Origin of the sequence: Oceanobacillus oncorhynchi, from assembly GCF_000821065.1 — a bacterium.
Lineage (GTDB): Bacteria > Bacillota > Bacilli > Bacillales > Amphibacillaceae > Oceanobacillus > Oceanobacillus oncorhynchi.
The window spans coordinates 346,030-461,372 of sequence record NZ_CDGG01000001.1 but is presented as its reverse complement, the minus strand read 5'-3'; the positions used below and the strand labels follow the sequence as shown (position 1 = coordinate 461,372).

At 40.3% G+C, this 115,343-nt stretch carries 109 protein-coding genes, 1 pseudogene, 2 riboswitches and 1 other annotated feature (2 of these 113 only partly in view); of the genes and pseudogenes, 40 read left to right on the top strand and 70 right to left on the bottom strand.

Annotated elements, in window-relative coordinates; genetic code table 11:
• Positions 1–1,041, bottom strand: the 5' portion of a protein-coding gene (locus tag BN997_RS02160) for a ParM/StbA family protein (protein WP_042529250.1). 126 nt of this gene lie to the left of the window's left edge; 1,041 of the gene's 1,167 nt are visible here — the first part of the coding sequence; its start codon is at positions 1,039–1,041; the stop codon falls past the left edge of the window.
• Positions 1,042–1,644: 603 nt separating this feature from the next.
• Between BN997_RS02160 and BN997_RS02155 the strand changes: the two genes are divergently transcribed.
• Positions 1,645–2,892, top strand: coding sequence for a GGDEF domain-containing protein (locus BN997_RS02155; RefSeq protein WP_042529248.1), 1,248 nt, complete (start codon positions 1,645–1,647; stop codon positions 2,890–2,892).
• Between the two features lie 68 nt (positions 2,893–2,960).
• Here BN997_RS02155 and BN997_RS02150 read toward each other — a convergent pair whose 3' ends face one another.
• Both BN997_RS02150 and rlmN read right to left on the bottom strand, forming a co-directional pair.
• Positions 2,961–3,446: a GNAT family N-acetyltransferase gene (locus tag BN997_RS02150; RefSeq protein ID WP_276325289.1), complete on the bottom strand. Its 486-nt coding sequence runs from the start codon at positions 3,444–3,446 to the stop codon at positions 2,961–2,963.
• 83 nt (positions 3,447–3,529) lie between these two features.
• Entirely contained in the window at positions 3,530–4,597 is a 1,068-nt protein-coding gene (gene rlmN, locus BN997_RS02145; protein ID WP_042529247.1) for a dual-specificity RNA methyltransferase RlmN, read from the bottom strand.
• A gap of 298 nt (positions 4,598–4,895) precedes the next feature.
• Here rlmN and BN997_RS02140 point away from each other — a divergent pair, with 298 nt between their 5' ends.
• Positions 4,896–5,915 carry an LLM class flavin-dependent oxidoreductase gene (locus BN997_RS02140; RefSeq protein WP_042529245.1) on the top strand — a complete coding sequence of 340 codons (1,020 nt, stop codon included), beginning with the start codon at positions 4,896–4,898 and terminating at the stop codon, positions 5,913–5,915.
• A gap of 124 nt (positions 5,916–6,039) precedes the next feature.
• Here BN997_RS02140 and BN997_RS02135 read toward each other — a convergent pair whose 3' ends face one another.
• The 8 genes from BN997_RS02135 to BN997_RS02100 form a co-directional block, all read right to left on the bottom strand.
• Positions 6,040–7,278 (bottom strand): cytochrome P450, encoded by a 1,239-nt coding sequence (locus BN997_RS02135; RefSeq protein ID WP_042529243.1) that lies wholly within the window; start codon positions 7,276–7,278, stop codon positions 6,040–6,042.
• A 113-nt stretch (positions 7,279–7,391) separates the two neighbouring features.
• Entirely contained in the window at positions 7,392–7,787 is a 396-nt protein-coding gene (locus tag BN997_RS02130; RefSeq protein WP_244882410.1) for a Na+/H+ antiporter subunit G, read from the bottom strand.
• 19 nt (positions 7,788–7,806) lie between these two features.
• Positions 7,807–8,091 (bottom strand): Na(+)/H(+) antiporter subunit F1, encoded by a 285-nt coding sequence (locus tag BN997_RS02125; RefSeq protein WP_042529239.1) that lies wholly within the window; start codon positions 8,089–8,091, stop codon positions 7,807–7,809.
• Complete coding sequence (locus BN997_RS02120; RefSeq protein WP_042529237.1) at positions 8,091–8,573, bottom strand: Na+/H+ antiporter subunit E; 483 nt, start codon at positions 8,571–8,573, stop codon at positions 8,091–8,093. The genes BN997_RS02125 and BN997_RS02120 overlap by 1 nt, the downstream gene beginning before the upstream one ends.
• Before the next feature lie 90 nt (positions 8,574–8,663).
• Positions 8,664–10,145 carry a Na+/H+ antiporter subunit D gene (locus tag BN997_RS02115; protein WP_042529235.1) on the bottom strand — a complete coding sequence of 494 codons (1,482 nt, stop codon included), beginning with the start codon at positions 10,143–10,145 and terminating at the stop codon, positions 8,664–8,666.
• Complete coding sequence (locus tag BN997_RS02110) at positions 10,138–10,470, bottom strand: Na(+)/H(+) antiporter subunit C (protein ID WP_042529233.1); 333 nt, start codon at positions 10,468–10,470, stop codon at positions 10,138–10,140. Before BN997_RS02110 ends, BN997_RS02115 begins: the two co-directional genes overlap by 8 nt.
• A gap of 2 nt (positions 10,471–10,472) precedes the next feature.
• Positions 10,473–10,895, bottom strand: coding sequence for a Na(+)/H(+) antiporter subunit B (locus BN997_RS02105; protein ID WP_042529231.1), 423 nt, complete (start codon positions 10,893–10,895; stop codon positions 10,473–10,475).
• The gene (locus BN997_RS02100; protein ID WP_084612812.1) at positions 10,882–13,296 is read right to left on the bottom strand and encodes a Na+/H+ antiporter subunit A; all 2,415 of its coding nucleotides are present in this window, start codon (positions 13,294–13,296) and stop codon (positions 10,882–10,884) included. The genes BN997_RS02105 and BN997_RS02100 overlap by 14 nt, the downstream gene beginning before the upstream one ends.
• 1,279 nt (positions 13,297–14,575) lie before the next feature.
• On the opposite strand from BN997_RS02100, the gene BN997_RS02095 reads away from it, so the two are divergent.
• A complete protein-coding gene (locus BN997_RS02095) occupies positions 14,576–15,268 on the top strand; it encodes a universal stress protein (RefSeq protein WP_042529227.1) in 693 nt (230 codons plus the stop codon).
• A gap of 90 nt (positions 15,269–15,358) precedes the next feature.
• Here the strand turns inward: BN997_RS02095 and BN997_RS02090 are convergent, their stop codons facing one another.
• Positions 15,359–16,153: a carbon-nitrogen family hydrolase gene (locus BN997_RS02090; protein ID WP_042529225.1), complete on the bottom strand. Its 795-nt coding sequence runs from the start codon at positions 16,151–16,153 to the stop codon at positions 15,359–15,361.
• 205 nt (positions 16,154–16,358) lie between these two features.
• Here BN997_RS02090 and BN997_RS02085 point away from each other — a divergent pair, with 205 nt between their 5' ends.
• Complete coding sequence (locus tag BN997_RS02085; protein ID WP_042529223.1) at positions 16,359–16,988, top strand: NUDIX hydrolase; 630 nt, start codon at positions 16,359–16,361, stop codon at positions 16,986–16,988.
• A gap of 58 nt (positions 16,989–17,046) precedes the next feature.
• On the opposite strand, the gene BN997_RS02080 is transcribed toward BN997_RS02085, so the two are convergent.
• A complete protein-coding gene (locus BN997_RS02080) occupies positions 17,047–18,915 on the bottom strand; it encodes an ATP-dependent DNA helicase (protein WP_042529222.1) in 1,869 nt (622 codons plus the stop codon).
• A gap of 391 nt (positions 18,916–19,306) precedes the next feature.
• Positions 19,307–19,435 (bottom strand): hypothetical protein, encoded by a 129-nt coding sequence (locus BN997_RS23635; protein ID WP_264299303.1) that lies wholly within the window; start codon positions 19,433–19,435, stop codon positions 19,307–19,309.
• Between the two features lie 91 nt (positions 19,436–19,526).
• Between BN997_RS23635 and BN997_RS02075 the strand changes: the two genes are divergently transcribed.
• Positions 19,527–20,588 carry an NAD(P)/FAD-dependent oxidoreductase gene (locus BN997_RS02075; protein ID WP_042529221.1) on the top strand — a complete coding sequence of 354 codons (1,062 nt, stop codon included), beginning with the start codon at positions 19,527–19,529 and terminating at the stop codon, positions 20,586–20,588.
• Positions 20,589–20,629: 41 nt separating this feature from the next.
• On the opposite strand, the gene BN997_RS02070 is transcribed toward BN997_RS02075, so the two are convergent.
• The 9 genes from BN997_RS02070 to BN997_RS02030 form a co-directional block, all read right to left on the bottom strand.
• Complete coding sequence (locus BN997_RS02070; protein WP_042529220.1) at positions 20,630–21,496, bottom strand: Cof-type HAD-IIB family hydrolase; 867 nt, start codon at positions 21,494–21,496, stop codon at positions 20,630–20,632.
• 118 nt (positions 21,497–21,614) lie between these two features.
• Positions 21,615–23,006, bottom strand: a complete 1,392-nt coding sequence (argH, locus tag BN997_RS02065; protein ID WP_042529218.1) for an argininosuccinate lyase — start codon at positions 23,004–23,006, stop codon at positions 21,615–21,617.
• Entirely contained in the window at positions 23,003–24,256 is a 1,254-nt protein-coding gene (locus tag BN997_RS02060) for an argininosuccinate synthase (protein WP_042529216.1), read from the bottom strand. The genes argH and BN997_RS02060 overlap by 4 nt, the downstream gene beginning before the upstream one ends.
• A gap of 332 nt (positions 24,257–24,588) precedes the next feature.
• Positions 24,589–25,236, bottom strand: a complete 648-nt coding sequence (locus tag BN997_RS02055) for an SDR family oxidoreductase (protein WP_042529214.1) — start codon at positions 25,234–25,236, stop codon at positions 24,589–24,591.
• 92 nt (positions 25,237–25,328) lie between these two features.
• Positions 25,329–25,589, bottom strand: a complete 261-nt coding sequence (locus BN997_RS02050; protein ID WP_042529212.1) for a hypothetical protein — start codon at positions 25,587–25,589, stop codon at positions 25,329–25,331.
• Between the two features lie 576 nt (positions 25,590–26,165).
• Positions 26,166–26,999: a phosphate ABC transporter ATP-binding protein PstB gene (pstB, locus tag BN997_RS02045; protein ID WP_042529210.1), complete on the bottom strand. Its 834-nt coding sequence runs from the start codon at positions 26,997–26,999 to the stop codon at positions 26,166–26,168.
• 49 nt (positions 27,000–27,048) lie between these two features.
• On the bottom strand, positions 27,049–27,939 hold the full coding sequence (gene pstA, locus BN997_RS02040; protein WP_042529208.1) for a phosphate ABC transporter permease PstA: 891 nt from the start codon (positions 27,937–27,939) through the stop codon (positions 27,049–27,051).
• A gap of 1 nt (position 27,940) precedes the next feature.
• On the bottom strand, positions 27,941–28,885 hold the full coding sequence (pstC, locus tag BN997_RS02035; RefSeq protein WP_042529206.1) for a phosphate ABC transporter permease subunit PstC: 945 nt from the start codon (positions 28,883–28,885) through the stop codon (positions 27,941–27,943).
• A gap of 81 nt (positions 28,886–28,966) precedes the next feature.
• Entirely contained in the window at positions 28,967–29,926 is a 960-nt protein-coding gene (locus tag BN997_RS02030; RefSeq protein ID WP_042529204.1) for a PstS family phosphate ABC transporter substrate-binding protein, read from the bottom strand.
• A 416-nt stretch (positions 29,927–30,342) separates the two neighbouring features.
• Positions 30,343–30,612, top strand: a binding site (T-box leader).
• 159 nt (positions 30,613–30,771) lie between these two features.
• Between BN997_RS02030 and BN997_RS02025 the strand changes: the two genes are divergently transcribed.
• The 4 genes from BN997_RS02025 to BN997_RS02010 are packed head-to-tail and all read left to right on the top strand — an operon-like array spanning position 30,772 to position 34,820.
• Positions 30,772–31,623, top strand: coding sequence for an SAM hydrolase/SAM-dependent halogenase family protein (locus BN997_RS02025; RefSeq protein WP_042529202.1), 852 nt, complete (start codon positions 30,772–30,774; stop codon positions 31,621–31,623).
• A 49-nt stretch (positions 31,624–31,672) separates the two neighbouring features.
• Complete coding sequence (locus BN997_RS02020) at positions 31,673–32,227, top strand: ECF-type riboflavin transporter substrate-binding protein (protein ID WP_042529200.1); 555 nt, start codon at positions 31,673–31,675, stop codon at positions 32,225–32,227.
• A 56-nt stretch (positions 32,228–32,283) separates the two neighbouring features.
• A complete protein-coding gene (locus BN997_RS02015; protein WP_042529198.1) occupies positions 32,284–33,999 on the top strand; it encodes an ABC transporter ATP-binding protein in 1,716 nt (571 codons plus the stop codon).
• Complete coding sequence (locus tag BN997_RS02010) at positions 33,990–34,820, top strand: energy-coupling factor transporter transmembrane component T family protein (RefSeq protein WP_042529196.1); 831 nt, start codon at positions 33,990–33,992, stop codon at positions 34,818–34,820. Before BN997_RS02015 ends, BN997_RS02010 begins: the two co-directional genes overlap by 10 nt.
• A gap of 52 nt (positions 34,821–34,872) precedes the next feature.
• Here the strand turns inward: BN997_RS02010 and BN997_RS02005 are convergent, their stop codons facing one another.
• The 5 genes from BN997_RS02005 to BN997_RS01985 form a co-directional block, all read right to left on the bottom strand.
• Complete coding sequence (locus tag BN997_RS02005; RefSeq protein WP_042529194.1) at positions 34,873–35,562, bottom strand: ABC transporter ATP-binding protein; 690 nt, start codon at positions 35,560–35,562, stop codon at positions 34,873–34,875.
• 6 nt (positions 35,563–35,568) lie between these two features.
• Positions 35,569–36,636, bottom strand: a complete 1,068-nt coding sequence (locus tag BN997_RS02000) for an ABC transporter permease (protein ID WP_042529192.1) — start codon at positions 36,634–36,636, stop codon at positions 35,569–35,571.
• Between the two features lie 81 nt (positions 36,637–36,717).
• A complete protein-coding gene (locus tag BN997_RS01995) occupies positions 36,718–37,656 on the bottom strand; it encodes an aminoglycoside phosphotransferase family protein (protein WP_042529190.1) in 939 nt (312 codons plus the stop codon).
• 32 nt (positions 37,657–37,688) lie between these two features.
• The gene (gene def, locus BN997_RS01990; RefSeq protein WP_042529186.1) at positions 37,689–38,246 is read right to left on the bottom strand and encodes a peptide deformylase; all 558 of its coding nucleotides are present in this window, start codon (positions 38,244–38,246) and stop codon (positions 37,689–37,691) included.
• On the bottom strand, positions 38,230–38,430 hold the full coding sequence (locus BN997_RS01985; RefSeq protein ID WP_042529184.1) for a helix-turn-helix transcriptional regulator: 201 nt from the start codon (positions 38,428–38,430) through the stop codon (positions 38,230–38,232). Before BN997_RS01985 ends, def begins: the two co-directional genes overlap by 17 nt.
• A gap of 1,305 nt (positions 38,431–39,735) precedes the next feature.
• Between BN997_RS01985 and BN997_RS01980 the strand changes: the two genes are divergently transcribed.
• Positions 39,736–40,848, top strand: coding sequence for a YibE/F family protein (locus tag BN997_RS01980; RefSeq protein ID WP_374705757.1), 1,113 nt, complete (start codon positions 39,736–39,738; stop codon positions 40,846–40,848).
• Positions 40,845–41,627, top strand: coding sequence for a YibE/F family protein (locus tag BN997_RS01975; protein WP_042529182.1), 783 nt, complete (start codon positions 40,845–40,847; stop codon positions 41,625–41,627). The genes BN997_RS01980 and BN997_RS01975 overlap by 4 nt, the downstream gene beginning before the upstream one ends.
• 76 nt (positions 41,628–41,703) lie before the next feature.
• Here the strand turns inward: BN997_RS01975 and BN997_RS01970 are convergent, their stop codons facing one another.
• The gene (locus BN997_RS01970; RefSeq protein ID WP_042529180.1) at positions 41,704–41,979 is read right to left on the bottom strand and encodes a YolD-like family protein; all 276 of its coding nucleotides are present in this window, start codon (positions 41,977–41,979) and stop codon (positions 41,704–41,706) included.
• A complete protein-coding gene (locus tag BN997_RS01965; RefSeq protein ID WP_042529178.1) occupies positions 41,976–42,191 on the bottom strand; it encodes a hypothetical protein in 216 nt (71 codons plus the stop codon). Before BN997_RS01965 ends, BN997_RS01970 begins: the two co-directional genes overlap by 4 nt.
• Positions 42,192–42,443: 252 nt before the next feature.
• Positions 42,444–42,560, top strand: a riboswitch (SAM riboswitch).
• 97 nt (positions 42,561–42,657) lie between these two features.
• Between BN997_RS01965 and BN997_RS01960 the strand changes: the two genes are divergently transcribed.
• The 4 genes from BN997_RS01960 (at position 42,658) to BN997_RS01945 (ending at position 47,183) form a co-directional block, all read left to right on the top strand.
• Entirely contained in the window at positions 42,658–43,758 is a 1,101-nt protein-coding gene (locus BN997_RS01960) for an iron-containing alcohol dehydrogenase family protein (protein ID WP_042529176.1), read from the top strand.
• A 23-nt stretch (positions 43,759–43,781) separates the two neighbouring features.
• On the top strand, positions 43,782–44,597 hold the full coding sequence (locus BN997_RS01955; protein ID WP_042529174.1) for a MetQ/NlpA family ABC transporter substrate-binding protein: 816 nt from the start codon (positions 43,782–43,784) through the stop codon (positions 44,595–44,597).
• A 57-nt stretch (positions 44,598–44,654) separates the two neighbouring features.
• Positions 44,655–46,253, top strand: coding sequence for a glutathione ABC transporter substrate-binding protein (locus BN997_RS01950; RefSeq protein WP_042529173.1), 1,599 nt, complete (start codon positions 44,655–44,657; stop codon positions 46,251–46,253).
• A 276-nt stretch (positions 46,254–46,529) separates the two neighbouring features.
• The gene (locus BN997_RS01945; RefSeq protein WP_042529171.1) at positions 46,530–47,183 is read left to right on the top strand and encodes a lysoplasmalogenase; all 654 of its coding nucleotides are present in this window, start codon (positions 46,530–46,532) and stop codon (positions 47,181–47,183) included.
• Positions 47,184–47,434: 251 nt separating this feature from the next.
• Here the strand turns inward: BN997_RS01945 and BN997_RS01940 are convergent, their stop codons facing one another.
• From BN997_RS01940 to alr, 3 genes are all read right to left on the bottom strand, one after another.
• On the bottom strand, positions 47,435–47,992 hold the full coding sequence (locus BN997_RS01940; RefSeq protein ID WP_042529169.1) for an NADPH-dependent FMN reductase: 558 nt from the start codon (positions 47,990–47,992) through the stop codon (positions 47,435–47,437).
• Positions 47,993–48,267: 275 nt separating this feature from the next.
• On the bottom strand, positions 48,268–48,576 hold the full coding sequence (locus tag BN997_RS01935; RefSeq protein WP_042529167.1) for an MGMT family protein: 309 nt from the start codon (positions 48,574–48,576) through the stop codon (positions 48,268–48,270).
• Positions 48,577–48,601: 25 nt separating this feature from the next.
• The gene (gene alr, locus BN997_RS01930) at positions 48,602–49,732 is read right to left on the bottom strand and encodes an alanine racemase (RefSeq protein ID WP_042529166.1); all 1,131 of its coding nucleotides are present in this window, start codon (positions 49,730–49,732) and stop codon (positions 48,602–48,604) included.
• Positions 49,733–50,009: 277 nt separating this feature from the next.
• Here alr and BN997_RS01925 point away from each other — a divergent pair, with 277 nt between their 5' ends.
• Complete coding sequence (locus tag BN997_RS01925; protein WP_052484869.1) at positions 50,010–50,933, top strand: YitT family protein; 924 nt, start codon at positions 50,010–50,012, stop codon at positions 50,931–50,933.
• 42 nt (positions 50,934–50,975) lie between these two features.
• On the opposite strand, the gene BN997_RS01920 is transcribed toward BN997_RS01925, so the two are convergent.
• The 5 genes from BN997_RS01920 to htpG form a co-directional block, all read right to left on the bottom strand.
• Positions 50,976–51,671: a hypothetical protein gene (locus tag BN997_RS01920; protein ID WP_042529164.1), complete on the bottom strand. Its 696-nt coding sequence runs from the start codon at positions 51,669–51,671 to the stop codon at positions 50,976–50,978.
• A 242-nt stretch (positions 51,672–51,913) separates the two neighbouring features.
• On the bottom strand, positions 51,914–52,216 hold the full coding sequence (locus BN997_RS01915) for a hypothetical protein (protein WP_042529162.1): 303 nt from the start codon (positions 52,214–52,216) through the stop codon (positions 51,914–51,916).
• Between the two features lie 77 nt (positions 52,217–52,293).
• A complete protein-coding gene (locus BN997_RS01910; protein ID WP_042529160.1) occupies positions 52,294–52,704 on the bottom strand; it encodes a Spx/MgsR family RNA polymerase-binding regulatory protein in 411 nt (136 codons plus the stop codon).
• 58 nt (positions 52,705–52,762) lie between these two features.
• A complete protein-coding gene (locus BN997_RS01905; protein WP_042529158.1) occupies positions 52,763–53,386 on the bottom strand; it encodes a TetR/AcrR family transcriptional regulator in 624 nt (207 codons plus the stop codon).
• Positions 53,387–53,866: 480 nt separating this feature from the next.
• Positions 53,867–55,744, bottom strand: a complete 1,878-nt coding sequence (gene htpG / locus BN997_RS01900) for a molecular chaperone HtpG (RefSeq protein ID WP_042529156.1) — start codon at positions 55,742–55,744, stop codon at positions 53,867–53,869.
• 157 nt (positions 55,745–55,901) lie between these two features.
• Between htpG and BN997_RS01895 the strand changes: the two genes are divergently transcribed.
• The gene (locus tag BN997_RS01895) at positions 55,902–56,621 is read left to right on the top strand and encodes an NAD-dependent protein deacylase (RefSeq protein WP_042529154.1); all 720 of its coding nucleotides are present in this window, start codon (positions 55,902–55,904) and stop codon (positions 56,619–56,621) included.
• Positions 56,622–56,728: 107 nt separating this feature from the next.
• On the opposite strand, the gene BN997_RS01890 is transcribed toward BN997_RS01895, so the two are convergent.
• From BN997_RS01890 to BN997_RS01880, 3 genes are all read right to left on the bottom strand, one after another.
• On the bottom strand, positions 56,729–57,316 hold the full coding sequence (locus tag BN997_RS01890) for a YpjP family protein (protein WP_042529152.1): 588 nt from the start codon (positions 57,314–57,316) through the stop codon (positions 56,729–56,731).
• Between the two features lie 169 nt (positions 57,317–57,485).
• Complete coding sequence (gene tenA / locus BN997_RS01885; protein ID WP_042529150.1) at positions 57,486–58,154, bottom strand: thiaminase II; 669 nt, start codon at positions 58,152–58,154, stop codon at positions 57,486–57,488.
• Between the two features lie 38 nt (positions 58,155–58,192).
• Positions 58,193–59,461, bottom strand: coding sequence for an acetylornithine deacetylase (locus tag BN997_RS01880; RefSeq protein ID WP_042529148.1), 1,269 nt, complete (start codon positions 59,459–59,461; stop codon positions 58,193–58,195).
• A gap of 80 nt (positions 59,462–59,541) precedes the next feature.
• Positions 59,542–59,645, bottom strand: a riboswitch (TPP riboswitch).
• 130 nt (positions 59,646–59,775) lie between these two features.
• On the opposite strand from BN997_RS01880, the gene BN997_RS01875 reads away from it, so the two are divergent.
• Entirely contained in the window at positions 59,776–61,017 is a 1,242-nt protein-coding gene (locus BN997_RS01875) for an MFS transporter (RefSeq protein WP_084613008.1), read from the top strand.
• Here BN997_RS01875 and BN997_RS22055 read toward each other — a convergent pair.
• On the bottom strand, positions 60,990–61,814 hold the full coding sequence (locus BN997_RS22055) for a helix-turn-helix transcriptional regulator (RefSeq protein ID WP_052484868.1): 825 nt from the start codon (positions 61,812–61,814) through the stop codon (positions 60,990–60,992). The two genes, BN997_RS01875 and BN997_RS22055, sit on opposite strands and share 28 nt — an antisense overlap.
• Positions 61,815–62,053: 239 nt before the next feature.
• On the opposite strand from BN997_RS22055, the gene BN997_RS01865 reads away from it, so the two are divergent.
• The 4 genes and pseudogenes from BN997_RS01865 to BN997_RS01855 form a co-directional block, all read left to right on the top strand.
• On the top strand, positions 62,054–62,611 hold the full coding sequence (locus tag BN997_RS01865; protein ID WP_042529147.1) for a hypothetical protein: 558 nt from the start codon (positions 62,054–62,056) through the stop codon (positions 62,609–62,611).
• Between the two features lie 258 nt (positions 62,612–62,869).
• Entirely contained in the window at positions 62,870–63,004 is a 135-nt protein-coding gene (locus BN997_RS23790; protein ID WP_374705752.1) for a hypothetical protein, read from the top strand.
• A gap of 5 nt (positions 63,005–63,009) precedes the next feature.
• Entirely contained in the window at positions 63,010–64,296 is a 1,287-nt protein-coding gene (locus BN997_RS01860) for an RNA-guided endonuclease InsQ/TnpB family protein (protein ID WP_042529144.1), read from the top strand.
• A gap of 139 nt (positions 64,297–64,435) precedes the next feature.
• Positions 64,436–64,930, top strand: a pseudogene (locus BN997_RS01855) (LD-carboxypeptidase); the annotation flags it as partial.
• Between the two features lie 76 nt (positions 64,931–65,006).
• Here BN997_RS01855 and BN997_RS01850 read toward each other — a convergent pair.
• A complete protein-coding gene (locus BN997_RS01850) occupies positions 65,007–65,264 on the bottom strand; it encodes an AbrB/MazE/SpoVT family DNA-binding domain-containing protein (protein ID WP_042529142.1) in 258 nt (85 codons plus the stop codon).
• A gap of 502 nt (positions 65,265–65,766) precedes the next feature.
• On the opposite strand from BN997_RS01850, the gene BN997_RS01845 reads away from it, so the two are divergent.
• Both BN997_RS01845 and BN997_RS01840 read left to right on the top strand, forming a co-directional pair.
• Positions 65,767–66,063 carry a DUF2653 family protein gene (locus tag BN997_RS01845; protein WP_042529140.1) on the top strand — a complete coding sequence of 99 codons (297 nt, stop codon included), beginning with the start codon at positions 65,767–65,769 and terminating at the stop codon, positions 66,061–66,063.
• Positions 66,064–66,439: 376 nt separating this feature from the next.
• Entirely contained in the window at positions 66,440–67,102 is a 663-nt protein-coding gene (locus BN997_RS01840; RefSeq protein WP_042529138.1) for a TerC family protein, read from the top strand.
• Positions 67,103–67,155: 53 nt separating this feature from the next.
• On the opposite strand, the gene BN997_RS01835 is transcribed toward BN997_RS01840, so the two are convergent.
• Positions 67,156–68,361, bottom strand: a complete 1,206-nt coding sequence (locus BN997_RS01835; RefSeq protein WP_042529136.1) for an MFS transporter — start codon at positions 68,359–68,361, stop codon at positions 67,156–67,158.
• A 166-nt stretch (positions 68,362–68,527) separates the two neighbouring features.
• On the opposite strand from BN997_RS01835, the gene BN997_RS01830 reads away from it, so the two are divergent.
• Positions 68,528–69,109 (top strand): TetR/AcrR family transcriptional regulator, encoded by a 582-nt coding sequence (locus tag BN997_RS01830; RefSeq protein WP_042529135.1) that lies wholly within the window; start codon positions 68,528–68,530, stop codon positions 69,107–69,109.
• A 60-nt stretch (positions 69,110–69,169) separates the two neighbouring features.
• The gene (locus BN997_RS01825) at positions 69,170–70,405 is read left to right on the top strand and encodes a serpin family protein (RefSeq protein WP_052484865.1); all 1,236 of its coding nucleotides are present in this window, start codon (positions 69,170–69,172) and stop codon (positions 70,403–70,405) included.
• 138 nt (positions 70,406–70,543) lie between these two features.
• Here the strand turns inward: BN997_RS01825 and csaA are convergent, their stop codons facing one another.
• Positions 70,544–70,876 (bottom strand): chaperone CsaA, encoded by a 333-nt coding sequence (gene csaA / locus BN997_RS01820; protein ID WP_042529133.1) that lies wholly within the window; start codon positions 70,874–70,876, stop codon positions 70,544–70,546.
• A 218-nt stretch (positions 70,877–71,094) separates the two neighbouring features.
• Between csaA and BN997_RS01815 the strand changes: the two genes are divergently transcribed.
• The 5 genes from BN997_RS01815 to BN997_RS01795 all read left to right on the top strand — a co-directional run bounded on the left by BN997_RS01815 (position 71,095) and on the right by BN997_RS01795 (position 75,640).
• Positions 71,095–71,802 carry an ABC transporter ATP-binding protein gene (locus BN997_RS01815; protein ID WP_042529131.1) on the top strand — a complete coding sequence of 236 codons (708 nt, stop codon included), beginning with the start codon at positions 71,095–71,097 and terminating at the stop codon, positions 71,800–71,802.
• A complete protein-coding gene (locus BN997_RS01810; protein WP_052484864.1) occupies positions 71,799–73,046 on the top strand; it encodes an ABC transporter permease in 1,248 nt (415 codons plus the stop codon). Before BN997_RS01815 ends, BN997_RS01810 begins: the two co-directional genes overlap by 4 nt.
• A 70-nt stretch (positions 73,047–73,116) precedes the next feature.
• A complete protein-coding gene (locus tag BN997_RS01805) occupies positions 73,117–73,794 on the top strand; it encodes a response regulator transcription factor (protein ID WP_042529129.1) in 678 nt (225 codons plus the stop codon).
• Positions 73,794–75,179 carry a sensor histidine kinase gene (locus tag BN997_RS01800; RefSeq protein ID WP_042529127.1) on the top strand — a complete coding sequence of 462 codons (1,386 nt, stop codon included), beginning with the start codon at positions 73,794–73,796 and terminating at the stop codon, positions 75,177–75,179. The genes BN997_RS01805 and BN997_RS01800 overlap by 1 nt, the downstream gene beginning before the upstream one ends.
• A gap of 71 nt (positions 75,180–75,250) precedes the next feature.
• Positions 75,251–75,640, top strand: a complete 390-nt coding sequence (locus tag BN997_RS01795; RefSeq protein WP_042529125.1) for a hypothetical protein — start codon at positions 75,251–75,253, stop codon at positions 75,638–75,640.
• Between the two features lie 115 nt (positions 75,641–75,755).
• Here BN997_RS01795 and BN997_RS01790 read toward each other — a convergent pair whose 3' ends face one another.
• Entirely contained in the window at positions 75,756–77,696 is a 1,941-nt protein-coding gene (locus BN997_RS01790; RefSeq protein ID WP_042529123.1) for a sucrose-specific PTS transporter subunit IIBC, read from the bottom strand.
• A gap of 197 nt (positions 77,697–77,893) precedes the next feature.
• Here BN997_RS01790 and BN997_RS01785 point away from each other — a divergent pair, with 197 nt between their 5' ends.
• From BN997_RS01785 to BN997_RS01770, 4 genes are all read left to right on the top strand, one after another.
• On the top strand, positions 77,894–79,393 hold the full coding sequence (locus BN997_RS01785) for a sucrose-6-phosphate hydrolase (protein WP_042529122.1): 1,500 nt from the start codon (positions 77,894–77,896) through the stop codon (positions 79,391–79,393).
• Positions 79,394–79,414: 21 nt separating this feature from the next.
• Positions 79,415–80,395, top strand: a complete 981-nt coding sequence (locus tag BN997_RS01780) for a LacI family DNA-binding transcriptional regulator (protein ID WP_042529120.1) — start codon at positions 79,415–79,417, stop codon at positions 80,393–80,395.
• A gap of 232 nt (positions 80,396–80,627) precedes the next feature.
• On the top strand, positions 80,628–81,656 hold the full coding sequence (locus BN997_RS01775; protein ID WP_042529118.1) for an ABC transporter permease: 1,029 nt from the start codon (positions 80,628–80,630) through the stop codon (positions 81,654–81,656).
• Between the two features lies 1 nt (position 81,657).
• Positions 81,658–82,347: an ABC transporter ATP-binding protein gene (locus tag BN997_RS01770; RefSeq protein WP_042529116.1), complete on the top strand. Its 690-nt coding sequence runs from the start codon at positions 81,658–81,660 to the stop codon at positions 82,345–82,347.
• Between the two features lie 43 nt (positions 82,348–82,390).
• Here BN997_RS01770 and BN997_RS01765 read toward each other — a convergent pair whose 3' ends face one another.
• Positions 82,391–83,113 carry a GntR family transcriptional regulator gene (locus BN997_RS01765; RefSeq protein WP_042529115.1) on the bottom strand — a complete coding sequence of 241 codons (723 nt, stop codon included), beginning with the start codon at positions 83,111–83,113 and terminating at the stop codon, positions 82,391–82,393.
• A gap of 224 nt (positions 83,114–83,337) precedes the next feature.
• Here BN997_RS01765 and BN997_RS01755 point away from each other — a divergent pair, with 224 nt between their 5' ends.
• From BN997_RS01755 to BN997_RS01745, 3 genes are all read left to right on the top strand, one after another.
• Entirely contained in the window at positions 83,338–84,576 is a 1,239-nt protein-coding gene (locus tag BN997_RS01755) for a processed acidic surface protein (RefSeq protein WP_042529111.1), read from the top strand.
• On the top strand, positions 84,545–84,742 hold the full coding sequence (locus BN997_RS01750; protein ID WP_042529109.1) for a hypothetical protein: 198 nt from the start codon (positions 84,545–84,547) through the stop codon (positions 84,740–84,742). The genes BN997_RS01755 and BN997_RS01750 overlap by 32 nt, the downstream gene beginning before the upstream one ends.
• Positions 84,743–84,903: 161 nt before the next feature.
• On the top strand, positions 84,904–85,266 hold the full coding sequence (locus BN997_RS01745) for a DUF488 domain-containing protein (protein WP_042529107.1): 363 nt from the start codon (positions 84,904–84,906) through the stop codon (positions 85,264–85,266).
• Between the two features lie 47 nt (positions 85,267–85,313).
• Here the strand turns inward: BN997_RS01745 and BN997_RS01740 are convergent, their stop codons facing one another.
• The 18 genes from BN997_RS01740 to BN997_RS01655 all read right to left on the bottom strand — a co-directional run bounded on the left by BN997_RS01740 (position 85,314) and on the right by BN997_RS01655 (position 106,582).
• Positions 85,314–86,021, bottom strand: a complete 708-nt coding sequence (locus tag BN997_RS01740) for a GntR family transcriptional regulator (protein ID WP_042529105.1) — start codon at positions 86,019–86,021, stop codon at positions 85,314–85,316.
• Positions 86,022–86,207: 186 nt separating this feature from the next.
• Positions 86,208–87,326, bottom strand: a complete 1,119-nt coding sequence (locus BN997_RS01735; RefSeq protein WP_042529103.1) for an amidohydrolase/deacetylase family metallohydrolase — start codon at positions 87,324–87,326, stop codon at positions 86,208–86,210.
• A gap of 96 nt (positions 87,327–87,422) precedes the next feature.
• Positions 87,423–88,037 (bottom strand): YesL family protein, encoded by a 615-nt coding sequence (locus BN997_RS01730; protein ID WP_042529101.1) that lies wholly within the window; start codon positions 88,035–88,037, stop codon positions 87,423–87,425.
• Between the two features lie 34 nt (positions 88,038–88,071).
• Positions 88,072–88,968 carry a carbohydrate ABC transporter permease gene (locus BN997_RS01725; protein ID WP_042529099.1) on the bottom strand — a complete coding sequence of 299 codons (897 nt, stop codon included), beginning with the start codon at positions 88,966–88,968 and terminating at the stop codon, positions 88,072–88,074.
• A 15-nt stretch (positions 88,969–88,983) separates the two neighbouring features.
• The gene (locus tag BN997_RS01720) at positions 88,984–89,919 is read right to left on the bottom strand and encodes an ABC transporter permease (protein WP_040978049.1); all 936 of its coding nucleotides are present in this window, start codon (positions 89,917–89,919) and stop codon (positions 88,984–88,986) included.
• A 177-nt stretch (positions 89,920–90,096) separates the two neighbouring features.
• Positions 90,097–91,713 (bottom strand): extracellular solute-binding protein, encoded by a 1,617-nt coding sequence (locus BN997_RS01715; protein ID WP_042529097.1) that lies wholly within the window; start codon positions 91,711–91,713, stop codon positions 90,097–90,099.
• Between the two features lie 267 nt (positions 91,714–91,980).
• Positions 91,981–92,994 (bottom strand): lactonase family protein, encoded by a 1,014-nt coding sequence (locus BN997_RS01710; RefSeq protein WP_042529095.1) that lies wholly within the window; start codon positions 92,992–92,994, stop codon positions 91,981–91,983.
• A gap of 12 nt (positions 92,995–93,006) precedes the next feature.
• On the bottom strand, positions 93,007–94,914 hold the full coding sequence (locus BN997_RS01705) for a beta-N-acetylhexosaminidase (protein ID WP_042529093.1): 1,908 nt from the start codon (positions 94,912–94,914) through the stop codon (positions 93,007–93,009).
• 253 nt (positions 94,915–95,167) lie between these two features.
• On the bottom strand, positions 95,168–96,415 hold the full coding sequence (locus BN997_RS01700) for an oligosaccharide MFS transporter (RefSeq protein ID WP_042529091.1): 1,248 nt from the start codon (positions 96,413–96,415) through the stop codon (positions 95,168–95,170).
• Between the two features lie 64 nt (positions 96,416–96,479).
• Positions 96,480–97,904 (bottom strand): glycoside hydrolase family 32 protein, encoded by a 1,425-nt coding sequence (locus BN997_RS01695; protein WP_052484862.1) that lies wholly within the window; start codon positions 97,902–97,904, stop codon positions 96,480–96,482.
• Positions 97,905–98,171: 267 nt separating this feature from the next.
• The gene (locus BN997_RS01690; protein ID WP_042529088.1) at positions 98,172–99,014 is read right to left on the bottom strand and encodes a carbohydrate ABC transporter permease; all 843 of its coding nucleotides are present in this window, start codon (positions 99,012–99,014) and stop codon (positions 98,172–98,174) included.
• Positions 99,014–99,889, bottom strand: coding sequence for a carbohydrate ABC transporter permease (locus BN997_RS01685; RefSeq protein WP_042529086.1), 876 nt, complete (start codon positions 99,887–99,889; stop codon positions 99,014–99,016). The genes BN997_RS01690 and BN997_RS01685 overlap by 1 nt, the downstream gene beginning before the upstream one ends.
• A 97-nt stretch (positions 99,890–99,986) precedes the next feature.
• Positions 99,987–101,267: an ABC transporter substrate-binding protein gene (locus BN997_RS01680; RefSeq protein ID WP_042529084.1), complete on the bottom strand. Its 1,281-nt coding sequence runs from the start codon at positions 101,265–101,267 to the stop codon at positions 99,987–99,989.
• Positions 101,268–101,501: 234 nt separating this feature from the next.
• Entirely contained in the window at positions 101,502–102,353 is an 852-nt protein-coding gene (locus BN997_RS01675; RefSeq protein WP_042529082.1) for an ROK family protein, read from the bottom strand.
• Positions 102,354–102,470: 117 nt separating this feature from the next.
• Entirely contained in the window at positions 102,471–103,460 is a 990-nt protein-coding gene (locus BN997_RS01670; protein ID WP_042529080.1) for a LacI family DNA-binding transcriptional regulator, read from the bottom strand.
• Between the two features lie 150 nt (positions 103,461–103,610).
• The gene (locus BN997_RS01665) at positions 103,611–103,967 is read right to left on the bottom strand and encodes a YxeA family protein (RefSeq protein ID WP_042529078.1); all 357 of its coding nucleotides are present in this window, start codon (positions 103,965–103,967) and stop codon (positions 103,611–103,613) included.
• A gap of 1 nt (position 103,968) precedes the next feature.
• Complete coding sequence (locus tag BN997_RS01660) at positions 103,969–105,858, bottom strand: ABC transporter permease (protein ID WP_338112872.1); 1,890 nt, start codon at positions 105,856–105,858, stop codon at positions 103,969–103,971.
• Positions 105,815–106,582: an ABC transporter ATP-binding protein gene (locus BN997_RS01655; RefSeq protein WP_042529074.1), complete on the bottom strand. Its 768-nt coding sequence runs from the start codon at positions 106,580–106,582 to the stop codon at positions 105,815–105,817. Before BN997_RS01655 ends, BN997_RS01660 begins: the two co-directional genes overlap by 44 nt.
• A 213-nt stretch (positions 106,583–106,795) precedes the next feature.
• Between BN997_RS01655 and BN997_RS01650 the strand changes: the two genes are divergently transcribed.
• Together BN997_RS01650 and BN997_RS01645 are read left to right on the top strand one after the other, a co-directional pair.
• Complete coding sequence (locus BN997_RS01650) at positions 106,796–107,506, top strand: response regulator transcription factor (protein ID WP_042529071.1); 711 nt, start codon at positions 106,796–106,798, stop codon at positions 107,504–107,506.
• A 58-nt stretch (positions 107,507–107,564) separates the two neighbouring features.
• Complete coding sequence (locus BN997_RS01645) at positions 107,565–108,938, top strand: sensor histidine kinase (protein WP_042529069.1); 1,374 nt, start codon at positions 107,565–107,567, stop codon at positions 108,936–108,938.
• Between the two features lie 131 nt (positions 108,939–109,069).
• Here the strand turns inward: BN997_RS01645 and BN997_RS01640 are convergent, their stop codons facing one another.
• The 5 genes from BN997_RS01640 to BN997_RS01620 form a co-directional block, all read right to left on the bottom strand.
• Positions 109,070–110,614 carry a solute symporter family protein gene (locus BN997_RS01640; protein ID WP_042529066.1) on the bottom strand — a complete coding sequence of 515 codons (1,545 nt, stop codon included), beginning with the start codon at positions 110,612–110,614 and terminating at the stop codon, positions 109,070–109,072.
• Entirely contained in the window at positions 110,611–110,958 is a 348-nt protein-coding gene (locus BN997_RS01635) for a DUF485 domain-containing protein (RefSeq protein ID WP_042535655.1), read from the bottom strand. Before BN997_RS01635 ends, BN997_RS01640 begins: the two co-directional genes overlap by 4 nt.
• 416 nt (positions 110,959–111,374) lie before the next feature.
• Positions 111,375–112,130, bottom strand: a complete 756-nt coding sequence (locus BN997_RS01630; RefSeq protein WP_306432772.1) for a LytR/AlgR family response regulator transcription factor — start codon at positions 112,128–112,130, stop codon at positions 111,375–111,377.
• Complete coding sequence (locus tag BN997_RS01625; RefSeq protein WP_042529064.1) at positions 112,127–113,887, bottom strand: LytS/YhcK type 5TM receptor domain-containing protein; 1,761 nt, start codon at positions 113,885–113,887, stop codon at positions 112,127–112,129. Before BN997_RS01625 ends, BN997_RS01630 begins: the two co-directional genes overlap by 4 nt.
• Positions 113,884–115,343 carry the 3' portion of a solute symporter family protein gene (locus BN997_RS01620; RefSeq protein WP_042529062.1) on the bottom strand. Its footprint extends 82 nt past the window's final position, so only the last 1,460 of its 1,542 coding nucleotides appear in the window; the start codon falls outside the window, past its right edge; it ends in the stop codon at positions 113,884–113,886. The genes BN997_RS01625 and BN997_RS01620 overlap by 4 nt, the downstream gene beginning before the upstream one ends.

Genomic DNA, 115,343 nt, shown 5'->3' with positions numbered 1-115,343 from the left:
AATATTGTAGCCTTCCAGCTTATTATTGATCGCTTTGATGTAATCTTTCAGCACCGCAGAGCCGCCGCCGACAAAATAGCAAATTTCTGTCTGGGAATTCCTGCTCCATACGTTCCGCAAATAACGATATTCTTTCTTAGCAAGCTCCAACAGAATATGATCTGTTATATCATGGACATTCGTGCGGCTTCCTTTGACCATAATATGATTACGATTATTTTTTCTGGTGATAATATCCACGACATCTCTTCTGCTGTCCAGTTCTACACCGTGTTTTGATCTGATTTCTTCACGAATTTGTTCTAATGATTCGGAAACACCGATATTAAAACCTTGTGCTTTATCGTCATCCACATTTCTATTGCGAATAACAGCAATATCTGTGGATAAACCGCCAATATCTTGAATTAAAATTTGTTTGTCAATTAATTCCTTGTTGATAACTTTTAAGTCATTATCCATAATTAAATTGACGTATGCAGCAAAACCTTCCGGATATACTTTTACTTCATCAAATTTAATATTTACTTTTTTCCCCTGATGCTTTGGAGTAACTAAAAATTCTATCTGATGCACAGAGCCTAATAGACGGGAACGATAACCCACGTCTTTTCCTTCTTTTACTTCTCTAAGCGGTAATCCTGTACCTAATGTATAAAGCGCATCATAAACACCGTTTTTCTCTTTAAATACTTCACTTGATACAGCATCTAATGCTAATGAAGCCAGTAACATAACTAATGTCTGATCCTCTTCTGATTTACTGCTTCCTGGATCAAGTTCCTGAGAGTTGGTTGTTTTTGTAGCCAGATTACCTACTCTGTAAACAAGGTTATTTTCGGATAAGGCAGGGGAATGGATACGGATATGAATATTATCCAGTACTTCCTTCGTATCTAATTCTTCAATTCCAATAACGGGTCTGTCTTCTAGATCAGGAGCTACCACATTGGGTATGTAGTATTCATTTTCTAATTTACCAAAATTCCCCTTTAAGGCATCATTTCCAACATCAATTGCTGCAATTCTTGACTTTGTCATTTTCATTCTCCTTTCAAAATTACGTTTCTTCTATATAATACAACATAAAACGAATGAGCAATCTATCTAGACTTCCATTCTATCTAATAGTTATCTTCTTCGATAAACTATAACTCTAGCATAAACACATCCTCTCCATTCTTCAAGTGTTTTAGCGAAATGTTTACATGTTTGTTTTCTTGTACACTTCAATAAAACCTGTCAAATCAATTTATACACGCTAATGTTTACAAGTAAACATTTTTGTACTCATTGTAAACAATATTGTTTTTTTGTGTACATAATTGTTTACTGATGTTTTCTACCCGTGGCTCTCCCCTGTTTTTACAAAATCAAAAATAATACTTGTTAAATATTACAATTTTCTATAAAATATAACTGCATACATATGAATATTACTGACTTAGAATAAGTAAATATTTGTATTTTATAATCGGTGGGGAAAGTAAAAACATCGTTTATTTACTTATATTTATTTAAACTTACGCAGCTATGATTTTACTTGCCATATAATTAGGTCTAATTCACCGCTTCTTTTTTACTTGGAGTATCAGGCCGGTGGAAAATCCAATTACTATTCTTTGAAATGGAGAGGTTCTTATAATGGTCCGATTATACCTGCGTATAGTGATCCTATCGGTTTTTACCATAGCTGCTTTGCTTTCAGTCAGCTATGGTACCTTGCTTCTGGATGTAAACTCTTATATTTTGATTTATTCTATCTACCTTTTCTTTTCTATCCTTTTTGTCCATTTAAGGACACTTGTTAAGGCCGGAAAAATGAATATTGATTATAGTATTTCCTATAGCTTTTCCTTCGTTTTATTAGCAGGTCCATTAGGCTTATTTCTATTTGAAATTGCAAATCGATTTTATGTGTATTTTCATCGGAAAATCACCGGTACAGCAGATGAGGACGAACTGCTGCATACCTTTTATAATATTGGTGCGCCGACATTATTCTGTACGATTGGATTCTATGGTTTTCACACTATATACCCTGCTGTACAGGGCCTCCCCTTCTCGTTCTGGCTGGTTGTATTCTTGTTAATTATTTTAATGGACGTTATTTCTTCCTGTTTTTTAATATTAATCATGCTTGTTACTAAAAATATACATTCGAAACAGGAAGCATTTGAATTTATTACCGGGCGAAGCATGATTGATTTGCTTAAAACAGCTTTGACAAACGGGCTGCTTTTCACATTTATATCCGAAGGGCAATGGGAAGCAGTGATTGCTATTTTCCTATTGAGTTATATCGTAGGACGCGCAGGGATATTTCATACCAAGCTTTTACTCCAAAAACAGGAAAGCGAACGATTTAAAAAAATGGCCTATACCGATTTTCTGACGAATATTTATAATCGGACCTATCTGAATAAAGTAATGCAGGAGTTAGACGAGAAGGAAGAAGACATCGCCCTGATTATTGGTGATATCGATGCTTTTAAATCTATCAATGATACGTTTAATCATGTTGTCGGCGACAATGTCATCCGACACTTCGCCCAAATACTGCAGAATAGCATAGATTCCTGTGATTATGTATTTCGCACGGGCGGAGAGGAATTTACCATCATTCTACGGAATAAAAACTATGAAGATTGCCAGTCTTTTCTAAATGAACTTAGGGATACTATTTTGGCTGCCCCTGCCCAGACAGAATTCCGGTCTGAAGCTGTCAGCATCCCTTATACCGCCTCATTTGGAATGTATTATATCCATAATGATCGTCTGACGGAGCTTAAGAATGCTTATTTACAAGCTGATGAATTGCTGTTAAAGGCAAAAAACAGCGGGAAAAATCGGATTATTTCTATGGATGGCAGGTTAAATAACAAGAAATAACGTATTACTTTGTGCACCAAGCATAAGAAAGGGCAGCTTCGTTAAAATTGAACGAAGCTGCCCTTTCTCTATAATACCTTGATATACCACCGGTCCATAGCCGAGTGTTCGCTTCCTTCCAAAGGTTTCTCCAAGGATTGAAAGCCATATTTTTCATATAAACTGCTCGCCGCCTCCAATTCATGTCTTGTTTCTAAATAGCATTGTTTAAAATGCACAGAAGCATAGTCCAGAGCCGTTTTCATCAGCTTCCGGGATAAACCCTTGCCTTGAGCTGAAGGAGCCAAATAAAGCTTCTGCAGCTCACAAATAGACTGCTTTTCATTATATATACCTATACCAACACCGCCAACGACTTCCCCATCCAGCTCCATTACCCAATATTTATCCTTTGGCCGTGCTTGATAATAAGAGCTTAGCTCAGCAAGCTGCGGGTCTGTATAAGCTGTCCCTTCATGATCGAGATGATGTTTTTCTAAGGAGCTCTTAATAATCGCTTCCATCGCTTTATCATCCTTTGCTTCGATTTCTCTGATGAGAACTGATTTATCCAATACATAACTCCTCCCCCGGCTATCCGCCCTATTTATAAAGAAAGAAGCTGCCCTGTCTCAGAGCAAGCTCCTTTCACTGTATATTAAACTGCTTTTGTCTTTTTAATTTGCTTACTGCGTAATTGACCGCAGGCTGCATCAATATCCGCACCATTCTCCCAGCGGACACCGCATTGAATTCCTTCTGCCTTCAATGTTTCATAAAAGGCCTGGATATTCTCTGAACTGCTGCGCTGATAATCTATATGCTCATCGACCGTATTATATGGAATCAGATTCACGTAAGCTAAATGGCGGTGGTTCCTGATCAGCTTAGCCAGTTCCAATGCTTCCTTCTTGTGATCATTGACATCATGAAGCATGATATACTCATACGTAATCCGGCGATTCTTTTTCTCTAAATAGTAATCCACAGCCTTCATCAGTTTTTCAATTGGGAAGGCACGGTTGATTTTCATAATTTGTGTACGTAATTCATTATTTGGAGCGTGTAAAGAAATAGCCAAATTGACTTGTATCGGATCATCTGCAAATTCATACATTTTATGTGCCAGTCCACTTGTCGAAACCGTAATATGACGTGCACCGATATTTAATCCGCCATCATCATTCACAATGTATAGGAAATCCATTAAATTCTTATAGTTATCCAGCGGCTCGCCAATTCCCATCACTACAATATGGCTGACACGCTCTTCTTCCCCGCGCTCATCCATATGCTTTTGTACATTCATAATCTGCTCGACGATTTCCCCACTGTTTAAATCACGGCTCTTACGCAGCAGCCCGCTTGCACAGAAAGAGCAGCCAATATTACATCCTACCTGTGTTGTCACACAGACAGATAATCCATAATTAAAACGCATCAGGACCGTCTCAATCACATTGCCATCTGCCAGCTTGAATAAAAATTTAATCGTTCCATCCTTTGACTCCTGGCGAATTTCTTCAGCCATTGTATGCAGGACAAAATTTTCCTTTAAAAGATCTATCGTTGACTGATTGACATTATTCATATCTTCAAAGCGGTCAATCCGTTTTTTATATAACCAGTTCCACACTTGCTCAGCACGAAAACGTTTTTCACCATGTTCCATTAACCACGACTGCAATTGTTCATATGTTAATCCGTAAATAGATGAATGACTCATCAAAAATACCCTCATTTCATTTTTTCTGCTTTCCCTATATTACTTGATTACGACCAGGTTAGCAAATAGTTTTCACATTCTTTTCATTAGATGAATCAAGAAAATCACTTGGTTTTTAAAACACCGGATGTTCTTGCCAAGGAGATGTCCGCTGCGACGATATTTGATAGGACGAGTAAACGCAGTCCCCTCCCCTGAATGAAGAGGCAAAAAGTAACTTCTTCTGACGCCATAAGTTTAAACATTGGACGCTGCCCTAAGAAACCTTTATCATTTTTATTAGTGAAGGAGGGGTTTAATGGATACTCAATCATACAAAAAGTTTCAAAATATACCTTTATCTGTACTCGATCTCGCACCAATTATCGAAGAAGGAGATGCTAAACAGGCATTTCAGGAAAGTGTCCGTTTAGCACAGCATGTTGAAAAACTGGGATTTCACCGCTATTGGTTTGCAGAACACCATAACATGAAAGGAATCTCAAGCTCAGCAACCTCTTTATTGATCGGCCATATTGCCGGGCACACCAACTCCATCCGTGTCGGTTCAGGCGGAATCATGCTGCCAAATCATGCCAGTCTGGTCATTGCAGAGCAATTTGGCACACTGGAATCCCTTTATCCGAATCGGATAGACTTAGGATTAGGCCGTGCACCCGGAAGTGACCAGGCAACCGCTTTTGCCCTGCGTCGCACCCTTCATGCCGGCCCCGAGGAATTTCCGATGCAAGTCAATGAATTGCAGGATTATTTTTCAAGCAATCCAGTTTCCCGAGTAAAGGCAATACCTGGACAGGGCTTAGATATTCCGATTTGGCTGCTTGGTTCCAGCGATTTTAGTGCACGATTAGCGGCGGAAAAAGGCTTGCCATTTTCATTTGCCAGCCATTTTGCACCTGCATATACCGTTCCTGCATTAGAGCTTTATCGTGAGCGGTTCCAGCCGTCTGAAGCGCTTGATAAACCGTATGCAATGGTTGCAGTCAATGTCATTGCAGCAGATACTGATGAAGAAGCAGCTTATTTGGCTACCTCTCATCAGATGCAATTCTTAAATCTGCGAAAAGGAATAGAATCTAAACTGCAGCCGCCCGTTGAGAACATGGATGCCGTCTGGTCTCCAGCAGAAAAAGCTGCTGTACAAGAGTCTTTAAGTCCGAAGACAACTATTATCGGCAACAAAGAAACTGTCCGTAAAGGGTTAGAAGCATTCCGTAAAGAAACAGATGCAGATGAAATTATAATCACCTCACAGATCTACGGTATTAAGGAAAGACTTTATTCCTATTCTATCGTAGGCGAATTGATGAGTGAATAATAGATAACGTCAGCCAGCTTGATCAAGAAGTTATTTCTTGTTCAAGCTGGCTTTTTATCGCAATGCAATTGACCGTGAAAAATGTATTTTATTACATCACTGTCCGAGTCAATAAAAACCGCCTTTACATATCCTCTACAAAAGATTGATGGTAAAAATCCAGGGGCATGCCATTTTTTGGCCGTGCCGGAATTTCCGTGCCACTGCAGGTGAAGGTCTGATTCGGAGCTATCCAATCGGTCCGCAGGAGATAAGACAAGCTAACCTTCATGAGCTGCATTGTTATATTCTCATTCGCAGAAGCGAGCTCTTTCGCCGCCCCTTCTCCAAAGTCAGGTAAAATATCTAAAAATCGATCCGGCTGAAATAAGTCCGGCTGAAGCCACTTATCAGGATGATGATTAGCGCCATGTATATCAAATAACACCAATTGATTTTTATCAAAAAACATATCCTTCCAAAAAAGCTGCTCCTGTGTCTTTGCTACGGCAAAAGGTGTGATAGAGTAGTAACGGATAACCTCATGGATAAAGCAGTCAACATATTGATGATCTACTTGCAGCCGATCCCTTAACCCCGGATTTTCAAGCAGTGCTATTTGGCAAAAGACGACCCATCTGCTGGAAGCTGCAAAAGTCCGGATAAGCAATAATAATTCTTGAACCACTTTCCCTGTCTGTAAAATTTGACCTGATTCATCTTCATACCAAGCCAGTTTGGATAGTATCTTTTCTTCATCGACATGGATTCTGCCCGCTCTCAGCTGACGTACTAAAAAGACAAGCCACTTTTCCATTCTATTTTTCGCTTGTTTTCTTTTCCAGCGATTGAATCCATACTTTGAAAATAATTGAACAAACTCCTGAATATCCGTGGTACGCTGCTTTAGATTATTTGCACGAATCGGAATCCCCAGCCAGTTACATACAGCAATTACCCACATCTCTTCCATTTCCGTAACAAAATCAATAGACGGGTTTATTTTCCACGCTTCTATTCTTTCTTCCCAGCGCTGTCGGATAATTGCCTCCAATTCTTCCCGCTTTTCTGCCGAGAAAACTTCTTGAAACCAGGCTTTCTCCTGATGATGATTGATATCTGCCAGATAAAATAAACCATTTTCTTCCCTAAGCAGGCTGGTGGACAATTCAAAAATACTTTTCTCAGGCTTAAACTTAGCCGTGTCCTTTACTAAATCTGCTGCTTCCTCCGCTCGCAGCATCACCAGCTTTCTTCCAAATATACGCGAACCGATAACGTCTTCCTGATACTCGTTCATTCGTTTAGAAAAATAAAAATAACCGTCTCTTAAAAAATCGATGGTATGATCCATTCCTTTATCTTGCACGATTGGTTTCACCATTTTCAAACCCCCTATGTACTTCTCTATCCTACTTCCCTCTTCAACGCTCTTAAAAACCTGTCTCCCTTTTAAAAGTATGCACCGTTATCTTAGAATTATAAACAAAGAGCACTCTATTCAGAATGCTCTTTGTCTGCTTTCTTTTCGTCTTCTATAATGACTTCTCCAGTTTCACTGCGCTCTTTTTCCGCCTCTTCTTTTACTTTATCTGTCACTTCTTTCAATTCATCCTCCACAGTCGTATCAGCCATTTTTACATTCGCCCGGTAAGCCGCACGTGTGATAAGATGCCCTGCAACTGGAGCAGTTAAGAACACAAAAGCAATTCCGAGCAGCAGCCGGACACTGTAAAATCCTTGATTGGAAGCAAAATAAATAAATGCTCCAAGAAGGGTCAATAATACAGCAAGTGTAGAACTTTTTGTACCAGCGTGGGAACGTGTAAAAACATCCGGCAGACGAATAATTCCTATCGCACTGATTAATGCCATAATCGATCCGGCAAGCATAAATAGAGCAGCAATAAATTCAATCGTCGCGTCGATATTCAAGAATGACCCCCCTCTCAATATATTTCGAGAAGGCAATGGTACTGATAAAAGCCAGGATAGCTAAAATCAAGATAACTTCTAAAAATGCAGTGGTTGTCAGCATAACTGATATAATAGCTATGGAGGATACGAGTGTCACACCAACCATATCTAAAGCAACGATACGGTCAGGCAGACTCGGGCCAATAATAATACGAATCACGCTGATACAAATCGATATTCCATAAAACGTTAAAGCAATCGTCAGCATTCCTTGAATCATTAGCGTGTCACCTCCATAATCGCTTTTTCAAAGTTATCAATGGACTTTAACAGGATATCTTTTGACTCTTCCACGTCCATCGCATGAATATAAAATGCATCTCCATCATCTGTCACTTCAATAACAACAGAACCTGGAGTTAATGTTAATAATAGTGCTAAAGCCGTAATTTCCCAATCTCCCTGTAAGACTGTTTCGTATTTAAACAGCCCTGGCTTAATCGAAAGTTTCGGTTTTAAAATTTGCCCAAGAACGAGCTTTGACGACATAATAAGCTCTCTCGTAAAGATAAATATCAGTTTTATTAGCGCTATAAAGCGAGAAAGATAAAATCGTTCTCCAAAAAATCGATGCATTAAAAACACAATACCAATCCCAACGAGATAACCTGCGACAAATGTTGTAAATCGAAGTTCGGATTCATCATTAATCAGGGTCCATAATACAGCAATAAACACATTCAATAAAAACTGTGCCGGCATTCAGCATCACCACCTTGTTTATTAGAAAAACTGCTTCAGAGGTATTCATGCACACTCCGAGGGCACCCGATAATTCGGATTTCATCCAGGCTAATTCTCTCCAAGTACTGCATCAATATAAATTTGCGGGTTTAATAATGTTTCTGCTGCATCTTGAACATAAACAGACATAGATTCAGCGCCTAAGCCCAAAGCAATCGTCCCTAAAGCTAATATACACATTGCAACGCTCCAGCCTTTCTTTGCTGGCGCTTCTTCGTCTTTACTGATAATCGTTTCTCCCCAAAAGCTTGTTAAGAAAATACGCATCAAGGAGTATAGAACAAAGATACTTGAGATAAACGCAAGGGCTAATAAGACATATGCGCCGCCTTCTACAGCACCTTCCCCAACAAGGACTTTACCGATAAATCCGCTTAATGGCGGAATTCCAGCTAAAGATAATGTTGTCAGGAAGAACAGCCAGCCAAGCAGCGGGTGGTTCTTGATCAGACCGCTGATTTCATCCATTTTCGTCTGTCCAGTCACTGCAATCATCGTTCCTACCAGTAAAAATAGGGATGCTTTTATAATAATGTCATGAATCAAATAATAAATAGATCCTTCTATAGCAGCTGGTGTTGCAACAGCCAAGCCAACGAGAATAAAACCAACTGCAATGACCACATTGTAAGAAGCAACTAATCTGAGGTCCTTATAAGCAACTGCTCCAATGCTTCCGCCGATTAAGGTCAGACCTGCTAAAATTCCAATTATCGTGTGCGTCATTTGCGGTTCGTGATAGAAAATCAAGGTAAACATACGGAACATCGCATAAATTCCAACCTTTGTCAGCAGCGCTCCGAACATAGCTGCGACTGGAGTAATTGGAACAGAATAAGAGCCCGGCAGCCAGAAATATAAAAACAGACCTGCTTTTAATGCAAAAACGGTTAAGAAAACTATACTGACAACAGTTAATGTCGCAGTCTGTCCATTTTCTGCAACACGCTCTGCTATATGCGCCATATTTAATGTTCCGACCGATCCATATATATATGCAATAGCTACAAGGAAAATCCAAGAGGAGACAACATTAACAATGACATATTTTATCGACTCGCGAAGCTGTCTTTTTTTGCCGCCAAATACGATTAACACGTAGGAAGCAAGCAGCATAATTTCAAAACAGACAAACAGGTTGAAGATATCCCCAGTCAGAAAGGAACCATTTACCCCTGCGATAAGAAATAAAACAAAAGAATAATAAAAGTTCTTTTCAAAAGATGGTTCCACAGAAGAAAACGAATAGATTAAACATACAGCAGCAACAATACTTGCCGCCAGTACCAGCAGCATGGAAAAACTATCTGCTACAAATAAGATTCCAAAAGGAGGCTCCCAGCCGCCAAAATCAAGACGTAAGACGCCATTTTGCTGAATCAGATGCAGCACATATGCGCTGATTCCGATATTCGCAACAAATACGAGCAATGACAGTCCTCTCTGCACCTTCACATAAGGCCTCAAAAATAAAAGAATAATCCCAAACAGGACCGGCAGTGCCATGGGCATAACAATTAAATTACTCATCCGGCTCCCCCCTCAGCTCATCTAATTTATCTGTTCCAATCTCTTGATATGTTCGATAAGCGAGAACGAGAGACACCGCAGTTACCGCAAAACCGATAACAATTGACGTTAAAATCAATGCCTGCGGGAGTGGATCTACCGGATCCCCTTCGCCGACAATCGGCACTGTTCCCGTTTTTAATTCTGCAAGCACCATAATGAGAAGATGGGCTGCATGGGTCAAAATCGCAGTACCGATAATAACGCGGATCAAACTCTTTGACAGCAAGAGATAAGTTGCTACTGTAACTAATACGCCTGCCAGGATGGTTACTAACGTTTCCATAATTACTCATCCTCACTAATACTTAATAAGATTGTTACCACAACACCGACAACAGCAAGAGCAACGCCAGCTTCAAAAATCGTCACTGTTGTCAGTTCTATTTCCCCGAAAAAAGGGATATCGAAATAATCAAAGGCCTGTGTTAAGAAGTTTGCACCAAACACCAATGCGCCAAACCCAGTGCCCACAGACAAGAATGCACCAAAAGCAGCTACCAATTTAAAATCAATAGGAAGACCTTTTTGAATGGTTTCAATATCGTATACAATAAATAGCAGTACCAGTGCAGATGCAAGTACCAGCCCGCCGCTGAAGCCGCCGCCTGGACTATTATGACCTGCGAAAAATAAATATACTGCAAGCGTCAGAATGATAAAGAAAACAAGCTTGGCCACTGTACGAAGGATGATGTTATTTATCTTCAATCTGATCACTCTCCTTCTTGGCCTTCACCCGGATCATTGTATAGATACCAATCCCTGCAATTAAGAGAACGACTACCTCTAACATCGTATCAAATGCACGGAAGTCCCCTAAGATGGCATTCACCATATTATTTCCTCCAGCAAGTTCATAGGAATTCTCAAAAAATCCGGAAATTGTATCAAATCCTCTGTTCCCTTGAACACCTAATGCTACAGCCGTAAATACGACACCGACACCGATAGAGATAAACAGGTTGATACTCTTCGTTTTCTTCGACGTATTTTCTTTTTCCAGCTCAGGCAAGAAATAATACGCTACAAGGAATAAAACAGTGGTTACTGCTTCAATAACGGTTTGTGTCAGTGCTAAATCAGGTGCACGCAGCAGGACAAAAAGAATCGCAATTCCAAAGCCCAAAATACTATTTAACACAATCGCTGTCAGTCTGGACTGTGCAAATAAAATTGTAATCCCGGTTGCCATCATAGACAGCACAATAAGCCATTCAAAAACCGAAATCGTTGCATTCTCCGGCAGTGTAAATTGGTATGCCTCTGTATAAATAAAAGTTCCGCCGACCACCAAAATAAAGAAAGCAAAAATATACACCATATAATCACGTAAGTAACGCGTCATATATTTATTTGTAATAACTGTTGATTTATCTTCCATCTGGTCTAATACAAATCCATAAAACACATTAATTGATCTTTTCTCTGGAAACAGATTATATATACCTGACCAATATTTTCTCGAGAAGAATAAGAGAGCCCCAAACAGTACGACACCGATGGTCATAAATAATTCAGGTTCAAAGCCATGCCACGCATAAATATCCGTTCCTAAATCTGCACCTTCTGCAGCAAAGGTAGGAAAGATTCCGCTCATCGCAGGTGTAATCAGATTCTTTCCAATCACATTTGGCACAAAGAAAAATATAATTACAAGCAATCCTAATACAATCGGTGAAATCAGCATTCCCGGCTTTGGTTCATGTGCCGGATGCTCCAGCTTTTCTTCTTTATATGGACCAAGGAACGTTTTCACAACGAATACAGTGGAATAAACAAATGTAAAGACACTTGCTATCCAGGCAACAATCGGAATAATAATCCCCCACGTTCCTAAGCCGAAGAAGCTTGCTTCCGTAATATCTAAAGTAGATATAAAGAACATCTCTTTACTCAGAAATCCATTAAACGGAGGTAACCCTGCCATGGACATACTGCCGATTGTTGCAATCGTAAATGTAATAGGCATAAGTGTAATGAGTCCGCCCAGGCGGCGAATATCCCGGGTACCAACACTGTGGTCGACAACACCGACAACCATAAACAATGCGCCTTTAAACGTCGAGTGATTCACTAAATGGAATAACGCCGCAAAGGTTGCCCCTGTATATACCATCGATTCATCGGAATATCCAAGATGAAGCGCTGCGGAACCCATCCCAAACATACTCATAATCATTCCAAGCTGGCTGATGGTTGAATAGGCCAGCAATGCTTTTAAATCGGTCTGACGGACAGCATTAAAGGAGCCCCAGAAAAGCGTAAATATCCCGACACCAGTAACCGCCCAGAACCACACAGCTTCCCCGCCAAAAACCGGTGTGAAACGAGCAACCAGATAAATACCCGCTTTTACCATTGTAGCCGAGTGCAGATAAGCACTAACCGGTGTAGGTGCTTCCATCGCATCCGGAAGCCAGATATGGAACGGAAACTGTGCTGATTTCGTAAATGCTCCAAGCAGCACAAGCAGCAAAGCAGGAATAAATAAAGCATGATCGCTAATTGACGCCACTTCAGCAATTACCTCGCGGATACTCCACGTATTTGCCATGGCACCAATCATGATAAAACCAACCAGCATTGAAATACCGCCAGAAACCGTGATAATCAATGATTTCTTGGCACCTTCTCTGGAACGCTTTCGCTGATACCAGAATGCGATTAGCAGGAAGGAAGAGATACTTGTTAACTCCCAGAATACATACAAAACCAGCATGTTGTCTGACATCACAACACCTAACATTGCTCCCATAAACAGCATAAGGTATGTATAGAACGTACCTATTGGTTCTTTCAGCGAAAGGTAATAAATAGAATAAAGAATTACAAGTGCTCCCACTCCGGAAATCAATAATGCCAAAGTCAGACTAAGTCCATCCAGGTAAGCCGTTATATTGATTCCATAGCTCGGAATCCAGTTTATTGTCTGCACAATTGCTTCTCCGCCTGAAATATCCGGGATGAGCGAAGCAAGATAAATGAATAAACCTGTCGGCACCAGAATGACGAACCAGCCTACATGGATGTTTTTTATATACTTATATAAGAAGGGTATAATTGCAGCAGCCAGAAATGGGATAAAAATAGCCAGTACTAAAGTCGACAAACGAGAACCTCCTATCATTTCATTGTTTTTCTTATTTTGTGATTATGTTAGAAAACCAGATGGTTGCCAGATGTTTAGGCATCAATCAAAGTTTGGGTTCAAGCAGCAAAAAAGGTTAAAATTTCTCACCTGGTTAAAAAGTCCGCACATATTTCCTCCAGACAAGTATGCTATTTACTAACTACCCTTTAAAACGGGGGAGAAAACGACCATTCGAATAGGCGAGATTGCTCGTTCTTTGCCTTCATAAGGATGGGCAGGCCTGGATTTTAGGACACAAGGTAAGGAGCTTTGTGACAGCTTCTTTAAAACTGCGGTTTTTCTTATACTTTCTAAACAAACAGCATATACAATGGTTATTTTGTCCGTAAAATGCTAATCTAATAATAGAAAGCTTATTATTGACGAAAGTATATATAAATAGCTGCAGGGGGCCCTTCAGCATTTTACGTTACTGAATGGAACAAAGACGATAAAGTGGTTGAACCAATGCATTAAAATAGAGAGAAACTCAACTTAATCCACATGTTTTTTTCCCTTGTGAATGGAAGCTTGAGTTAATCAGGAAATGTAGTGACCGTTTTTCCAGCCATAATATTGATAAGGGAGAACCGTTCGTAAAAACTCCCACTGAATCAACGTTTTGTTTTATTATTTCAATACCCTCATGGGGAAATGACGGACACTCATGCTGTGTTAAAACGTGGTAAAATAATAAGCCTTTCATGTAGTAAGAGCAAAGGCATTATGAGGTGTTAAAATGGTTGTTCAAAAAGTCTGACAAAGTCAGTGCAATGCTGCAGCATTTGTCGTTCGGGCTTTTTTACAAAGCTTATTGGAACACACACTAAACATGACGTCTTCATAATCACACATAGACATTATACAAGAATTTATCCTTATTTGCATGCATGACGTTGTGACACCTCTATAAAATTTCATTTTGAGGTATTTTCCTATCTCTCTTCAGCAGCGAAGACGTCTTTATTAAATTTACTTGCAACTTCTAAGAAATACCTGTATAAAGGACTTTACAGTGAAAAAATCCATATAGAATAAATATTTTTCATCTAGTACTATACGAATCTAAAAATACATGTTAAAATGATACGGTTTAAAGGATATGACTACCTTCAAAAACCTATTACAAAAGGGATTAAACCTTCTTCTGACAGGTTAAATTAAAAGTGAAACCATTCTGTTCCTATTCGGATATATATAGATGTTTTAAAAACGAAAGAAAAAGTAAATGACTATTAAAGAAAGGTGCGTAGAAGCGATGAAAAAAATCAGAGGTCGTATGGATGAAAGTATTTTAGTATGTGTTTATTATGGTCCTAATGGAGAACGTCTAATCCGCCGCGGTCATAAATTAGCACAAATGATGGATTGCCCACTATATGTTTTAACAGTAGATCCCCTTCCTTATGATGAATTTGATGCAGATAAATCTGGCTTTGTTGAACATTGGAAGGAATTGTGCGAGGAATTAGACGTAGAGGAATTTATTATACGTGACAAAGAGAAACGTTCTGTAAAAGCAATTAAAGACGTAGCACATACGTACAATATTACACAAATTATTATTGGGCAAAGCGCACAAAACCGTTGGGAAGAGATTACAAAAGGGTCTTTTGTCAACGTGCTTCTTCGTGAGATTTCTTTTATCGACCTTCACATTGTTTCTGTGGATCGTACATTAAAAAGTACGGATGATACGATTTACGAAAAAGGCGTACGTGCATTTATTCAGGAAGACGGCGAAGTGCCCGGACAATATCGTCTGAAGTTCACTCGTTCCAAGCATAATCTGTACGAGGGAATCTTCTACAAGGAAATTGGTACGGACTTTAATAACGGAGTATTCAAATTCGTAAACAACAAAGGGAAGACTTCCCAAGTGCATATCACAGAAAATGTTTGTACAGGTGAATTAAAAGAACCGCCTAATATTGATAAATCAATTCATTAAAAAAGACTCCCTGCGACGGTGATTATCCCTTGAAAACCGGTTATCTTCCGGTTTTTCAAGGGACGCACTGACAAAGGAGTCTTTTTTATATTACCAGCCTTGATACATTTCCGGCACTCTGCTTCTAAAGACAGGGACTTCCTCACGTATCCGGTCCACATTCGAAGCTGCAATCGTCTCGACCAGTGTTTCTTCCTGATCTTCGGACCCTTCCTGAATAATCGTTCCCCATGGGTCAACAATCAGCGACATTCCACAGAATTCGACACCGTCATACGCTCCTATCCGATTACTGGATATAATATAACATTGATTTTCAATCGCCCGTGCCAGTTGAAGCGCCTTCCAATGATCCTTGCGTGCGGATGGCCATTCTGCGACAATATAAATCACTTCTGCTCCTTTTAGAGCTAATTCTCTGGCTAACTCAGGGAAACGAAGGTCATAGCAGATAATCAGCCCCATTTTGATCCCATCTAACTCAAATACACGCGCCTGTTTTCTTCCGCCTGTTAAATATGCCGGTTCATTCAGCATCGGGACGAGATGGATTTTATCATACGTATAGACCTCTTCCCCCTCGTTATTAACAACAAGCGCTGTATTATAGATTGCATCCTCTACTTTATTCGCAAATGATCCGCCAATAATATGCACCTGATACCTTTTTGCCAGCTCCTTCAAAAAGCTCCTCGTAGGCTCTCCATCCAAATCAGCGATTTGATCTAATTGGTCCAACGTATAGGCTGTCGTCCACATTTCCGGGAGAACAACGATATCAGGTTTATCTTCCTTAACCTGTTTTATCAGCCACTCCTTCACATGTTTGCGATTGCTCTCCGGGTCGCCGGGAACAATATCCATTTGATAAATAGCATGTTTCATTGCATACGCACCCTTCTCTTATTTATTCTTATTCTATCAAAAGCGATAACTATTTGAACGTTCTCTATATAATTATCATCCTATCTCTACGAATACGTGTCAACTTACACACATAATCTGTCATGTTAATCGATATACATGACAGTAATCCAAAAGCATACTAGAATTAATATATGACACGAATGATGAAAAGGGAGGGATACGCATGCAGATAGAAAATATTCTGAATCATTTAAGGGATCGCACTCCGGCATTAATGGGCCACAAATACTTTAAACGGTCTTCTGTTTTAATTCCTTTGGTTGAATTAAATGGAGAAACCCATATCCTTTTTGAAGTCCGGTCCAAAAACCTAAGAAGCCAGCCTGGAGATGTTTGTTTTCCCGGAGGTCGTGCAGACCAGGATGACAAGCATCCTTCCCACACCGCTATACGGGAAACGACGGAAGAGCTTGGTATTTCAGAACAGGATATTTCCGACCCGATTCCGCTTGATTATGTAGTGAATGACTTAGGAAGAATTATATATCCTTTTATCGGAAGGCTGAAGAGTATAGAAAATATCCAACCCAGCCCGGATGAAGTGGATCATATTTTCACCGTTCCGCTTTCCTTCTTTTTAGAAAATGAACCAAAAAAATATAAAGTACATTTAGAAATAAAGCCCGAGGATAATTTCCCATACCATTTGATTGTCGGCGGAGAGGACTATGAATGGCATATCAGGACGATGGAGGAGCTTTTCTACCAATATGACGACAATACCATCTGGGGGCTGACTGCGAAGGTTTTGAATCATTTTATAAGCTTAATTGATACGAAAAAGGACCGTTGATACGGGGTTTCTCGTATCAACGGTCCTTTTAAAAACAAATAAAATGCTGATAGAACAGCTAAGCTTTTTTCCAAATATGAACGATTCCTTTATCCTGCTCTGTACGAATCAAACGGCCGATGCCCTGTTTTAACCGAAGTTCCATATAGGGCAAGTCAATTTCATCATACGCGTTCTTTGCATGTTTGCGTTTTGCTTTAAACACAGGATCATCTGGCGGATATGGCAGGGAAGCAATGATGACTTGTGTCAGTGCCTCTCCCGGCACATCGAGCCCTTCCCATAAATGATACGCACAGAGAACAGAGGACTTATTAAACTGGAATTCGCGGACAATTTCGCTGATTTCCTTATCCCCTTCAAACAAGAAATCAAAGGACCAGTCTTGCGTTTCTGCCCATTTCCGGAATGCCTGCATCTCTTCTTCCGAGCGGAATAAAATGAGACTGTGCCCTTCATTCTCCTGAAGCTGGGTGGCAATCCCGAGGTATTTTTCTGCTTCCTCCGAATACCCATGTTCTTTTATGGTACGAACTTCCTCATAATCAAATGGGGATTCAACAGAAAAGAAGTCATATGCATCCACACCCAGACTCTTCGCAATATATGAAAAATCTCCATTTTGAGAGAGTGTTGCTGAGGAGAAAATAAATGGAATGTTTTTCTGAAATACTTCTTCCCGAAGCACCTCCTCTACCAGTCTCGGCATGATAACCAGACTGCTTTGGTCGCCGTCCTCTTCCAACCAGTAAACTCCCTCATCATCCTTTAAGAAAATTGATAAACCATACGTGAAAAATTCCAAGTACTCTTCAATAATTTTTGTATGGTATGCATCCATGGTGAACAATTCCGCATCAAAAACTAGCTGTTCTAACAGCTCTTGAACCATCTTCTCTAATTGAACTGCCATTTCACGCATTTTCGTATCTGTTGGAATTTCAAGTCGATTGGAGCCTTCTACACGCACAGCTATTTCTGAAATATAATCAAACCAGTCATCATGCAGCGCCATGATATCTTCGGCTAATTGCAGTGATTCTTCCCGCACATCCTGCCCTTGATAGCCAGTTAAGACATTGGTGATATTCTGATAGTTGAAGCGGTAGGTCAATCCTTTTTGGGCTGAAAACTCTAATAAATGCCCTTCATCAAAAACAACCGCACTGGCTTCCGGAAGCAATGGCAGCTGCCCTTCCCTGATTCTTGATTCTTTCGTCCAGACATGCTCCATATAAAAATCATGCGAGCAGATAATCAAATCTTTTGCATGGCGGTAATAATCACGATGCAATGTCTGCGCACTGCGATGTCTAAAATCACAAGTCGCACACTGCTTCAACGGGTCCCAGCCAATCTGTTCCCATTGCTTATCCGAAAGCCATGGATAATATTTCCTGTCTCCATAAGGATAAAAAGACTGCATCGAGACACCTTGATCGAACACAAAGTCCGGAACAGAGTCATGTACATCAAGAATTTCTTCATCCTCTGTATATTCGGACAACGGATCCAGCTTCTTCATGCACAAATAGTTTTCGCGTGCTTTTGCCAAACGGACGTCTACCTCTAAGCCCAGCGCTTTTTCCAGCTTATCAATATCTCCGCCCTCTTTGACCAGCTGCTCAATCAATGTTTCATCCGCACAGGAAATAATCACAGGCTTTCTCTGATAGCGGGCATAACAAATGGCATATAAGAGATACACGATTGTCTTCCCCGTACCAACTCCTGCTTCTGCAAAAATGGTCTTTTTATGCTTAAAAGCCTGTTCCAGCTGAAACGCCATATAAATCTGTTCATCACGCAGCTCAAAGCCTTGTTCTGGTAAAATATCATAAAAAACATCGCCGATATAATCTCCCAGGCGATCAAAAAAATGCTCATTTTTTGCTACAGTAAATGGGATTGAATTCATTCCTGCCATAGGCAACTCCTTTTCTTTTCTATATCTATGAAAACGAAACTTCATTCAACGGGAGTTATATTTCCCTCCCATAGAATGATTGGTTAAACTTATTGAATAAAAAGCACTCTTAATCGTACCATTATTTCTAAAACTCTAGCAAGCTATTCATTCCGGGCAAAATAATTTAATTTTTTTGAATAAATTATCCTTTTCTCAATTGCAAACTGCTGCCTCAATCTTAATGACATCGCCTTCATAATTTGTTACGCTAGTAAACGGAAGAGAGATTGTTTCAAAATGTCGAAAGTGGAGAACATTTGGAGCTGAACGCGGTTATTTTTAAATGAAAATGCATTCATATTTTACTACCGTTTATCTGGCAGTATAACTTCGATTGCTTTAGGAGTTTTTAGGGAAGCGGCTGCTCGGTCATATCCCCGGGTGCATACCCTTGTGTTACTATCTGCGTTTTGTTGGAGTGATTTATCGCATCATTTTGATGGGGGCGCGTCATCACCGTACCATTCTGTCGGAACATTTCATTTCCTGCAGAGAATCACCCGTAAAAACTCCCGCCGAATGACGTTTGGTTTTATATTTCTTCACAATTTAAATAAGGGGTGTACACAATGAAAAGAGTTGTTCTTGTTGGAGGTGGATACGGCGGTATCAAGACGCTGCTCGGCCTTCTCAGCCAAACATTAGCCGCTGATATACATATCACTGTTATCGACCGTAATCCATTTCGCTCGCTAAAAACAGAGTTCTATGCGATTGCTGCAGGAACTTCAGCCGATCATGATGTTCGTGTTGATTTTCCAGCTGATTCCCGGGTGAACTATATTTTTCGGGAAATCATAAAAATCGATACGGAAAATAAACAAATTATTATTCAAGATGAAGATTCCATTGTTCCTTATGATTATTTAATTATCGGCTTAGGCTGTGAAGACAATTACCATGGAATCCCGGGGGCAGCAGAATTCACAGAAAGCGTTCAAACCTTTGCAAAAGCCAGAAAAGCAGGAGTGGCAATAGGAAATTTGAAAGCTTATGGAAAAGTATCTGTTATCGGTGCAGGATTAAGCGGGATTGAGGTGGCTTCAGAAATCCGGGAAAGCCGGCCAGACTTAAACATCCGTCTGCTTGACCGCGGTAATACGGTATTAAAACCACTGGACAGCAAAATTCAATCCTATGTACAAAAATGGCTGACAGAAAACAATGTCGATGTGATACATAATTCAACGGTAGAATATGTAGAACAAGACGGCGTTTGCAATAATGGCGTTTGTTATTTAAATGATGTGACCATCTGGACAGCAGGTGTACAGCCGAATTGGCTTGTACGTGAACTTCCATACAGCAAGGATAATCACGGAAAAGTCGTTGTCAATGATTTTTATCAGGTTCCAGAGGATCCATCTGTGTATGTGCTGGGAGATTGCGCATCCAGTGAACACTCGCCAAGTGCACAGCTGGCCGGCCTGCAGGGAGAACAAATTGCAGAAATTCTGCTTGCTATTTTAAATGAAAAACAGCCGAAAAAACCAAAACCTATTAAACTTAAAGGAACCTTGGGCTCCTTAGGCAAGTCAGATGGTTTTGGAAATATGGCCAAGAAGCCAATGACAGGCTTATTGCCAAGACTCGCAAAATCAGGCGTATTATGGTTAAGTAAACGCCATTAAATAAAAAAATGCCGGGCAAGGTAAAACAGCCCGGCATTTTTCTATTTATTAAACTCCGCCAGCATCTCTTCAATGGCTTTGGCAACACCATCCTGCTCATTTGTCACCGTCTCGTATTGGCATAACTGCTTAATTTTATCTGCAGCATTACCCATCGCGACTCCGCGCCCAGCCATTTCTAACATGCTTGCATCATTCCAATTATCTCCGATTGACATCACATCCTGCATAGACCAGCCACTGTCTTCTATATACTTTTGAATGGCTAATCCTTTTTGGGCTTTAGGATGATTAAATTCCAGATTCGTCTCTCCGGAAGATGTAATTACAGCCCCTGTCTCATCACGAAGCTTTCTTTTTGCGCCCTCCAGCTGACTCTCCTCAAAAGCAAAAGAAAGGATTTTATAAACTTCCGTATCCTCATCCTTCACTGCTAACTGCAGATTTTCAATAAAAGAAACCTCTTCTAATTGAAACCGCTGCTCTACCATTTCACGCATTTCCCTCTCAGATATATTCGGATGAGTTGTGTGCAGGATATCCATGAGGATATCTAAAAAGTGTTCCCGGCTTTCAGAAAGGACGCCTTTATCTGTAAATAATTCTACATACATCCCCAGTTTGCTGCATTCATCGACAATACGTGCAGCTGCCTGTTTATCCATTGGAATACTATTGATTACTTTTCCATTTTCCTGATAGGTTACTGCGCCATTCAAGCTGATAATAGGACAATTAATCCCGGCAGCTTGAAGCGGCGTATTCGCTGCCTGATAGGACCTGCCTGTTGCAGCAATAAATTCCACGCCTTTATCCATTGCTTTTTTTACTGCTTGTGCATTCGCTTCACTGATTACGCCATTTTCATTAAGCAAGGTTCCATCCATATCTGATGCAATTAATTTCATAATATATTACCGCCTTTACGACATTAGAAAAACTTGAATCTATTGTATTTTTTTGCGTAAAATAAAGGAACCCATCTGCTGACTCTATGGGCTCCAATCATTTTACTTCTCGTATATACTATACCTTATTTACATCAGATGATTCCAATAATTGCTCTGCCTTTTCAATTTGGTCTAATACACTGTTTTTGGCTGTTCCGCCTGCAGCAGCTCTTGCATTAACCACTGTCTCCGGCTTCAGCGCTTCAAATATATCTTCTTCCACCACATCGGAATATTGTTTGAATTCCGCTAAGCTCAAATCCAGCAGATACTTGCTGGCTTGAATACAGTTTAAAACCACCTGGCCAACAACCGCATGCGATTCACGGAAGGTGAGTCCCTTATTCACCAAATAATCAGCCAGATCCGTCGCGTTGGAATAATCATTCGAAACCGCCTTATACATGCTTTCTTTATTTACTTCCATGGATGCAATCATTCCGGCAAAGAGCTGTAAAGCGCCCTTCAGCGTTTCATGGGAATCAAACATCCCCTCTTTGTCCTCCTGCATGTCTTTATTATATGCGAGAGGCAAGCCTTTTAACGTCGTCAGCATTCCAATCAGATTGCCGTAAAGACGACCTGTCTTGCCGCGGACAAGCTCTGCCACATCTGGATTTTTCTTTTGCGGCATCATGCTGCTTCCCGTTGTATACGAATCATCCAGCTCGACAAAATTAAATTCGGCACTGGACCACTGCACGAGTTCTTCACAAAGACGTGATAAATGCGTACCGATCAACGAGCCATTGGACAGGAATTCGACCACAAAATCACGATCACTGACAGCATCCAGGCTATTTTCACAAATTCCGTCAAAATCAAGCTGCTCTGCTACAAAAGCACGATCAATCGGAAAAGTTGTGCCTGCCAGTGCCCCTGCACCTAATGGCGATTTATTCACACGCTTCAAGCTGTCCTCCAGACGCTCCACATCACGCTGAAACATAAATACGTATGCCATCATATGATGGGCAAATAAAACCGGCTGCGCACGCTGCAGGTGCGTATATCCCGGCATAATGACATCAATGTTTGCCTTCGCCTGCCCGATAAGCGCCTGCTGAACTGATTTCACGAGCACAATCAGCTCAGATACCGCTTCTCTTGCATACAGCCGCATATCCAACGCTACCTGATCGTTTCTGCTGCGCCCAGTATGAAGCTTTCCTCCTACTGGACCAATTTCTTCAATCAGCAGTCTCTCGACATTCATATGGATATCTTCATCTGCTTCTGATAATTCAGCTTCTCCAGCCTCAATTTTGGACAGAACCTTTTTCAATCCTTCGGTAATCTGCTCTGCGTCCTCTGCCGGTATAATATCGCATTTCTTCAGCATTGCAACGTGAGCCAGACTGCCTTTCACATCATATTTCGCTAACTTCTGGTCAAAACGAATCGACGAGGTATACTCGTCGACTAGTTCATTCGTTGGTTTTGTAAATCTTCCACCCCATAATTTCACGGATTAACAGCTTCCTTTACCTCTAGTTTTACTTTCTCAATCGATTTATTTCCTTGAGGGCCGTTGACAGAGGCATGTACCTGCGTCGGCAGTCCCCATAGCTTAATAAATCCTAGTGCTGCATCATGGTCAAAAGCATCAGCTTTGTTATAGGTTGCTAAGTCAAAGTCATATAAGGAATTTGCAGATTCTCTTCCGACAACTTGTGCATGCCCTTTGTACAGCTTCACTTTTACTGTACCATAAACATGCTCCTGTGTCTTCTCAATAAAGGCCTGCAAGGCTTCTGTCAACGGGGAATACCATAAGCCGTAATAAACTGCCTGTGACAGCTTCTGCTCTACTACCGGTTTAAATTCCGCTACTTCACGAGGTAAAGTTAATGCTTCCAATTCCTGATGTGCATTAATCAACGTCATTGCTGCCGGAGCTTCATAAATTTCTCTTGATTTGATACCTACTAAACGATTCTCCACATGGTCGATTCTGCCAACACCATGTTTACCGGCAATTTCATTTAGTGTTAGAATCAATTCATCTAAATCCAGTTTTTGACCGTCTAATGAGACCGGCTTCCCTTGTTCAAACGTAATCTGCACCGTTTGCGCTTCATCTGGTGCATCCTCTGGTTCTTGGGTTAAATCATATGCATCCTTTGGCGCTTCTGCCCATGGATCCTCTAAAATGCCGCATTCATTACTTCTTCCCCATAGATTCTGGTCAATACTGTATGGACTGTCCTTTTTAATTGGAACCGGAATATTATGCTCTAATGCATATTCAATTTCTTCCTCTCTCGACATTGCCCATTCACGAACTGGCGCAACAATCTTTAATTCAGGGTTTAGCGCTGTAAAGGCAACGTCAAAACGAACCTGGTCATTTCCTTTTCCAGTACAGCCATGCGCTACAGCCACTGCACCTTCTTCTTCAGCGATATCCACCAATATTTTTGCGATCAATGGGCGCGATAATGCCGAAATTAATGGATATTTCCCTTCATAAAGCAAGTTGGCCTTCAATGCCGGCAATACATATTCCTCTGAATAAAGCTTTTTCGCATCAATCACATATGATTTGATAGCACCTACGTCCAATGCTTTTTGCTTCACGAAGTCCAAGTCTTTTCCTTCCCCAACATCCAACGCTACTGCAATCACATCATAATTATATTTATCCTGTAACCATTTCACCGCTACAGATGTATCTAATCCTCCAGAATAAGCTAAAACGATCTTGTCTTTTGCCACTTAAAAAATCCCCTCTCGTAAATGTGCTGTTATCGAATTATTATGCATCATTATGTATAATAATGCAAGAGGTATTTTAAAATTTTTTTATTTTTTTGAGGAATTCCGCTTTTATCCAGTCAAGACACGTAATTTCTAGGTTTTTTATTCGTTTCTGGTAACATAAATAATGGGATAAATGAGCGTTTGTATAGAAAAAGTATCCTTTTGTGTGGAAATGATTATGTATATTTTTTTCACACAAAAAAGACGCTCTTTCTAGAAAAGAACGCCTTTTTTCCACGCTGTTACGGAAAACCATCCGGGAAATTCCCGAAAGCTACAGCTTTATTCTATATTTTCCCTACCGCATCATGAATAGAGTCTACTCCAGTAATTAAATCAAAGCCTTTTTGATACGTATTTTCAGCTTCAAGTGCTTCCACAATGACGGCTGCTACATCTTCACGCGGAATGCTGCCCCGCTCCAAATTTTCTCCTGCCAGAACTTTTCCTGTACCTGGTTCATTCTGTAATCCGCCTGGACGGACGATGGTATAATCAAGTCCGCTTTGTACCAATGTTTCATCCGCAAAATGTTTTGCCACCATATATGGCTTAATTGGACTGTCTGCCCAGCTGTCCCGGTTATTCGCCTGGAATGCACTCACCATCACAAATCGGTTCACATTGGCTTTTTTCGCAGCTTCAATCGATTTTACTGCACCGTCTAAATCAATGAGCAATGTTTTATCCGGGCCGGTCTTTCCGCCGGAGCCAGCTGTAAATACCACTGCATCTACATCTTTGATAGCACTTTCTAAATCTGAAATACTACCTTCTAAATCCGCTAGAACAGCAGGAATACCTCTATCTTCTAATTCTTTTTTCTGTCCTTCTTTGCGAACCATGGCTGTCACCTCATGCTGTTCATTTGCATGCAGCTGGTTCACCAGATGCTTTCCAATCTGTCCGTTCGCTCCAATGACAAATACCTTCATTTCTCACAACTCCTTTTAATCATTCTTTATATTATCATGTTCCCTTGTATAAAATATCCAAACACGGATTTGTACTCTGAATTTTATTAAGGTTAGGAAGTTATTATGGCTATCATAATTACTATAAAGAGAAGAATGGCTAACATTATTTCGATTGCTCCGTATCGCTTTTTATTTTGATTTATTTTCATGATTCCTTCTATCAATCCTAGAATAGCTAAACCTATGAATACGATTAGGGGCACAATAAGAGATGTTTCTCCATCAGAGTTAAAATTAATCATTAAACTGGAGAATGCAAGAACAATAAAAACGATCCAAGTAATGTACATTCCTCTTGTAATAGAATCCATTTTTATAAAAACCCCCTTTAGCTCATGATTACTCATCATCTAAAAAGGCTTTTCTATGCTACTATTCTTTACCTTTTTGAGCGGAGAAATAAACATCTACAGATTATAGGCGGTGCTTACAAAACCAAAGAATCAGGTTTTCTCTTTTGTATGAAGGGAAGAATGGTTATATATGAAATTAACTCTAGCAACAGGGGATGGTAACGGTGTCTTCCGCTAAAAAAAGTTTTATTGCAAGCGCATTTATTTACTTTTTCATATCTATTTTACATGTGTTCTACTCAACCATTTGGATATATTCCATCAATCTATTGGCTTTAACTGTTTTTATCATTTTATTGTTATTCACCTATACCAGTTTCACGAACAGAAGGTATGTCCATCTGTTTGTAGCCTTGGTTATTCTTGTACCGCCCGCATTTAAAATCATTTATCAATTTATTTCTTAATTCAAGTCTGGCGATAAAAATCCGATATGCTTCTATCATAAAAAAACACTGTCACTTAACACTAAACTCAAATTCTAAAATAAAAAGAATGACCCGGAAAGCCATTCTCTAACGATGTCTTATTCACTTATCCAAATCGTCCAGAAATATAGTCCCCTGTACGCTGATCTGTCGGGTTATTGAAAATGTGGTCAGTTTTATCATATTCAATGATTTCCCCATTTAAGAAAAATGCCGTCTTATCAGAAATACGGGCTGCCTGCTGCATGTTATGCGTTACGATAACAATTGCGTAATCTTTCTTCAATTCCTGTACAAGCTCCTCGATGCGCAAGGTTGATTTTGGATCCAGCGCCGAGGTCGGCTCATCCATTAAAATCACGTTGGGTTCCACTGCCAAACAGCGGGCAATACATAAACGCTGCTGCTGTCCGCCCGATAACCCGTATGCATTATCACCCAGACGGTCCTTTAACTCATCCCAGATAAATGCGCCGCGCAGACTGTTCTCCACAATTTCATCAAGGACCTTCTTATTTTTAATGCCGTGGATTTTAGGTCCATAAGCAATATTTTCATAGATTGATTTCGGAAACGGATTTGCTTTTTGAAAAACCATTCCGACCTGTGTACGCAAATCCTCTACACGAAAGGATTTATCTAAAATATTTTTCCCTTTATACGTTATCTGACCGGATGTTTTCACAATGGGAACCAGTTCCACCATCCGGTTCAATGTTTTCAAATACGTCGATTTCCCACAGCCAGAGGGGCCGATAATCGCTGTCACTTCTTTTTCTTTGATATCCATATTTATATTTTTTAAAGCATGTGTTTCCCCGTACCATAGGTTTAACCCTTTTGTATCATAAACGACCTCTTTTGGCACTTCCGGTTCATATCTTTCATTGGGGTTTCTTACAAGCTTTAAATTAATTTGTTTCTCCATTACCGTACTCATAGAATAATCTCCTCTCTTTATTTAACCAATTTAATTCCGTAATCTCCCATTAGTAGCGCTGCTGAAACTTATTCCGAATCAAAATAGCGATAGAGTTTAGTAAGAACAGTAAAATCAATAACACGATAATCGTTGCTGCTGCCAGATTTGCATATTCTGCTACAAGGGAGGAATCAATCGTCCAATAATAAACTTGCATCGGCAATGCCGTAAATGTATCAAAAACACCGGACGGAAACGGGATTAACAATGCAGGTATACCAAGAACAGTTAAAGGAGCTGTTTCTCCAATTGCGCGTGATAATGCTAAAATTGCTCCCGTTAAAATACCAGGTAATGCCGCTGGTAAAATAATACGGCGCACTGTCTGCCATTTTGTTGCTCCCATGCCGTAGGATGCTTCACTAAGCTGTCCCGGCACTGCCCGCAGTGCTTCCTGTGCTGCCACAATAACAATCGGAAGTACAAGCAATGCTAAGGTTAATCCGCCTGCTAAGATAACATTGCCAAATTCGAGAGTACGGACAAATAACGTCAGACCTAACAATCCATACACAATCGACGGGACGCCTGCTAAGTTAGAAATATTTGTTGCAATAAAGGACTGAAGCTTGCCCTTCTTTGCATAAAGCTCCAGATAAATGGCTGTTCCTACCCCGATAATCATAGTTACCGGAATAACTACCACCATCAGCCACGCTGTTCCTAAAATTGCTCCCATAATCCCTGCTCTGCTTGCGTCTGTGGATAGGTGATTCATCAGAAAATCGATATTGATATATTCGATTCCCTGCGTAAAAATACGAACGAGCAATACAGCCAGCACAATCAGACCGAATAATGTGGAGGCAAAGAACAGACCTTTAAAGCCAGTATTTTTTCGTACACGGGATGACATACGTTTCTCAACAAGCACTGCATCCATATATCTCGTAGCCATCTTAGTACTCCTCTCTAAACTTACGTGAAATATATTTTGCTAATAGATTCATCATTAACGTAAAAACAAATAAGGTTAATGCAACGGCATAAAGACTATAATAAATAGTCGTTCCTGCTGCCGCTTCCCCGCCTGCTACCTCTACAATATAAGCAGTCATCGTCTGCATCGACCCAGTAATATCAAACGAGAAATTCTTGGAGCTTCCACTGGCAATAGCTACAATCATCGTTTCCCCTATTGCCCGGGAAATACCAAGCACAAAGGAAGCAATAATCCCTGACAGTGCTGCTGGAATAACTACTTTAAATGTTGTCTCAAGTTTTGTTGAGCCAAGTGCTAGCGCTCCTTCTCTCATCGAGTTTGGAACAGAAGACATGGCATCTTCTGATAACGAAGCAATCATCGGAATAATCATGACGCCCATAATGATTCCCGGGCTAAGAATATTGGTTGCTTCAATAGATGGAAAAATCATTCTTAGTAAAGGCGTTACAAATGTAAAGGCGAAAAATCCATAAACAATTGTCGGTACGCCGGCTAAAATCTCTAATAACGGCTTCAGCACTCTCCGAACATGATCAGGCGCGTATTCACTTAAATAGATTGCCGACATCATCCCGATTGGCCCCGCTACCAGCATTGCTATCACTGTTGAGATAATGGTTCCGTTTAACAACGGCAGTAATCCAAATTCAGGATTTTGGCTTAACGGTTTTAACACAGTCCCTGTAAGAAAATCAAGAATTGGGACATTCCGAAAAAACGCAACCGATTCAGCAAACAGCGTATAAATTATCCCAACTGTGGTAAGAACCGATATCGAAGCAATAATTAATAATAGAGTTGGTATGAACCGTTCTAATTGATTAAAAAATTTGCGCTTCTGTTTTTGTTGTTCAATCATTTTACTAACCGACATGCGGTTCTTATTATTTGCAGCCATGATGCTAGAGCCACCTTCCATTTCTTAAAATAAGAGGAAGATGAGAGGTGTTTTTACACACCGCTCATCCGTCTTCTTGTCTTATTCGATTCCTTCTAACTCTTCCAGCTGTGACTGGATTTCTTCATCTGGAATCGGTGCAAAGCCTGTCTCGCCAGCTACATTATTTGTATTTTCTAAAACGTATTTTGCATAGTCAAGCACTTCCGGTTTTTCCTGTGCTTGATTTACATTCAGGTACGTAAATACTGGACGTGTATAGTCTGCATAAGGTCCGTCCTCTGCAATCGTATCTAGAGATGGTTCAACCGCTCCGTCACCAAAGTCAATAGATACAGCGTTGATCGCATCTTGATTACTTTGATAATATCCAAATCCAAAGAATCCAATAGCGTTCTTATCTTCTGAAACCAATGTCACTAATGTCGAGTAATCTTGTTGAAGATCAATTCCACCTACTAAATCTTGTTCTTCTAAAATCTCTTCGTAAAAGAATTCATATGTTCCATGATTTTCATTTGGACCGTACGTTTGAATGTCTTCATTTGGCCAAGAGTCATCAATATCTGACCACTTCGTATATTCACCAAGGAAAATTCCTTGTACCTGCTCTGGTGTTAACTCTGTCGCCCAATCATTATCTGGATGCGTCACAATCGTTAAACCGTCTAATGCAACCTTCAATTCTTGCACTTCCATGCCTAATTCATCTGCTTTTGCCTGTTCTTCCTCTTTTATTTCCCGGGAAGCATCATTGAAGTCCGTTCCATTTTCCACTAAGAATTTTTCAAAACCTGCGCTTGTCCCGGCACGGCTAACCTCTACTGAAACGCCCTGCTGCTCATTTATCATATAATCTTCAGCTAATCTCGCCATTAATGGGTACACCGTACCTGAACCATCAATTGCTACATTACCTGATAATTCTTCACTGCTGCCAGATTCAGAATCACTTGCACTATCTGCATCGCCTGAACCGCATGCTGCCAAGAAAATTAAAATAGAAACAAAAAAGAATAAAGTAAACCGTCTAAAGCTCATTAAAGTGCCCCCTTAAATTTATCTGCATAATAGTTACTGGACATTTCTCCTCTGTCCTCACTTTGAAGTATAGAGAAGAATTATTAATATAGTTTGCTGTTAATGTAAAGAGTATGTAAATTTAAGTTTTTTACTTTAAGAGGGCTATGATTGCGGTACTTTGGAAAAACAAGATAATCCGCCGAGTGGTTTCCCCTTCTCAAGCTTGTCCTATTTCATTAAGAAAAGAATCATTTCCTTCTCTATCTTATTCTATGCACAGATGATCTATTTAGCATTCAAATTTGAAAACTGCCGAAATAGATGATTCCTTTAACAAGCCAGACCTGTCATTTCGACTTTTATCATTTTTCTAAAAATACTTGCTTTTTATATTTCGATTATTTATAATGACATTAATTCGCATAGGTTATTTATGAAAAGCGTGGAAGAGGAAAAGTAAGATTCAACTATTTTTTCACAGAGAACTTCGGCAGCTGAAAAGAAGTAAAAATACGAATCTGAACAATGGCCTCTGAGCTTCGTGCTGAAAATATCGATCGATATGAGTAGGTTCCGACGAGATTTGGTACTCGTTATCAATACCACAGTATCAAAGCTTCTTGCTTTCGTACTTGATGAGGCTGTATGTGTGAGCATACAGTAAAATAAGGTGGTACCACGTATATTCCAACCACGTCCTTATCGTTTATTCGATATGGGCGTGGTTTTTTAATTCCTTAAAAACCAACTGCTCATCGACGAAAATGCAAGCAACACAAAGAGGAGTTTCAAAAGTCCAGCAAAAATGACACAGCGAATTTTTATCGAATTTTTGAGCACATATTATTAAGGAGGAATTTAAAATGGGAAGAAATTTAGTCATTCAAACAGATTTTGGTCTTAGCGACGGAGCAGTCAGTGCCATGTATGGGGTAGCACTTTCTGTAGATTCCAAGCTCCGGGTATTCGACCTGACACACGATATCCCGCAATATAATATTTGGGAAGGCTCCTATCGCCTCTATCAAACGTTACCATATTGGCCAGAGGAAACAGTTTTTATCTCTGTAGTTGATCCAGGAGTTGGTACTGCAAGGCTGAGCGTCGTCGTTAAAACGGTGAATAACCAATATATTGTGACGCCGGATAATGGAACACTTACCCATATTAAAAAGGACATCGGCATTAAGGAAGCCAGAATCATCGATGAGAAAACAAACCGTTTACCTCGCTCAGGGGAATCCTATACGTTTCATGGACGTGACGTTTATGCCTATACAGGAGCAAGATTAGCATCAAATACCATTACCTTTGAAGAAGTCGGAGCCCCTGTTGATGTAAACGATATTGTTGAATTAACAAAACCGGAAGCTTATATAGAAGAAGATATCGTCTACGGTAATATTGATATATTAGATATTCGCTTCGGCAATCTATGGACCAACATCAGCAGAGAGTTGTTTCAAGAAATTAATGTGGCTCACGGAGATGCTTTCGAAGTCACTATCGCCAATAACCGCCAGCAGGTATATAAAAATATCATGACATACCGGCATTCCTTTGCCGAAATTCGCCTCGGAGAGCCTTTGCTGTATGTGAATTCGTTGGATAATTTAGGCGTTGCGATTAACCAGGGCTCCTTTGCCAATGCGTATCACGTAGAAACTGGGCCCCATTGGCAAATTATTATTCGCAAAGCACCGAAAATAAGCTGATTGGTATTTAATAAAATAAGAACATATCATTTAAAGGGGGAATTGGGAATTGAAGAGAAATGGGTTATCTATTAAAACAATTGTAGCAATTGGAATTGGTTCAGCAGTATTTGTTATTTTAGGGCGCTTTGCAGCCATTCCAACCGGGATACCAAATACAACCATTGAAACCGCATATGCCTTTTTAGCTTTAATGAGCGTCGTTTTTGGCCCTATTGCCGGAGGACTGATTGGTTTAATCGGTCACGCCTTAAAGGATGCCGTATTTTATGGTTCTATTTGGTGGAGCTGGGTGTTTGTATCGGTATTTATCGGCTTTTTTATCGGCTTATTCACTAGAAAAATCGATATAGAGTCAGGAATATTTGCCTCCAGACAAATCATTCAGTTCAATGTGGTACAAGCAGGTGTACAAGCGATAGGCTGGTTCTTGATTGCTCCAGCTTTAGACATATTGATTTATGCAGAGCCTGCAAATAAAGTATTTGTACAAGGCGCTTTCGCCGGTATTGCCAATATTATAACCACCGGCATTCTTGGTACGATTCTAATCGCATCTTATACAAAAACCAAAAGTCAAAGCGGGAGTCTTACCAAAGAATAGTATCTGTTGCCGTTATCTGATTTCTGAGAACAGCAGATACTTTAAGGGAGATAAACATGAAACAGCCTATTATCCAGTTTGAAAATGTTACATTTAAATATCGAAGCCAACAGGAACCTACGTTAAAAAATATTGATTTAACCATTCATCAAGGAGAAAAAATATTAATTGCAGGCCCTTCTGGTTCTGGAAAAAGCACACTAGCTCATTGCCTCAATGGGCTGGTGCCTTTCTCGTATAAAGGGGAGATGACAGGAAGCTTGAAAATCCAAGGACAGGAAACAAAAGAGCTCGATATCTTTTCGTTATCCAAAATGGTTGGCACGGTATTGCAGGATTCTGACGGACAATTTATCGGCTTATCTGTCGGCGAGGATATTGCTTTCTCTTTAGAAAATAATGTTACTCCGCATGACACCATGATGAAAAGGGTAGCCGATGTCTCACGCCTTGTAGATATGGATGAATACTTAGATGCTTCTATCCATGCTCTTTCCGGCGGACAAAAGCAGCGGGTCTCTCTCGCTGGAGTCATGGTGGATGACGTAGATATTCTCCTTTTTGATGAACCATTGGCCAATTTGGACCCTGCTACAGGGAGACATGCCATAGATTTAATTGATCAGATTCAAAAGGAGACAAATACGACGGTCGTTATCATTGAGCATCGTTTAGAGGATGTATTATACCGGAATGTGGACAGAATTATCGTTGTTAATGACGGAGAGATTGTAAATGATTCCTCTCCCAATGTATTGCTTACCTCCGATGTGTTACAGAGAAATAACATTCGAGAGCCCTTATACATCAAAGCATTAAAATACGCGGGTTGTCTCCTCACTCCGCAGCATGGCTTAGCACACTTGAATACATTGCAAACAGAGGCATTCAAAGACAAGCTTTTACATTGGTTTGAGCAATCTCCGCCCGCAAAAAAGAGAACGCTGACACATCCTGTTTTGCAGCTGGAGGACGTCTCCTTCACATATAGTGGCAAGGAAAATAACATTAAAAAGGTATCCTTTTCCATTGATAAGGGAGAAATGGTAAGCATTGTCGGTAAAAATGGTGCAGGTAAATCAACTTTATCCAAATTAATTTGCGGATTTGAAAAAAATAACCAAGGAAAAATCATCTATCACGAAAAGGATATTACCGGAGACACTATCTATCAGCGTGCTGAACGGATCGGCATGGTGATGCAAAATCCAAATCAAATGATCTCAAAGCATATGATTTATGACGAAGTAGCCTTAGGCCTTGTTATGAAGGGAACTTATTCCGAAGAAGAAATAAGAGAGAGGGTAGAAAACACATTAAAAATATGCGGTCTGTATCCTTTTCGAAATTGGCCGATCTCCGCGTTAAGCTTTGGGCAGAAAAAGAGGGTAACCATCGCTTCTATTTTAGTGCTGAAGCCAGAAATAATTATTCTGGACGAGCCTACTGCCGGGCAGGATTTCTATCACTATACGGAGATGATGGAATTCCTGGCAGATTTAAACGCCCAAGGTATTACCATTATGATGATTACACATGACATGCATTTAATGCTGGAATATACGCAAAGGGCGATTGTCATAGCAGATGGCAAAGTAACTGCAGATGATTCACCTATAAATATCTTAACCAATGAAGCGATTGTGGCGGAAGCTAATTTAAAAGAAACGTCCTTATTTGATTTAGCAGTTCTTACCGGTATTGAGGAACCGGTCGAGTTTGTATCCAAGTTTATTGCCTTCGACAGGGAGGTACGCAAAGCATGGCCGTAGAAATGTTATCTTATATCGAAAAGGAATCCCCTGTCCATCGATTATCAGGGGGCACTAAATTGATTATTTTTATCATGTGGTCCTCCGCTGCAATGCTCACTTATGATACAAGGATTCTATTATTTTTATTCATTATAAGCATGACCATATTCATTGTTTCAAAGGTTCATATCCGGGACATCGCCTTTGTATTAATCTTTATTTTAATTTTTTTACTGTTGAATAATATCGCTATTTACCTGTTTTCACCTCAGGAAGGTGTCCGGATCTATGGTACCAATCATGTACTTTTTGAAATAGCCGGGCGTTATAATATGACACTGGAGCAAATCTTTTATCAATTTAATATTACATTAAAATATTTTGTCGTTATTCCGGCTGCGTTACTATTTATCGTCACTACCCATCCGAGTGAATTCGCTGCTTCTCTCCACCGGATTGGAATCAATTATAAAATCGCTTATTCTGTCTCTTTGGCACTCCGGTATATTCCAGATATCCAACGGGACTTCCGTACTATTGCCCAAGCTCAGCAGGCCCGCGGGATTGATTTATCAAAAAATGAAAAATTAGCTAAGCGGATCAAAAATGCAGGAGCTATTATTCTTCCTTTAATCCTATCCAGTTTGGACAGAATTGAAGTAATCAGTAACGCTATGGAGTTAAGAGGATTTGGGAAAAATAAAAAAAGAACCTGGTACAGCATCAAGCCTTTTAAACGGGCAGATTATATCACGATAGCTGTTGGAGCAGTCATTTTGACCGTATCGTTGATAATCACCTTTCATGATGGCAGCAGGTTTTATAATCCATTTTTGTAACAGAATGAAAAAGGATGCGATGTTCCAGTGAATGGAAATCACATCCTTTTTGTCATACCGTATAACGTTCTTTTTCCTGTAATTCCATGTTCCCATCTGTCATTTGATAGACTTTATCACAATCCTCAATCAGTCGGGTATCATGTGTTACAACGATTGTTGCTGTTTGCTTTTCTTCTGTAATTTCTTTTAACATACGCATCACTTCAAATGCACGGTCAGAGTCAAGTGACGCCGTCGGTTCATCTGCTAAAATAAGACTTGGGTTGGTATAGAGTGCTTTAGCAATCGCTACCCGCTGCCTCTCTCCGCCAGATAAGTCTTTTGGGAAGCTGCAAAGCAAATGATCAATGCCTAACGACTGATAGAGCGCTTCGGATTCTGCTTTAGACATATTCCCTTTCTTTACCTTATCCAGCAGCTGCATCTGCTGTCCAACGTTTAAATAAGGAACCAGATTCGATGCCTGCAAAACAAAGCCGACTTCTTTCAGCCTTAACGCTGCACGCTTTTTTTCCTTTAAATCAGTCAAAGCTGTGCCGTTCATCCTGACTTCTCCCGCTGTGGGTGTCTGCAGCCCTCCGGCGATACTTAAAAACGTACTTTTTCCGGAACCAGAGGGGCCAATAACTGCAACTAATTCGCCTTGTTGCGCCTCAAAATTCGTTTCTTTCATTGCTTCTACTTTTGTTCTGCCAGATCCAAAGGTTTTCTGCACCTTTTTCAATTCTAAAATAGCCATATTCCCTTAACCTCCTATCGCCCGTAATGGGTCAATTCGCACAATGGTCTGTACAGAAATAAATGCTCCAATGACGGATACGGCAATCAGAATCATTCCATAGACCAGCATTTCAATGTAATTAAAGGCTACCGGTACAGCTGCCGGCAGGAATAATCCTGTAACTACAGCAAGAACCAGCCCAATCATCACCCCAGCTAAAGAAAGTAAAAATGTCTGCGCTACAACAGAGCCGGCCAAGTATTGGGAGGATATTCCCTGAGCCTTCATCACCCCGAAAATACTTATCTTCTGAATAGTAAGCACGTAGAGAAAAATCGCCAGGACCACAGCTGAAATAACAAACAGGAAGTATATCATTAATGTCAGCGTCAAGTTCTGCTCTGTATAACCAGGCAGATTCTCTATAAACGTTTCTGTATCAACCACCTGCAATGCTTCATCTGCTTCCACACTGTCTAAGTTATCTGTACGAATAACAAAGGCATTCACTGCATCGTTATCCCCTTCAGCCATTTCCCCATATTGCAATGTTTCCAGCGTATTTAAGTCTGTGAACAGCACTGGCGCTGCATTAAATCTGGCTTTATCCGTAAAGCCAGTGATTTCCAACGTCTCCTCTGTGGAAGATAAGGAAATCTCATCACCAATTTCAAAGCCGTCTTCTTTTAATGTATCATCCGCTATTACTTCTCCCTCATCCGCGAATGCGTTTCCTTCTGTCACATTTGGCATGATAAAGGACGCTTCATCTACAGCAAAGATAAATACATTTTCTTTTTTATCCCCATGACTCGCTATTGCGCTGAGCTGAGATAATTCGGTATATTCATCCACTCCGGCCCCGTCAAAATCATCCGCAGACACGATGGATTGCTGCAGACGTAAATCGGATTCCTCTGTTAGAATAACACCGTCTGCTTCCCATTTATCAACAGCCTCCCGATTAAGCTGCTCCAGTCCATTGGCCAGACCGGATAAAAAGAATACAAGATAAGAAATAAGTACCAGCACACCTATAACTAAGGTGAAACGCAGCTTGTTGTTCTTTATTTCATTCCAAGCTAAAAACATTCCTTCACTTCCCTTGATTTTATTACAAACACCTTTTCTTATTCCCCTTTTAGAGAATGTTTAACCCGGCATCTCAAGCGGTCAATTTGTATCATCTGTTAATTCCCTCAAATAACCGATAATTTCCTCCTTTTCTTGCGCATCCGGTTCTTCATATAATAACTGCTCAGCAAACTCCCAAATATCCTCCAGCCTTCTTCTTAACTGGTAAAAAGCAAGAGCATCTTGATTGATATGATAACTTTCATGATGCTGAAGGTAGACTTCCATAAACTGCTTCCAATAAGGCTTTTCTGTCAGAAACATCATATCTGCTTCAGGAGGAGCCAGTTTCAGTCCTTCCCAATCTATTAATAATAGCTTCTCCCCCTGCATCAAATTCCAATGATGCAAATCTGTATGACATAAGACCATATCGAAGGAAGCAGATTTCAGCTTTTCTGAAAGTTCTTTTATGCTGCTGATCCATGCAGCTATTTTTTCCCGATTTTCACGAAAAAGGGCATGTAGCTCCCCCGGGATATGTTTTTCATTGAAATGAATGACCTCTTCCAATTCTTCTAAAAAAGGCACGTCAAAGTCCTCCTTCAGAGCTTTCGTTGGAAAAGGGATTTCCTTCCCAAATGAGTGGAGTGCGGCTATTATATGTGCAAATTCTGATACCTGCTGCTTGGTTAAGCCTTGTTCACCAATGGTTTCCCCATCAATAAAAGGATACAGCAAATAACTATTTTCTGTGTCTTCACATTGATACTTCCCTTCCTTTGTCTGTAGCGGAACAGGAATTTTTCCTTTTAAATCACTGTTATATGCTAACCACTCCACAATGGGAGCATACTGGTCAATCCACGCGGTCAACTTTGGCGTAGAAGCACGTCTCTTTTCATATACCTTCAAAAAATAAGCAGCATCCTCCGCCTTTATTTCAAAGGCAAGGGACGCCCATCCTCCCTGTTTGGATTGTACGTGAACAGGATGGACTCCATACGCTTCCTGTAATATTGCAGTAAACGGATTCACTGCGATTCCCCCTTCCCTAAAAAGCTTGAATCCTACTGTAAATTCAAAAATGGCCGTTCTTTATTAATCCGGTCAAAAAACATGATGCCATTCAGGTGATCCATTTCATGCTGTACTAAGATAGAGCTATATCCCTTAAAGGTATATGTATGCTCCTCTCCCTCTGTATCAAAGGCCTGCACCTTTATTCTCTCATAACGCGGCACGTGTCCAGATACTTCCCTGTTTACAGACAGGCATCCTTCCCCTTCCGGAAGATAGATTATATTTGCAGCATGGCTGATCAATTTGGGGTTAATCAGCTTTAATTCCATTGTTTCCTCCTTTTCTGTCTGATATCGTATGACAAACATGCTTTTATTGATGCCAACTTGATTTGCTGAAAGCCCTGCTCCCGGCCTCAGCTGATATTTCTTTGCTATCTCAGGATCCTGACTGTTTTTCAAATACGTCATCATGCATTCCAGCTCTGTTTTCGTTTCCTCCGAAACAGGGAGAGATACAGGGTCTAACTGTTTTCTCAAAATAGAATCCCCCTCTTTTTTAATATCTTTCATCGTTACACGGTAGTCTTTATGAAATTTTGTCATACATAAACACCTCTTCTACATTTTTATCAAGCGCTCTGGATATTTTAAATGCCAGTTCTAACGTCGGATCGTATTTATCATTTTCCACACAGTTAATGGTTTGCCTGGAAACACCGCAAAGCTTAGACAGTTTTTCTTGTGTCATATTCGATTGCTTCCGTAATGTTTTAATCTTATTCTTCACCAACTAAGCTCCTTTTTGTCAAAAGCATTTGACAAAATTGTAGCATGACCTTCCTGTAAATGTCCAAAACGTTGGACACAATGAAATACTGACTCCCTTTTGGTACATACTAAAATAAGAAGGTTATGGGTGACTTTTTGTTTTATTGCAATGTAACTGATTGGGACTGGGACTGCGATTACCAATGTTGTCAGGTTAATGAATTTTCTTAAATACTCAACTTTCGCACCTAAGAATAAGCAAATATTTCTTGCTATTCCAAGATGAACATGTTCTTCATTACCATGCTTGCATTTTGGTGAAATATCCGGCCTTTTTGGAATTGATGATGGTGCATAGCTCCGCTCCGGCCAACCACTTCGCTTTCCATGGGGACGGCTTCAGCTAACTTGAAAAGAAAACCGCTTTTCAAGTGGATCTTCAGCTCGCCCTGCGATGCACAGGACGTGCAAGTGCAGGCGTTGTGACAGGAGTCACGGGTTTAGCCTGCAAACCACTTAGGAGTCTGCGTGGTTGGCCTGCGCTCTGATAGGATTCTACAGCGAATGAAAGAAATAAGATTTTAATGAGCTGAAGGAAATAGCAACTTTCGTCTGAACAACCCAATCATGACAGCATGAATATGAAATACAGGGAATAGCATTTATGCTCAGAAAGTAATCTTGACGGAACATTTTACCATACAGCATGAAAAAGATGTTCTATCTGATTAAACATCTATTTGGTGAGTTGTTTTTTCACGTATAGAATATCCTACTAGCGGAGGCGGACCGTTTTGACTCCTGAGGGATCAGCACCATCTGAAGATCCACTTTTGCCAAGTGCTCTTCTTGGCAAAAGTTAGCTGAAGAGCGTGCCCCTAGGCAGACTAAGGCCGCAACGTCCTGTTGCAACGTCTGCACTAGTACGTCCTGGGACTGCGATTACTCGCCCCATCGAAAACATTTGTACGTCGGAAAGCAAAACGGTCCGCCGCAGCGGTCGCATTAACCTGACATCATTGAGACCTGCGATTACTCGGTCTATTAAAACCGTTGCTGCGATTACTCGCCCCATCGAAGGTCTTTTGTATGATGCCCGCTTCAAGCATAGAGAGAAACTGAAAATTCTAAGCAGGAGAACCAACAGCCAATAACGGCCCGGTTGGTTTAATTAACATTTCGCAGGGAATGAAAAGGCCCCCGCGGAATGAAGCTTCCCTTTATTCCCCGAAATTTTGTGATGTTGTATGTATCTCCTTCTTATTAAAAGTGTTATCATAGTATATGTTTTCGGAAATACGAATAGGACAATCCTATTTTTGGAGTGATTATATTGAAGGCATGGTTAAAAAATCGGACCAGGACCGAATATATTACCGTCTGTCTATTACTAATCGGTTTTATCGCATCGATGATATTTATCAATAACAATTATGATTTATATGATAGAACGATTGTTCACATTACCGATGTTCAAGAAATAAATAGAGAAGATCAGCCAGATGAGCATGGCAATCAAGATGAAAAAGTCACCCAGCATATCGTTGGAGAAGTAAAAAATGGTTCAGATAAAGGAGAAATAACTGAATTTGATAATGAATATGTCCAGTCCCTGGCATTGGACTATGAGTTATCTGCAGGCGATGAAATCTTTCTTGCTCAAGACGGAGAAGCAACAGGGGATATTAAACGGGACAAATATTTCGTGTTTGTCGCATGGATATTCCTGATTATTTTATTAGCAGTCGGAAAATCCAGAGGTGCTCTATCCGCACTGAGTTTGTTTGTCAATGCAGCTATTTTGTCATTTGCATTAGATATTTATATACAGAATCCAAGCATCAGTCTTTCTGTTATTACTGCAATCAGTATTATTATTTTCACCATTCTCTCCTTATTGATGGCGACAGGATTTAACGAAAAAACCTATACAGCTATTTTAGCTACATTAATAGGGACCGTAATTTCATTGATGATTGCTTATGCAGCACTGCATTTCACTGGCGAACAAGGACTGCGCTATGAAGAAATGGCCTTTTTAACCAGGAACCCGGAAACCATCTTTATGGCAGGGTTACTAATCGGTTCCTTAGGAGCTGTAATGGATGTAGCCATTACATTATCAGCTTCCATGTTTGAAATGTATGAGAAAAATAACCGGATTGATTTAAAAACATTAAAAAAAGCAGGTTACGAAGTCGGGAAAGATATCATGGGCACCATGACCAATATTTTATTTTTTGCCTATGTCAGCGGGTCCCTTCCCATGCTGTTAATCTATTTTAAAAATGCAGCACCGTTCGGCTTTACCATATCAATGAACCTTTCCCTTGAATTAACACGTGCTTTAGTCGGCGGAATTGGGATTGTATTGACCATTCCGATTGCCATCTATATTTCCATTTTCTTTATCCGGAGAAAGCAGGCGAAATTATGAATGTACTTGTATTACTGGCAATCATATTATTTGCATTAATGGCTTGGGTCGGCGGTATGAAGGGCGTACGCTCTTTTATTGCCCTCTTTATCAATTTTATCATTGTGCTTATGGCTGTATTCGTCATGAATGACCCGTCCGGGAATCCAATTATTATTACGCTTATTGCATGTGGTTTCATCAGTGCTGTCAGCTTGTTCTTCATCAACCGGGTAAATAATAAAACGATGCTTGCTTTCTTATCTACGATTGCAACAATGGTTATTTTAATCTTTTTCATTATTATTTTAACCGAACAATCCATGATTTATGGACTTGGGGAAGAAGAATCTGGAGAAATCACAGCTTTCAATGTGCATATTGGATTAAATTTCATTCAAATTGCTACAGCTGTGATTATTATGAGCACGATTGGGGCGATTGTAGATACTGCCATTTCAATCACCTCTCCGATGCGTGAAATCCACGACCAGAATCCGGAAATTTCCAGAAAGAATCTATTCTTCGCCGGCATTCGTATTGGCCGTGATATTCTAGGTACAAGCACAAACACGCTATTCTTCGCCTTTTTCGGAGGGTATATGGGGCTGCTAATCTGGTTTAAGGATTTAGATTACTCTCTTGGCCAAATTATAAATGCCAAAGTGTTCAATGATGAAATGCTTGGAATCCTTATTTCGGGCCTTGGCATCGCTCTGGTTATTCCGATTGCTTCTCTGATGAGTGCATATTATTTGAAGAAGCAGAAAAAGGACATCGCGTTGGATGAGCAGAAATAGGTAAAAGCAGCCTTACGCTGTTTATGTTTAGAAATAAGCCCGAATGATTCCGCTTGGAATACATTCGGGTTTTTATCTACAATATAAAAACGTCCATTACATCATTAAACTTAATGATTGTAAAATCCTTTTGACCCAGCTTATCAACTATAGCTATGTGCTCGTCTTGATAGTTAATGCTGTCTATATATCCTTTTATATGATGAACATGACAATCCTGATAGCATTTCACTTCAATAAGCAAATTATCTTTATGTGCGATAATTAATTGAAAGCAATTCTGCTTCCGTTGCCGCTCATTTAACATTGTTTTTTCTTTCGTATTCCTTTCTTCCTGTACACCAATATTCAAGCCCCGACGCTCCTTTTTACACACCCTATGGATAAAATATTTTCTATCTTAAAGCTGCGCACCTGTTTTTTATAGTAACAATAAGCAAGAATCCTTTTATCATCTATACCTACGACGCGAATAACACGTTGCGTTACATTGTTATGGCGGTCGATATAATAGATCATGATTTTTTCCTTTTTATCCAGAGAATGATGAAGTAATCCAATCATATTTATTCCTCCAAATAAGAACTTTTGTTCTGAACATTTGTTCTTATTATATCAAAAAATAAGAAAGAGTAAACATGAAATAAATGGATGAATGTGTTTTAAAAGAAACGAGCGATAATCCGTTCAAGTATTTGGATTTGGGGACCAAAAATGGTGCTGATTAACATAATTAGCCCGCCAGCTCCCTTGCATCAAGCTATATTTGACTTTTCTCATATTTCATATTAAAATGTATCCACAGTTACATAAGAACTCTTATTGAGAGTGGCGGAGGGACTGGCCCGATGAAGCCCGGCAACCTTTCTAGAACTCGTTCTAAAAAAGGTGCTAAATCCTGCAAAGTGCATAATGTGCTTTGGAAAATAAGAGAGGACGTTTCGTAAATGAACTTATTCAACCTCTCTAGAACAAAATAGAGAGGTTTTTTATGTAGCATTTAAACACATGTAAAAGGGGTTATCTTACCATGCAAACAGTTACTGTAAAGGGATCGCCCAGCCATTATCAAATCGGTGAAGGTTCTCTGGAATACCTGATAGAAAATCTGAATGACTTGCGGGTGAAGCGGATTGCTGTAGTTGCCGGGCGTACTGCTTGGGAAAAAGCAAAACCATATCTTCCTTCTGCATTGCTGGATCAAATAGAGGAAAAAGATATACATACTGCAGATGATCATTGCACCGTGGAACGAACTGACAGACTGGCCTCGATTTATGAAGAACAGCAAATAGATGCTGTCATCGGCATCGGCGGGGGAACAGCTCTGGATATTGCCAAAGCAGCGGCTGCCAATGCGCAAATAAAAAGTATCTTAATCCCAACGATTGCCGCCACCTGCGCAGCTTGGACGCCATTAAGCGTCTTTTATCAGGAAGATGGTGCTCATTCTCATTACACTGAGTTTCCTGAATCTAATACACTCGTAGTGGTAGAACCAGCAATTATTGCAGAAGCTCCTGTAAAATACTTAAAAGCAGGCATTGGCGATACGTTAGCCAAATTCTATGAAGCTCGCTCTCTAGTTGAAGCCTTCTACCCTGAAGGCACGCTTCCAGTCTGGCTGCAAATATCTCAATTCGCCGCTCGTGCCTGCAAGGATATTTTGCTGGATGACAGTGAAGCAGCAATCCAAGCTTGTGAGAGTAACCAAGTCACTGATGCTCTTATTCGTGTTATCGAAGCAATTATCGCAACAGGCGGTATGGTTGGCGGCTTCGGCGGAAAAGCTGGACGAATTGCAGGTGCGCATTCCATTCATAATGGGTTAACTGCTGCCCCGCAGATTGCCGATTCACTTCACGGGGAAATTGTATCCTACGGCATTTTAGCTCAGCTTGCTATCGAACAGGATAAAAACGAGCTTACGAAGCTATTAGCTTACTATGATACATGGGGATTCCCGACAAAATTAGCAGACTTCTCCATACATACGGATGATCAGGAGCTGCTGGAAACCATTGCGAAAAAAGTGACACGGGAAGAAGAATCCATTCATTTGATGAAAGAAGAAATTAATGCAAATACCGTTATCGACGCATTTTTACAACTTGAGAGTGTTACTAAATAAAAAAAGAAAGTAGGAAAATCATCATGAAAAAGAAATATTTACTTCTTATTACAGCTTTATTATTCGTTTTCCTCGCTGCTTGCGGAGGAGATGAGGAAGAGAGCGGTTCAGATTTACTTGAAGACGGCGTATTGACAGTAGGTGTAACAGCCGGTCCACATGAAGAAATTGTTGAAAAAATAGCTGAAATTGCAGCAGAAGACGATTTAGAAATTAAAACAGTTGTTTTTAGTGATTATGTGATGCCAAACGTTTCACTGGATGAAGGTGAAATTGACATCAGCAGCTTCCAGACAGAGCCTTTTATGGACAGCATGGTGGAAGAAAGAGGCTTGGATATTGTGAAGGTAGCAGATACCGTTACTTTCCCGATGGGAGTTTATTCCGAATCGGTTGATTCTCTGGAGGACCTTCCTGATGGCGCAACATTAGGGCTCCCTGGCGACCCTACAAACAGCGGACGTGCTTTATTATTATTTGAACAAGCTGGTCTTATCACATTAGAAGAAGGCTTGGGTGTAAATGCAACCGTAAATGATGTAATTGACAACCCGAAAGACCTTGAATTACTGGAATTAGACTCTGCACAAATTCCAAGACAGCTTGGCGAAGTTGATGCAGCAGCAATCAATTCAAACTTTGCAATTGAAGCAGGGCTTTCACCCAATGATGATTCGCTCTTTATCGAGCAGGATTCTACATTCGTTAACTTGATTGCAGCTCGTACAGAAAACCAAGATGATGAAGTCGTTCAGCAATTTATTGATATTTACCATACAGACGAAGTGAAAGAATTTATTGAAGAAAACTTTGATGGCTCTGTTGTTCCAGGCTGGTAAATCTTTATTTTCAGGTAATATACTCAGACTACGATACTTAAAGGAGAAAACAGCATCATGAGAATACAGAAAAAGATATATGTACTTGCATTTATTGCTCTGTTCAGCCTGGTACTTGCCGCCTGTGCCAGTGAACCAGATGACAATGCATCCTCTGACAGCAATACGACAGAGGGAGGATCGCAGGGCGGCGATTTAATTATTACCACACCAGCCGATGCTGTATCGCTTGACCCGGCAGCATCCAATGATACTCCGTCCAGTGATGTACAAAGAAATATCTTTGAAACGCTTGTTACCCAGGACGAGAATATGGAAAATCAGCCTTTGCTGGCAGAGGAGTGGGAACAAATTGATGATACGACATGGGAATTCAAGCTTCGTCAAGATGTGACCTTCCATGACGGCTCTGATTTTAATGCGGACGTTGTAAAGGCAAATATTGACCGTACGCTTGACCCAGAGGTTGGTTCTCCACGGGCAATCATGTACAATATGATTTCCGAGGTAGAAGTTATTGACGATTATACGGTTCATTTTAAAACAGAATATCCTTTTGCAGCGTTACCGGCACACCTTGCTCATCCCGGCGGTGTGATGATTTCAAAAGACCAGATTGAAGAAGACTATGCCGCAATGGAAGATGGCGAAGAGGCAGGTACTGTCATCAGTGCAAACCCGCAAGGCACCGGCCCTTTCAAATACGAAGAATGGAAGCCAGGGCAGCAGGTACGCTTAGTTAACAATGAAGAGTATTGGGGCGAACCGGCACTGCTCGATTCCGTAACTTTCAAAGTAGTTACAGAAGATCTGACCCGTGTCGCAGAATTAGAGACTGGTGCTTCTCAAATCGCTAATTCCCTTAGTCCGTCAGATGTAGCTCAAATTGAAAATTCCGATCATTTATCAGTGCAGTCTCAGGACAGCCTGGCATTATCGTATTTAGGTTTTAACATGGACAAGGAACCGTTTGATGATGAACGTGTCCGTCAGGCAATTGCAAAAGCCATTAATAAAGAGGAAATTCTTTCCGGAATCTATGACGATGTCGGGATCCCCGCACACACACCGATTGCGCCAAGTGTATTCGGATACAGTGAAGATATAGAGGATCACGAATATAATCTGGAAGAGGCCAAAGAGTTACTTGCTGAAGCAGGCTATGAAAATGGGTTTTCTACCACGATTTGGACAAATGATGACCGTCAGCGCATCGATACAGCAACAACAATCCAAGCACAGCTGAAGGAAATTGGTATCAATGCGGAAGTAAGAACGGTGGAATGGGGAACAATGCTGGAACAGACTGCCAACGGGGAACATGATATGTTTGTCTTTGGCTGGACCACTGTTACCGGTGATGCGGACAACGGGCTATATCCTTTATTCCATTCAGATAATTTAGGCGAACCAGGAAATCGCACCTTCACAGAAGATGAAGAACTCGACGATTTATTAGATCAAGCCCGCCAGGAAAGTGATCCAGATGAACGATTAGAGCTTTACCGCCAAACCCAGGAATTACTTGCGGAAATCACGCCAATGGTTTATATCCATCACCAGCAATATTTGTTAGGTGTCGATGACAGCGTAAAAGGGCTGACACAGTCTCCGACACAGCTGTTAAATTTAAAAGATGTTTCTATTGAAGAATAAAGAATCTCCCCTTGTCTATGATGGACAAGGGGAGTTTTTTATTGAATGCTGTTAACAAAGGATTACAGCAGTATTCAGCTTCGTATGTACAAACAATACAAAACAGCCTCCCTATCTTCAACGGAAGCCTCTATCTCTTCCGATGTTAAAAATAGGTTTGAAAAAAGGTTTTCTGTTTATATATCTAGAATTTGTTATCTAAGCATTTTTTTACTATGATGGAACTAAACATGTCTGAAGATTTTTATTTTAACAAGCGAAGGGAATGTACCCATTTTGATACTTTATCGTTTACCCATATTAATTCTGACGACTGGAATTGTTTATATATTTATTTCACCATCTGAGCCATTAGCATTTAGTATTTTCTTCAAGGTGATTCCAATGGTGCTGATTCTGATTTATGCTTTTGAAAAATCGCTGCCAAAACGAAAGTCCACGCATTATTGGATTATTGGCGGTATCAGCTTGTGCTTGATTGGGGATGCGACGCTGCAGTGGTTTTTCATCGGCTTGACCGCGTTTTTTATCGGACATGTACTATATATCGTTGGATTTTTAAAAGAATGGCGTTTTTCTTTGCCAAGAAGTCTTTCTGCGGTTCCGCTTATTCTTTTTGCTGCTTGGATTGGCTATCAGCTTGTGAGTAATCTTCAAACTAACGGGGAGACAGGTTTCATCTTTCCTGTCATTGCCTATATCGGAATTATCACGCTTATGGCGTTCACAGCAATCATGACAGGAAATCGCTGGGCTATTCTCGGCAGCCTTCTATTTATTATTTCTGACAGTGTTCTTGCGTGGAATATGTTTATCACTGGCTTTACAGGAGCTCATGAAGTCATTATGCTTACGTATTATGGTGCTCAATTTCTTATCGCCCACAGCTTGTTTACCATTGATTCGAAGCAAAAAGGAATGGCTTGGTAATCGCTAAGTCTTCTTTTCACCCTCTGGGCATAAGTGCGACTTTAGCTCTGTCTACGCCTGTCGGCTTGCCAATCGCTAAGTCTTCTTTAAAGGAGATGAGCTCGAGGGCGACGGAAAACGGAGTATATTTCTAGGGCCTAAGATTACTCACCCCATGAAACCCGTTGGAGTGACTAGCTCCAACTATTTCTTATTTCTTAAATAAAGAAAAGCCCTCTTAAGAAAACAATTTTTCAGTAAGAGGGCTTTTCTTATATAAGCGACGTTAGCTCTGGGTGCTTCTGCATGAGATCTACATAATGAATCAAATCATCTGACAGCTTATTTAAGCGGTCAATGACGTTTTGATTCGAGATTACATAGTTTGTATAATCTTTTTCTTCAACAAATACATATTTCGGAATCACCCATGCGTGCATATAGTGAAGAATCGGCTTCAAATGCTGCTCGGGTACTAAATAATGCTTTGTTGTTCCTGCTGTTGCAATAATAGCAACCACTTTATTCCGAAATGCATCCATTGGCAGAAGGTCGAACAGATTTTTTAATGTTCCTGGAATAGATGCTTGGAAAACAGGCATTCCAAGCAAAATGCCATCAGCCTGCATGATTTTTTCTAATAAGATTTTCGTGTCGCCTGTATAATCTTTATAAGAACGTCCGTCACTAAAAACCATGTCATAATCCTTCAAATCTAACATCTCTGCTTCTACCCCGGTATGTTCTTTTTCAATATATTTCAATGCATGGTCCACAGCGACTCTTGTTTTTGAGCCAATCGTGGAGCCGGAAATTCCAACTATCTTCACGGAGCATCCTCCTATATGGTGGTCTTATTCTGTATTCAGAAGTTTCGATTTTTAGATTCTCTCGTCCGTCTATTCATATATATGAATATGTATTTACGCTGTTTCCTGCTCTGCAAAGACTCGCCTCAAAAGAAGCACGTTTCTGCATTTGGAGAACCTGTAAATATAGGAATGAGAATGTTTCTCAAAACAGTTATTACCTGTATTATACCTAGTTAACTAACAGAAATACAATAAGATGCTTACCCATAGAGGCCTTCCTGAATTGCAGCGCTTCATTCGAGATGCCATTGATATTTTTTTAAATCAACATATCCGATGGAACTCACCAGGACACCTTCTGCTTCCAGACGTGTGCGCTGCTCCCAATTTCCCTCTTCATTCGGAATAGCTAATTGCCCCTTTGCATTGATCACACGATGCCAGGGCAATTGATGCTTTTTGCTCATGGAATGGAGCACGCGGACAACCTGTCTTGCGGCTCTCGAATTGCCAGCTTCTCTTGCTATTTGACCGTAAGTCATTACTTTTCCAGACGGGATCTCCCGTATTATTTTAATAACTTCTTCCGTAAAAGGTGTCATCCTTTATCATTCCTGTTCCACATTATTATTTCACGTATTTTCTCGGTACCCGTTTGCCAATTAAACAAACCGTTTCATAATGAATGGTCTGCATTTGCTCTGCGACAATACCTAAAGAAATATAGCCCTCACTCGGCTCGCCAAAAATGGTAACAATATCATTCTCATGAACGCCATCTACATCGGACACATCCACCATGGTCTGATCCATACAAATGCGTCCGACAATCAGGCATTCCTTCCCGCGAACGGTCACATGTCCTTGATTGGATAAAAGACGTGAAAAGCCATCGGCATAACCAATCGGCAGGGTTGCAACCTTTGTTTTTTTCGTTGTTGTATAGGTTCTGCCATAGCTGATAGATTGTCCAGCCCGAACATTTTTAATGTAAACCGGCTTTGTTTTTAAGCTCATCACCTGTTTTAATGGCAGGATTTCTTTGAGGTGCGGTTCAGGATAAAGCCCATACAAGCTGACTCCGACGCGTACCATATCCAGATGCATTTCTGGATAGGCAATGGTCCCCGCACTATTACAGCAATGTTTGATTGGAATCTGACAGCATTTTGCTTCTACTGCCTGATAAATTTTCTGGAAGCTTTCAAATTGCTGATACGTATAAGCACTGGATTCTCCATTGTCGGCTTCCGCAAAATGCGTAAAGATTCCTTCCAGTTCTATTTCTTCCCGGTCTAATGCGCGGCATAAATCCAAAGCTTCTTCTGCGGTACGGACACCGATACGAGTCATTCCGGTATCCACTTTGATATGGACTTTTGCTGTTTTCTGTAAGGTATCTGCAGCCTGACAGATGGCTTCGATTGTCTCTTCTGAATAGACAGTCAGCGTGACATCTTGTTCTACTGCTTTATGAACGGCATGAGCTGGCGTATAGCCCAATAATAATATCGGTGCAGTAATTCCTGCTTCTCTCAAAGACAGCGCTTCATCTAAGATTGCTACTCCAAGACAGTCCGCCCCATTTGCCAGCGCCTCTTCTGCAATCGGCACAGCTCCATGCCCGTATCCATCTGCCTTCACCACTGCCATAAACCGCGCTCCTTCACGGATATGCTGTTTAAATTGTTGTACATTAAACGCTAATGCTTGTAAGGATACTTCTGCCCAAGTATCACGAAAACTGGTTGTTATCATGTGTTTCCCACCTTGTCTAACATTATCATTTTTATTTTTTCGGTCTATTTTTCAGATTAATATAATACATCATATCCATTTTAGCACTTCCATTCTGTGTTGGATAGTTATACTCAGCCTGCTTGACAGACATAGTGAAAGCACGTTTATCTAAAAAGTGCGAGAAGGCAGCATTGAAATATCTTTCCCAATTGCCTTTATTTCTTTACACTAAATATAAATATACGTATGATTCCTATTGTCAGGGAAAACTATTTTATCGATGGAGGTTGAGAACATGAAACAAATCTTTCTGGCGCTGATTGGAACCATTTTATGTGCTCTGGCAACGACCATATTCGCCATGCCAAACCAAATTGCAGATGGAGGCATTCTAGGTATTGCACTTTTACTCTTTTATTCTCTCGGATGGTCGCCCGGGATTGTTACGATGGTTGCTTTTGTCCTATTACAACTCGTCAGTTTTAAATTTCTTCCTAAAAGCATCGTGATAAAAACAATGGTTAATGTCCCTCTTCTATCCTTGTTTATCTTTTTAACGGAAAATATCGTAACACAGCCTCTGGGTGATTCTCTGGTAGCCGCTATTTTTGCAGGCCTCACAATGGGAATCGGGTTTGGTTTGATTATCCAAGCGGGCAGCTCCATTGGAGGTACTTCGACAATAGCTCGTCTGCTCGCACAGCGCTATGAATGGAATGTCGTACTAACCACCTTCATCATGGACGCCGTTATCGTATTAGCCGGGGTTTTCATTATTGGCCCGCTTTACACACTATATACCATTATTGCTTTATCCATAGGGAAGGTAGCCAGCGACTATGTGATTGGCGGTTTTGATTCTAAGAAAGCAGTCACGATTATTTCACCGGAATTTAAAAAAATAGCTCATCAGATTAATACAGTCATGGCGTCTAGTGCAACTTTTATCAATGGCTCTGGATCCTATACAGATCGCCAGCATTATATCCTTTATATTATCGTACCCAGTTACCGCCTCTTAACACTTAAACGAATTATCAGGGAAATCGATTCCAGTTCATTTATCGTTGTCCATAACGTGAAGGATGTATCTGGCGGCACTTTCTTTGCTCCGACGACAGAAGATGAAGCAGCCTTTACCGGATTTGAGGAAGAAGCAATTATTCCTGAACCGGAGGAGGTTTCATCGGATAATACTGCCGATAAAACAGATGTTTGATGATGTATCAATAAAGAAGTGAGCTGCTTCTTAGAAAACAGCTCACTTCTTTATTGTTTCTTTAGAGGACTCTGAGTCCGTGCGGCGGACAACATTCCACTTGCTCCCAAATAATTGAATACTTTTTTCTACCTTTTTTATCACTTCATCTGCTCTTTCATAAATAATGCCCCGCAAATCATGGACCTGCCGTATTAATTTTTCAAGCCATGCTTCCTGCTTATCGAGCCTTTCATGAAGAACAGCCAGTTCCTCTTTTCTTTGATTATCCATTTCATCCAACTTATTTCCTTGTTCTTCCACTTTTTTCTTCACTGCTTCACTTACTTCATCTATTTTTTCAAGCTTAACCTGAATCAATGCCTGATTGGCTTTGAAGCCATCTTCCTCTTCTTTTGCACTTTCTTGAGCAGCAATAATTTGATTGAGCTGCTTGTTTTCCTTCTTTATATTTTTATCAAGTACATCTAATCGGTTGAATACCTTCTCCTGCATCTGCTGCTGATCTTTTTCATTTTTGTCCATTTCCTTCAAACGTTTCGCAATACGCTCCAATTGCTGATTTTTAGCAAAGGTATCACGCTGCAGCTGCTGCAATACTTCCACAGATTCCCTCTGCATTTCCAACTGTTTTTGTTCTCTTTCACTTGCATATTCATAAACAAACGTTTCTTGATTAGACGAAGCTCCTTTTATATCTTCTGCATAAATATGCTTCTCCTGGTTCAGATATACCATTCACATCACCTCTAGAATCAGCTTATGCACAAAGTAAAAAATAGGACGAATTTTGGTTATCTGCCTAATTGGATAGATGAAAAAAACCTAAGCGGTTTAGTCACTCAGGTTTTATTCTTTATTGCTATTTATATTTTGGTAAAGATACCTCGCTCCGGGGAATTCGAGCTGAGGCTTTGTGAGCAGGAGAAGCAACCCGAAGAAAGTGTCTCGCAAAGCTTCGAGCTGTTTCGTTAATTTCTCTAATTTCGATGGGTGGTACTATGTGTTCGAGCTTTAAACGCATCGATAAATTGTTCAGGTGAAGATTTTATAATGTAGGCGTAAACTCCTTTAAGCGTGTGTAAATAAAGCATTCCCTTTGTTTGGTTTCCAGTAAGGCGATACGAAATATCCATTACATTCTCAATTGGAAATTCCCTGTATCTTGTAACGATTTTATCTGCATAAAGATACATATAACGCTGCTCTTCTGTATCCTTTTGTTCTAATGCACTTACTTGACGGACTACTTTTACATACGGTTGTTTGGCAATAAATTGCATTGTCTCCTCCGTTAGTTCAGCTTAAACTTTATATCCCTAAGGGCGGTAAAAAGCGCTTTTGAACATTTTTTTATGGATTAGTTTTCTGCAACGCGCAAATGATTCTTTCTCCATTGCAGCCATTGGCTTTCTCTCGTTTTACGCGGTAAGAACTGACGGATATCCTCTTCATGATATCCTACCTGCAAACGTTTGGCATCGACCATAATCGGGCTTCGTAAAAGACGCGGGTATTCCTGAATAATTTCCAACAGCTCTTGCAGTGGCAATGCTTCAATATCAAGGTCTAAATCTTTATAAATCTTAGAGCGTGTGGAAATGATTTCATCTGTACCTTCCACCGTCATCCGAAGAATATTTTGTAATTCATTTACGGTCAGAGGTTCTCTGATTACATTGCGTTCTGTATATTCAATTCCGTTTTTCATAAACCATTGTTTTGCTTTTCTTGTTGATGAACATGCTGCACCATAAATTGTAACTGTCATTAATCATACCCCATTTATATATAGTTTCTTTCTTCTTACCATCAGAAAAGTTCTATACTTACCTGTCAGCACTTGATAAACCTTTGCTTAACAGATCCATTTCAATACGAAAATTCTCTAGAGCTTCTTCACGAGAAAGATTCCTGGATAGCTGATCCACAATATTTCGAAATGTAACAGACGTTAAAATCTGCATAACATGGAAAAACTCTTGTTTACTATCAATATTCAGTTTATTAAAATCAACTAAATCTTTTACTTGATTCATTGCATCTACTTCATTATGCTTTCCTAGGAATAACTCTGTAAATGAATCCTCCACTTCATGTGTCACATTCAATACGGCATTCTTTAAAAACTGCAAATGCTTCTCTTCTGACAGCTCTATCAGTGTTACCCGAAAAACCTTATCCATGGAAGCCATCAAATCTCCATCTGTTTCACGCAGCAGGCTTAAAAAATAAGCACGGCGTTTATCTGTATGAAGCTTTAATAAATAATAAAAAGCATCTTCTTTGCCGTCAAAATATTGATAAAAACTTCCTCTTGAAACACCTGCAAGCTTTACAATATTCGCAATGGAGGCCTGCGATAACGGTGCTCTTGCAAATTCTTTTTCAACCGCTTGCAATAATTTTGCCCGTTTGGAATCGTTTAAATTAAAAAATGTTGATGTAGGCATATTCTTGCTCCTCCATAACCTATTGTGACACAATGTCATGTCCTATAATTCTATATTAAGTGACACGATGTCATAAGTCAATTATTTTTATGACATCGTGTCACTTTTTTTATGAAATGTGACGATTCTATGGCAGGCAAACGATTGCTTTTTCATTAGTGTACACTTTTCCTCCCTCTGCTAAACACCTTTAGTTAAAAATGCTTCTTTCCCAGCTTCATTTAACTGCCGACCTAATCATTGTATTCCCTCACTATGCTATTTCATAACCTTAAAAATTAAACAAGATAGGAAAATTTCTAAAAGTTATCAGCTTAAAAAATAAGAATGTTTATAAAGATAGCTGAAAATAGCCGCTCCGGAAAAACACTACGCTAGATAGGTTTTATTGCTATCTGTATCAAAATTAATAAAATTCACTATCCTTTAAACAAAAGAACACCGCATAGAAGGCTATGCCTTCCACACGATGCTTTTTCATCAAACCATAATCTTACTCATATCATTCGTAAATGCCACTGGATCTTCAATCGGCAGCCCTTCAATCAATAACGCCTGATTGTAAAGCAGGTTGGTATATAACGCTAGTTTATCCTGATCATTCCCCTGCGCTGCTTCGAGTGCTTTAAAAATACTGTGGTCTACATTGATTTCCAGCACTTTATCTGCCTGAATCTGCTGATTATCCGGCATCGCATTAATAATTTTCTCCATTTCCAGAGAAATATCACCATCTGCAGAAAGCACGACCGGATGGGATTTCAGACGCTTGGAAGCCCGAACATCCTTCACTTTATCACCAAGCACCTCTTTCATTGCTGTAAACAGCTCATTATGACTTTCTGTTTCTTCCTTCTCTTCCTCTTTTTCATCGGCTTCAATTCCTAAATCACCGCTGGAAACGGAACGGAATTCCTTATCCTGATATTGCATCAGCATTTTAATCGCAAATTCATCCACTTCATCTGTGAAATAAAGAATTTCATAGCCTTTATCTGCAACAATTTCCGTTTGCGGAAGCTTTTCAATACGCTCATTGGAATCTCCAGAAGCATAATAGATATATTTTTGGTCTTCCGGCATACGTGATACATATTCCTCTAACGTTACCAGCTTTTTCTCTGTAGAAGAATAGAATAGAAGCAAGTCTTGCAGTTCTTCTTTATGCTGGCCGAAATCACTGTACACGCCAAATTTGATTTGCTGACCCAATGCTTTAAAGAATGTTTCATATTTTTCACGTTCATCGCGAAGCAGGCTTAACAGCTGCTGTTTTATTTTCTTATGAATATTTTTCGCAATGATTTTCAGCTGACGATCATGCTGTAGCATTTCCCTGGAAATATTTAAGGATAAATCTTCTGAGTCGACCATTCCTTTTACAAAGCTGAAGTAATCAGGCAGTAAATCTGCACATTTTTCCATAATCAAAACACCATTTGAATAAAGCTCTAAGCCTTTTTCGTACTCCCTGGAGTAATAATTAAACGGCGTTTGCTCTGGAATAAATAGAATTGCATTATAACGGACTGCTCCATCTACATTGATATGAATATGGCGCAACGGCTGATCAAATCCGTACCGTTTCTCCTGATAGAAATTGGTATAATCTTCGTCTGTTAATTCGCTCTTATTTTTCTTCCAAATAGGAACCATTGTGTTCAGCGTCTGCTCTTCAATTACATCCTCATACTCATCTTCTGTTCCTTCTTTTAACTTGCTTTCCGTAACATCCATTTTAATTGGATAGCGGATAAAGTCAGAGTATTTCTTGACGATTTGTTTTAAAGTAGCTTCTTCTAAAAACGTATCATAATTGTCTTCTTCTTCGTTTTCTTTTATTTCAAGAATAATCTCTGTGCCAACTTCTTCGCGGTCAATCGGCGTAATCGTATAGCCGTCTGATCCCTGTGAAACCCATTGATATCCTTCTTCACTGTCAATCGATTTTGTTAATACGGTCACTTTATCCGCAACCATAAACGCTGCATAAAAGCCGACACCAAATTGACCAATAATATCATGGCCGTCTTTAATTTCATTTTCTGATTTAAACGTATGTGAACCACTCTTAGCAATCACACCGAGGTTATCTTCCAGCTCTTCCTTTGTCATTCCAATTCCCGTATCTACTACAGTCAACGTACGTTTTTCTTTATTAGGAATCAGTTTGATATAGTAATTGCTTTGATCGAATGTTAAAGCATCATCCGTTAATGCTTTATAATAAATCTTGTCAATAGCATCACTTGCGTTAGAGATTAATTCACGCAAGAAAATCTCCCGTTGTGAATAAATGGAGTGGATGACCATATCTAATAATTTCTGTGATTCTGCTTTAAACTCGTGCTTTGCCATAATGCGCTCTCTCCTTTTTCTGTTTTTAGCACTCTCTCTCACAGAGTGCTAAACCTCTATTACATGAATACCATATTCTATTTTAACTGTCAATATTAGTCGCATATAGCCTAAACAACATGTATAATAGAAAATATATAGAAGAGGAGGGGTCTCGATGCTTCATGAATGGTTAAAAGATTCCAAACATACCGTCGTTTTCACTGGCGCAGGAATGTCTACAGAGAGTGGGCTGCCTGACTTTCGTTCCACAAACCGGGGACTTTGGAGAAAGAAAGACCCAAGCAAAATCGCAAGTGTAGATGCTTTAAATCATCACGTAGAGGATTTTATCGAATTTTATCGGGAGCGCGTCCTGGGCGTCAAAGAAGTTGGTCCGCATAAAGGACATCACATTCTTGCCGATTGGGAAAATAATGGACTGATCCAATCGATTATTACCCAAAATGTGGACGGTTTTCATCAGGCTGCAGGCAGCAGACACGTTCATGAGCTTCATGGAACCCTACAAGAGCTGCATTGCCAAAGCTGCGGGAAAATCTACGACAGTTCTGCTTATTTAAATGAAGACTATCACTGTTCCTGCGGCGGAATACTCAGACCTTCTATTGTATTATTTGGGGAAATGCTCCCTGAGGATGCCTTTTCTGCTGCGTTTGAGCATGCAAAGAAAGCCGATTTATTTATCGTGCTAGGTTCCTCTCTATCGGTTACGCCAGCCAACCAATTCCCGGAAATCGCAAAACAAAGCGGCGCCAAACTTGTCATTGTCAACCAGGAGAAAACACCATTAGATGAGTTTGCAGATGAAGTTGTTTTTGACCGGAAGATTGGGGCTTATTTAGAAGAAACGGATCAATTATTATATAACAGATAAAAGGCAAGGAAGCGCTGCACGCTTCCTTGCCTTTCTTGATGGATTAAAATAAATATGGCGGCAAATGTTTTAAGCGGGGCGAGTAACCGCAGCCCCAAATTTCGGTCTTAGGCCATCCATTTAGGCGGTGTATTCTTATTCCAATAAATATCCCCGATATGATAATGCTTTTGGAATCCATCCTCACTTAAATGGTAATGAAAATTAAAATAATACCCTTCCAATGGCCGGTTTTCCCGGCGGACATGAAACTTTGCCAATGTTTTGCTGGTGCTGTTATTGGAAACATTGAAAATCCGCTCTCCATAGCCGTCTGAAGGTTTTTCGGTAATCGCTATATCCTTATATATGTCAGAATGCTCGACAAGATCAGACAGCACCAATTCCATCTGCGGTAAAATCATAGCAGAAAATTCATCCTCAACCTTCCCCGCGATCCTCGTTCCAAATTTTTCGATACTCAATTTTTTCGCCTCTTCATGAAGGTGGCCAAGAAAAGCTTCCCTTGGATCTTCTACATTGTATGATTGGGTGGTTTCCTCGATAACAGATGTTGTTTCGAGATCCGATGAAGAAGACACACTGCTGTCATCTCGCTTATTGGCGTCGACTTCCAAAAGATTTGTTGGCGTATAGATACCCAATGTTAAAATTGTTATAAATACGACTGCTATTTTTCTCCACCAGAGCTTCATCTGCTTCACCCATTTTCCGTATCCGTTTTCTTTATTTTACCATGAATCCATTTCTTGTCTATCCAACCATTCTACTTTTTTGAATATTGGAAGAAAATAATTTGTTATACGGAACATTCTGTTTATACATTTTTTTACAACTCAAGAAATCATATAGGGTGATTTTACCTTATACCGGCCAGCCCTCACGCTTATATGCCATATCCCAAAACATATATTCATAGCGACTCGTATTCAGAAAAATAGCTTCTAAATGATCCAGTTCTGCTTCCGAACAGCCTTCCGCAAGCTCGTCTAATTTTTCAATCAGCCACTTGCCAATGGAGCCAAATTCATCCGAGCTGTACATTTTCACCCATTCCCCATACTGTTCATGCTCCAGCGCACCCGGCTTTTTTGCCAGCTCCAGACCAATTTCATAATAACTCCAGGCACACGGCAGAATCGCTGCAATCAATGCTGCTAAAGAACCTTTCTGTGCCTCTGCAATCATATTACTGCTGTAGGCCAGCGTTACAGGCCCTGGAACCGTAGATTCTAGTTCCTCCCTGGAAATACCGAGACGCTCGGCATACTGACGATGAAGCTCCATTTCGAAATTCAGGGTTTCATCCAGCGATTTAGCAAAGCCGGACATGGTATCTAAATCTTTTGCAAGCACCGTTCCCATCGCAATTACTTTTGAGTACTCTATCAAATACTTGTAATCCTGACACATGTAGAATTTAAATGACTCCATATCGAGTGTTCCATTACCAATCCCCTGTACAAATGGATGCTGGTGGCTTTTCTCCCAAATCGAATCTGCTGTCTTGCGAATACGTTCTGTAAATTTCATGTATATGCGCTCCCTTTTCCATCATTTTTATAAATGCCTTATTTCTGTTTTTCTGTTTGACACCATTTCAAAATAAATTGCAGCAGGGACACTGTATAATCTACTAACTCGTCGATGTTTACCTGCTCATCCACGGCATGGGCGTGCTTCAATTCACCAGGTCCATAGCAGACCGTCGGAATCCCGTATGCTGCAAGCCAGCCGCCATCAGTTACTGTTTCAGACATTCGGACTTTCGCTTCCTCGCCAAAAGCTTTGCTATGACTCTCCTGTAACATCGCAAAAGCAGCATGTTCTTTATCTACGGAGAAAGACGGGAAAATTTCACCGCGGTCCACAATCATCGATTCGCCTCCCCATTCAAAGGCGGGTGGATTATCCCGCATCCAGACATCCGCTTCAGCCGTCTTGCGTAAATGGGACTCAATTTCTGCAGCAACCTGCTCAGAAGTCTCATCGGGATAATAATGAACGGTAATCCATAGGCGGCATTCATCAGCAATAAAAGCAGCATGTCTGCCTCCTTCAATCACTGCCGGGTTGATGGTATTGGTTCCTGGGGGAAAGCCTGGATAGGATTTGGTCACTGCCCAATGTCGCTCCAGCTCCTGCAACGCAATAAGGAGCTTATTCATCTTTTCAATGGCGCTGGCTCCTTTCATCCCGCCGCCTGCATGAATGAGCTGGCGACGTGTACCATCATGGTGCGTGATTGGACTTTTCACTGTGATCCAGCCGGTAATAACGCCTCCTTGCCCATGTATTTCACAATGACTTGTATCTGCAACGATGGCATAATCCGCTGTATACCCGCGTTCTCCACATTGCTTCGTCCCTGCTTCCCCAACCTCTTCCCCAATGACGGACTGCAGAATAACATCCCCGCCAAGGCGAATCTGGTGGTCATGCAATATGCGCATCGCAAATAAACACGCTGCCAGACCGCCTTTCATATCTGCTGCACCCCGCCCAAATAATGTACGTCCTTCCACTGCTGGCTGAAATGGCGCATGCTTCCAGTTTTCACCTTCCTCTATAGAAGCGACATCCACATGCCCATTAAGAATCAAGCTGTTGTATGTATCGGAAGCAGTTCCACGTAAACAGCCGACGACATTCGGGTCACCGGGATAAACCTCCCATTGTTCTGTTTCAAAATTCATTTCCTTCAAGTAGTTCGCAATGTAAGCTTGGATAGCCTCTGTATTTCTTGCAGGCGGGGCTGGTGTTTCAAAACGAATCAAATCACTGACAAGCGCTATTAATTCGTCTTCTCGATTTCGAATCTCCTGAATTACCCTATCCATTCAAAAACCTCCTTTTCAGCACGCAAAAAAACCGCCTCCTGATTTAGAAAGCGGCAGAAAAGTTTGGTTCATTTGCCTATAGGCATATCCGCCCACTTCCCTCCGCTAGTACGAACTAGATCAGGTTGGTAAGGGTCAAGGCAATATACCTCTCTCAGCTTAATAAGCACCCCTAGTGGATCCATTGCGTATGTATTTATCCCTTTTAGATTACCATACAGTTTTGTAAGCGTAAAGCAGAATTTAAGGAAGGATGATTCTATACCTGCTTGTCTGTATACATATTGCTGCTTTTTTGCGCAATATCAATACAGATGAAATCCGGAATACGTTGTAACCTTCTTACAAAGGAGGTTACAGCTAATGTACATAACTATCATAAAAAAAATAAACGTGTCCGAAACTATCTGCTCGCTACTGCCAGTTCCAATTTAGGGAATGTGATGACTGGCATGGCTCTTTTATTTCTTGCTTATGATTTAACTGCTTCTAATGCGTATACCACGGGGATTGCTATCGCTCAAGTTGCTCCTTACCTGCTGTTCGGATTGATTGGAGGAGTTATTGCTGACTGGATTTCTAAAATGAAATGGTTGATTCGTATCGATTTATTTCGTTCTCCGCTTCTCATCGGGTTAGTTTTGTTAGACTTCTCCAATCAGCTTGCTTACTGGCATCTAATTATTGTAAGCATCTTGATTCATTTATGTGGATGCTTATATAATCCGGCGCATCGAGCAATTATCCCGCTTATCACGAGTGAAAGAGAGAGACCTGCAGTAAATAGTTTAACGGACACTGTCACACGGGGAATGACTGTTTTAGGACCTGTTTTCAGCATTATCTTCATGAATACCATTGGTGTGATCCACTTTTTCACGCTGGATGCACTCAGCTATCTAGTGAGCGCACTTTTTCTGTCATTCATTCCCTTAAAGGAAGAGCAGGCAGATAAAAAGCAATTTAATATATTCACAGCTATCCGGGAATTTGCTAGCTGGCTCCGTACTCATAAAACCATCCGTTCCTTATTTGAGATGACAGCTTTTATTGTTTTCTTTAACACCTGGGTGTGGCAGGTCGGGCTGCTGTTACTGTTACAAGAAACGATGGATAATGCAGAAGTATGGTACAGCGCTGTAACAGGATGGTTTGGAATTGTTGTTATTATTGTCAATTTGATTGTTCCCTATATCTTTAAACAATTCACACTAAAAACCTACCTTCTCAGCTCCCTTATCTGGGGGACAGGCATTTTATTCTTAGGAGGCTTACCAGCTGGCCCCCTGCTTGTTTTGGGAATTATCTGGGTAGCAGTCGGGGTGCCGCTGTCTGGATTATCCAGGGTTTATTTACTGCAAAAGTACATTCCGCCAGACATGCTGGGAAGAGGCTTTAGCTTCAATGCCGTCCTACTTTATTTTTCTAATTTTATTTCTTTAGGTTTCTTCGGGCTTGTATCTTATTGGGTCTCCATACACCTGATTTTTATCATCTGCGGGGCTTGCATGATGATTCTGGCTGGAGTTTATGTATTGCTTAACCTGCGAAAATAGCTTGGTGTCATGCCATACAGTTTCTTGAATAGACGATTATAGACAGAAACAGAAGAAAACCCCGAATCCATCGCAATCTGCAATATCGTCGTATCGGTAAATTGCAGTTTATCCAAACTGCGTTGAATACGATAGATTTGCAGCCATGAAAATGGCGAAACACCCACCTTCTCTTTAAATACATGGGAGAGCCGGTACTTATCTAACTGGGCAATTGCAGCCATATCATCTAATGTCCAGTTAGATGTATAACTTTCCTTCATTGCCTCCAGCACTTTATAAATCGGGAAACCTGCAGCAGTGTATGCTTCCGGCTGAACATCCTGATAATAACTGTTTACACTTCCTTTCATCAGAAGGATTGCTAACTGCGTAAAGCTGTTATCAAGGAATACCTTCATACTCGCATCCATTACCCCATTACTTACATCAATATAATCCAGAATAAATGCCACCCACTTCTTTATTTGCAGCGATTGCTGCGGCATTTGTGCAAATTGAATATCTGCTGAATGATGATTCATCAAATTTTTGGCAGCTTGATTTATCAATCCTGGATTTAATTCGATTAAAAATTTATGATGCGCTACCTCTAATTGCCGATGGGGGTCATAAGGATTCAACAGCAGCATTTGATCCGCATGAAAAGTCAAATCCTGATGAGGCAGCTGATATGTCATGTCTCCGCCAAGAGAGTAGATGAATTTATAACAATTATCTGACCGCCGGATACTTTCCTGTTCAAATTCCGTTTTAAATAAGAATAGACCTTGATGCGTTGAAAGTATTTTATTCATCGATTTCCCTTCCTTATTTTGCTTATTTCTGTAATAAATCATTACTATTCTTAAGTATATTTAAATTCTATCATATGAACAGCTTTCATGATTTTAAAATGCTGTTCAAATTCCCCTGAGCATTGTATAAATTGTAATAGTAAAATTTTTACACAGGAAAAATAATCCTGCAGCAAATACTTTTTAATCTTAAAATGCTACAATGCATTTTGGAACCCCGGAAGATAAGGATGTGACACATGGAACGATTTAAAAAAATAGCTGCGTATGCAATTGGGATTTTTGTTTTCTGCGTCTTGGTTACAGGTATAGTCGATGAATCAAAGAGTCTGTATCAGCTGTTACAAGATAAAGGCGGACACGAAGAGGAAGTTACTGTTGTTGGTAAAACGGTATCCAGTGATTTATTCGGTAAATTGAAATACTATGCTGTTTTAGAAGAGGAAGCATTATCGCAATTAACTCGGAAGATGTCTACTCAAGAAACTTCCTTAATAAGTAAAAAGGAATTTGAACAGCTTAATGCCGGGGATACAATTAGGAAGAACGATTCTTATATGACAGACGAGGATAAAAAATCACAGATCATCGAGCATCTTATTGTCATCGTCGTCTTTAGTATCTACCCATTCGGTTTCATTGCTTATAATCTCGAACATATACCACTGCTAAAAAAATTAGAGGATAAAGCAGCTTCACTGTTTCTCTTTTCTCTATTGGGAATCATTTGCTTATTTTCAGAGAGGAGTATTTCCTATGCTTATGCAGCCGGCAATATCCCTGCACCCGAAAAGTGAACAAGTGAATCGGCTCCGGACAAGGGTCAGCTTCTGCTAACTCAATTGTCCGACATTCTCTTTCTTGGCTAAAATCACAGATGATGTTTGAAAAAAGAATAAAATCATAGATAACGTAATGTTCATCTTTTATAGATAGGATGTGATTCGTAGTATAATAAACATGAGGTGATAACTGTGTCAAAAGTTGTTCACGGTAGAGGTTATGTCTACTCGTTTCCATACCATCTCGTGTGGTCTATAAAGCACAGAAGAAAAATGATTGTGAATGAGATAGAAAAATCATTAAAAGAAGTCATTTGTGGAATACTAGCTACTTTATCGCAACGGTTAGTGAAAATACGAAAGAGCAGCTTCGAAGAGATATCCAAAAACAAAAATGACGGAAGGTGAAACCAATGCTTGAAATAATAAACCGTGGTTATGTGTATCGTGCTGCCCCTATTTCTCAAGAAGTGGAAATGTATTTACGTCAATGCTTCGGTGCAGACCGCAAAATATATAATCTACATGTTGCTCACTTATATGATTATTTGGAAAAGAATAATTATCAAATTGGAGACAAACTACCTTCTTTAAAGAAGATGGGTATGCCTACAGTTTCTGTATTCAAAAAACAATCTGTAAGTGAGGACAATGTAGCTTATTTGTACCTTGTAGACGCATTTGCTTCTAACGAAGCAAAACAACACTTCAATAAAGCGATAACTGCTTTTAACAAGATTGCGTATAAGAAACAATATAAGAAGTCTGCTCTAAAACGTCAAAAGACCCTAGGGATAAAACCGACATTTCGTGACTTGAAAGGAATGCCAAAGTTTCATTCCCGTAAAGGCAGCAAATCCAGTTATACGACATTCAATCAAAACGGAAATATCTACATGAAAGATGACATATTATATCTTCCATCCGCACAAAAGTCTTCTGTAAAAGTAGTTGGATTAAAGCTAAACACACATAGATCCTTACCACAAGATAGTAAAATAAAAAATGTAACGGTTACAATGAACACGAAAGGACAATTTGACGTGTCTATTTGTGTTGAATTTCCATTGGAAATAGCAAGCATTGGTACACCTGCCCGTATTCTAGGACTAGACTATTCTCAATCTCATTTTTTCGTAGACAATGAGGGTAAGAAAGCCAATTATCCTCACTATTATCGAAAAATGAAAGAACGTCTAGCAAAAGAACAACGAATATTATCACGAAGGAAGAAGGGTTCTAAACGTTGGGAGAAACAACGTCTTGTTGTTTCTAGGTTACAATTGAAAGTAGCCAGCCAACGAAAAGATTGGCTTCACAAGAAAGCCTATGCGCTTGCGAAACGTTATGACATGATTGTGGTAGAGAATCTAGACCTTCGTGCTATAGGACAAAATAAGAAATATGCCAAAAATCAGCAGGATAATGGTTTTGGTGACTTCCGTTTATATCTAAAATACAAATTAGCACAACGAGGAAAATATTTTATCAAAGCACCGAAAGATTTTGCGTCTACACAGTTATGTTCAACCTGCGGCCATAAGAATACGGTACTAAAGGGAAATGTAAATATAAGAGAATGGGATTGCCCTTCATGTGGTAATCAGCATGACCGAGATATTAATGCAGCATTCAACCTTAAACAATACGGAGAAAATTATTCAAAAAAAGAAATTTTACCACAAACCGTTGTGGTTTAAATCATACAAACGGGTTGCTTGGAGCCCAAACAGTATCTCTCGCGTGATTTAAAGGGCAAGACAATCGTCTTGTTGTCCGCTGTAAATTCTAAAGGTCACAAGACCTTACAAGCCCGTGACTTCATTCATGGGTTGTTGACAGTGGGATATTTCCAATAAGTCTATTGCCAGAACAATGTACCCTAATCAGGGTTACGAATTGCTGCAAGGAAGCGGCATCGCTCAAGGCAACCTCATCGGCGGCTGTATCGAAGTGCTTGAATTTGCTAAAGGAACAGCCATTTGGCCGCAGCAGGAAGCATGGCAAAACAGCATTCTCTTTTTTGAAACGTCAGAGGAAAAAACGGAACCGGAATTAATTAAAAGATGGCTTCGAAATTATGCCGCTCAGGGGATTCTACACCAAGCGAATGGAATGATTGTTGCCAAGCCTTATGGGGAAGTACATTACGAGGCGTACAAGGAGGTTATTCTATCTGTTTTAGCAGAAAACGGGCTGCATGACCTCCCAGTGTTATATGGGGTTTCTTTTGGACATACCGAACCAAAAACTCCCATTCCATATGGAAGATTAGCACAAATTGATTGTAATCAGGTATCCTTTTCAATTTTGGAAGCAGCTGTGACAGATTAAATCCGGCTGCTTTTCTTTGCCAAAAATAAAAGGAGACATATGCGTCTCCCTTCCGTTTCAATCTTTCTGGTTCACATCAAAGATATTCTTTAAGAATTTCTTTTCCTTTTGGACTTACATATAATCCGCCCGGCAGCTGTATATTATCATCATTGACTTCTCCTGTGATAAAACAAGTCTTTTCAGCTTCGTATTTCCGTATGATAATTCGGTCTTCCTCTACGAATATTTCCATCGGATCCCGCTCTTGTATGTTCAAACTTCTTCGCAATTCCTTAGGTATAACAATCCGGCCCAGTTCGTCCACTTTTCTAACGATACCAGTGCTTTTCATTCTGCACGCTCCTTTTTTATATTTCTTAAGATAACTATCTATATCATTTCCTCTACCCTTTTTTGGAAATGTATAAACAACAAAGGAACTTATTAACAGTGTGAAAAAGCGGCAGCAGTAATCGATATCACTATCCATAAATACGGTAAGAAAGTATTATTGGTTAAAATATACTGCGTTTTATATACGCTATAGCAGATTTGAAGTCGCTCTTATTATTAAATCAATTGAGACAGTGATATACTATCCATATAATCCTTTTTAGAAACGTTCGTTACACAAAGCAAAAAGTAAGCTCTTTCATCCGCATTTTTCTTTTTCCGAAAAGATTTACAACTTACCCGGACGGAAAAGAAACGGTCAAAAAGAAGCCAGGGAAAGTTTATGCCCCTATAACTACTTCTTACTTCATGCAAATAGGGAGTTTGTAGTAGAATAGAGTAGGCATCATTACCGGAAGCTGAAAATAAGCTCCCAACCATATGCAGGAGGAATTTGAGGTATGCAAAAACTTATTATTCCTGAAGAGGATATTGTGCTTGCTATATGTATGTACATTGCTGAAGAACAGAATATGAGTGCAGATGACGTCCAAGTAGAGTTATTTTATGATGATTACACTGGATTTTCAGCAGAAGTCGTGACATCATCTGGAAAACAGGAATGGATGACCAAGCAAATTATTGCTGCATTAAGAAAATGGATCAAAGAAAATCTCCACGCCGATCCGTATGCAGGCTTAAAATTGGATTTAGACAGACGAAACGGCATTTATGCACGTCTTCGATACAATAGTTAATAGTTCACAAAGCTTTCATCCTATTTTTCATTTTTAAGTTTCTTTACATATTTTTGAAGATACAGGAGCAGTAGCCTCCGCTTCTATGAATAGCGTATTTATTTTCATTATTTTATTTTTAACTGGATGAACACTTCTTTTAAGATGGTTTAAAAAGCTTAAGAAACGTTTCTAAACATGTATGTACATAATAGCCAAAAAATCCTTATTTTCTTTATGAATGAAGAAAATAAGGATTTTGAGTTTGATAATGAATCCTCTGTAAAAGAGAATTATTGTTCTATTTGTTTTCTGCTCCATTTTTTCCTCCCGCCTGTTCTGATTTCTCGTACAAGCTCATATACTTAACCAATGACTTGATGAGGAAAGGAGAGATATGTTGGAGTTTATACAGACCATCGGACAGATTCTCCTGATTAATATTTTACTGAGTGGAGATAACGCGATTGTCATTGCAATGGCGAGCCGGAATCTTCCGGAACATCTTCAGGCACGCGCTATTCGCTGGGGAACGTTCGGCGCAATCGCACTTCGGATTCTCTTTGTATTTATTATGATTTACCTGCTGCAGCTTCCTTTTATCCAATTAATCGGCGGGTGTCTCCTATTGTATGTAGCATATAAATTACTAGTGGATAAGCAGGATCACAGCCAGATGAAAAGCGGGAATTCCTTGCGGGAAGCCATTACGATTATTATCTTTGCTGATGTGATTATGAGCTTGGATAATGTACTAGCCATCGCCGCCATTGCTGATAGTGATTTACTTCTGATTATTGCCGGGATTATTTTAAGCATCCCGATTATCTTAACAGCCAGTGAATTGATTTTGAAGCTCATTGAGAAATTTCCAATTATCATTTACATTGGTGCCGGCCTGCTTGCCTGGACAGCCGGAAAAATGCTGTTAGAAGAAGCATTGGTACAGCAGCTTTTTGCTTCGCTGAAATATGGACAGCTTATCTTCCTTAACATTCTTACTCTTGCCGTTCTTTTTATTGGGAAATGGCGCAGAAATCAATTAGAAATGACGGTGTAAAAAAACCTCTTATGGGCCTTAACGTCACATAAGAGGTTTTTAACTCTGCAGATTTAAATGCTTTTGTAGGTTTTTGCTTTTGTAAATAACACTGCTGTAATAATCAAGCCAAGCATTCCAAAACCAAGCAGAATAGCTTGAATTGGGATATTAGCAGCTGATAACCCGGAAACAAGGGCGTAAGAAATCGGATCGAATCCATTCATAGCCAGGAAAATAATACTCATGACCCTTCCCATAATATAATCTTCCGCCTGTTCCTGAGCAGCAGTAAAGAATGGGATGAATACAAATGACATGGAAAACCCGATAAAGAACACAACTATTGTCAGCATCGTTAAATTAGGAACAAGTGCAAAAATGACATATGCGATTAATGCTCCCAATAATCCAAATAAGGAGGTCCTCCCTTTCTTCTTGACTAAGACAGAGCTGAGTATCCCTGTGCCAGCCACCAGACCAATCCCCAGACTGGCTTCCATATAACTTAGATTAAGCGGGGTTCCGCCATAGCTTTCCACCAGGAAAGGAATCGCAATATGCAATGTTCCAAACACAAAGAAGTTAAGTGTAATAAGTACAACTAACCCCGTCATAAGAAAGCTTGAATTGCGAATATACGCCAGACCTTCCTTGATTTCTTTGATTGGCTTCTGCTTTTCCTGCAACGAAACCGGCCCTTCATTAATGAAGCGCGGATAAATAATGACCGCAGAAAGCAAAGCCAAAATCATTGCTACAAAATAACTGCCGCCGACACCGATAGATTCCATTAATACACCGGCAACAATCGGACCTGCTACAAATGAAATCTGATCGACACCCTGGAATAAAGCATTGGCACGCTGCAGCTGGCTTTTCTCAACAATCTTAGGAATCATCGATGAACTTGCCGGCCCGAAAAAGGCATCCAGCATCCCAAATCCCGCAGCAATCAATAGAAGCAAAGTAAGTGATAATGCATCATTTTTTATCAGTATATATAACACAAGCAAAAGAATAGCCTGCACAAAATTCGCTAAAAACATAATCGTCGTCTTCTTGTAACGGTCCGCTACCACTCCTCCGAAAATCATCATCGAAATTCTCGGGACGGTTGCAGCAATTAATACAAGTCCTAACGAGCTGGCTGATCCGCTATCACTGATAACAAACCATGTCGTTGTTGTCAAAAACATACTGAAGCTGACAACACCAAAGATCCCAGCAACAAACAACAACACAAACGTACGATTTTTAAATAAAGGCTGTGCTTCCATACTATCTTTCCTCCGGCTTTCTTATTGATGAAACAAAGCGTTTTGTTTATTTTCACATGACAGGCAGGGATATATGCTTTATAATAAGAAATAACATAACCTACCGACCGTTCGTTTCTAGAGAAATTTTACCTCACCATCATTACTCTGTCAAAGGAGAATCATCATGCATACAAAAGAAAAAATTTTACTCGAAGGAATGGAGCTTTTTGCAACGCTTGGCTATAATGGGACCTCCATGACAAAAATCGCCGATCGAGTTGGCCTGCAGAAATCTTCTCTCTACGCACATTACAACAGTAAAGAAGAATTATTTTTCGATGTAACCACAAAAATCGCTGCGGATTACGTGGATTTTGTGAAGTCCGCCTTTAAAAATGAGGGGAAAACCGCGCAGGAAAAATTGTATCTTTCTTTCCAGGCACATGTGAAGGACATGGCAAATCACGACAGCAGTATTGAATTTTATAATCGTTTTTCCTCTTATCCTCCTAAAGGTTTAAAGGACAAAGTTTTAGAAATATTGCGTGACAGCGAGGAGCAGGCACGGGCGTCCTTTAAAGAAGAGATAAAAAAAGCACAGGCAGATGGTGCTGTTACAGAAGAAGTTTCTCCAGAAGAAGCTGCTCGCGCTTTTTATGGTTTATTGGACGGTCTATCGTATGAAACAAACTATTATGAAATGGATGTTATTGAAAGTCATGGGGAGTCGATGTGGAAGGTATTTTGGCGCGGGGTTCAGGCATAGTTGTTCCCCCCTTTCATGTATGATATGTTTAACAAAATCATATAAGGAGATGCTGATAAAATGATGAAAAAATTACTTTGTCTTTGTATCGTTCTTATTTTAACCGCTTGCAATTCCTCTGATTCTGAAGAAAATCCATCGCCTGCCGATATAGAATCGCCAGACGATGCTTCCAAAGAAACCGTACAGGCAGGATTAAACCAGCTTGGGTTTGAAGCACTCTCCGGATTAGACAAGAACGAGGATGGTAATGTATTTATTTCGCCTATCAGTATTTGGACAGCACTGAACATGACCTATCACGGCGCAGATGGGAAAACAAAAGCAGAAATGGAAGAAGTGCTTGGCCTGGAAAACATCGACTCGGATGCCTTGCTTTCTGCCGACCACGATTTGTTAATGGAGCAAGCAGCAGATAATCAGGAGGTAGAACTGTATCTCGCCAATGCTGTATGGTTCAGGGAGGACATGGAAATAAATGCTGCTTATCAAGAAGCACTAGAAACATATTATCAGGCAAAAATAGACCCTTTAACAACTGCTGATGCCATCAATGATTGGGTTGCTGAACAGACCAATGACCGGATTGATCATATGGCTGATGATATTTCTCCTGATTTAATTTTATTCTTGCTTAATGCCGTTTACTTTCAAGGAGATTGGACGTATCCCTTCGATGAAACCTTAACAGAAGAACAGGAATTTTCTTTAGAAGATGGCTCCACTATAGAAACACCGATGATGACTTTGTATAAGAAAGACTTATATTATTGGGAAGATGAGAATGTCCAGGTTGTTTCCTTGCCTTATGAAGAGGAAGAAACCATACAAATGCAGATTTTCCTGCCAAGTGAGGACACGAGCTTTTCTAATTTCCGAGAAGACTTTTCTTTGGAAAAATGGCAAGAAAGCATGGATGCGTTAGAGCAGCAAACAGGAACGGTATTACTTCCATCCTTCACGCTGGAATATGAATCGGAGCTCAATGACTTTTTCATTCATCTTGGCATGGAACAGGCCTTTGACCCGAATCAGGCTGATTTATCCAACATGTTTGAGGGAACGAATGCTTCAGACGCTTATATCAGCAGAATTTTTCATAAAACATTTATCGACGTCGATGAAGAAGGAACAGAAGCTGCCGGCGCTACTTCAGTGGAGGTAGAAGAAACTTCTGCTGTATTGGAAGATACGTTTACCATGAATATCAACCGTCCATTTCTATTCACCATCACCAATACAGAAGAGGATATTATTTTATTTATGGGAAGTATCGAACAGCCGGTACAAGAATAAAATAAATCTTTATTCAGTGGAATCCGCACAGCCAGTTTACTGCGAAAAAAAGAACTTTCCACGCATCTTTGAACAAACCGTTGCAAAGGTCCGTTCAAGATAGCTGGACAGTTCTTTTTTGATTTTAAACTTAGCGCTTCACGAAATTTTCGTCCCGTTTGTTACTTGCTCATCCGGACGAAGCAAAACGACATCTCCCTCTTCTTCTACGCCGCCAACGACAAGCACCTCTGATTTAAAGCCGGCAATTCGACGCGGCGGAAAATTAACGACCGCAACAACCTGACGTCCTATCAAATCCTCTGGTGTATAGCGCTTTGTAATTTGTGCCGATGATTGCTTTTCACCAAGCTCCTCGCCAAAATCAATCCGTAATTTAATCGCCGGAACACGCGCCTTTTCGAGCGGTTCTGCATGCAATACCGTACCTACACGTAAATCGATCTTCATAAACTCTTCAAACGTTGCCATTCTATCTTCCTCCTGCGAACAAATTTTCAAATTATTTCTATTATATCTATCTTAATGGAAAGGCATACTTGAAAGCAAACAGATAAAATGAATATAGCTTTGGAAAGCCGCTGTTTCTTATTAAAACGAAACCTTTTTCCTGATTTACCGTATTTCTATTATAGAATAATTCATTTACTTAAATAGAAACACACTCTATAACTCAGGGAGGAGATTCTGTGCTGCAGGTACATATCGATTCAGCAGGTTATCAGCAAAAGGAACCTTATCTGCAAAACATTCATTTCACCATCTGTCCCGGTGAAATTGTCGGTTTAATCGGAGCAAATGGCGCCGGGAAAAGTACAACAATCAAATCAATCATCGGCACCATGGAGCATGTACATGGAAATATTGAATTAGAAAAAGACAAACAGCTGGCCTACATCCCCGAAGAGCCGATTCTCTATGATCGCCTTACGCTCTGGGAGCATTTACGGCTTGCTGCGACGTCTTATGAAATGCCCCAAACTATTTGGGAGCCCCGCGCAAAGGATCTTCTCAAGAAATTTTCGCTTACGGGTAAAGAACATGAACTGCCTATTCATTTTTCCAAAGGAATGCGGCAAAAAACATTGATTTGTCTAAGCTTTATGACAGAAGCGGACATTTATATCATTGATGAACCTTTTATTGGATTAGATCCAATCGCAACAAAGCATTTGATTAACCTGCTGTATCAGGAAAAAGAACGCGGAGCCGCTTTGTTGATGTCTACACATGTCCTGGATTCCGCAGAGAAACTCTGTGACCGGTTCATTCTTTTAAACGAAGGAAACACGATTTTCCAAGGAGATTTACTGGAGTTACAAAAAGAAACAAATCAGTCCGCTGGCACTTCTCTTTTAGATTGTTTTTATGAATTATTAGAGGAGGGCGTATCATGAATGGAACTGCACGCACGCTGTTCCTCAAACGGCTCCAGTCCGATTATAAAAATCTATGGGAAGCCAGCAAGCTGATACTGGATTGGACCTTATTTATCTATATCTTGATTCCCGGGATTGCTATTGGTGCTTTTTTCTACATGGAATGGCTGCAGGATATCCCCTTTCTATTAAATTTCATTGGCTGGTATGGCTGGATGATGATATTGGTAATAAGCTTTTTCTTCCATCATATCAAATTATTTACTTATCTGGCGGACCAGCTTTTCTTAAGCAGAAATATTCCCTTGCTGCGGCGCATCTCTCAATATGGAATCGTCTATTCAACTAGTATGATGCTACTTACCGCAACGTTGTTTTTTATCATTGCTGCACCTTTTCTAAGCAAACTATTCTCTTTATCTCTGCTTTCTTTGGGATATTTATGGCTTTACTATCTCTCAGGCGTATGTTTGCTAACCCTATGGAAAAAATATGCACAGATTCATATCTCCTCTTTTATTATTCGTTCGATATCCATTATTCTAATCCTTATACTATGGATAAGTTTATCACAGGGTATCTTATTACATTTACCTCTGTGGATAATGTGGATAACCTTAAGTGTTATCGCTATTACTTTTGTATCTGACAAGCTTGCTTATCATGGAACCCATTTTTTAAAAATTGCTGAAATGGATGAACAAACAAGAGGAAAATGGGTTAATCTTTTATTTACCAATGTCCGGCAGCAAGGGTACAAACCTCCTTCTGCAAAACCAATCAGGCTCTGGAAGGAATCACAGGTTATGTTTCAAAAGCAAAGCAGTGAAATGATATTCACCGATGCCTATTTTAAATCCTTCTTCCGCAATTTACCGGTGCTGATGCCGCTTGTTCAGCTTACAGGACTCCTAATTGCGGTGCTGATTGTATCTGCACCGCATTGGACTGGCTATCTATTTTGGCTGGCTTCGATCTATATCATTGTGGATATTACTAAAACAGGCTGGCTTGGCTTTCGATTTAATTCTTTTATTGAGCTTTTCCCATGGAAGGAATCCATGCTGCGAGGGTCCTTGGAGACCAGCGTGCGACGGCTGAGTTCACCTATTCTATTCGTTATCGGACTCCTTTTCGGATATTTAAAATTTGGTCTTTTCGGGATGCTGATTTTCTCTATTATCAGTGTGTTGTCGGGAATAGGGCTGGTGTATTGGCATATTCGTTATGTTCCGGTTAATCACGTAAGCATCGAAGAATAATTTGGCAGCTTGCTATCATTTGCTGTAAGCTTAAACTAAGTATGAACTAGTATGAATGGAGACTACCCATATGCAAAGAATCTTAATTGTTGATGATGATACCCGCATTTTACAGCTTGTCCGGATCCAGCTTGAAAAGGAAGGTTTTCTCGTTGCAGAAGCCAAGGATGGTGCAAATGCTTTATCTCTCTTAAATAAAACCAGCTGTGATTTAGCCGTCGTCGATGTAATGATGCCATTTATGGACGGTTTTCAGCTGACAAAAGAAATTCGTAAGCAATACGATATTCCGATTATTTTACTCACAGCCAAAGGGCAAATTGAGGATAAGGAAGAAGGCTTTCTGGCGGGAACAGATGATTATCTAGTAAAACCATTTGAACCGCGTGAACTCAGCTTCCGTATTCATGCTTTGCTGCGCCGCTACCATCAGGAGAACGATACGCATATCATACGATTGGGAGATACCGAAATTAATCTGGATAGTTATGAGGTAAAGATTGGGGATAAAACCCTGTTACTTCCCTTAAAGGAATTTGAATTATTAGCATTATTGGCAACTTATCCACAAAATGTGTTTACCCGCTCACAACTGATTGAAAAAGTGTGGGGAATCGATTATGAAGGTGATGACCGTACCGTAGATGTTCATGTCAAACGACTGCGGGAGCGTTTTTCTTCCTTGACTTCTGCTTTTTCCATTAAAACTGTCCGAGGTGTTGGCTATTATCTGGAGTCAGCAGAATAATGCGGTCACTATATGTTAAATTTGCTGCTGTCACTATTGGTATCATGCTGCTTAGTGGTGTGATTGCCTTTTTCATATCGAATACCTATTACCAGCATTCTCTGAAGCCCCAAAACGATGCAAAAAATACAGAAATCGCCTTAGATATGGCTGCGTTTATTGAAAATAATCCAGAAATCGATATCAGCGACTATTTATCAAATATAGCAGATGTCGGTTATCAACTATACCTTGTGGATAACTCAAGTCAAGAACAGTTCTTCGGAGCAGCCTTCCGGGAAAATAATCTGGAATCAGCTGTCGTGGAAAATGTGCTGAACGGGGAAGTTTACCATGGCATGCTCCATTTCCCTCAGGAAACCTTTGTAACAGGTTTTTTTGCCAATGAGCTGAAGAATTCCATTGGGGTGCCGCTTACGTATCAGGGAGAGAGCTTCGCACTATTTATCCGACCAGACATCAAGCTGCTCTTCAACGAAATGCATTTATTATTTGGAGTGCTCTTTGCTTTAACAATTATCCTTAGTATTTTGTTTGTTCTTTTTAGCACAAATTACCTTATCAAACCCATTTCCCGGCTTAGTGATGCTACTAAACAGCTGGCTAAAGGAGATTTCCAGGTGAATGCCTTGAGCACGAAACGAAAGGATGAGCTTGGAGAGTTATCCTCAAGTTTCTCACAGATGGCGAAACAAATTGTGGAAAACGAACAAGTACGCAAAGAATTTGTTTCTAATATCTCGCACGATATTCAATCTCCATTATCTAATATCAAAGGGTATACGAACTTGCTGGAGGATAACGAATTAACAGAAAAAGACAGGCAGCAGTATATCTCAATTATTAATGAAGAAACCGGACGTTTATCCACCATGACGGACCAATTGCTGCTGCTTGCTTCGCTTGATCATGAAAAGCACATTGTAAAAAAGAAGCATTTTAACGTCAGCAGTCAATTAAAAAACCTATTAAAAAGTTATCAATGGCTGATTCATGAAAAAGAAATCATGCTGAGCTACACACTCCCTGACTTGGAAATTTACGGCGACCCTTCACTGTTAAATACGGTTTGGGATAATTTGCTTTCCAACGCATTAAAATATAATCAATCAGGCGGCAGTATTGATATTCAATTCACATATACAAATGAGCAATGCTCTATTTCTTTTACAGACACGGGAATTGGTATTTCTGAAGAGGAAGCAGAACGTATTTTTGACCGTTTTTATCGGGCGGATGCTTCCCGTACAAGGAGTGTAAAAGGCACAGGATTGGGCTTATCCATTGTGGCTACAATCATAGATTTACACGGCGGTACTGTCATAGCCAGACCTGGTGAAACTGCCGGAACTATCTTTATTGTTACTTTGCCGATTTCTAACTAAGTTTTTCTCCTTATTCACAATGCGTTCATATTCATTCGTTACGATGAAGCAAAAGAAATAAGGAGGACATTATGATTAAAAATCCAAGTCGTTTGTTATTAATCTTATCAGGAGTTTTCGGTCTCATCGGTGCCATTTTGGGCGCACATATGGCAGGTTCAGGATCATATGCATTCCGCCCTGTTCATGCCCACAGTCTGGTAGTCGGCTGGCTGTCCCTATTTTGCTGGGCAATATTCTATAAAGTTTTTCAGCCAAAATCATCTTTCTTAACAGCCCTCCATGTATGGAGTGCAGCAGCAGGATCCATTGGTTTAACGCTTGGAATGTGGTTGTATATGGTACAGCCATTTGAGCTGCCGCAGCTGCTTACACTTATTCTTTATATTGGAGGCGGAGTCACACTTCTAATCAGCTTTGCCTGCTTTTTTATTCTTACCCTGTTCACAAAAACAAACTAAAATAAAGAGTTAATCCAACGTGAAAAAGAGAAGGATGACAAAATGTCCCTTCTCTTTTTCAGATTATTAATATACTGTCTGAAACCACTCTTCCTCTTGTAGAGAGATAGACTGTTTATCTATTTAAATGCAGTAAATTATCGCCTTCCGTAACTGCTTTCTGATTTACAGGAAATACTTCCGCATAATCACCCGTATTGGTGATAATGATCATTACCGTTGGATCATAACCGGCATTTTTTATTCCATCAATGTTGAATGCTCCTAAAATATCGCCTTTTTTTACTTGCTGTTCTTGGCTTACTTTGCAATCAAAGCCTTCTCCATTCAGATTTACAGTATCAATACCGATATGGATTAAGATTTCTGCTCCTTGATCCGTACGAATTCCAAAAGCGTGCCCAGAATCATAAGTGACGGTAATCGTCCCGTCTGCCGGAGCTACAATCAGCTGTTTTTCCGGATAAATAGCTATCCCTTTCCCCATCATCTCTGATGAAAACACCTGATCATTCACTTCCTGTAACGGAATAAGCTTTCCAGTAAGCGGGGAGCTGATTGTTACTTCGCCTGCTTGAACAGAAGTAGCTTCCGTATTCGTTTCATTTGCCGGTTCTTCCGGGCTTTTATCATTTTCTGGCGCAGCTAATTTTCGCTTTCCATAGATAAAGGTTAACGTAAAAGCAACTACCATACTAATGACAATACCGATCAGAAACATTGGAATCGAATTAGGTGCAATGGAAATGAAACCAATCACACTCGCCGGTCCCATTGCTACTGCAAGCACATGGAAAAAGCCGATAAATGCAGAAGCAATGCCTGCCCCAATCATTCCACAAATGAATGGAAATTTCAGTTTTAAGTTCACCCCGAAAATCGCCGGTTCTGTAATACCCAGCATCGCAGATACACTTGCAGAAGACGCCAGACCTTTTTGCTTTTTATTCTTTGTAACAAAGAAGATTGCCAGACATGCCGCACCCTGGGCTACGTTTGCCATGGAAGCAACCGGGAAAATAAAGGAACCGCCAGTGTTTGCTACATCCGCAAGCAGCATCGTTTCAATCGTCGGGAAGCTTTGGTGCAGCCCCGTGATAACAATTGCAGAATAGAACGTTCCGAAGATCCCTAAGCCAAATCCTCCTGTGGTCTGGTATAACCACACAAGACCGTCTGTTAATCCGTCAGACAAGGAACGCATCATTGGTCCGACAAAAATAAACGTTAAAAATCCAGTAAGAATTACCGCAAACATTGGTGTAAAGGTAAAATCAAATGCATTCGCCAGCCGTTTATGGAAGAACTTCTCAATGTTAGCCAAAATCCATGACACTGCCAAGACTGGCAATACAGACCCTTGATACCCAGCTTGTGCTACGTCCAGACCAAAAATGTTCCAGTAGCTCATTGTTCCGTCCTCAATCGCATTTGCTACCGCATAGCCATTGACTAAATCCGGCATAACCATGGCCATCGCCATTGCAGCACCTAAGTACGGATTACCGCCAAATCGCTTCGTGGCGGAGTAACCAATCAGAATTGGTAAAAAGGCAAATGGCGCAGAAGAAAGCAGATTAATAATACTGGCTACATCTTCAATGGCAGGAAACATTTCTACAACCGACTGCGGGCCGAATAAATCCGGAGATGTCAGCACATTATTTAAAGCCATCAATAAACCGCCCGCTACTAAGGCCGGAATAATCGGCACGAAGATGTCAGACAGTAATTTAATAAATGACATGATTGGATTCGGTTTTTTCTCTTCCTCCGATATTGCTTTCAAATCGTCTTTGGATACTTCTTGAATGCCTGTTGCATCTGTTAATTCTTTATACACTTTATTTACATCACCAGGACCGATAATAATCTGGAACTGACCATTTTGTTTAAACGTTCCTTTAATATCTGGATGATTATCTAATCCTTGCTGGTCAATATTTTCATCATCTTTTAAGACTAAACGTAAACGAGTTGCACAATGAGCGGCAGCTTGTATATTATCTTCGCCAAGCATTTTCAGGATATCTTCTGCAACCTGCTTATGATTCATGATTTCTTCCTCCCTGTAACCGTTTTTTTTATCATACAAACAAAAAACCAATATGTCAATCGTTTATCATATATTTCACTAATCATTTATATAAATGCTTTTAATTTAGATAATATTATGTTATACGTTTGACATATTAATGATTATTGCATATGTTCTATATAAGAAGTTTAATAGATATAAGGAGTTGAAAAAGTATGGAATTAATAACAGAATGGACGACACCTTTGCGTTATAAACCTTATCACCAATGGTCTAAAAGCTATCAGGATATGCTTGCGGCAGAGTTAGAGCAGTCCGGATGGAAGCTGGCATTTCATATTCAACCGAAAACCGGCCTCTTAAATGATCCGAACGGTTTCTCATTCTACAATGAGAAGTGGCATTTATTTTATCAGGCTTATCCATTTGGACCTGTGCACGGCGTGAAGTCCTGGTATCATATGGTATCGGATAATTTAGTTGATTGGGAGCAGCATGATTACGTTTTATTACCCGATTCTCCTTATGATAGTCATGGGGTTTATTCAGGCTCAGCGATGACAGTAGAAGACAAGCTATTTTTAATGTATACAGGAAATGTGCGTAACGAGGAGTGGGAGCGTCATTCTTATCAGCTGGGTGCTTGGATGAACACGGAAATGGAAGTAGAAAAAATAACGGAACCCTTAATCGATAGTCCGCCGGCAGGCTATACACATGAATTTCGGGACCCGCAGGTATTTCGTTATCAGAATCATTACCTGATGATGATTGGTGCCCAAACAAAAAATGAAAAAGGTGCGGTATTAGCTTACCAAAGCAGCAATCTGACAGATTGGGAATTGCTTGGTGAATTAGATTATACAACAGAAGAAATGGGCTTTATGGTGGAATGCCCTAATTTCGTTTTGGTAGACGGTCAGCCTGTGCTGCTGTTCTGCCCACAGGGTTTAGACAAAGACATTTCCTCTTATCAAAATATCTATCCAAATATGTATGTCATCGGTTCCTCATTTAATAAAGAGACGGTATCGATCGAAAACACGTCTGATTTAATCAACCTTGATGAAGGCTTTGATATCTATGCAACACAAGCATTCCAGGCACCGGATGGCCGTGTATTGAGCGTTGGCTGGATTGGGCTGCCGGAAATTGATTATCCTACCTTTGAAGAAGGATGGGCGCATTGCCTCAGTATCGTGAAAGAATTGTCCATCAAGGAAAATCATCTGTACCAAAAACCAGTTGCAGAAATGCAGGAATTACGGCAGAATCATCAGGAATTGCAGGGTTCTGCACAAGCATCCAATACGTTATTAAGCTCACCTGACAGCAATGTTTATGAATTAAAGCTCGAATTAAATGCAGGTACATCCGGCTCTTTATATTTATTTGCAGATAAGCAGAATAAAGAAGGTCTGAAGATTTCTTTCGATGCAAAACATGATACAATAAGCATGGACCGCAGTAAGGCAGGTATCCCTTTTGGAGAGTCCTATGGTTCCACTAGAACTGCTGCACTCAAAAGACAGGATAAGCTGACATTGCATATTTTTGCAGATCGTTCTGTCTGCGAGGTTTTTGTTAATGATGGCTATCGCGTCATCACGAGCCGTGTTTTTGTGAAAGACCCGCAGCAGACGCATATCTTCCTTCAAGGGTTTGAAGGGGATTATACGGGAGATTTCTGGACCTTACGCGAAATGAATGAGTAATAAGTAAAGGGTGAGAGCATCATGGGAGTTAAATTGACAGATGTAGCGAAAAGGGCAGGCGTTTCAGCAACAACCGTTTCACGGGTAATTAATCATTATGGCTACCTAAGCCAGAAAACCATCGATAAGGTACACAAAGCGATGGAAGAATTAAATTACCAGCCGAACTCGATGGCCCGCTCGCTGCAGGGAAAAGATACACAATTGATTGGTCTGATCTTCCCTACTGTATCTCACCCTTTTTTTGGCGAATTAGCATCCAAAATGGAGACAAAGCTATTTGAAAAAGGATATAAAACGATTCTTTGTGACAGCGCCAATAACAAGGAGAAAGAACGGGACTACTTAAAAATGCTCGCTGCTAACAAAGTAGATGGTATTATTGCAGGAGCGCATAATCTGGGAATTCCGGAATATGAAAATGTGGGGCTGCCTATTATTTCATTTGACCGTCATCTGGCAGAAGGTATTCCTATTGTCTCCAGCGACAGCTATCAAGGCGGCCGTCTGGCAACGGAGCAGCTCTATCAAAGAGGCGGCAGAAAAATTGCCATCCTCACAGGGACGAATGAATCCGACTCACCGACAAACAAGCGTCTGGAAGGCTATTTATCTGTATTAAAGGAGCATCAGTTAGAACCAATGGTTTACCACTTCCCCTTGGAGCATTCTCCATTTTTAAAAGCTACGGAAATTCGCCAGATATTATCCAAAGAGGATATAGACAGTATTTTTTGTACGGATGATTTAACAGCCATTTTGGTTCTTAACAAAGCGCAGGAATTAGGGATTAATATCCCGGGAGATTTAAAAGTAATTGGTTATGACGGGACGGAATTTATCCAAAACTATTTTCCGCAGCTGTCGACCATCTTACAGCCGATTGATCAATTTGTCGATCTCTTGATTGATTTACTGATGAAACGGATAAATAATGCAGATGTGGAGCTGGATAGTCTTTATCAATTACCTGTTAGATTTATGCAAGGCCAGACCAGCTGATTGTTTATGTAAATCGTTTCGCAGCTAATTAATTCCATAGATTATGAAACATAGTCGATATTCTTTCATTTATTTTGAATCTTTCCATTCAAACTTAAGTGACAGAAATCGGCTTTTTTATTTCCCTCCTATAATACTTGCAACACCTCTGTTGACATTTCCTGTTCATATTGCGTTCATATTCGCCCTATATACTTCTGGATATACGAAACATTCAGGAGGTTAGAGCAAGATGAAAATGGCATGGAAAGAAATGAAGAAAAATAAATTACGTTATACCATCCTGGGCTCGATTGTTTTTTTAATCAGCTTATTAACTTTTATTATATCCGGCCTGGCAAATGGGCTCTCGCAGGACAATGCTTCACTGATTAAAAATTTGCCGGGCGGGACGTTTTATATGGAGGAAGAAGCAGACGAAACCTACAGCTTCTCCAGTCTGTCAGAAGAGCAGCAGCAAGAAATAACAGAAGAACAGCCTGAGACCACGTTTTTCTCAATCCAGATTGGGAATTTTATCGACACTGCAGATAAACAGCGCAGCGTTGCTTATGTAGCAGCAACGGACAGCACCTATTTTCCAGAGGTCAACGCTGGCGATGTTATTTTAGATGCATCACTGGAAGAAGAAGGAATCGCGGTAGGAGATGAAATAACAAATGAACAGTGGGAACAGACATTGACGGTAGCAGGATTTGTAGAACATGAAAAATACAGTCACTCACCGGCGGCATTTATCAACCCGGATGATTTTCAAACGTTCTTCCATACCGACTCGATGCAGCTCGCATTTATCACGGGGGATGCACCAGCCTTCGAAAATCTGCAGGCTTTTTCAAATAGTGAATTTTTAAATACGATCCCGAGCTACAGTGCCGAACAGATGTCACTGAATATGATTGTCATCTTCCTGCTGGTTATCAGCGGGATGTTGTTTGCCATCTTTTTCTATATGATCAACGTTCAAAAGCTGGGTATTTACGGCATATTAAAGGCATTAGGTGTTAAGACAGGAAAGCTGTTTCAAATGATGTGGGCGCAGATGCTTATCATCTCTGTGATCTCGCTGATTTTATCTATTGTCATTAGCCAGACTTTCCAAGTACTGGCGCCAAGCGGAATGCCTTTTCATTTAACATGGCAGGCAACAGGACTGCTCTCTCTCGTTTTTATCATCATTGGATTTATCGGAGCCACGTTGTCCGGGATTCAAATTAAGCGTGTCGAGCCAATGCAGGCTATACAGCAAGGAGAGATGTAAAATGAGTTTATTTACGATAAAAAACGTGCAAAAAACATTTACTCACGGAGAGGTGAAAGAAGAGATATTAAAAGGGATTGATGTTACCCTGCCAGAAGGAAAAATTACTGCCTTAACCGGTGCTTCCGGTTCAGGCAAGAGTACCCTGCTGACCATTGCAGCAGGATTGCAGACAGCATCTGATGGGCAGATTTCCTTCGAGCAGCAACAGCTGACATCGATGCGAAGGGAAGAGCTCCGTCAAATTCGGGCGAAACAGTTTGGGTTTATTTTTCAATTTGCGCATCTGGTTCCCTTTTTAACCGTCCAGGAACAACTGTCTCTGATGCTGGAGACTGCGGAAACCCCTCTTTCCAAGCAAACGCAGAAAAAGGAAATCAGAGAGATTTTAGAACTGGTCGATATGTGGAAACGAAAAGATGCTTATCCGGCCTCTTTATCTGGAGGAGAAAAGCAGCGCATCGCTGTAGCAAGAGCGATTATTCACAGCCCTAAAATGCTTTTTGCCGATGAGCCTACTGCCAGCCTTGATTCCAAACGCTCTAAAGAAGTAATGACACTTATCCAAAGGCTCGCAAAGGAACGAAATATTACGGTTTTAATGGTTACACATGATATGGACATGTTGACCTTTGCCGATCATATCATTGAAATGCAAGATGGAAAAATCGTCCAAGATAAAACAATTTGAAGATAATGGCAGCAAGCTATTTTATATTAAAATAGCTTGCTGCCTATTCTTTTGCACTATATTCTCTTACCGTCTTCATCATCTCTTCCTCTGTCCAGATAGGTTCTACTTGATTGTGCACATCATGAAAGTTTCTCTCAAAAGCCAGGTCCACTAAATTCTTTTCCTTTTTATCAATGGCTTCCACGATAAGCTCATGGTTATAAAGAACACGTTCAAAATCTTTTTCATCCGTTATCATCCGGTAGCGCATCGATAAAATAATCAGGCATTCCAAAACAGGTCTTAAATTCGTCCACAGCATCATAATATGATGATGGTCAATGTATTTAATAACCGTTTCGTGAAATTCCAGATCTAGAAAAGAAAATTGATCTACATCTTTGTATTTGATTGCAATTTCCATCATCTCTAACGTTTTCCTTAATTCTTGAACCAGTGCATCTGTCTGCATTTTCAATAGACGTTCAAACGTAAAGGATTCCACCATTAAGCGGACATCATAAATTTCTTCAATATTTTTTTCAGAGATACCGACAACAACTGCACCCATCCGCTCGGATCGCACAAGATTTTCACTGGCCAGCACACGCAGTGCTTCTCGCACCGGAGAGCGGCTGACATCAAATAAAGCCCCCAGTTGATTTTCTGATAGTACCGTTCCTGCCTTGACTTCGCGGGAAATAATCCTCATTCTTAATTCTGCAAGCACTTGCTCACCCTTAGATTCCTTACTCAGCTGTTTCTTCGGATAAAATGTCTTCATGCGGCATATCTCCTTTATCAATCGATGAATACTTGTATACTAATATAGTGACATAACCTTTATATTTTGTAAACGTTTCCTGATGTAATCCTTCTTTTGACAGTGTGAAATCTCTATACTTTTTAAATTTGAAAAATATTTCAAAAAATAGATTGCCAGAAAGGGATTTCAAGGCTATAATTTTCTCATTGAGCTAGTTATTTTAATCGAAAAGAGGAGAAGAAATGAGGAAATCGACACAAATTTTTGCATTATTCTTATTTTTGTTTGTCGTTTTACCTGGGACTGCAGATGCGCAATCAAACAGCTTTCAAAAAGATTTGGAGAATTATTTAACGGAAATTAGTGAAGTGCGCGGCTTTACAGTTACCAAAGAGGATATCACATTTTCGTTGTCGCTTTATGATTTCTATCTAGAGGACTTTGATACCGTCACCGATTTAAAAGACTTCTTAGGAGAGGTCATCCATCAAGATGGTAACAATTTAAAACAGATTTATAGTGATTATAATATTGACCAGAGTACCCTCCGGGCAACCCTGGCTGAGTTTGGCGAAACCTTAGAGGATTATATTTTTTTAGATGATCTTTATATGAACACGGACTATTACTTATACAATTTAACACCCAGAGAGCCTGATTTTGACCAAAAACTTGCAGATTATCTGGCCGAAGCAACAGCAATCCGGGGCTTTCAGGTCACTCCTGACCATGTTGAAAATGCATTAGCTCTTTACGGATCTGAGTTAAATGATTTTAAGACGGTCGACGAGCTGTCCGACTTTTTAGGAGAAATCATCCATAAAGATTTGAGCAATGTCGGTCCTTATTTTGAAATGGCCACAGAAGATGTTCTGCAGCTTATCTCTGATAACGGGCTAGACATCCATAGCTATGTTTTCTTAGATGATTTATTCAACGATTTAGACGGCGAAATTATTTGGGAGGAGGATTTCTTTGATTTAAGCTTTTTTATGGAGGAGTTCGATTTAACAGAGGATGAACTGCTTCGTTTGGAAGAGCATATTCGGAGTATTCCAGACATCACCAGTGATGAAACAATTGCTAGAATGCTCAATTTAGCAGAACGCATGATGGCTTTTTCCGATTTTGAGAAAGCGACAGAATTAACGCCTGGACAAGTTACGGAGCTATTATCTATTTTCCATGAATTGATTGATATCTTTCAGTTCCATGTAGAATTTGTTCTTGTTACAGACGAAGGAGAAGAGCCGATCACCCTGCAGACACTATTCAGCTTAACAAAGCTCGAAAATACGGACTTGAAGGCGAATATTTATAACCTGCAAGGAGACTTTCTTGCTGACTTGATTATTTCCGGGGAAATAGTTGACGCTGATACGATTATAGATACTGGAAATGCGATTCAAAAGGAAGCAGGAACCTCCGGCAACAGAGGAGACTTCTTATGTGAAGGAATCTCCAAAAACAGCGGAAGCTGACGTGGACATGGAAGCAGCCTCAACAGTTGAAAGCGATAGGGATAAAAAGGAAAAGCTCCCTGATACTGCTTCTAATTATGCAGAAAAAGGAATCTGGGGACTGGCATTTATTGCAGCAGGCGGGTTCCTGCTGTTTTTAGCAAGAAGGCGCAAGCAAACCGTATAAATATTAATCAACATTTGCACATTAAAAAAGTAAGATATATTTGCTTATTCTTAAGTGCGGTTGAGATATAATTATTCCAGCCTGAACCAATCCATAGAAACCAAATCGCATAAATGATAAACTTAAAGAGAAATCAACTGGTTGGAAAGGCGGAATAATCAATGTCTATCAAACTGCAACGTATCTATGAAAAATCTAACGACTCTGGATATCGTGTATTAGTGGACTTAGTCTGGCCGCGGGGAATTTCCAAAAAAGACGCAGAGCTCGATGATTGGGCCAAAGAAGTAACACCTACGCCAGAATTACGAAAATGGTTTAACCATGACCCTGAAAAATTTGCAGATTTTAAATCAGCATATAAAAAAGAACTGCTAAATGATGATGAAAAATTAAAGAAATTAGCTGAACTCCAGAAACTGCAAAAGCAGCAGACACTTATTTTATTGTATGCTGCCAAAGATAAAGAACACAATCATGCCCTTGTATTAAAGGAAGTACTGGAAAGCAAACTCCCAAAATAATGCTATAAGCACAGCAAAAGCGTACCTTACTTCAGGTACGCTTTTCGCTATACATTAAAATTAACAATATACTTATGGATATCTGTCCGGTAATAAGCAACCGAATATTCTACCAGCCTGTCACGCTCGTCATAAGAAAAACGTTCCCGCTGCAGTAACGGCTGCAGCTCCATTTCCAGCATCTCTGCAACAGCCGGCTCCGGGATAGCCACGCTGAATTCATCCTTGAACCGAAAGAAGCGGATTCCCTCCTGATAGAGCATATCGTATAATGAATTGACAAAGACATTGGGATCATTTGGCAGGGAAATCGATGATGGAATATAATGCCTGAAATGAATGTAGGGCTTATCGTCTAATGTATAGAGACGTTCTACACAATAAGCGCCTTCCCCAGCTAAATCATGGATAGCAGGCAGGATAGCGTCTACTTTTTCCACCTCGATCAGCTTTTTACCTAATTGATGACCTTCCCCAATCAGATATTCAGAAAAACGCTGTCCTTTGGAAAGCTTCGAAACAGCCTGGTTCGCCAGTACTGTCGTCCCAATGCCGCTTTTTTTCTCCACATATCCTTCCTGAGCTAATTGTTCCACCGCCCGGCGAATCGTAATTTTACTCACTTCGAATTCTTTTTCTAATTCCGGTTCAGAAGGAATTAAGCTGTTTTTGGGATATTGTCCGTTAATTATTCGTTCCTTCAATATCTCCTTCACCTGTAAGTATAAGGATCCCTGTCTTAAATTTAGCTTCATTGTCATCTCTACCTTTCTATATCCAAATCCACTGTATGCGTGCCCGTCATTCCCCTTACTTTCACACTGTATCTCCTGATGAACGCATGCCCATGCTTGTTATATCTTTTTCTACTTTCTTATTATACCAAGAATCCTGCTCATACTAAAATTTGTAGTCAACCGGAAAGGGGTCCCTTCCCCCTGCTATTCATAGGAATAATGCTTTTCCAATTCAATATATTCATTACCGAGATAAACAGCCTGCGGTTTAATCACCTGGTTTGTGATGATTTCATTTCCCATCGAGTCAACCAGCGTTTTTTGTTGATGCTCGACAGTAAAAAAAGTAAATTCTGCATAAGAACCGCGGTGAAAATTACCTAGCTTCGGCTGCTTTAAAACCTGTGCCGGGATTTCTGTTACCGCACGGATAACCGCTTCCAATGAATAACCCAATGCCAGGAATTTCGTCAATGTTGCTGCTATGCTGTACACGGGGCCATTTATTTGATTTTCCTCATAAATATCCGTACTGATTGTATCAAAAGATATTCCTGATTCCATTGCTTTTTTGGCTACAGAAAAGGAAAAGCTTGATTTCCCATGCCCTACATCAAGATAGATACCTCTTTGGACGGCTTCCGCTAAAGCCGAGGCAACTTCTCCTCCAGGCTTTAGAATATGATTGGCGTGTTTCCCATGATAACAGTGTGTGAGAATATCCCCTTTCTTTAACAAAGGCAGTATCTCCTCCAGCATGGGCGGGGCGCTGCCTACATGGACCATGAGCGGCTTCCTGAGCGCTTTGCTGTACTTTACTGCCAGTTGCAGCGGTTTTAACCCATTATCCCCCACCACGCTGGCACTCATCCTCGCTTTTAACCCAATAATGAAAAAAGGATAATCAGCTGCCGTATTTTGTATTGCGTTCCAGGAAATATTATTTATATCTGCTAATTCATCCATTTGTTTTAAACCAATCCTTGAGATATTCAGAAAAGCAAGCACTCTGGTTTTTGCCGCTTTTGCAATCTGGTGGAATTCCTCTATCGTATCTGCTCCGCTGCTTCCCGCATCGACTACAGTGGTTACTCCTGTTTGATAACCAATTTTATCAGGGACAGCGCAATAAGGCTTATATTTTGGAAAAGCATGTGTATGTAGATCAATCCACCCAGGCGAAACATACATCCCTTCTGCATCTGCCAGAACTGGATAAAAGCTGCCTGCATCTGCGACAACATCCTTGATTCGCCCATTTTCAATTAAAATATCTGCCTTTTGCCCATTCGTAAGTAATGCATTTTTAATCACCTGTACCATCGCCCGTCCCCCTCTGTCCATGCTTTTCTTTTATCACGGAAAACCGCCTGTAAAACTCCCGCTTCATGACGCTTCGTTTTATCTATTTTATTATTTCTAGACTGCCGCTTCATACTTTGCAAATGTTTTAGACACCCCCCACGTAATCAAGTAAGCGGAAAGGCTGCCTCCGAAAAAGAAAAGCACTGCCGGAAATGCTTGAAATATTAAATAACCGCCTGCACCAATACAAACCAGTAAAAATACCGTGAGTATCGGATGAACAATCGCAATAATTAGCGGCCATTTTAAGTACTGTATGGTTCGCAGCTTAAAATGGACATAGACCGGAAATAAATAAACCAAGAATACAGCCAGCAGCGCAAAGGCGATCACAACGGAAAATTGGGCCATTTGATAGACTAAGGCGCTTTGTGCACCAAGTATTTGAAATTGTACCGAAAACAAGTAGCCAAGCGCGAACAATATAATACCAAGACCGTTCGCTTTCCAAAATTCCTGCCGGTAGATTTCCCAGAATACTGCAAACATCCGAACTTCCTCCTCGCCCCGCTGCCACTTGCGGACAACAGCGAACATCGCGACCGTTGCAGGCATAACTCCAAAGAAAAGAAGACCTGCCATCGTAAATAGAATCCATAATATATTCAGATAAGCAAAACGTGTTATCCAAATCGCAACGCTATAATATCCGCGAGCTACTTCTGCCATCATTACCTCTCCTTTCCTTTGTGTATGTGTACTGTTATTCCTTCACAGACCCTATCAATACTCCTTTTACAAAGAAACGCTGCAGGAACGGGTAAACAATCAGCAGCGGCAGTGCAGATACGATAATCACCGCATATTTCACAAGGGAAGCTGTCTTTATTTGATCTGCAAAGGACTGCGCGCTTCCGGCAGCACTGGACGCACTGTCTGCACTCACTTCATTCAGGATGAGAATTTGCCGTAAGATAAGTTGGAGCGGAAATTTATCTTCACTCCGCAAATAAATCAGCGCATTGAAATATTGATTCCATAACGCAACGCCGTGAAATAATGCCATAACAGCAATGATTGGCATCGATAACGGCAAGACGACTTTAAAAAATAAATAAATATCACTGGCTCCATCGATTTTAGCTGCTTCCACCAGCTGATCGGGAATCGTCTGCTGAAAAAAGGTCCGCGCTACGAGAATCGACCAGGCACCGACTACTCCGGGAATCACAATCGCCCACATCGTATCCAGCATCTGCAGATTGCGGACGACCAAATACGTAGGAATTAATCCGCCATTGAATAGCATCGTAAATAAGATAAACCAAAGCCAGGCTTTTTTGCCCATTAATTCTTTCCGCGATAACGCATACGATGCCGGCAGGAGGACAAACAAGTGAATAATGACGCCGACTGCTGTATATAGAATGGTGTTTTTGTATCCTGTCCAAATCGCATCATTCTGAAATACACGCTGGAAACCCTCAAACGTCAAATCTACCGGCCATAGCCACATCTTCCCTGTGTTTACAGCATGAGGATCACTGATGGACGCACTAATCACAAATATCAACGGATAAATAATGATTAACGTCACAAGCAAAACAAATATTAAATTAAGCCGGTCAAAGGCTTTATCCGACAAACTGAACCTGGACATCACGCATCTCCCTCCTTACCATAGGCTGTTCTCGCTAACTTTCCGTGCAATTTGGTTCACAGTAATCAAAAGCACGATATTAATAGCTGACTCAAATAACCCGACAGCGGCAGCAAAGCTGTATTGTCCTTCCAATATCCCTGTCTCATATACAAAGGTTTGAATAACGTCCGACGTCTCTGAATTCAGCGTATTCTGCATTAAGAGTACCTTTTCAAACCCGATTTGCATGAAATTACCGATATTCAAAATAAACAAGATAACGATTGTCGGCATAATACTTGGAATATTAATCCTTGTAATCCGCTGCATCCGTGTCGCACCATCTACTTTAGCCGCCTCATGTAATTCCGGGTTCACGCCTGCCAGTGCAGCAAGGTAAATAATCGTGCTCCATCCCAGCGTCTGCCATTGACCGGACCATACAAAGATATGGCGGAACCAGTCTGGACTGGTCAAAAACGGAATCGTATCCATTCCAAGCGCACGTAATAAGTGATTTATCAAGCCTGTATTCGGGTCCAGAAAAGCTACCAGCATCCCGACAACAACGACAACCGATATAAAATGCGGTGCATAGGTCAGCGTCTGTGTCCATTTTTTAAATGCACCATTTCGGAGCTCATTAAATGCTAACGCTAAAATAATCGGCAATGGGAACAAGACCAGCATATACAGGTTTAAAATAATGGTGTTTTTGAGCAGTCTCCAAAAATAATAGGAGCTGAAGAAACGTTCAAAATGCTCAAACCCGACCCATTCGCTTCCCCAAATGCCAAGTGTTGCAAAATAATCCTTAAAGGCAATCTGCACACCGTACATTGGTATATAATGAAATATAAAAAAGTACAAAAAGACTGGCATCATGAAAAGGTATAACTGCCAGTTGCGCAGAAAATTCTTTTTGATAACGGCTCCTCTACCCTTTTGTATGGATTGATTTTTTGCCATCTTTCCGTTATCCCCCTTTTTTCTATGGAATTTCCCTGCTAAATGAAACACAGCAGCAGCGAAAATCCATTCTTGTTTCTTATGTAATCCATCTCATGATGTACCCACTTGTAAAAAAAGAGAGGGCATGAGATCTACTGCCCTCTCGATGTGAATGAACCTTTTTAAACCTCTGCTTTAATTAGATTGATAGCGGTCATATGCAGCCTGGTAAACCTCCTGCAATTCTTCCATTCCCATTTGCTCGATCGTTTGGATATAGCTATCCCAGTTATCTAAATCTTCATCACCTGTAATAAACTTGTCGCGCATTTCTTCTACATACTTATTAATGTCCTCACCTGTTGATTGCAGAATACGGTTTTCCTCTTCTGTGAAAGTAAACCTCGGCCATACCTCATCAATGACTTGCGGCTCAATTTTTTCAGCTGCTTCCATTGATTGCGGTGCGGTTTCTCCTCCTTGGAAGTAATCTGCTTTAATAATTCCGCTGATGGAACCAAGCCAGGTTAAATCCTGGGCAATCGCCTGTTCAAATGTCATATCACCCTCCGGATTCAAAATATGATCACTATAAACGGCTTCTCCATCTTCTATTTCAAATGTTTCTCCTTCTACACCCATATAGTAAAGCTCTGCACCTTCATCTCCATAGAAATGATCCATCCAGCGGACCGTTGCAGCCGGGTTCGGGTTTTCACTGGTAATCACCAGGTTATCTGGAGTCCATACAGAGGATGAAAGTTTATTATAAGACTGATGCCCGTCTGGACCTTCTAAAGCTGCTAAACTATTATATTGCGAGCCAATCTCTTCCCCGAATAATTCAATTGGATCATAGAAAATCATACTTCCATATAGATTATCCGATGCATTGGCAAGGAACTGGCCCCATTCAATGGTAAAAATGCTTTGATCAATTAATCCTTCTTCGTACAGCATATGGATGTATTCCAGCATCTCTCTATATTCATCAGCGGTTGCATAGTAGCGCACCTTCGAGTCATCATTCGGATCTAAATCCAAGTTTGTGTTGGAGGCACCATGGTTCATTACGCCGAACGATCCAGACAGCCATTGAACAAGCTCCGCAATGTCTGTACCTCCATAAGGAATCGTATCCCCATTTCCTACTGGATCAAGTTCTTTTACTGCCTTTAAATATTCATAAAAATCTCCTGTCGTTTCCGGAATATCCATATCCAGCTCATTCAGCCAATCCTCATTCACCCAAGGTCTTGCACTGAGCCGTAAAGAGAGAAAATCATCTTCAATGAGCGATGGCATGGAGTAGATATTACCATCAGGGAAAGTAATTGCTTTTTCAATTGTTGGGTCATTCTCCATTAAAGCTTTTAAATTTGGTGCATATTCATCAATCAAATCATTTAATGGCAGGAACGCCCCTTGGGAACCGTATCGTAATAAATCCGTATTTGACAGCTCTGCAAGGAAGAATGCATCTGGCAGGTCACCACTGCCCAATGCCAGGTTTCTATTCTCCTCCAGAGCATCCGGGCTTACGGAATTCCAATTCACATTAATGTTTGTTAAATCTCTGTACGTATTCCAGATTAAAATATCATTCCAGTCATTGCCTTCATTTTGTGCGGGCTTGTTCGCAAAGATAGTGAGCTCTAATTCCTCTTCTACGATTGGAAACCCTGTCGCATTGACATTATCGCCGCCCGCTGCTTCGCCTTCCTTACTATCACCGTCATCTCCGCCGCTGCACGCATATAAAGCGCTTACAAAAACAAGTGTTGCGATGAAGAAAAACCATTTCTTTAACATAATGAACCCCCTTTTAAGTAGGTAAAAATGTAAAACAAACTTTTTCTAACAAACAACTGCCATCTTCATTTTTTAATTTAGTTCCTTCCCCCTTTAATCAAATAATGTCTAAGATGTCATACGGATTATTTTGCTTATTCAAAATAGTACCACTATTATCCCGAAACGTCAACATAACATTATAATGATTAATATAAATATTTTGTCTTTATTTGTCGGATGGCTTATTTTCTCACCAATTTGTTCTTTTAGAATGGATTCAAAATGCTATAAAGCAACAATACAAACTGGAGACTGTATAGAAAATGTATTATCTATCATGGAATAGGTACCATTCATTTGTTTGAAAACAGCCAGGTTGTTACTGTGCTGGTGACAAACAAATAATTGATTATCTACCCATTGGTTACTACAAAAATGTCTTGGCCATTCGCCGCCTGCAGAAATAGAGCCTTCCTTTTCCAATGACCCATTTTCAGTTACTTTAAAAAGACTCAATGTATCTGATCCCCGATTAGAGGTAATCACCTTGCCATCCAAAAATTGAATTTCTGCTCCATAATTTCTTATTTCACGAACTGTTTCCACCGTTTGAATGCACTGTAAAGAGTCCGACGGAACCGCATATTGATAGACAGATACGGTGGATTTGTATTCATTGACCACATATACGATTGGCTTCTCCGGGTGAAAAGCTACATGCCTCGGTCCTGCTTTTTCCGGGACTGTCAAGCTTTGAAAGGGAAGTAAACTCCTCCTCTCTTCATCCCATTGATACAGATAGATGTTGCTTTTACCAATATCCGTCAGCAGGAAAAGGGACGTTTCTGGAATTTGCCGAACGGTATGGATACGGGAAGCCTGCCTGTTTTCAGAGACAAAAGCAATATGCTCTGCTTCTTCCTGCAGATCTCCGTTATCATCCAGTGCAAAAACAACAACACCTGCATTCGAATAATTACTGATAAATAAATACTTTCCGCAGGCACTTACCTCCGCGTAGCACGGACCGCCATGTGTCGGCAAACGCCTTCTTTCCTTCAGACGATGGGCTTCATAGTCCAGTTCATAGCAAACTACCTCTCCATCCGCTGCTTCACTGATGGCATACACACGGTTTTTCACCGGATGCTTCACTAAAAAGGATGGATTAGCAATTCCGGCTTGTTCCCCCAGAGGTGTCACTTCACCTGATTCAGCATGTATATTCAACCAATGAATACATGCCAAATCTACTTCTCCATAGCAGCCGACAAGTACTTCTGTATTCCGTTTATCCATGAGGCATCCTCCTTAATAAATTGGCAATACATGAAAAAATACGTTAGGGGAAGCCATCCGATAATAGTAGCTGCACCAGCCCAAACCGCTGGACTCCTCCACATTCGGAGAGAAATATAACCGCTCCTGCTCCAGTTCATCGATTGCCTCTAAATCTCCTCTTACATACTCCTCGATTCTTAAGCGGGCAGTATCTAAACGCTGTAATAATCCTCCATAACGAATATCTATTACTTCCCACCCAAAAGGTTTATTCAACGACAGCCACTGCTTCCGATGCGCAGCATGCAATTCCTTCACACGCCCTGTCACTTCCGGGATAACCTGTCGGGCAATTTCCTGCAGCTTTTCCTGATTCCCTGCATCATAAGCTGCTTTCAGTTCGACACCGATATCCCCTTTTTTAGCTAAGACCCAACACAGCTTCTCCGGCACATCAAAAAAGCGCTCTGACGCCTGCTGGTTATACTGCTGGATTTCCTCCGCCAGCTTCTTATAGAAATTTCCGACAGGATTTTTTTCGACATGTTTATCAAATAATCCCAGCAGCACATCCTGCCATAGCAGGAATTTAGAAGGGTTCGTCTGTAAGGTGTTCCCTTCGTCTACCCCTGGCGGCTGATCCATTTTATTCAAGGCCAAAAGCGCTTCTGGATCCATACCTGTACAAAATAACGTACGTTCCTTCACACGGGTTATATCGATTTCGGTATGATACGCATGCTCAGCATAGAATTGCAGTCCATAAAGTGCATGGTACACATTGCTCTCATAGCCATCGTCTCCCCAAAGCGTTACAAATACATCGCCTACACCTTCCTCCTTGCAGACAGCAAGTGCCGGCTCACTTGCAGTCAGAGAGATTTGATAATTCGGGGCAAAGGTATTCCACACCCACATTCCCCCTGCAAATGCCGGTGTACTGCCAAACCGTTTTAATTGCTGCAGCATCCGCTGATAATGCTCCCTATCTGCTTGAGCATACTGCCAATACATATACTGCACGTTATCTGGCAGCTGATTCACGATATACTCTGGTAAATCTGTGGTTTTGTCATAGCTGTCCCCCGTTTCGGAAGCCAGCTTTAAAAACATATCGCTCCACATCACCACACGCAGCTGATACTTATCCGTTATTTCCACGATTTTATCCAGATGTGCTTTCATCAGTTCAAAACGATCCTTGAAACCATGGATATTTAAATATCTGCCTCGTCCCACCTCTTCCGCTTCGTCCATACCAATATGAATGCGATTGCTACGGAAGGGCCTGGTTGCAGAAGCAATCATCCGGTCCAGCAAATCATACGTAGCATTACTCTCTAATAACAGCGCACCCCGCGTATCCTTATAGGTATAAGCCGCATCCCATTTCAGAAATTCCTCTAAATGCGCCAACGTCTGGATACAAGGAATCAGCTCGATACCAAATAGATTTGCATAATTATCCAGTTCCCGCAGCTCTTGTTCACTATAACGCCCGCGCATATAACCAAAATAAGGCTCTCCGTCTACTTCATACGTGTCCTCCATGTACAGCATTGCCGTATTATGTCCCATCACCGCTAATTTCCGGATGAAGTCCTTTAGCGTAGACAGCTTCATCGTCATATTACGCGATAAATCAAACATAGGCCCTACACTGGAGAATTGCATCGTCTCTTGAATATGGATTTGTTTATTTCCCTTATTCCACTGTTCTAAAATCAAGCCAAGCGCTCTGAAAAAATGGCATGGCTCATGGTAGGTAACCGTGCCGCCCCCTTCATCAAAAGTTATTATTAACCCGTTGATACGCTCATCCTGCCTCCCGGTCAGTACAATGCCGCCCTGTTCTGCAAGACGGAATGCATAGACCTCCTGCAATTCTACGATTCCTGCGTGTAAGCTCACTGCATCCCCTTTAATTGAAATTTCCATTTATCATCACCCCTTCATATCTATGCTGTTCCCCTTTAAATCATAACGTTATAATGTATTATTTAATAAAAAATCTCTTTTAAAGAGAACAGCAGCATTCTAATTTATTGTTTTGAAAACCCTTTCAAGTAGTTAATTTCGACTTTTTTTTGGAAACTCCTTCTTTTTCAACAACATTTTTCTTATCTATTTTTTACAGCATCAGAAAAAGCAATGAACTATATGTATTTCAACACAGCTCATTGCTCTTTATTTATTCCTTTGCCATCGCAAATTCATGCTCATCTAATTTTTGTTCTTTATCATTGTTATTCAATGCAAAAATCGAGAAGATAACAAATAATACTACAATGGAGCCTAATATATAGAAGGTCGTTTCGTAGTTAGTCAAATCATAAATCCAGCCGACTAATGCAGAGAAAATGATAACCCCAATTTCACTGGAGACCTTAAAGCCGATGAGATAAACCGTTGCAGATAACCGCACATCGAAGTTTGCAGCAATATATTTAAATACCGCAATCAATAAAATCGGTAATTCCACTGCGTGAAGCATTTTCATGAATGAAATACCAAATCCGCCTGTTACCATGGCGGAACCAATGATACGAAAAGCCATGATACTTCCTGCCAATACAAGCGAGCGCTTAATTCCGACTTTGTTCACAATAAATGGTGCCAGGAATAAGAAAATCGCTTCGACAAATACTTGTATAGAGTTCAGAATTCCGTAAACGGTGTTCCCATCCGTACCTGCCCCGGAGAATAGGCTTACAAAGTAAACTGGGAAAAGCTGCTGATCATATACCGTATAAATACATACGGTTCCAAACAGATAGATAATTAAAAGCCAAAATACTTTATTTGAAACTAAAAAGCGAATATCTTTCATTGATATATTGGAGACACTTTTTTCTTCTGTTTTCGTAACCTCAACTTTAAAAAATACATTAATCAAAAGAAAGATAATTCCTGTTCCCGATGCAATCCAGAAATTAATATGTGGATTAATACTCATTAATGCCCCTGCGCCAATAGCAGAAACAGCGTAGCCTAATGAACCCCACATCCGTGCTTTACCAAATTCAAAATCGTATTTACGGCTGAGTTTTTCTGTAAAGGATTCCAAAAATCCTGCGCCGGCTATAAACCCTGCGCCTAAATAGACAGCACCCAGAACCGCTCCTAAGTAAAAATTATTCAAAAGTAATGGCTCATAGACATAAATAACAAATGGTGCAATCAGAACAAGTACCACACTCTGTATCCAGACAAGATTTTTCTTCGTCCCCAATTTATCCTGCATATATCCATAAAGAATCATGAAGAATAAAGAAAAGAATGAGTTAAACGAGTAGATTGTTCCGACTTGTGCTCCTGTTAGTCCAAGACTGTTATTCAACCAAATCGCATAGAAAGACCACCAGATAGACCATGTGATAAAGAAGAAAAATAGATAGCCAGATGAGAACCAATATTTACTATTTTTTAAAAAATCCATATTTATTAAATCCTTTCTTTGTAAAGCAAGGAGGAGCTTTTCTTACTCCTCCATTCAGTTATGTTTATTTCCAAATAGAATGCAGCTTTGTCCATGTGACAGTGTCTAATTGCAGCGTTTCATTTACTGTAGAAATTTCCAGCTTTGTTACTGTTCCTTCTGGATAAATCAAGTTTGTTGATACAGTTAAACCATCATTTAAAAAGACTTCTGCAGATGATCTGTCAATAATTACTTTTAGATTCTGAACATCCATTCCATGTAAACTGCCTTTTATTTCTTTCGGATAATCTGCTGAAAAGTCAACCAGCCCATCCGTACGATAGAATGTATAAGCATCTTCTTTATAGTCTAATTCTAATCGGAACGCTTCATCTTGATCTGTAACTAATTGCACGCTCCACTTCGTACTAGCTGATGCTGTTGAAACCTGCAAATCTACTTGGGCAGTATCACTAATTTCGTAGCTTTCCGGCTTACCAGGATGAACAGTTTCATCTTTATAAGAAACCTCTTCCCTGCTATTATCTGCGGTGATGGCCTCTTGCTTCAATAAGAGACTTCCATCTTTTTCAAATAAGGAAAGCTTCCGCGCCAGACTCATTGCGCTGCGCCATGGCGAGACCGGGACAACTCCCGCATACTGCCAGTTATTCATCCAGCCGACCCAGTAAGTATCCTCTGTATTGTCCCAGCTGACAGCTGCATAAAAATCTTTTCCTGCATCTGCCCATTTCAGTTCATCTTGCGGTGTTTCATTCGGGTGAAATTCTTTCCCATCAAAAGTTCCAGTAAAATAATACACTGCGGAACCGCCGTTAGGACCGTCTGCATTGATGCTTACAATAAGTATCCATTCTTTTTTAGAATTGTTCTCTACTGGTAAATAAAGCAGGTCCGGACACTCCCAGACACCGATATAGGAAGGATATTCTTTTCCAAATGAAGATAGATAGGTCCAATCAATTAGATTTGGCGAGCCATAAAACTGGATATGGTCCCCACAAGCCAATACCATGACCCATTGCTTGCTTTCTTCATGCCAGGAAACCTTTGGATCACGAAAATCTTTTATTTCTGTGTTTGGAAGAACTGGGTTCCCCTCATATTTGATCCACGTTCTTCCCTTGTCCTCGCTGTAAGCGATACTTTGCTGCTGACTTGCACCATCATGTGTGAAAATAGCAACTAATCCACCGGAATTGCTTTCAAACAAACCACTCGTATTATTTTTATCTACGACTGCTGATCCTGAGAAAATCGTTCCCAATTCATCTGGTGCTAACGCAACCCCATGCTCTTCCCAATGATACAGGTCTGTACTTGTTGCATGTCCCCAGTTCATATTTGCGTGGTCATTGCCATGTGGATTGTACTGGTAAAATAAATGATACTCTCCTTCGTAATAAACGAGACCATTTGGGTCATTCATCCAATTTTCCTTTGGTGTGAAATGTAATTGCGGACGATGTTTTTCTTGATATAGCATGTAAATCTCCCTCTCTTTAGAAATGTTATTCTTATGAAACTGTGAAATAATATTTGTTGTTCTATGTAGTATTAACTTATACTTTGAATATAATGTCAACCGGTTGACATTATATTCATAAATATCTTTGATTTAAAACTTATAATGTAAAATATCTCTAAAAAAGAACAATTTAACTGGCATAACTATGTGAAATCCAGTTATAAAAGCTGGATTTCACATAGTTTGAATGAATTCATTAGCAAACGTTTATTCCAGTTATTTCTATTATTTAATTCCTGTTCCAGACCCGCCAAGACCCTGCAGAATATATTTTTGCGCCAGAATATATACAATGATTAACGGAATCGTAGATATCGTTAAAATCGACATAACCTGATTCGTAAAAACCGGTTCGGTTGTATTAATATTTGTTATTGCTACTTGTAACGGGAATTTCGACGTATCTGTCAAGACCATCAATGGCCATAAATAGTCATTCCAGCTGGCGATAAAAGAAAGTGTACCAACTGTTGCAATGGCTGGTTTGGACATAGGCAGCACAATTCTCCAAAAAATGGTCCAGTTGTTTCCCCCATCAATCTTAACAGATTCAATAACCTCTTCAGGCACCGCTTTAAAGAAATTCCTAAATAAGTAGATAAAGAATATATTTGCAATTAACGGCAGGATTACTGCTAACCGTGTATTTAAAATTCCTAAACTATGAGCTACGGTAAACTGTGTAATAATAATCGTTTCCACTGGTACAATCAACAGTGCAAGCATTAATGCAAAAAGAATTTTCTTTCCCCGGAAATGGAACCGGGCAAAAGCATATCCAGCCATAGCATTGACAACAATGGATCCGCCTGTAATCACTACTGCATAAATAACACTGTTAAAAATATATTGTACAATATCGAATCGGTTAAATAGTTCTTTATAAGACTGCAGCCAATCAGATGGATTAAGCGACGGGAGCAATGCTTTAATTCCGTTCATATCTGTATAGATACTGGCTTCAGGCTTCAATGAGGAGACAATCATCCAAATTAAAGGAAATACAAAGATACATGCGATTAATATAAGTACTGTATATTCGATAATTCTTCTAATTGGTTTTTTCATTAGTTATCGTCCTCCCTTGAAACTCTGCTTTGGATAAGAGTAACAATTCCGATTACAATCCCAAAGATAACAGTCATCGCACTGGCGTAACCTATCATCCGATCAGAGAAACCAGATTGATAGATATAGTAAACAGGCGTCATGGTTGCATTCATTGGTCCGCCTTGTGTCATGACCATCGGCTGTATAATCAGCTTAAAGGCAGATATTAATGTCGTAATCATAATCAATATAGATGTAGGCTTTAATAAAGGCAATGTAATGTAGTAGAATTTCTGCCATTTATTCACTCCATCTATTTTTCCTGCTTCATATACCTCTCCAGGAATATTCTGAAGCCCCGCTAAAAAAATAAGCATTTGATAACCAGCCCCCTGCCAAGCAGATACGAATACAATAGTAACCATAGCTTGGGTCGGACTGCTTAAAAATGGTTGCGGATCTATTCCTACATTAAGAAGTATATTATTAATCAAACCTTCTGAAGGATTTAATAAATATAACCAAAGGACAGAAATAACAACGAGCGACAAAACAACTGGCGAGAAGAAAGCAACTTTAAAGAAGATATTTCCTTTACGCTGTTTGTTAATCAATAAAGCCAGGCCAAGTGCTGCCCCAACTTGAATTGGAATAACAAGTACTACAAATAAGGCAATGTTCTTTAAACTTTGTATGAAAACAGGATCTTTAAAGATTGCTATAAAATTTTCAAGCCAAACAATATTAATATCATTTGGTGTTAATAAATAGTAATCTGTAAATGAATAATAGATTGCTAATAACGATGGATAAACTAGAAATAACCCTAGTAATATTAATGCTGGCGCTAAAAAAATATAAGCTGCTAAATTCTCCTTCTTTTTAATATTCATTTCCTAAACCCCTTTTAAATATTTCAGCTTAGTAAAATACTAAGCTGAAATATTCTTAATATAATTCGGTCTAACGTTCTTCCTGTAATTTTCTAGATTAATCTAATGCACTCTGAATTTGTGCTGCCTTGTCATCAAGCAACGCTTGAATGTCACTATTTTCTTCATAATAAGTTGTGTCGCTTATTGTATCCTGAAAAATACGGCTTACTTGCGGGTAATTAGGCAGAAGCGGACGAGCTTGTGCAGACGCTGCGTTCTGTTCAATTAAAACATTCATTTCATCACTTACTTCATCTGTAATTTCATCAATTGCCGAGTAAGATGCCGGCAGAACACTATTTGCTAATGACATTTCTGATAATGATTCCGTAGATACCATAAAATCAATTAATGCTCCTGCTGCTTCCTGTTTTTCAGAAGAAGCAGACATTGCATATTGCCAGCTTCCTGATGGTGATACAAGTTCACCTGTATCTGGAGACGTTGGATATGGCATCACACCGTATTCAATATCTGGATATTCTTCAAGCTCTGCAATTGTCCATGAGCCGCCAAGCTTCATTGCGTATTCTCCAGTATGGAACCCTTTTTCCACCGGTGTAATCGTACTGTAACCATTTTTCACCATATCCTGGATAAATGTGAACGCTTTGACGCCATTCTCGTCGTTTAAAACGCCTTCAGCTGTTGTGCCGTCTTCAGAAACGACATCTCCACCTTGCGACCATAAGAAAGGAGTAAATGCGTACATTAACCATTCGCTCTTATCGTCGAATCCCATATCAATAACTGGCTTGTCAAATTCATTATGCAATGTTTCATTCAGTTCTATGAATTGATCCCAATCCCACGGCTCGTCCACTGTCGGCAACGTTTCCAAGTCTATTCCCGCTTGTTCAAACATTTGCTTATTATAGAAAATACCTACTCCAGATTCTGAAAAGCCGACTCCATACATCTGGTCATCGTACGTACCTTGTTCAATAATGCTCGGCAGTAAATCATCTTTGTTGGTGAGATATTCATCGACTGGAGCAATAATTCCAGATTCTGCATATGCTGCTGTATTCGGACCATCTAATGTTAAGACATCGGGTAAAGTATCTGTTGTTAATGCTGCATTAATTTTATCTTCATATCCTCCACCACTTCCGCTGCGGGGAACAAATTCTGCTGTTGCTGTATATTCTCCTTCATATTCTTCATTGAAACGGTCAATTGTATTTTGCATTGCTTCTCCTTCAGGCGTTTCTAATGAAGTATGGAACCAAACAACTATCTCATTATGATTTGCTTCAGAGCTTCCTCCACTGCCACAAGCTGCTAAGAACAAAACTGCACACACGACACCGACAAGTACAGATAACTTTTTCATCACTAATCCCCTTTTCATTTTCAGTTTATTGTAACTGCTTACAAAAGATTATATGACAACCGGTTTCATATGTCAACCGGTTGTCATATACTTTTTAAAATTTTTACAAGCTTATGGCATATTGTTAATGTCTTATTACAGGGAAGTCTCTTACGTTTAAATTTATCTATAATAGCAAAAAGAGATGAACCCAGGCTGGCTAATCACCACCTCCGATTCATCTCTTTTTTTCATCTATTTTTTCATCGCTAATGCAATACAGCCTTTTACCCCTTGATCGTCATCTAATCCCGGGGCTACAATCAACTCATCTACATTCTCTACTTCTATATAGCCGTTCAACAATTCCATAAATTTTTCACGAATCATTGGATAGAGCTTTTCCTGCTTCATTACTCCGCCGCCAAGAATAATTTTTTCTGGAGAAAGAATAACAAAATAATCCAATATAGCCTGTGCAAGGTAATATGCTTCTATTTCCCAAACATGATCCTCATTAGCTAATTCCGCTCCCTTGCGTCCATAACGCGCTTCGATTGCCGGTCCTGCAGCTAATCCTTCTAAGCAGGATCCATGGCTTGGGCATGCTCCTTCAAAATCATCTTCCGGATGTTTTTTTAATATAACATGGCCCATTTCCGAATGGTTTCTTCCTTGAAACGGTTTGCCATCTTGAACAAGCCCAGCCCCAATACCTGTACCTACTGTTATGTAAAGACAGCTGGAGGCATCTTTTCCAATACCGTATTCATACTCTCCCATACTCGATGCAATAACATCTGTATTAATAGCTACCGGTATATTAAAACGTTTTTCTAATTCTTCCAAAAGAGGATAATAACGCCAAGGAACTTTCGGGGTGTTTTCAATCGCGCCATAGTTTTCACTGTCTGCCCGTAAATTGATTGGTCCAAAAGCTCCTACTCCCATTTTTTCAATCGAATACTTAGAAAAAAATTCTTCCACCCGTGCTAATGTTTCTTCAGGTGTTGTTGTCGGAAAAGCAGTTCGATCTAAAATGGTTCCGTCCGGATTACCTACTGCACATACAAACTTTGTTCCACCTGCTTCAATTGCTCCTATCATTTTGAAAACACTCCTTATCTATCACTCTTATTGTTTGATTATTATAGCAGATTTTTCTCATTGGGATATTATTTCATCCTTTTTTCTCCGTCTAAATAGGAATAAACATATTGTTCTTCATGTTACATGACCTGTTGTTTTCCCTTTCCACAGGGAAACCGGGAATGTTTTTTCTTTCAAATCATGGGGCTTCCCATCAATCTCCTGAATCAATGTTTCCACAGCATTTTCTGCAATTTGATATGTAGGCTGAATAATCGTCGATAAATCAGGATAAATCGAACGAATCAGACCTGTTCCATCATAACCAATAATTTTTAAATCCTCAGGTATTTTATAACCCAAACTTTCAGCATACTGTAAAGTACGAATAGCTAATAAATCATCACTGGCAAATATACCATCCACATCTGGATTTTCCTTAAAAAGCTGTTTTATAATATCAATATTGCTTTCTAAATAAGCAACATTCGGTACATGATACGTTAAAGGTATTCTTCCTGCATCATGCATCACTTTTTCATAAGCGTATTGTCTTTCATTTGCTGGTGTTTCCAAATTCACATCTCCATTAATATGAATGATATTTTCACATCCGGCTTCTATCAACTCTTTCGTTGCCATTTCTCCGCCTTGAAAGTTATCTGAGCTGACAACATGAATATTTTCCGATAGATAATGATCAATCACAACTGCAGGAAATTGCTGCTCCTTATCAACTAAGCCGCGATTATACGTGACAACAATTACGCCATCTACTTGATTACGCTGCAGCATGTCCCAATATTTTTTTTCTTTTTCTGCCTCTTGCAAACTGTTGCATAACAAAACTTTATATCCTTTGTCATTACATATTCTCTCAATATTATCCACTAGCTCACCAAAAAAAGGATGGTTAGTAGAAGGTACGATAACACCAATCAAGTAGGTACGCTTATTATACAGTGAACGTGCAAGGTCATTCGGTATATAATTGATTTCCTTCATCGCTGCAAACACCTTTTCTTTCGTTTTGCTGCTGATGTATCCTCTATCGTTCAGTACACGAGAAACTGTTGTTGGAGATACTCCAGCAACTTTCGCGACATCCTGAATCTTAGGTTTCATAAAAATCTTCTCCTTTTGGCCCGCTTTCATTTATCTATTCTTAATCATATAGTCTTTCTGTCTCAACGTAAAGAATGGGTGTTAAACTGCACAAAAACAGCCTGATAAGATATAAATGTTTTATACCTTACCAGGCTGTTAGCTGCTAAACTACAACGCTTCCTTCACCTCATCCGGCAATTCCGCTTCACTTACTTCATCATACGAAGAAACTTCATTATCCTTATTCACGTAGAGCATCAGATATGCTCCCTGACGCAATTCCTTCTGGGCGGAAAATTCAACCTGAATTTCTTCCCCATCCTCTGTATAAGCCGGCTGCTCATACCAATACGTCTTCATTACTTCACCATTATCCAGCTTATCTTCTTCCGTATATGCTGATTCGTCGATTTGAACGTAAGCATTATCCTTCCCTGTCCGATTAAAGTCTACCGTCATCAACACTACAACTGCAGCAACAAATAAGACTACAATACCAATTACCAAAGCCATTATTTTTTTCATTTTACCCCTCCTGTGCGGCGTTCTGGGTGATTGTTTTATTAAATCCCCGAACCGTAACCACGTAATATAAAATATAAATCAATGTGTAGGCAGCCATCCATATAATAACCGGCTCCCATAAGTTCATATCTAATAAATTAGAAAACGCCATTAAAGCAACAGCTCCATGCATCAGACCTAATACCAGTGGCGCTAAGAAAATAAGACCGACTTGATAACGGACGGTTTTTTTCATTTCTTTTTTAGACACGCCGATCTTATATAGAACGGTATATTTACCCTTATCTTCTTCCGCTTCCGTCATCATTTTAAAGAAGATAATGCTGCCTGTAGCCACTAAAAATACCAGCCCCAAAAAGCTGCCGACAAATAACATCGCCCCCGATGATTCGATGGAATCCTGATAACTTTGGACAGCACTGGAGAAATGCTCTGTTTTTGCTTCCAGCTCTTTGGAAAGCTCTAAATGGTCCTTATAATCAGCGGTTTGCACGGCCTGATAAGTGCCTTCCCCGCCGTCCAGCTCTTGAAATGACGCATCATCCATCACTAAAGTTATTCCGGGCAGGGTTTGAATATTAAACAGCGGTTGTTCAAAAAATTGATCCACCGCTTTCACGTCATTACCTACTTCTACCGTTGCTGCTTTCTCTTCCAACCGTTCATCATAAAAGGGATCAGCCATGATGACTTCATCTTTTGCTAAATCAACATTTTCTACATCCCAGCCGAGCGCTTCTGTCAGCTTCATAAACGTTTCTTCGTCAATGACATAATAGGACTGATCATATACTTCCCCTTCTATGGTAATGTCCTTCGCTTCAAAGCTGACCGCGTCTTCTACTATGCCCGAATCGATGTCCTGTTCCTCTCCCTCCCACATAAAGGAGAAAGGTGTAAATTGTTCTACATTTTTTTCGGTATTATAATACGTCCCGAATATTGCTCCGCCTGCCGTAATCGTTGTCGCACTCAACGTCGCAATAATCGTTAATGTTTTCGCATTCCCTCGAATCCGGTAAAGCAGCTGGGAGGAGGTCATCAGATTAAGCCCTTTCCAAGCCCAGTTCTTACTCTTTTTCAATAGATTTAAAACATAAACGAGCACACTGTTAAATAAAAGATAAGACCCTAAAATCGTGAAACCGATGATTATCAGCGGCATCGCTAAGCCGAAAATCCGCCAGGCAGAAGAGGTCATTAAATCCTGAAGCGCCAGCCAATAGGCTCCAGCTAGAGCGAGTACACCATTCAGCGCAGAAAGGATGCGTGCTTTTGGCTGTACTTCTCCTTTTTTCTCGGCATGGAATAAATCAATGAGCTTAAATTTATAAATCACCCGATAGCCTAATAGAGAAGTAACTAAAAAGATCAGGAAGAAGACCACTACTGTCTCAATCACTGCCTGCATGGAGAAAGCAAAACCAACAGATAATGATAAGCCCATTAATTTTAATAATAGAGCTAGTAAGGCTTGCGACAATAAGAAGCCTAGTCCCACCCCGATAACTAATGCAATCAGTCCAATCACGATATTTTCAAAGAATAGTAAAAAACCAATCGATCGTTTACGTACGCCTAATAAGGAATAAAGCGCAACTTCCTTTTTCCTCTTTTTCATAAAAAAGGAATTAGAATACAAAATAAATATAGCCACAAAAATCATCAGTACAAATGCGGAAGCGCTCATCACTGCCTGCATTTGTTTCGAAGTCTCTGCCAATCCGCTGATATCATCACTATGCTTCAGCATGGCAAAGGTAAAATAAATAATAATCGAGAAAATCGTGGAACCAATATATAATCCATAGCTCTTCATGTTTCTGCGAATATTTTTTAATGCTAAATCAAATAAGGTCATTCCCGTCACCGCCTGCTCCTGCCAATTCATCTAAAATCATCTGGAAGAATTCCTTTCGTGTATGCGTGCCGCGAATAAGCTCCTGCGACAGACCTCCATCTCTTATAAACAGAATACGTCTGCAAAAGCTTGCTGCATAAGCATCATGTGTTACCATCATCACCGTTGTTTCATGCGCTTCATTCAAATTGCTTAAGCTCTCCAGCAAATCGGTAGCTGACTTGGAATCAAGCGCTCCTGTCGGTTCATCCGCAAAAATAAGCTTCGGGTTCGAGACGAGTGCACGACAGGAAGCAGTACGCTGCTTTTGCCCCCCAGAAATTTGGTACGGATATTTATCCAATAAATCCTCGATGCCAAACGAACGGGAAATAGCATTTACCTTCTCTTCAATTTCCTTCGCCGGCTGTTTCGCAATCGCTAACGGCAGCAGAATATTTTCCTTTACCGTTAAGGAATCTAATAAATTATAATCCTGAAAAATAAAGCCTAAATGATCGCGGCGAAAATCTGCCAGCTTATCCTCTTTCATCTTGGCAATATTGTCTGCCTCTACGTAAATATCCCCTTTTGTCGGGGCATCGATCGTGGCCAGTACATTAAGAAGCGTTGATTTTCCTGCTCCAGAAGGTCCCATCACTCCGACAAATTCACCATGATCAATGGTAAAGGATATGTCTTTCAGCGCTTGAAATGTATTAGCGCCTTTTCCATATATTTTTTCAACACCATCTACTTTTAATAAATGCTCCATTATTTTTGCACCTCTTTTATATATTCCCTGTGAACGTTCTATATTTTTACTATAGACCTTCATCCTTAAACAGCCATCAATCTAACCTTACAAAATGTTTAAATCTCACTCATAGTTGACGAATTCCTGTTAAGATAGTAATAATTCAACTTTTTAGTAAATGATAAAAGAAAACCTCACTATATATATAAATAAGAAAGGCGGGAACACAGCATGGAAAAGCCAAAAATTTTAATCGTGGATGACGAACAGGACTTATGTCAGTTAATGAAAACAGCTCTGCAAAAAGAGGGGATGACTGAAATTGCAACAGCCGGCTCTATCCGGGAAGGATGGCAGCAATTTGTTAAATTTGAGCCCGATTTGGCGATATTGGATGTGATGCTTCCGGACGGCGAAGGCTATGATTTATGCCGGAAAATCCGTGAAATATCACGTATTCCAATTCTATTTTTGTCCGCGAAATCAGATGAAATCGATAAAATACTCGGACTTGCTATTGGCGGAGATGATTATATTACAAAGCCTTTCAGTCCTAAAGAAATGGCTTACCGTGTGAAAGCGCAGCTGCGCCGGGCAGGTATCTATTCCATGGAAGCTTCCAGCTCGCACGCCCCAGCGCAAGCAGATAAAAATATTGGCGAATTTACGATTAATGGGGATGAAACAGAAATAAGCAAGGATGGCAGGGTGTTAGAGCTGACGGCGAAGGAAGTCGGCTTAATGGCGTGCTTTATGCGCAACCCGAAGCATATTTTAAGTAAGGAAACCTTATTCGAAACCGTATGGGGTGAAGACTTTTACGGAGCAGATAATACATTGATGGTGCATATCCGCAGACTGCGGGAGAAAATTGAAGAAAATCCTTCAGAACCCGCCTACATTGTTACGGTAAAAGGACTCGGCTATCGCTTTAACCCATAAACTGCTTCTATGTTTACATGATGAAGAGATTTTTATTTGATAAAGGAGAAAGTGCACCATGAAATGGAAACTCACCATTCGCTACCTTATTTCCATTCTCAGTATTGTTTTTATCGTCAGCATTGTGAATACCGTTATTCTGCTTGCGTTGATATTGTCTCAGCACAATGAGGATCCAGAAGATATCATTCATGATACAGGAGAAAACTTTACCCGTTCCTTCTTTTACTATTTGTCTATGGAAGACGGCGAACCTGTTGTATCCGAAGAAGGAAAGGATGCACTGACCCGATTTGGAGCCTGGCTGCAAATATTAGACGAAAATGGAAATGTGTTATCCGATGAATTCGCACCAGATAATGCGGCTACACACTATACACCGATTGATTTAGTTCATAAATATAAATATATGGATGATGATTTGAATACCTACTTTATCGGAGAATATGAGGGCTTCAGCTATATCATTGGTGTTCCGGATTCCAAGCAGCAACGGACCATTATTATGGCTGACCCGCAACAGTTTCTGACATACGCTTCCCAATTCCTAGGTGCGATTATTATAGTCGATTTAATTATCGCCTTTATTGTCGGATTTCTATTCAGTACCGTGCTGACCAAACCAGTCTCGCGCATCATAGAACGAATCAGCGAGCTGAAGGAAAGAAAGTTTGAACCGAAGAAAATGAAGCGTCCAGGGGTATTTAAACGCGTTTTCTCTAACTTAAACGATGTATCTGAAAACTTGCAGGCTCATGAAAATGAACGGCAAAAACTGGAACAGATGCGTAATGAATGGATCAGCAACGTTTCACATGATATTAAAACACCGCTCGCATCCATCCGAGGTTATGCGGAGCTGCTAAGCAATGAGGATATCTCTGCAGAAGAACGCTTAGAATATGCCGAAGTCATTGAACGGCAATCACTCTATATGAAAGAGCTGCTGGATGATTTTAATTTAACGATGCGGCTAAGAAACCAGGAAATGACATTGAATCTTCAGGAAATCCGGGTAGAAGGCTTTGTCCGAAAAATGATTATTGATTTACTAAATGACCCGCAATTCCAAACACGTGACATTGACTTTAGCAGCTACGCACCCGAGTTAATTTGGAATATCGATCAGCATTTAATGAAAAGAGCTATACTTAACTTTATTTTCAATGCCTTGATTCATAATGAAGAGAACGTCAAAGTAACCGTAGAAGTACAAGAAGAAGGTATTATCATCCGCGATGATGGGAAAGGGATCAAGAAAGAAGAACAGGCACAAATTTTTGATCGTTATTACCGCGGCACGAATACGACTTCACGCGGAACCGGTCTGGGTCTGGCTATTTCAAGAGATATCATTCAGGCGCACGGCGGCATGGTGGAAATGGAGAGTGAAGTTGGGAAAGGGACGATGTTTAAGATTCGGATGCAATAGCTTTATCATAGAGCAGTTCAATGGAGTTATTGTTAACTATCAAAGCGATAAATCAACTTATGGGTTACTTTTTTTGAAACACATAAATAATGCCTGCAGAAAAATTTCTGCAGGCATTTTTAATACACTCTTTAGTGGCTTACACCGCTGCGCTTATATCCCGTATTTGCTTTCACTTTCACTTCTGCATAACGCTTCATATCCGTCTCCTTCGATAGAATCGTACCTAGATAACCACCCAGGAAGCCGAGCGGAACCGAAACAAGTGCCGGATTCGTCAGCGGGAAGATAGGCTCTCCTACAAATAAGGCCGCCCCTTCTACCGGTGAAAATACGCTGGGACTGATGGACACAAGGATTAATGCAGAGAATAACCCCGTCAGCATGGCCGTCACTGCTCCTGCCGTATTGAATCGTTTCCAATAGATGGTGTACAAAATAACCGGTAGATTGGCACTGGCCGCAATACAAAAGGCAAGCGAGACAAGAAAAGCCACATTTAAATATTGAGCAAATAGAGCTAAAACAATGGACAGAACAGATACAGCCAAGGATGCGTAACGGGCGGCTCTCACCTGCTCTCTTTCTGTTGCCTTTCCCTTTTTAATAATCTGTCCGTATAAATCATGTGCAAATGCGGAAGCTCCTGAAAGAACAAGTCCAGCTACTACCGCTAAAATCGTTGCGAATGCAACTGCTGAGATAAAGGCAAACAGGATGTCCCCTCCAATCACTTGAGCAAGCAATGGGGCAGCCATATTTCCTCCCGGATTTGCAGCTAATATGTTTTCATATCCAACGAATGCTGCTGCTCCGAAGCCTAAGAATAATGTCAACACATAGAAGATGCCGATAACCCATGTTGCGATAACAACAGAGCTTCTAGCCGTCGGCGCATCCCGCACAGTAAAAAACCGCATTAAAATATGAGGCAGCCCCGCAGTTCCAAGTACTAACGCCAGCATAAGCGATATCGTACTGAGCGGTTCTGTATATTGCAATCCCGGCATTAAGTATGCTTCTCCATGCGCTGTTACAGACTTCACATCCGTAAACATTTGCCCGATATTAAAATTAAATTTTAACAGGACAAGAAACGTCATAACGACCATCCCGGCCATCAGCAGAACTGCTTTGACAATTTGTACCCAGCTTGTAGCAATCATCCCGCCGAATAAAACGTAAATCGTCATCATCACACCAACAATCAGTACTGCCGCCCAATATGGAATACCAAATAATAACTGAATCAAAGCTCCAGCTCCTACAAGCTGGGCTACCATATAAAAGGTGCTGATTGTTATCGTATTCAGCGCCGCTGCTCCCCGAACCTTACTGGCGTCAAAACGGGAATTAATCATATCAGCCAGTGTAAACTTGCCGAGGTTACGCAGCGGTTCGGCTACAAGGAAGAGAACCACTAAATATGCAATCAAAAACCCGATGCTGTAGAAAAATCCATCAAATCCATATAAAGCAATAGCACCTGCAATCCCTAAAAAAGAGGCTGCAGATAAATAATCACCGGCAATCGCCAGTCCATTCTGCATTCCTGTAAGTCCTCCGCCGGCAGTATAAAAATCTCCTGCTGTCTGTGTCTTTCTTGCAGCAAAGAACGTGATCACAAGTGTTAATATAACAATTGCCAAGAAGAGGATAACAACCGTCGCACTCATCGTCCTTCCCCTCCTTCTTCCATTTCTTTTATAATTTCATCTGCCTGTTTATCAAAAACAGCTGCTTTTTTTACATAAACCGTACATAATACCCATGTCATGATAAATTGGGCTAATGCAAACAGCCACACCCAAGAAATATCGCCAATCGCCGGCGTATTTAAAAATGTGGTATACGAAGTCAAAACCGGAAGTAAGAAATAAAATACCAGGAAAAAGATTGTTAATGGCACAATAAATTTTTTTCGATCGTGCATCAGCTTTTTAAAAGACTTGCTTTCTGTTACTTGCACGTAGTCAATCTCTTTTGCAGGGTTCTGCTTATATTCTTTTTCTGCACCCATCTGCATCCTCCTCGAAAATCGGAAAAAAAGGTTTTCTGACCGCTCCCCCTCTGTTAAAGAAAACTTAGTTGCACTTATGCAGGAAGTATACACTTTCTTAACTGCCAAAAAACCTTTTATCACCTTTAAGTCGTTAACCAGCTTCTTTCTATCTGAATCAATTACCGCTTCTCTGCCTTTTTCTTCATATCCCTTCAGCAGCTGCAATTGTCTCCTTGGACTGGCATTCCTCCTTCAATCCTTTTTAATCCCTTTTTGTAAACGCTTTCTAAATTATAAAGGAAGATGCTTATGTGCGTATGTATATTTGCTTCAACGGTTTAAATAAATGATTGAATGGTTGGAATCTTGTGATGAATGGTTCATTTCAAAAAAACCTTAGCTACACTTATACAGCCAGGAAAGTCTTTCCTTTCCTAGCTGCCAAATAACTCAAACAGATGCTTTCTTGCAGTCCGGCTGACGGGAATCGTTGTCTGCTTTTTATCACGTAATGTGATATTGCTAGCGCCATTAAACCATGGTGTAATTTCCTGAATATGATTTAAATTAACCAGATAACTGCGGTGCGTTCTAAAAAAAGCATGACCTTGCAGTTTCTTTTCCAGCTCCTGCAATGACATTCTGCTGTAAATTACCTTGTCCTCTGTATGAATTTCCAACACCCGATTATGCGGCATAGCATAATAAATCGCATCCGGAGACAGAACAATCGTCCGGTCATCATTGTCGATCAAAAGCTTTGCTGAGGAAGTCATCCCTTGGTTGGACGGTCCCTCCTCTTTGCTTTTCAATTGCTGCATGCGTTTGCGGAGCCGGTTCATCGCCATTTGAAACCTTTCTGTATCATATGGCTTCAGCATATAATCTACTGCCTCTATTTCAAATGCTTCCACAGCATAATCCTCGTATGCCGTAGTAAAAATAAATAACGGCGCTCTGATGTAGGCAAGCTCCATTATTTTCTTGGCTGCAGCTACACCGCGCATGCCTGGCATATGCACATCCAGAAAAATAACATCCGGTTCATACTCCTTATACAATTCAACCAGCTGTTTTCCTGTCTCGGCATTCGGCAGAAGCTTGACGTCTTTTTCCTTTTCCAATAAATAAATCAATTCTTCCCGTGCCAATTGCTCATCTTCCGCAATCATCGTATGAATTTTCATCATAAATCATCTTCCTTTCTAGTGTTCACGGCTGGAATGGTAAAATGGACCTCACTCCCGCCACCAGATAAATTCCGCACATGCAGCCTCGATTCTTCCCCAAGCAGATTGATTAAACGCTGATTCACATTATACAAACCCGTTCCGCCATGCGGCTTCCCTGTCAGCACTTTCTCTCCTGCCTGCAGTAAAATTGAATCTGGAAACCCTTGACCATTATCCTGGACACTTATTTTTATCCATTTGCCGACCTGCTCCATCTTCACATCCACTCTTCCCCCCTCGGAAACATGTTCTAATCCATGTCTGACACTATTTTCAACAAGCGGCTGAATCGATGACGGCGGAATCAGCAGATGTGACATTTCCTCCGGCTGTATAAAATGGATTTGCATCCTCCCTGTAAAACGGGTCTGGATAATCTCGATATACGCTTTTACATGCTCTGTTTCCTTTTCCAATGGGACAAGCTGTGTTGATACAAGCTTTAAGTTAAAGCGCATAAAATGTGCCAATTGCACTGTAATATGCCGTGCTTTTTCAGGTTCCTTGCGAAATAAGGCAGCTATCATATGCAGGGTATTAAATAGAAAATGCGGATTGATTTGTGCTTGCAAATTGCTTAATTCTGCATCACGTGTATGCAGTTCAAGACGTTCTGCTTTGATTGTTTTTAATTGATTAGCAATCAATTGACCGAGACCCTCCGCCAGCATTAGCTCGACCGGACGGATATGCTGGGGTTTGCGAAAATATAATTTGATCAGCCCAATCGTTTGCTGTGCTTCCCAGATTGGAATAATAATCACAGCCTCTAATGGGCATTTTTTATGCGTACATTGAATTTCTGCTTGGGAATAAGCGACCAATATCTCTTTGGATTCTAAGGCTTGATGTGAAATTTGAGTGATTAACGGATTTCCAATTCGATGATGATCGCCTCCGAGCCCTTTATGCGCCATTACTTCTTTATCATTTGTTACGGTAACAGCAGCTAATTTCAAACGCGCATAAAATAAATCAGCAATCCCTTCTGCCTTCTTCTGAAAGGATTCTTCTTTTAAAAAAGGCAACGCCTCCTCCGCAATCGTTAATGCCTGCCTCGTTGCAAAGGCAGCTTCATTTTCCTGCTCTCTGAGGACAATTGCAATCATTGCTGTAAAAATAGCAATGGCTATACTGTTGGATAAAACCACCGGTAAACCAATCGTGTTGATCAGCTCTACCATGGTTCGATCCAGTGAATCAAAAATAAGCAATAAATGCATCAATAAAATTGGAGGGAATATTCCAATGAACAAAGCTTTTATCGGTGATATAACACGCTCCTGCGAGAAAAACCGTGCGGTAAATCCAGCAAGCAGACCGGTCAGCGGATTTACAAGACTATTAGCCATAAAACCAATCCCGCCCAGGAAAAACAAATGCGTACCAGCAATAATTCCTGCTCCCAGACCAACCGCCGGGCCCCCTAGCAGCCCCGCCATGACAATGGCAACTAAGCTGGAGCTTACCACCATCTGGTCTGCTTCCACTTCCCAGACAAAAGCATGCGTTACCGTAAAGTCACTGCCGATAACGACACCTGTTAATGTTCCGGCAATTCCAAAAATACCAAACACACACGCATGAATTCCTGCCATTTTAAAACTGAATTCGCGGTAAAGCAGCGACCGGAAGCCCGGAATGCGTGTAAGAACAAAGGCAATGACCAACAATAGACCTAAACGTTCGAATAAAACCATTGTCAAATCCATCATGAACGATTTCTCCTTCCTTCTATCCCGGTTTGGGCCTGCAGGTAGAAGGATGCAAATGGAACGGTATTTTCCTTATTCCGTGATAAAACAGCTCCCAAATACGCCCCTAAAAATCCGGCAGGAATCGCAATAATCCCTGGATTATAAAGAGGGACAACAGCCTCAGCAGCTATCCATCCGCCATCCGGATTCATCACATGCGGACCTAAGAATAAGAGTATCAGAGACACAGTCAGCCCTGAGAGCATCCCCGAGATTGCTCCTGTTTGATTGAAGCGCCGCCAGTAAATCGTGAATAAAAGGACGGGCAGATTGCTGGAAGCTGCCACGATAAATGTTAACGAAACCAAAAACGTTACATTCATATTCCGCAATCCAAGTGCAAGCAGTGTAGACAGCAGACCGATAAAAAATGCGGTCCAGCGCGCAGCACGTAGACGTTTCTTTTCCGAAGTGTTTCCTCTTTTTAAGATATGGAAATAAATATCATGAGAGAACGCAGTCGTCGCAGAGATAACCAAACCAGCTACCACAGCAACAATTGTAGTAAACGCAATGGCTGCGATAAACGCCATTAAAAAATCTCCGCCTAAGCTCTCCGCTAATAATGGCGCAGCTAAATTTCCAAATGGATCGAGTAGCACCAATTCTTCAAACCCTACCAAAGCAACAGCGCCAAGACCTAAAACGAGTGCAATTAAATAAAATGCACCAATAATCCAGCTTGCCGTCAAAAGAGATTTCCGCACTTCTACGGTATTTCTGACAGTAAATAAGCGGATTAAAATATGCGGAAGCCCGGCAGTACCTAAGATTAATGCGAGATGAAGAGAAAGCGTTTCCAACGGATTGTTAAATAAATGCCCCGGTAATGAAAATTGGTCTCCTAAGGGCGATCCAAGTGTAACCTGCTCTAAAAGGTTGGGGATACTCCAGTTAAACCGCGAAAATACAATCAGCGCCAACAAAAATGTACCGGACAAAAGCAACACCGTTTTAACAATTTGTACCCAGGACGTAGCGAACATTCCACCGAAAACAACATAAATCGTCATTAATATTCCGATGATCAGAACAGAAGCAGAATAATTAATATCTAACAATAATCGAATTAACAGCCCGGCAGCCACTAATTGCGGAATCATATAAAAGATGGAAATAATTAAAGCTCCAACAGCCATAATCCCCCGCATTTTATAGCTTGGAAAACGTGCGCAAATAACATCACCTAATGAATACTTCCCCAAACGATGTACCGGCTCCGCAATAAAAAATAAAACAATTAAATAGGAAACTAAAAAACCAATCGCATACAAAAAGCCATCAAAGCCATTAATTGCTATGGTTCCGACAATGCCCAAAAAGGAAGCAGCACTGATATAATCTCCTGCAATCGCCATCCCGTTTTGCGTCCCTGTTAAACGGCCGGCAGCAATATAGAACTGATTGGTCGTTT

Coding starts and splice junctions, on each gene's coding strand:
- BN997_RS23635 (WP_264299303.1), bottom strand. CDS start 19,435: ATGTTCCGACAGAATGGTACGGTGATGACGCGCCCCCATCAAAATGAT.
- BN997_RS01675 (WP_042529082.1), bottom strand. CDS start 102,353: ATGATAGGAGCAATTGAAGCAGGTGGAACAAAGTTTGTATGTGCAGTA.
- BN997_RS01890 (WP_042529152.1), bottom strand. CDS start 57,316: ATGAAGCTCTGGTGGAGAAAAATAGCAGTCGTATTTATAACAATTTTA.
- BN997_RS02005 (WP_042529194.1), bottom strand. CDS start 35,562: ATGGCTATTTTAGAATTGAAAAAGGTGCAGAAAACCTTTGGATCTGGC.
- BN997_RS01895 (WP_042529154.1), top strand. CDS start 55,902: ATGCTTCATGAATGGTTAAAAGATTCCAAACATACCGTCGTTTTCACT.
- BN997_RS01860 (WP_042529144.1), top strand. CDS start 63,010: ATGCTTGAAATAATAAACCGTGGTTATGTGTATCGTGCTGCCCCTATT.
- BN997_RS02115 (WP_042529235.1), bottom strand. CDS start 10,145: ATGAGTAATTTAATTGTTATGCCCATGGCACTGCCGGTCCTGTTTGGG.
- BN997_RS01670 (WP_042529080.1), bottom strand. CDS start 103,460: ATGAAACCTAAGATTCAGGATGTCGCGAAAGTTGCTGGAGTATCTCCA.
- pstC (WP_042529206.1), bottom strand. CDS start 28,885: ATGGCTGCAAATAATAAGAACCGCATGTCGGTTAGTAAAATGATTGAA.
- pstB (WP_042529210.1), bottom strand. CDS start 26,999: ATGAGTACGGTAATGGAGAAACAAATTAATTTAAAGCTTGTAAGAAAC.
- BN997_RS02085 (WP_042529223.1), top strand. CDS start 16,359: ATGCAGATAGAAAATATTCTGAATCATTTAAGGGATCGCACTCCGGCA.
- BN997_RS01975 (WP_042529182.1), top strand. CDS start 40,845: ATGAATGTACTTGTATTACTGGCAATCATATTATTTGCATTAATGGCT.
- BN997_RS01630 (WP_306432772.1), bottom strand. CDS start 112,130: ATGATGAAAATTCATACGATGATTGCGGAAGATGAGCAATTGGCACGG.
- BN997_RS01770 (WP_042529116.1), top strand. CDS start 81,658: ATGAGTTTATTTACGATAAAAAACGTGCAAAAAACATTTACTCACGGA.
- BN997_RS02050 (WP_042529212.1), bottom strand. CDS start 25,589: ATGGATTCTATTACAAGAGGAATGTACATTACTTGGATCGTTTTTATT.
- BN997_RS01840 (WP_042529138.1), top strand. CDS start 66,440: ATGTTGGAGTTTATACAGACCATCGGACAGATTCTCCTGATTAATATT.
- BN997_RS02030 (WP_042529204.1), bottom strand. CDS start 29,926: ATGAGCTTTAGACGGTTTACTTTATTCTTTTTTGTTTCTATTTTAATT.
- BN997_RS01825 (WP_052484865.1), top strand. CDS start 69,170: ATGATGAAAAAATTACTTTGTCTTTGTATCGTTCTTATTTTAACCGCT.
- BN997_RS01690 (WP_042529088.1), bottom strand. CDS start 99,014: ATGAAAAAACCAATTAGAAGAATTATCGAATATACAGTACTTATATTA.
- def (WP_042529186.1), bottom strand. CDS start 38,246: ATGACAAAATTTCATAAAGACTACCGTGTAACGATGAAAGATATTAAA.
- BN997_RS01695 (WP_052484862.1), bottom strand. CDS start 97,904: ATGCTATATCAAGAAAAACATCGTCCGCAATTACATTTCACACCAAAG.
- BN997_RS01735 (WP_042529103.1), bottom strand. CDS start 87,326: ATGGTACAGGTGATTAAAAATGCATTACTTACGAATGGGCAAAAGGCA.
- BN997_RS01960 (WP_042529176.1), top strand. CDS start 42,658: ATGCAAACAGTTACTGTAAAGGGATCGCCCAGCCATTATCAAATCGGT.
- alr (WP_042529166.1), bottom strand. CDS start 49,732: ATGATAACAACCAGTTTTCGTGATACTTGGGCAGAAGTATCCTTACAA.
- BN997_RS01740 (WP_042529105.1), bottom strand. CDS start 86,021: ATGAAGCTAAATTTAAGACAGGGATCCTTATACTTACAGGTGAAGGAG.
- BN997_RS02010 (WP_042529196.1), top strand. CDS start 33,990: ATGGCCGTAGAAATGTTATCTTATATCGAAAAGGAATCCCCTGTCCAT.
- BN997_RS02120 (WP_042529237.1), bottom strand. CDS start 8,573: ATGCCGGCACAGTTTTTATTGAATGTGTTTATTGCTGTATTATGGACC.
- BN997_RS01805 (WP_042529129.1), top strand. CDS start 73,117: ATGCAAAGAATCTTAATTGTTGATGATGATACCCGCATTTTACAGCTT.
- BN997_RS01645 (WP_042529069.1), top strand. CDS start 107,565: ATGAAATGGAAACTCACCATTCGCTACCTTATTTCCATTCTCAGTATT.
- BN997_RS01865 (WP_042529147.1), top strand. CDS start 62,054: ATGGAACGATTTAAAAAAATAGCTGCGTATGCAATTGGGATTTTTGTT.
- BN997_RS01680 (WP_042529084.1), bottom strand. CDS start 101,267: ATGAAAAAGTTATCTGTACTTGTCGGTGTCGTGTGTGCAGTTTTGTTC.
- htpG (WP_042529156.1), bottom strand. CDS start 55,744: ATGGCAAAGCACGAGTTTAAAGCAGAATCACAGAAATTATTAGATATG.
- BN997_RS01640 (WP_042529066.1), bottom strand. CDS start 110,614: ATGAGTGCGACGGTTGTTATCCTCTTCTTGGCAATTGTTATATTAACA.
- BN997_RS02025 (WP_042529202.1), top strand. CDS start 30,772: ATGGGAAGAAATTTAGTCATTCAAACAGATTTTGGTCTTAGCGACGGA.
- BN997_RS01915 (WP_042529162.1), bottom strand. CDS start 52,216: ATGCAATTTATTGCCAAACAACCGTATGTAAAAGTAGTCCGTCAAGTA.
- BN997_RS01850 (WP_042529142.1), bottom strand. CDS start 65,264: ATGAAAAGCACTGGTATCGTTAGAAAAGTGGACGAACTGGGCCGGATT.
- BN997_RS02110 (WP_042529233.1), bottom strand. CDS start 10,470: ATGGAAACGTTAGTAACCATCCTGGCAGGCGTATTAGTTACAGTAGCA.
- BN997_RS23790 (WP_374705752.1), top strand. CDS start 62,870: ATGATTGTGAATGAGATAGAAAAATCATTAAAAGAAGTCATTTGTGGA.
- BN997_RS01795 (WP_042529125.1), top strand. CDS start 75,251: ATGATTAAAAATCCAAGTCGTTTGTTATTAATCTTATCAGGAGTTTTC.
- pstA (WP_042529208.1), bottom strand. CDS start 27,939: ATGGCTACGAGATATATGGATGCAGTGCTTGTTGAGAAACGTATGTCA.
- BN997_RS02125 (WP_042529239.1), bottom strand. CDS start 8,091: ATGATTCAAGGAATGCTGACGATTGCTTTAACGTTTTATGGAATATCG.
- BN997_RS02135 (WP_042529243.1), bottom strand. CDS start 7,278: ATGGTGAAACCAATCGTGCAAGATAAAGGAATGGATCATACCATCGAT.
- BN997_RS01965 (WP_042529178.1), bottom strand. CDS start 42,191: ATGATTGGATTACTTCATCATTCTCTGGATAAAAAGGAAAAAATCATG.
- BN997_RS02055 (WP_042529214.1), bottom strand. CDS start 25,236: ATGAAGGTATTTGTCATTGGAGCGAACGGACAGATTGGAAAGCATCTG.
- csaA (WP_042529133.1), bottom strand. CDS start 70,876: ATGGCAACGTTTGAAGAGTTTATGAAGATCGATTTACGTGTAGGTACG.
- BN997_RS01765 (WP_042529115.1), bottom strand. CDS start 83,113: ATGAAGACATTTTATCCGAAGAAACAGCTGAGTAAGGAATCTAAGGGT.
- BN997_RS02155 (WP_042529248.1), top strand. CDS start 1,645: ATGGTCCGATTATACCTGCGTATAGTGATCCTATCGGTTTTTACCATA.
- BN997_RS01905 (WP_042529158.1), bottom strand. CDS start 53,386: ATGCCTACATCAACATTTTTTAATTTAAACGATTCCAAACGGGCAAAA.
- BN997_RS01775 (WP_042529118.1), top strand. CDS start 80,628: ATGAAAATGGCATGGAAAGAAATGAAGAAAAATAAATTACGTTATACC.
- BN997_RS02080 (WP_042529222.1), bottom strand. CDS start 18,915: ATGGCAGGAATGAATTCAATCCCATTTACTGTAGCAAAAAATGAGCAT.
- BN997_RS01955 (WP_042529174.1), top strand. CDS start 43,782: ATGAAAAAGAAATATTTACTTCTTATTACAGCTTTATTATTCGTTTTC.
- BN997_RS02015 (WP_042529198.1), top strand. CDS start 32,284: ATGAAACAGCCTATTATCCAGTTTGAAAATGTTACATTTAAATATCGA.
- BN997_RS01665 (WP_042529078.1), bottom strand. CDS start 103,967: ATGAAAAAAATAATGGCTTTGGTAATTGGTATTGTAGTCTTATTTGTT.
- BN997_RS01845 (WP_042529140.1), top strand. CDS start 65,767: ATGCAAAAACTTATTATTCCTGAAGAGGATATTGTGCTTGCTATATGT.
- BN997_RS01785 (WP_042529122.1), top strand. CDS start 77,894: ATGGAATTAATAACAGAATGGACGACACCTTTGCGTTATAAACCTTAT.
- BN997_RS01920 (WP_042529164.1), bottom strand. CDS start 51,671: ATGGTATATCTGAACCAGGAGAAGCATATTTATGCAGAAGATATAAAA.
- BN997_RS02070 (WP_042529220.1), bottom strand. CDS start 21,496: ATGAAATTAATTGCATCAGATATGGATGGAACCTTGCTTAATGAAAAT.
- BN997_RS01755 (WP_042529111.1), top strand. CDS start 83,338: ATGAGGAAATCGACACAAATTTTTGCATTATTCTTATTTTTGTTTGTC.
- BN997_RS02130 (WP_244882410.1), bottom strand. CDS start 7,787: ATGCTTGCCGGATCGATTATGGCATTAATCAGTGCGATAGGAATTATT.
- tenA (WP_042529150.1), bottom strand. CDS start 58,154: ATGAAATTTACAGAACGTATTCGCAAGACAGCAGATTCGATTTGGGAG.
- BN997_RS01780 (WP_042529120.1), top strand. CDS start 79,415: ATGGGAGTTAAATTGACAGATGTAGCGAAAAGGGCAGGCGTTTCAGCA.
- BN997_RS01745 (WP_042529107.1), top strand. CDS start 84,904: ATGTCTATCAAACTGCAACGTATCTATGAAAAATCTAACGACTCTGGA.
- BN997_RS01925 (WP_052484869.1), top strand. CDS start 50,010: ATGAAACAAATCTTTCTGGCGCTGATTGGAACCATTTTATGTGCTCTG.
- BN997_RS01715 (WP_042529097.1), bottom strand. CDS start 91,713: ATGTTAAAGAAATGGTTTTTCTTCATCGCAACACTTGTTTTTGTAAGC.
- BN997_RS02000 (WP_042529192.1), bottom strand. CDS start 36,636: ATGTTTTTAGCTTGGAATGAAATAAAGAACAACAAGCTGCGTTTCACC.
- BN997_RS01625 (WP_042529064.1), bottom strand. CDS start 113,887: ATGATGGATTTGACAATGGTTTTATTCGAACGTTTAGGTCTATTGTTG.
- BN997_RS01705 (WP_042529093.1), bottom strand. CDS start 94,914: ATGGAAATTTCAATTAAAGGGGATGCAGTGAGCTTACACGCAGGAATC.
- BN997_RS01880 (WP_042529148.1), bottom strand. CDS start 59,461: ATGGATAGGGTAATTCAGGAGATTCGAAATCGAGAAGACGAATTAATA.
- BN997_RS01730 (WP_042529101.1), bottom strand. CDS start 88,037: ATGGCAGAAGTAGCTCGCGGATATTATAGCGTTGCGATTTGGATAACA.
- BN997_RS02140 (WP_042529245.1), top strand. CDS start 4,896: ATGGATACTCAATCATACAAAAAGTTTCAAAATATACCTTTATCTGTA.
- BN997_RS01635 (WP_042535655.1), bottom strand. CDS start 110,958: ATGGGTGCAGAAAAAGAATATAAGCAGAACCCTGCAAAAGAGATTGAC.
- BN997_RS02095 (WP_042529227.1), top strand. CDS start 14,576: ATGAAAAAAATCAGAGGTCGTATGGATGAAAGTATTTTAGTATGTGTT.
- BN997_RS01830 (WP_042529135.1), top strand. CDS start 68,528: ATGCATACAAAAGAAAAAATTTTACTCGAAGGAATGGAGCTTTTTGCA.
- BN997_RS02090 (WP_042529225.1), bottom strand. CDS start 16,153: ATGAAACATGCTATTTATCAAATGGATATTGTTCCCGGCGACCCGGAG.
- BN997_RS01650 (WP_042529071.1), top strand. CDS start 106,796: ATGGAAAAGCCAAAAATTTTAATCGTGGATGACGAACAGGACTTATGT.
- BN997_RS01710 (WP_042529095.1), bottom strand. CDS start 92,994: ATGGATAAACGGAATACAGAAGTACTTGTCGGCTGCTATGGAGAAGTA.
- BN997_RS01950 (WP_042529173.1), top strand. CDS start 44,655: ATGAGAATACAGAAAAAGATATATGTACTTGCATTTATTGCTCTGTTC.
- BN997_RS01910 (WP_042529160.1), bottom strand. CDS start 52,704: ATGACAGTTACAATTTATGGTGCAGCATGTTCATCAACAAGAAAAGCA.
- BN997_RS01700 (WP_042529091.1), bottom strand. CDS start 96,415: ATGGATTTTTTAAAAAATAGTAAATATTGGTTCTCATCTGGCTATCTA.
- BN997_RS01935 (WP_042529167.1), bottom strand. CDS start 48,576: ATGACACCTTTTACGGAAGAAGTTATTAAAATAATACGGGAGATCCCG.
- BN997_RS01725 (WP_042529099.1), bottom strand. CDS start 88,968: ATGTCCAGGTTCAGTTTGTCGGATAAAGCCTTTGACCGGCTTAATTTA.
- BN997_RS01875 (WP_084613008.1), top strand. CDS start 59,776: ATGAAATCCGGAATACGTTGTAACCTTCTTACAAAGGAGGTTACAGCT.
- BN997_RS01660 (WP_338112872.1), bottom strand. CDS start 105,858: ATGAATTGGCAGGAGCAGGCGGTGACGGGAATGACCTTATTTGATTTA.
- BN997_RS01655 (WP_042529074.1), bottom strand. CDS start 106,582: ATGGAGCATTTATTAAAAGTAGATGGTGTTGAAAAAATATATGGAAAA.
- BN997_RS02075 (WP_042529221.1), top strand. CDS start 19,527: ATGAAAAGAGTTGTTCTTGTTGGAGGTGGATACGGCGGTATCAAGACG.
- BN997_RS01790 (WP_042529123.1), bottom strand. CDS start 77,696: ATGAATCATAAGCAGGTTGCAGAAGATATCCTGAAAATGCTTGGCGAA.
- BN997_RS01800 (WP_042529127.1), top strand. CDS start 73,794: ATGCGGTCACTATATGTTAAATTTGCTGCTGTCACTATTGGTATCATG.
- BN997_RS01720 (WP_040978049.1), bottom strand. CDS start 89,919: ATGGCAAAAAATCAATCCATACAAAAGGGTAGAGGAGCCGTTATCAAA.
- rlmN (WP_042529247.1), bottom strand. CDS start 4,597: ATGAGTCATTCATCTATTTACGGATTAACATATGAACAATTGCAGTCG.
- BN997_RS22055 (WP_052484868.1), bottom strand. CDS start 61,814: ATGAATAAAATACTTTCAACGCATCAAGGTCTATTCTTATTTAAAACG.
- BN997_RS01685 (WP_042529086.1), bottom strand. CDS start 99,889: ATGAATATTAAAAAGAAGGAGAATTTAGCAGCTTATATTTTTTTAGCG.
- BN997_RS01835 (WP_042529136.1), bottom strand. CDS start 68,361: ATGGAAGCACAGCCTTTATTTAAAAATCGTACGTTTGTGTTGTTGTTT.
- BN997_RS01810 (WP_052484864.1), top strand. CDS start 71,799: ATGAATGGAACTGCACGCACGCTGTTCCTCAAACGGCTCCAGTCCGAT.